Here is a 114,185-nt window from a genome sequence, read left to right as displayed (position 1 = left end):
TGGCGATGCCGTACGCAATAGAGCGGTTCGACAACACACCTGTGATCAACAATTTCTTGCCAGCTAAAAAGCCCATAGTGTCCTCGTGAAAAAAATGCTTGGTCTAGTGCAGAATTGTCGCATGCGAATTTTGGTGGCCTGGTTGTTGGCGTTAGGCAGTGTATGGACCTCGGGTGCGTGGGCAGCGCATGGCTATGCGCTTTGGGGTGACCTCAAGTACCCGGCCGGTTTTGCCCAGTTCGATTACGCCAATGGCAACGCGCCCAAAGGTGGCGAACTGCGCTTGGTGAGCAACCTGCGCGTTTCCACCTTTGACAAGTACAACCCCTTCACCATCAAAGGCACGGCACCGGCCTATTTGAGTGGCCTGATGTTCGACACACTGCTCGTCGGCTCGCTGGACGAAACGGCTGCCGGCTACGGCCTGCTGGCCGAAGACGTGAGTGTGGCCGCCGATGGCCTGAGCGCCACCTTTCGCTTGCGCAAGGAAGCTCGCTTCCACAATGGTGATCCGGTGCTGGCGCGTGATGTCAAGCACAGCTACGACACGCTGATTGGCCCCTTCACCTCACCCGCCTACAAGAGTCTGTTGGAGGATGTGGCGGGCGTGGATGTGGTGGATGCCACCACCGTGCGTTACCGCTTCAAGAAGCCCAACCGCGAGCTGCCGCTGACCGTGGGCGGCCTGCCGGTGTTCAGCCACCGTTGGGGTGAGGAAGGGGGCAAAGCCAAACCGTTCGACCAAGTGGTGATGGACATTCCGATTGGCAGTGGGCCGTACAAGATCGGCCCTGTGGTGTTTGGCAAGGACATCACCTATGTGCGTGACGCCAGCTACTGGGCCCGTGACCTCAATGTGCGCCGCGGTAGCGCCAACTTTGACCGCATCGTCGTCAAGATCTACAAGGACAACACCGCGCGCCTGGAAGCACTGAAGGCGGGTGAGTTTGACCTCATGCGCTTCTTCTCCGCGGGCGACTGGGCGCGCCGCGTCAACGGCCGCAAGTTTGACAGTGGCGAACTGGTCAAGGCCGAATTCAAGCACCGCTTGCCCACCGGCTTCCAAAGCTATGTGCTCAACACCCGCCGCGACAAACTGAAAGACGTGCGCGTGCGCCAGGCACTGGGTTTGGCGCTGGACTACGAGTGGATGAACCGCCAGATGTTTTACGGCGGCTACCAGCGTGTGCAGGACCTGTTTGGCAACACCGATTGCCAGGCCACCGGTGAGCCCTCGGCGGAGGAACTGGCGCTGCTGGAGCCCTGGCGCACCAAGGTACCCGCGGCCGTGTTTGGCCCCATGGCCGTACCGCCGCGCACCGATGGCGACAACTCTTTGCGCAACAACCTGCGCCTGGCACAAAAGCTGCTGAAAGACGCGGGCTGGGAATACCGTGACGGTGCGCTGCGCAACGCCAAGGGCGAAGCCTTTGAGCTGGAGTACCTGGACAGCGCGGAAACCGGTGTCCGCACCGTCGCGCCCTGGGTACGTAACCTGGAGAAGATTGGCGTCAAACTCAACTTCCGCCCGGTGGACTTTGCGCTCTACCAGCAGCGCCTGCAGAAGTTTGAGTTCGACATCACCTCCATCGCCTACGGTGGCACGCACAACCCTGGGCAGGAATACGCCGACATGTTTGGCAGCAAGGCTGCGGACACCGAAGACTCGGGCAACCTGGCGGGTATCAAGAGCCCTGCGGTGGATGCCCTGGTTGCTGGTATCACCAGCGCAAAGCGCAAGCAAGACCTGCTGCCCGCCTGCCGCGCACTGGACCGCGTCATCATGCACAGCTACATCCTGGTGCCGCAATGGTCCGCAGGCACCCACCGGCTGGCCTACAACGCCTGGCGCCTGGACAAGCCCGCCCAAATGCCGCCCTACGCCCAGGGTGAGGGCTGGGCCATTGACCTGTGGTGGGCCAAATAATGTTTCTCTATTCGCTTAAGCGTCTCGCCCTCATGCTGCCCACGTTGTTGGGCGTGCTGCTGCTGACTTTTGTCGTGATCCAGTTTGTGCCCGGCGGTCCCGTGGAGCAGTACTTGGCCGAGGCGAAGGCCGGTGCCGGTACGGGCACCGATGGTGGTGGTCTGGTCTACCGTGGCAGCCAGGGTGTGGACCCCAAACGCATTGCGCAGGCGCGGGCCCTGTATGGTTTTGACAAGCCCGCGCCCGAGCGTTTTTGGCAGATGCTGGTGCAGTTCGCCAAGTTCGACCTGGGCAAGAGCTTTTTCCACAACAAGGATGTGTCCACGCTGGTTTCGGAAAAGCTGCCCGTGTCCATGAGCCTGGGTCTGTGGACCTTCTTCATCAGCTATCTGATCGCCGTGCCGCTCGGCGTGGCCAAGGCCGTGCGTGCGGGCTCGCGGTTTGACTTGATCACCTCGTTGCTGGTGCTGGTGGGCTACGCGATTCCGGGCTTTGTGCTGGGCGTGGCGCTGCTGGTGATTTTTGGCGGGCAGTTGCAATGGTTCCCGCTGCGTGGCCTCACTTCGGCCAACTGGGAGACGATGTCCTGGGGCGCCCGCATCACCGATTACCTCTGGCACATCACGCTGCCAGTCACGGCCATGGTGCTGGGCAGCTTTGCCGTCACTGCCATGCTGACCAAGAACGCATTTCTGGAAGAAATCCGCAAGCAGTACGTGGTAACCGCCCGCGCTAAGGGCCTGTCGGAAGGCCAGGTGCTGTGGAAACATGTGTTCCGCAACGCTCTGATTCCCATCATCACGGGCTTCCCGGCCGCCTTTGTGGGCGCGTTCTTCACCGGGGCATTGCTCATAGAAACCCAGTTTTCCCTGGATGGCATGGGCCTGCTCAGCTATGAAAGCGTGATTCGCCGCGACTATCCCGTGGTCATGGGCACGCTGTATCTGTTCACGCTGATCGGCCTAGTCACCAAGCTGGTATCCGACCTCTGCTACGCCTGGGTGGACCCCCGTGTCACCTTTGACTAAACCCATGCCCGCCAACCCTGCCCACAGCCTGAGCCCCAGCCGCCGCGCCTGGCTGCGCTTCCGTCGCAACCGCTTGGGCTTTGCGAGCCTGATTGTTTTTTGTGCTTTGGTGCTGGTCAGTCTGGCAGCCGAACTGGTCTCCAGTGACCGGCCGCTGGTGGTGGTCTACCAGGGCCAGACCTACTGGCCCATGGTGCGCGACTACCCCGAAACCACGTTTGGCGGCGACTTTGCCACGCCCACCGACTACCTGGACCCTTTTATCCAACAGCGCCTGGCCGAGCCCGGCAACTGGGCGCTGTTCGCGCCCAATCCCTACGGTGCCAAAACGCTGAATTACTTTGCCCCCGCACCCAACCCGGCGCCGCCCAGCCGCGCCAACTGGCTGGGTACCGACGACCGCGGGCGTGACCTGCTGGCCCAACTGATCTACGGCTTCCGTGTGAGCGTGCTGTTTGCGTTGGCGCTGACCTTTACCGGCGTGGTGCTGGGCGTGGTCACGGGTGCCATCCAGGGTTTTTTCGGTGGCAAGACCGATTTGGCGTTTCAGCGTTTCATCGAAGTATGGGGCGCCATGCCCGAACTGTATTTGCTCATCATCTTCAGCGCGGTGTTCGCGCCCAGCATTGCGCTGTTGCTGGTGCTGCTGAGTCTGTTTGGCTGGATGGGCCTGTCCGACTATGTGCGCGCCGAGTTCCTGCGCAATCGCCAGCTTGACTACGTGCGCGCCGCGCGGGCCCTGGGCGTGTCCAACTGGAAAATCATCACACGCCATGTGCTGCCCAACAGCCTGACGCCCGTGGTTACCTTTTTGCCGTTCCGCATGAGTGGCGCGATTCTGGCGCTCACCTCGCTGGACTTTCTCGGCCTGGGCGTGCCACCGGGCACGCCGTCGCTGGGCGAATTGCTCGCGCAGGGCAAAAACAACATAGACGCCTGGTGGATTTCGCTCTCCACCTTTGGCGTGCTGGTCGTCACCTTGCTGCTACTGACCATGATGGGCGACGCCCTGCGCGATGCGCTGGACCCTCGAAAGCAGAACACGTGAGCGCCTCCACCCCCCTCTTGGATGTGCGTGGCCTGCGCATCGCCTTTGACGGTCGTGAGGTGGTGCACGGCGTGGACTTCCAAATCCAGCCCGGCGAAAAGCTGGCACTGGTGGGTGAATCCGGTTCGGGTAAAACCGTCACCGCGCTGAGCCTGCTGGGCCTGGCCCAAGGCGCGCGGGTGCAGGGCAGTGCCCGGTTTGGCATGGTCGAGCCAGTGAATTTGTTGGGCCTGCCTGAGCGCCAGCTGCGTGCCATCCGGGGCCAGGACATCGCCATGATCTTCCAGGAGCCCATGACGGCCCTGAACCCGGTGTTGACGATTGGCGAGCAGATTGCTGAGATATTGCAACTAAAACAGGGTCTAGCCCCCGCAGAATCTGCGCGAGCAGCTATTGAATTGATAGCGGATACCGGCATTGCCGAGCCTGCAAGGCGCTTCAAGGCCTATCCGCACCAGCTATCTGGCGGTCAGCGCCAGCGCGCCATGATCGCCATGGCGCTGGCCTGCAAGCCCAAGTTGCTCTTGGCCGACGAGCCCACCACCGCGCTGGATGTGACGGTGCGTCGCCAGATTCTCGATTTGCTGGACCAGTTGCAGCACAAATACGGCATGGCCGTGCTGCTGATCACCCACGACCTGAACCTGGTGCGCCAGTTTGCCGACCGTGTGGCGGTGATGGAAGCGGGCCACATCGTGGAACACGGCGCCGTGGCCGAGGTGTTTGCCCAGCCGCAGCACGCCTACACGCGTCGCTTGCTGGACAGCCGCCCCAGCCGCCACGTGCTGCCGGCTCAGCCAGATGCCGAGGTGCTGCTGCAGGGCGACGGCGTGCGCGTGGGCTACCCGGTGCCGCTGGGTGGCGTGAAGGGCTGGTTCCGGTCGGGCGAGTTTGTGGCGGTACAGGGCGCTGACTTTGCCGTGCCTGCGGGTCAAACGCTGGGCGTGGTGGGCGAATCGGGGTCCGGCAAGTCCACCCTGGCGCTTGCCGCCCTGGGGCTGCAGCGGTTTTCGGGCCATTTGTCGGTGCTGGGCCAGGCCTGGGGGCAGGGCGCCGCTGCGGACCAGGCATTGCGCAAAGGCCTGCAGGTGGTGTTCCAGGACCCCTTTTCGTCGCTGTCGCCCCGCTTGACGGTGGAGGAAGTCGTGGGGGAGGGACTGCTGGTGCACGCACCACATCTGGACACCGCCGCCCGCCGCAGCCAGGTGATCGAGGCGCTGGAGGCCGTGGGCCTGACGGATGCGCAGTTCCCTGGCCTGCTGGAGCGCTACCCGCACCAGTTTTCCGGCGGCCAACGCCAGCGCCTGGCGATTGCGCGGGCGCTGATCGTGCAACCCCGGGTGCTGGTGCTGGATGAGCCTACCAGTGCGCTGGATGTAACGATGGCGCAACAGATCCTGCAACTGCTGCAGCGCCTGCAGGCCGAACGCGGCCTGGCCTACCTGCTGATCACCCACGATGTGGCCGTTATCCGAGCCATGGCGCACCATGTGGTGGTCATGCAAGGCGGGCATATTGTGGAAAGTGGCGGCGTGGAACAGGTGCTGGACGCGCCCCAGCACGGCTACACCCGCACGCTGCTGGCGGCAGCCGAATAATTCCTTACGGATCAAGGGTCTTCGCACGGCTTTGTGGGTATAATCCAAAGCTCACGACCAAACGGGCGGGTAACTACCGCCCGTTTTTTTTGGTCGATTGTTTTTCACTCACGCATTCAGGCAGGCTTTACAGACGTGGCATTACAGGAAATCGTTGAACAAACCGTAGCAGGACTTGGATATGACCTGGTGGAGATTGAACGCTCCGCCGGAGGCTTGCTGCGCATCACCATCGATTTGCCCTGGACCGCGCCCGTGGAAGGGCAAGTTTCTGTCGAGCAGTTTGTCAACGTGGAAGACTGCGAAAAAGTTACACGACAGTTGCAGTTCGCTTTGGAAGTGGACGGCGCGGAATACAAGCGGCTCGAGGTGTCCTCGCCCGGTATTGACCGCCCACTGCGTCACACACAAGATTTTGAGCGTTTTGCGGGGCAGATCATTGACATCACCCTCAAGGCGCCCATGGGGGCAGCGGCCAATGGCCAGGTCAATGCCAACCGCAAGAAATTTCGCGGCACGCTGGAGCGTGTGGTGGTGGCCGACGGCACCGTGGGCTGGCAAATCGTCTGGAGCGATGCGCCCGAGCCCAAGCCCGGCCAAAAGGTCAGCAAAAAACGGATACCCCCGCCGATGCAGGCGCTGGGTTTCACGTTGGACGAGCTGCGCGACGCGCGGCTGGCACCGATTGTGAGTTTCAAGGGCCGCGGCAACGCCGGTCTGGTCGAGTGAGTGGCCGGGCCCAGCGGCTGCAGGCACCCATCCGAATTTTGGTTTTGTATTGATTAGAGTGTTCAGGAGAGTCATGGCATGAATCGCGAACTGTTAATGCTGGTGGAAGCAATTTCCCGAGAGAAAAACGTGGAACGTGACGTGGTGTTGGGCGCTGTGGAAGCAGCCCTGGCCCAAGCCACCAAAAAGCTGTACCCCGGCGAAGTGGATATCCGCGTCGCGCTGGACCGTGACAGCGGCAACTACGAGACCTTCCGCCGCTGGCATGTGGTCCCCGATGAAGCCGGCCTGCAACTGCCTGACCAAGAAATCCTGCTGTTCGAAGCCAAAGAACAAATCGCGGACATCGAGGTGGACGAGTACATCGAAGAGTCCGTGGCCTCTGTGCCTATCGGTCGTATCGGTGCCATGGCCGCCAAACAGGTCATCCTGCAAAAGATCCGTGACGCCGAGCGCGAAATGCTGCTCAACGACTTCATGTCGCGCGGCGAAAAGATCTTTGTGGGCACCGTCAAGCGCATGGATAAGGGCGACATCATTGTCGAGTCCGGTCGTGTCGAAGGTCGCCTGCGCCGCAGCGAGATGATCGCCAAGGAAAACCTGCGTACCGGCGACCGTGTGCGCGCCATGATCATGGAAGTGGACCTGACCCTGCGCGGCGCACCCATCGTGCTGTCGCGCTCGGCGCCCGAGTTCATGATTGAGCTGTTCCGCCAGGAAGTGCCCGAAATCGAACAAGGCCTGCTGGAGATCAAGTCCTGCGCCCGTGATTCCGGTTCGCGCGCCAAGATCGCCGTGCTGTCGCATGACAAGCGCGTGGACCCCATCGGCACCTGCGTGGGTGTGCGTGGTACCCGCGTGAATGCGGTCACCAACGAGCTGGCCGGCGAGCGCGTAGACATCGTGCTGTGGAGCGAAGATCCTGCCCAGTTCGTGATTGGTGCCTTGGCGCCTGCCAACGTGTCGTCCATCGTGGTGGACGAGGAGCGCCATGCCATGGACGTGGTGGTGGACGAGGAAAACCTGGCCATCGCCATTGGTCGTGGCGGCCAGAACGTGCGCCTGGCCTCCGAGCTGACCGGCTGGAAGATCAACATCATGGACGCGGCCGAATCGGCGCAAAAGCAAGCCAACGAGACCGACTCGGGCCGCAAGCTGTTCATGGAAAAACTGGACGTGGACGAGGAAATCGCCGACATCCTGATCGCCGAAGGTTTCACCAGCCTGGAAGAAGTGGCTTATGTGCCGCTGCAGGAGATGTTGGAAATCGAGAGCTTCGACGAAGACACCGTGCACGAGCTGCGCAACCGCGCCAAGGATGCGCTGTTGACTATGGAAATCGCCCACGAAGAGAGCGTGGACGAAGTGTCCCAAGACTTGCGCGACCTCGATGGACTCACTTCCGAATTGATCGGCAAACTGGCAGACGGCGGTGTTCACACCCGCGATGAATTGGCCGACCTTGCCGTGGATGAACTTACAGATATTACTGGCCAGTCCGCGGACGAAGCCAAGGCCCTGATCATGAAGGCACGCGCACATTGGTTTACCAATGACGCTGCTTCTCACGAGTAATGGTCATGAAAGGTTACACAAAATATGTCCAGTACGACCGTTGCCGAGTTTGCCAATGAACTCAAAAAATCGACCGACACCCTGCTTGAGCAATTGAAATCGGCAGGCGTCGCCAAGGCTTCGGCCTCTGACGTCCTGACCGACTCTGACAAGCACAGCCTGTTGAACTTCCTACAAAACAGCCACGGCACTGCCAGCCCTGAGCGCAAAAAGATTACCTTGGTGAAGAAGCAGACCACCGAGATCAAGCAGGCCGACGCCACCGGCAAGGCGCGCACCATCCAGGTTGAAGTGCGCAAGAAGCGCACCTTTGTTCGCCGTGAAGACGGTGTGGATGTGCCGGCGGAAGCGTCTGAGCAGGAGCTCGAAACGCCGGAATCTGTCGCTCCTGCGATTGACCACGCCGAACTGACCCGTCGCGAGGAAGAAGCACGCCGCCAGGCCGAGCTGATCCGCCGCCAGGAAGAAGATTTGGCTGAAAAACGCCGTGTACGTGAAGACGCTGAAAAACGAGAACGCGAAGCAGAAGAACGTGCCGCCAGTTACGCCGCCGCCGAAGCCCTGAAGAAAAGCCAGGCCTCCGCGACTGTGGCCGTGGCGTCGGACGAAGTTGCGCAGGCTGCTGCAGCGCGTGCTGCCGCGCAAGTGGAAGCTCGCGAAACCGCCGCTGCCGAATCCAAGGCACGTGCAGAAGAAGAGTCTGCCCGCGCTGTGGACCTGGGCGATCGCCGCCGCAAGGCCGAAGCTGAAGCCGCTGCCATTCGCATGATGATGTCGGCACCCAAGAAGGTGCTGGTCGCGAAGAAGCCTGAAGAAGTCAAGCCTGCCGCTGCTGGCGTCAAAGGCACGCTGCACAAGCCTGCCGTTGGCTCTGCCGTGGCCAAGCCAGTCAAACCTGCCGCCGGTGCGCCTGCGGGCGGTGGAGCGGCCGGTGCTGGCAAGGAAGTCAAATCAGCCAAGCTGTCGAGCAGCTGGGCCGGTGACCCTGCCAAAAAGAAGGAACTTAAGACCCGTGGTGACACCGGTGCCGGTGCTGGACGCTCCAGCAACTGGCGCAGTGGCCCGCGTGGCCGCCGTGGTAGCAACGACCGCGACCGCGACGACCACACGCAAGCCGTGCCGGTGGAAGCCCGCGTCATTGAAGTGCACGTGCCTGAAACTATCACCGTGGCCGAACTGGCCCACAAGATGGCCATCAAGGCATCGGAAGTGATCAAGTCGCTGATGAAGATGGGCCAGATGGTCACCATCAACCAGCCGCTGGACCAGGACACCGCGATGATCGTGGTGGAAGAAATGGGCCACAAGGCAGTGGTTGCTGCGCTGGACGATCCAGAAGCGTTCACCGACGACGATGTGGCGCAACAGGACGTCGTGTCCTTGCCACGCGCGCCTGTGGTGACCGTCATGGGCCACGTCGACCACGGCAAGACGTCGTTGCTGGATTACATTCGCCGCGCCAAAGTGGCCGCAGGCGAAGCCGGTGGCATTACCCAGCACATTGGTGCCTACCACGTGGAAACCCCACGCGGCATGGTGTCCTTCCTGGATACCCCGGGTCACGAGGCGTTTACCGCCATGCGTGCCCGCGGTGCGCAGGCTACCGACATTGTGATTCTGGTGGTGGCGGCCGACGACGGTGTGATGCCCCAAACCAAGGAAGCCATCAAGCACGCGAAAGCGGCCGGCGTTCCGCTGGTGGTGGCCATCACCAAGTCTGACAAACCCGATGCCAACCCTGAGCGCGTGAAGCAGGAACTGGTGGTCGAAGAAGTGGTGCCCGAAGAATACGGCGGTGATTCTCCGTTCGTGTCCGTGTCCTCCAAGACCGGTATGGGCATCGACGCCTTGCTGGAGCAGGTGCTGCTGCAGGCCGAAGTGCTGGAACTGAAGGCGCCGGTAGATGCCATGGCCAAGGGCCTGGTCATTGAAGCCAAGCTGGACAAGGGCCGCGGCCCTGTGGCCACGGTGCTGGTGCAGTCCGGTACGCTGAAGGCGGGTGACGTGGTGCTGGCCGGTCAGACCTATGGCCGTGTGCGCGCCATGCTGGACGAAAACGGTCGCAAGATCGAAACCGCTGGACCATCCATTCCTGTGGAAATCCAGGGCCTGACCGAAGTGCCGCAAGCCGGTGACGAGTTCATGGTGATGTCGGACGAGCGACGTGCGCGTGAAATTTCCACGTACCGCGCTGGCAAGTTCCGCAATACCAAGCTGGCCAAGCAGCAGGCAGCCAAGCTGGAGAACATGTTCTCTGACATTGGTGGCGGCGACGTCAAGATGCTGCCCATCATCGTCAAGGCCGATGTTCAAGGTTCGCAAGAAGCGTTGGCGCAATCGTTGCTCAAGCTCTCGACCGACGAAGTCAAAGTGCAAATGGTGTACTCCGCCGTGGGCGGTATCAGCGAGTCCGACATCAACCTGGCGATTGCATCCAAGGCCATCGTCATCGGCTTCAACGTGCGTGCCGATGCCGGTGCGCGCAAGCTGGCCGAAGGCAATGGCGTGGACATTCGCTACTACAACATCATTTATGACGCTGTGGATGAGCTCAAAGCCGCCATGTCCGGCATGTTGGCCCCCGAGAAGCGCGAAGAGATCATCGGTATGGCCGAGATCCGCACCGTGTTCGTGGCCTCCAAGATCGGTACCGTTGCGGGCTGTATGGTTACCGCTGGTTTTGTCAACCGCAACGCGCACTTCCGCCTGCTGCGCGACAACGTGGTGATCTACACCGGCGAGCTGGACTCCTTGAAGCGTATGAAGGACGATGTGCGCGAAGTCAAAGAAGGCTTCGAGTGCGGTATCAAGCTCAAGAACTACAACGACATCAAAGAAAACGACCAGTTGGAGTTCTTCGAGGTCAAGGAAATCGCCCGTACGCTGTAAGCGAAAGACCCCATGGTGCGCAAAAAGTCTTCCACCCCCAACCGCAGCTTTCAGGTTGCCGACCAGATCCAGCGGGATCTGGCCGAGCTGATCGCGCGCGAACTCAAAGACCCACGGGTGGGCATGGTGACCATCCAGGGCGTCGAAGTGACGCCGGACTATGCCCACGCCAAGGTGTTTTTCAGCTTGCTCCAAGGCAACCCGGTGGAAACCGGCGAAGGCCTGAACCAGGCGGCGGGCTTTTTGCGCGCCGGCTTGTTCAAGCGCTTGCACATCCATACGGTGCCCACGCTGCATTTCATCTTTGACCAGACCACGGAACGTGCTGCTGACATGAATGCGCTGATTGCGCGTGCAGTGTCGTCGCGCGCGAAAGAGGACTGAAACTATGAACGCGCCACGTGCACGGGTTGCAAGGCGCCCCGTGCATGGGGTGCTGTTACTGGACAAACCTATCGGGCTGTCCAGCAACCAGGCCTTGCAGAAAGCCAAATGGCTGCTGCGGGCGGAAAAAGCGGGCCACACCGGCACGCTGGACCCCCTGGCCACTGGCGTGTTGCCGCTGTGCTTTGGCGCGGCGACCAAGTTCAGCCAGATGCATCTGGATGCCGACAAGGCCTACGAAACCGTGGTGTGCCTGGGCGTGAAGACCAGTACGGCAGATGCCGAGGGCGAAGTGATCAGCGAGCGGCCGGTGTCGGTGACGCCCGCGCAATTGGATGCCGTGGTACAGCAGTTCACGGGGCCGATTGCCCAGGTGCCGCCCATGCACAGTGCCTTGAAGAAAGACGGCAAGGCCCTGTACGAGTACGCCAGGGCCGGGATTGAAGTAGAGCGCGCTGCGCGCCATGTGACGATTTATGCACTAAAAGTGCTGGAAGCCCGCGTAGATACTGCGCAACCAGCTATCAAAATGGTAGTGGATTGCAGCAAGGGAACCTACATCCGCACGTTGGGTGAAGACATTGGAGAGGCCTTGGGCTGTGGAGCCCACCTGAGCGCGCTGCGCCGGGTGCGCACCGGCGGGTTTAGCGAGGGCCAGTGCATCACGCTGGAGGCGCTGGAGGCCATGAGCGAGACCGAGCGGATGGCCTGTTTGCTGCCGGTGGATGCGCTGCTGCCAGAGCATGTGCTTGTCACACTGGACAGCGAGAATGCGGCACGATTTTTGAGTGGAATGCGCAGGCGTGGCCCTTGGCCCGATGCGGACCACGTGGCGGTGTATGCGGCAAGCCCCAGGGCTTTGCTGGGCACTGCGCGCGTGTTGGCGGGTGAGTTGATTCCGGTGCGGCTGCTAAGCCCGCAGGAAATCAATGAATCCCAGGCCCAGCAAGGGGCCATGGAACAGAGTTTGAATCGAGTTAATGAAACCTTGGCCCTCGGGGCGTAAGCAGAAAGTGAACCATGAGTAAACAAATCCGTAACATCGCCATCATCGCCCACGTCGATCATGGCAAGACCACCATGGTCGACCAATTGCTGCGCCAGTCTGGCACCTTTGCCGAACACGAAAAAGTGGTCGATACGGTGATGGACAACAACGCGATTGAAAAAGAGCGCGGCATCACGATTCTGGCCAAGAACTGTGCCGTGACTTGGGAAGGCACCCACATCAATATCGTGGACACTCCTGGACACGCGGACTTCGGCGGCGAAGTGGAACGTGCTCTGTCCATGGTGGACGGTGTGGTGCTGCTGATCGATGCCCAAGAAGGCCCCATGCCCCAAACCCGCTTTGTGACCAAGAAGGCCTTGGCCCTGGGCCTGAAGCCGATTTTGGTGGTGAACAAGGTGGACAAGCCAGGTGCGCGTCCCCAGCACGTGGTGAACGCCGCTTTCGACCTGTTCGACAAGCTGGGCGCGACCGACGAACAACTGGACTTCCCTGTGGTGTACGCCTCGGGTATCAACGGCTGGACTTCGCTGGAAGAAGGCGAAGCCGGTGAACAGTGGGGCCCCGACATGTCGGCCCTGTTCAACACCGTGCTCAAGCATGTGCCCTCGCAAAAGGGTGACCCCGCTGCCCCGCTGCAATTGCAAATCTCCGCGCTGGACTTCTCTACCTTCGTGGGCCGTATCGGCGTAGGCCGTATCAGCCAGGGCACCATCAAGCCCAACATGGACGTGGTCGTGATGGAAGGGCCAGATGGCAAATCTGTCAAGGGCCGTATCAACCAGGTGTTGACATTCCAAGGTCTGGATCGCGTGCAGGCACTTGAAGCCGGCCCCGGCGAAATCGTGCTGATCAACGGTATTGGCGACATTGGTATCGGCGTGACAGTGACCGACCCGCTGAACCCCGCACCACTGCCCATGCTGAAGGTGGACGAACCCACGCTGACCATGAACTTCTGCGTGAACACCAGCCCCTTGGCCGGCCGCGAAGGCAAGTACGTCACCAGCCGCCAGATTTGGGACCGCCTGCAAAAAGAACTGCAACACAACGTGGCGCTGCGCGTCAACGAAACTGACGAAGAAGGTATCTTCGAAGTGCTGGGCCGTGGCGAACTGCACCTGACCATCCTGCTGGAAAACATGCGCCGTGAAGGCTATGAAATGGCTGTATCCAAGCCCCGCGTGATGTTCCGCGAAATCAATGGCGAGAAGCATGAGCCCATCGAGCTGGTGACGGCCGACGTGGAAGAAATCCACCAAGGCGGCGTGATGCAAGCCCTGGGCGAGCGCAAGGGCGAGCTGGTGAACATGGAGCCGGACGGCCGTGGTCGTGTGCGCTTGGAATACCGCATTCCCGCACGTGGCCTGATTGGTTTCTCCAACGAATTCCTGAACTTGACCCGGGGTTCCGGCCTGATCTCCAACATCTTTGACAGCTATGAGCCGCACAAGGGTGACATCGGTGGCCGCAAGAACGGCGTGCTGATCTCCATGGACGCCGGTGAAATTTTCACCTACGCCCTGGGCAAGCTGGACGACCGCGGTCGTATGTTCGTGAAGCCTAACGACCCCGTGTACGAAGGCATGATTGTGGGCATCCACAGCCGTGACAACGATCTGGTGGTGAACGCCACGCGTACCAAGCAGCTGACCAACTTCCGCGTGTCCGGCAAGGAAGACGCGATCAAGATCACGCCGCCGATTGAGTGCACGCTGGAATACGGTGTGGAATTCATCGAGGACGACGAACTGGTTGAAATCACGCCCAAGTCCATCCGTCTGCGCAAGCGTCACCTGTCCGAAAGCGACCGCAAGCGCGCTGGCCGCTCCTGATGGCTTGCGGACGGCGCTTGCGCGTCGTCCTTGTCTGTTCGTGACTGGGGCCATGTGCCCCAGTTCTATTTGTTGCTTATGAAACTCACCCACACGCGTGCCGTGTTTCTGATGGTGGCAGTGACCCTGATGTGGTCCACCGCTGGTGTCATCACACGCCATCTGGAATTCGCCCGCAGCTTTGAAGTCACATTCTGGCGGGCTTTTTTCACCGTGCTCAGCCTGATGGTGATCCTGCCCTTTGCCAAAGGGCGGGACGTTTTCTACAAGATCCGCCACGCCGGCCTGCCGTTCTGGTTGTCCGGCCTGTGCTGGAGCGTGATGTTCACCGCCTTCATGGTGGCGCTCACGTTGACCAGCGTAGGCAATGTGCTGGTCACCATGTCCCTGGGGCCGCTGCTCACCGCGTTGATTGCGCGCATCTTCATTGGCCACCGGGTGCCGCTGCGTACCTGGGTGGCCATCGTGGTGGCCGGGGCGGGAATCGTCTACATGTATGCGTCCCAGCTGGACTCGGTGACCTTGCTGGGCACCCTGGTTGCGCTGTGCGTACCGATTGCAGGCGCCACCAACTGGACTGTGACCCAGCATTCGCATGACCAAGGCCACGATGTGGACCTGATGCCTGCCGTGTGGGTCGGTGCCGTCATCTCTGCGGTGGTGACGTTGCCACTGGCTTTCCCGTTGCAGGCCAGCGCGCACGACATCGCCTTGCTGGGCTTTCTGGGCGTGTTCCAGCTGGCTGTACCTTGTGTGTTTGCCGTACGCTGCGCCCAGATTCTCAAAGCCCCAGAAATTTCCCTTTTGCAGCTGCTGGAAGTGATTTTTGGCATTCTGCTGGCTTGGTTGGGCGCGAACGAAGTGCCCAGTAGCTCCGTGCTGTGGGGCGGGGCGTTGGTGATTGGTGCCCTGGTGGTGAATGAAGTGATTGGATGGAGAGAACGCGCATGACAGCCCAAATGCTCAACGATGATGTGATCACCGAAGTCCGTGGTCAGGTGGGTTTCATCACCCTGAACCGCGCCAAGGCGCTCAACGCGCTGAGCCTGGGCATGGTGCGCAGCCTGACGGCAACGCTCTTGGCCTGGAAGGATGACGCGACCGTGAAGGCGGTGGCGATCCGTGGCAGCACCAAGACGGGTGTGTTTGGTGGCTTTTGCGCCGGTGGTGATATCCGTTTCTTCCACCAGGCAGCCATGGCGGGCAATCCGGCGCTGGAAGACTTCTTCACCGAGGAGTACGCGCTCAACCACCTGATCCACCATTACCCCAAGCCTTACATCGCCTTCATGGACGGCATCGTTATGGGCGGTGGCATGGGAATCAGCCAGGGTGCGTCGCACCGCCTGGTGACCGAGCACACCAAGATGGCGATGCCCGAGACGAACATTGGCTTGTTCCCCGACGTGGGGGGCGGCTACTTTTTGAGCCGCTGCCCGGGGCGCACAGGTGAGTGGTTGGCGCTGACGGGCGATGTGATCGACGGCAGCACAGCCGTGGCCCTGGGTCTGGCCGATCAACTGCTTGAGTCCGCCCGTTTGCCTGAAGCTTGGGAGGCGTTGGCCGCCTTGGATTGGACGGCCCCAGCCCCACTGGATACCTGGGTCGCTATGGTTTCAGGAGCTGCTCGCGCAGATTCTGCGGGGGCTAGAGGCCAAATTGACCACTATTTCGCCATGGACAGCGTGCCGGCGATCGTACTGGCGTTGGAAGCCGATAGCAGCGAGTGGGCACAGCACACAGCCGCCACCTTGCGCAAGCGCTCGCCACTGATGCTGCATGTGGTGCTGGAGCAGGTGCGTCGCGCGCGCAGCATGACGCTGGCAGACGACTTGCGCATGGAGCGCGACATGGTGCGCCATTGCTTCTTTACGCAGCACCTGGGCCGATCCGGCGCTATGAGCGAAACCGTGGAGGGCATACGCGCTCTGGCGGTGGATAAAGACCACACCCCTCGCTGGAGCCCGGCGCGCATCGAAGAGGTGACCGCGGAGATGGTGGCGCCGTTCTTTGACAGCCCGTGGCCAGCACACCTGCATCCTCTGCGCGACCTGGCCTGACGCGAGTGCCTATAGCTGCTGGTACACCGACTGGGCCAGCTGCATCAGCCGGTCCCGTGGCACGGGGCCGGTAAGGGCGTAGCCAAAGCCTTGGTCCACCCAGTAGAAGCTGGAGATGGTGCCTTCGTTGGCAAAACGGAATGCAGACTCCTGTGCGTTCACACCAGCGCCGTCTCCCTGCACCGCGCCCAGGTACAGCGTCAGGCGTTCGCCCGCCGTGTTTTGGAACATGAACTGGGCTCTCACCGCAGTCACTCCGGCGTCGCCCGGTAGCAGGCGGCCACCCACCAACTCATAGCCCTGGCCCGTCAGATCGGGCACTTTCAGTGGGCGTCCCAGGCGCTTGGACAGCCATTTCACCAAGTGCTCCTGCTCGGCGCTGCCCACTTCCACCGGGTGGCGTACCTCGGGGGCATAGACCGCGTGGGCCAGGCTAGCCTGGCGCACAAAGTCGGCCGTGGGTTTACGCGGGGTTTGTTGGGCTAGTTGCTCGGCGGTGCGCCATTGGCCGTGAGCAAACCAGCCCACCGCGAACGACAGCAGCACGCTGGCCGCCAAGCCGCCCCAGCGCCAGACGGCGTTCGCCCGTGGGTCTCCTACTGCACCCAAAGCCGCCTGGGTCAGGTGTGTAGGCGGCGCTTCGTGGAGCAGTTCGGCGTGTAGGCCCTGCAGCAACGTGCGCTGCTGGCGCCATCTTGCCACGCTGGCTTGGGCCTCGGGGTCTTGCGCCAAGAGTGCCTCTACGGTTATCCGTTGGTTCACGTTCAGGCGGCCGTCGACCAGGGCATGCAGCGTGTCTTCAGACGGGGCAGAGGAGGGCGGCGGGGTGGTCATATCGGGTTCCATCAGCGGACAACGTGCAGGTTCAGCACTTCAGCGCCTGCGTGCGGTGTCGGGGTGGTGGCAGGGGCGTCCAGCAGCGCCTGCAGCCGGGCACGCCCGCGGGACAGGCGCGACATCACCGTGCCGATAGGCGTACCGGTGATGCGGGCCACGTCGGCATAGTTCATGTCTTCCAACGCCACCAGCAGCAGTACACAGCGCTGCTCTTCGGGCAGTTGCATCAGGCAGCGTTGCAGGTCCACGGCAGTGTCCACGCCTGAGTGGGGCGCCGCCACACTGTGCAAGGCGTCTTCGGCATCCACCAAGGGGGCGGCCTGCTGCTGGCGCACTACGCGGCGGATGTCATTGGCGTGGATGTTGTGCATCAGCGTGAACAGCCAGGCCCGCAGGTCGGTACCTAGCAGCCAGAGCCGCCACTTGGAACAAGCGCGTTCCAGCGTGTCCTGCACCAGGTCATCCGCCGCCCAGGCGTTGCCCGTCAGGGCGCGCGCATAACGGCGCAGCCCGGGAATGTGCAACACGAGAGCGGAACGGTCCATGCCTGGTTTTAGTCAGCCGGTCAGTAGGCAGAGCCAGCGGCCGGAGCGGGCATGGGCGTCGGCATTTTGACCACGTGCCATACGTTCATGAAGCCGTCTCCGGTGGTGTCGCCGGCCTTGGTGTCCTTGATCCAAAAATACAGTGGCTTGCCCTGGAAGGCCCATTGCTTATTCCCGTCGTCGCGGGTCACGAGGGAGTAGTTGCCCTGGGGTTTGTCGGTTTCTGTGGCCATGAGGGGCGGCCAATTCGTGGCGCAGGGGCCGTTGCAAACCGATTTGCCGCTGCCGGCGACATCCTTGTCAAAGGTATAGAGCGTCATGCCGTTGGCGCCGCTCAGCAGGCCATTGCTCACTTTGACAGCGGCAGGGTCGGCCATGGTGGCGCAGGCGCCCAGCAGGGCGGTGGCAAGGGTCAGTGCGGCGATGAGTTTCATGGGGTGCTCCAGTAAATGGGTTGGGCAAACGGTTGCTTGCTCCCCGGATAAACACCCACGGGGCCGGGTTTATTCCCTGCCCTTGAAAAAATTAGCGGTTGCGGTCTTTCATGGCCCGCTCGACTTCGCGCTTACCTTCCCGGTCCTTGATGGTGTCGCGCTTGTCGTGCTCGGCCTTGCCCTTGGCCAGCGCAATGTCACACTTCACCTTGCCGCTTTTCCAGTGCAGGTTGATAGGTACCAAGGTATAGCCCTTTTGCTCCACCTTGCCAATGAGGCGCTTGATCTCTGTCTTGTGCATCAGCAGCTTCTTGGTGCGCACCTTGTCCGGGCTCACATGGCTGGAGGCGGTGTGCAGCGGGTTGATCTGCAGGCCGATAATGAACAGTTCGCCATTGCGGACCACCACATAGCCGTCGGTCAGTTGCACCTTGCCCTCGCGCAAGGATTTGACCTCCCAGCCTTCCAGCACCAGGCCCGCCTCAAAGCGCTCCTCAAAGAAGTAATTGAACGCGGCCTTTTTGTTGTCGGCGATGCGGGTTGCGGTTTCGGGTTTTTTGGCCATTGCACTCAGATGGGGATGACAGACGGGAAAGAAAGAGACGCTAGTGGGCTTGTCTACAATCCCGCGCAGACCGCCATTCTATGAAAACTGTTCACAAGTCCGTTCTGATCTGGTACAGCCCGCAAGAGATGTATGCCCTGGTGACCGATGTTGCCCACTATCCCGAGTTCCTCCCTTGGTGTGACCACGCGGTGGTTTTGGAGCAGAACGCCGATGGCATGACAGCCGAAGTGGGCATCTCATTCGGCGGTATCCACCAGACCTTTACCACCCGCAACACCCATACCGAGCCCAGCCAGGTGGGCATGCAATTGGTCAAAGGGCCTTTTTCTAAGCTGGATGGCCAGTGGAATTTCCATCCCCTGGGCGATGGTTCGCAGCGCGCCTGCAAGGTGGAACTGTCGCTGAACTACGGTTTTGACAATGCCACGCTGGGCAAGCTGGTCGGCCCGGTGTTCGACAAAATCGCTGCCAGCATGGTGGACGCGTTTGTGAAGCGTGCGCAGCAGGTGTATGGCGAATAGTCACTTGCTGTCCATCACCGTGGTCTATTGCCCGCGGCCGCGGGAGGTGCGTGAGCAGGCGTTGCAGGTCGAGCCAGGGTGTACCGCGGGCTCGGCCGTTCAGCAAAGTGACCTGTTACGCGACACGCCGCAGACAGAGGTGGACGGGTTAACTCTGGGAGTGTGGGGGCGTCGCGTCAGCGGCAGCCACCCTCTGCGCCAGGGCGACAGGGTGGAGTTGTATCGACCTTTGTTGGTGGATCCCAAGGTGGCACGCAGGGAGCGGTTTGCCAAGCAAGGGGCCAAGTCGGCCGGCCTGTTTGCCAAGCGCAGGGCGGGCGCCAAGGCTGGTTACTGAAGTCTGCTTACCTGCAGTCCGCGTCGATGATGCCCTGAATGCGCTTGGCTTCCGCGGCGCGGGCTGCGTCGTCCATGACTTCGCGTTCGCCAGCGGCGTTGGTGCGTACCACGCGTGGGCTTGCATCAAAAGTGTTTTTTGCTTGCTTGGCACGTGCGCAGTTTTCGATTTTCGCTTTGGTCATGCGCTCTTCTTCGACCTTCTTTTTGGCCGCATCCGCATCTGCTGCCTGTTTCTTCTTGGTTTCCAGCTCCTTGTCGATGCCCACTCCCTTGGCGGCGCTCGCAGGTAGCGCAGGCGCTGCAGGGGCACTCGTTGCGCCAGGATCCTCGGTATTTCCAACCTGTGCTGCGGGAGCGACACGCTGGCCTGCTGGGCGTTTCAAAATATTTTTATCGGGAATATCCGCACCGGGTGCGCGGTCACTGAAGACCTTGCGCCCGTCCTTGTCTAACCACTGCCATTGGGCCCAGGCGCCTGCGGCAGAGAAGGCCAAAACGGCTGCCAAGAATGCGTGAAACGGTTTCATGATGTCAAGTGTAGCGCGCGGACCAGAGCAAGGCCAAATTGACACGGGTACAATCTGATTTTTGGAGCTTTGACATGCGCCTTCTCGGCAAAGCGCTGACCTTCGACGATGTGTTGTTGGTGCCAGCGTTCTCCCAAGTCCTTCCCAAGGACACCAGCCTCGCCACCCGTTTTTCTCGCAACATCGCACTGAACTTGCCGCTCGTTTCAGCGGCCATGGACACTGTGACGGAAGCCCGTTTGGCCATCGCCATCGCGCAAGAGGGCGGTATGGGGATTGTTCACAAAAACCTGACCGCTGCGGAGCAAGCTGCGCAAGTATCCAAGGTCAAACGCTACGAGTCGGGCCTGCTGCGCGACCCCGTGGTCATTACGCCCGATACCACCGTGCGCCAAGTGATTGCGCTCTCCGAGCAACTCGGTGTGTCCGGTTTTCCGGTCTGCGACGGTGGCAAAGTGGTGGGTATCGTGACTGGGCGTGACTTGCGGTTTGAAACCCGTTACGACCAAACCGTGCGCGAGATCATGACGCCCCGTGAGCGTCTGATCACCGTACCCGACGGCACGACGCCAGAAGCGGCCAAGGCGTTGCTGAACAAGCACAAGCTGGAGCGTCTGCTGGTGGTCAATGACGCCTTTGAGCTTAAGGGCCTGATCACCGTCAAAGACATTACCAAGCAACTCAACTTCCCCAACGCCGCTCGCGACGCTACAGGTCGTTTGCGCGTAGGTGCAGCAGTGGGCGTTGGCGAGGGCACTGAGGCTCGCGTGGAAGCGCTGGTGGCTGCTGGCGTAGACGCCATCGTGGTGGACACTGCGCACGGCCATAGCAAGGGCGTGATTGATCGCGTGCGCTGGGTCAAACAGAACTTCCCTCAGGTAGATGTCGTGGGCGGTAACATCGCTACGGGTGCTGCAGCTTTGGCACTGGTTGAAGCTGGTGCCGACGCTGTCAAGGTTGGTATTGGCCCTGGCTCCATCTGTACCACGCGCATCGTGGCGGGTGTTGGTGTTCCCCAGATCATGGCCGTAGACAGCGTGGCCACGGCTTTGCGCGGTACGGGTGTTCCCCTGATTGCTGACGGCGGTATCCGTTACAGCGGTGACATCGCTAAAGCGATTGCCGCAGGCGCCGGTACTGTGATGATGGGCGGCATGTTTGCCGGCACTGAAGAAGCGCCGGGCGAAGTGATCCTGTACCAGGGTCGTAGCTACAAGAGCTACCGTGGCATGGGCAGCATTGGCGCCATGCAGCAAGGCAGTGCAGACCGTTACTTCCAGGAGTCCAGCACCGGCAATCCCAATGCCGACAAGCTGGTGCCTGAAGGCATTGAAGGCCGCGTGCCCTACAAGGGTTCCATGGTCTCCATCGTGTTCCAGATGGCCGGCGGCATTCGCGCCAGCATGGGCTACTGCGGTTGCGCCACGATTGAAGACATGCAGAACAAGGCCGAGTTTGTGGAAATCACCACGGCGGGTATTCGTGAAAGCCATGTCCATGACGTGCAAATCACCAAAGAAGCCCCTAACTACCGCGCTGATTGACCGGACTCCCGCCCATGCACCAGAAAATACTGATTCTTGATTTCGGTTCTCAGGTCACCCAACTGATCGCCCGCCGCGTGCGCGAAGCCCATGTGTTTTGCGAAGTCCATCCCTGCGATGTGAGCGATGAATGGATCCGCAACTACGCGGCTGACGGCAATCTGAAGGGCATCATTCTGTCCGGCAGCCACGCCAGCGTGACCGAAGAAAGCACTGACCGCGCGCCCCAGGTTGTGTTCGAACTCGGCCTGCCGGTGCTGGGCATCTGCTACGGCATGCAGACCATGGCCCAGCAGTTGGGTGGCAAGGTGGAAACCGGCCATACCCGCGAATTTGGCTTTGCCGCCGTGCGCGCCCGCGGCCACACCGCACTGTTGAAAGACATCGCCGACTTCACCACTGCGGACGGCGAAGGCATGCTGAACGTATGGATGAGCCACGGTGACAAGGTCACCGAGCTGCCACCCGGCTTCAAGTTGATGGCCAGCACCGACGGCTGCCCTATCGCCGGCATGGCCGACGAAGCGCGCAAGTTCTATGCTGTGCAGTTCCACCCCGAAGTCACCCACACCGTGCAAGGCCAGGCGCTGCTGAACCGCTTTGTGCTGGGCATCTGCGCCACCAAGCCTGACTGGGTGATGGGCGACTACATCAGCGAAGCCGTCGCGCGTATCCGCGAGCAGGTGGGTGATGAAGAAGTGATCCTGGGCCTGTCCGGCGGCGTCGACTCGTCGGTGGCCGCGGCCCTGATCCACCGCGCGATCGGCGACCAACTGACCTGCGTCTTCGTCGACCACGGCCTGCTGCGCCTGAACGAGGGCGACATGGTGATGGACATGTTCGTCGGCAAGCTGCACGCCAAGGTGATACGCGCCGATGCTTCCGATCTGTTCCTGGGCAAGCTGGCTGGCGTCAGCGACCCGGAAGCCAAGCGCAAGATCATCGGCGGCGAGTTCGTCACCGTGTTCAAACAAGAGGCTGCCAAGCTCAAAGGCGAGGGCGCCAAGGGCGCCAAATGGCTGGCCCAGGGCACGATTTACCCCGACGTGATCGAGTCCGGCGGGGCCAAGAGCAAGAAGGCCGTCACCATCAAGAGCCACCACAACGTGGGTGGCCTGCCTGAACAATTAGGGCTGAAGCTGCTGGAGCCGCTGCGCGAATTGTTCAAGGACGAAGTGCGCGAACTCGGCGTGGCCCTGGGCCTGCCACACAACATGGTGTACCGCCATCCGTTCCCCGGTCCCGGCCTGGGTGTGCGTATTCTGGGCGAGGTCAAAAAGGAATATGCCGACCTGCTGCGCCGCGCCGACGCGATCTTCATCGAAGAGCTGCACAACTTCACGGACGAAGCCACGGGAAAAACTTGGTACCAGCTGACCAGCCAAGCCTTCACCGTATTTCTGCCAGTGAAAAGTGTGGGCGTGATGGGCGACGGCCGCACCTACGACTATGTGGTGGCTTTGCGTGCCGTGCAGACCAGCGACTTCATGACTGCCGATTGGGCCGAGCTGCCCTACGCGCTGCTGAAGAAGGTGTCGGGCCGCATCATCAACGAGGTGCGTGGAATCAACCGTGTCACCTATGACGTGAGCAGCAAGCCACCTGCAACGATCGAGTGGGAATGAGTCCTTGCTATTCCTGCCCTTAGCTTGAGGGTTATCCCGGGTGTGGCTCTCATTTCAATGCTTTGGGCCTAAAAAATGAAGTCAGCGCCCTCTGTGGCGCTGACTTTTTATGGAAGCTTGGTGCACAATGTTTCCATGAATACCGAGAATCTGCTGGGCCTCCACACAGACTCCGACTCCCTTCATTTTTTGGAGGATGAGGTCGTTGACGGTGGTGTGAAAGAGGCAGTCTGGCGTTTGTTGGTTGTTGACGATGAGCCCGATGTACACCGGGCGACAACATTTGCTTTGGCCGGGGTGAAGATACTGGGGCGTCCCCTGCAGTTTCTCCATGCCTACTCCGCATCCGAAGCCACGCAGATACTGCACACCGAACGCGATGTGGCGGTGGTTCTGCTGGATGTGGTGATGGAACGTGAAGACGCCGGCTTGGCCTTGGTCAAAACCATCCGCCAAGAGCTCAAACTCACGGAGTTGCGCATCATCTTGCGCACCGGCCAGCCCGGCTATGCCCCCGAAATTGAGACCATCCACGATTTCGACATCAACGACTACAAAACCAAGTCGGAACTGACGAGAACCAAGCTTTATGCGACAGTGACCGCGGCATTGCGGGCCTACGAACAAATCCGAAAATTGGATGAGCTGGCTTTTTACGACCGACTGTCCTGCCTTCCCAACAGAAACAAGTTCATCGACCTGAGTGAGATGCGCTTGGCATCCGGCGGATGCTCGGACGATGTGATTGCGATTCTGGATATTGACGATTTCTCGGAGATCAACGATGCCCTGGGTCACCAGCAAGGCGATCGTCTGCTGCAGGCGGTGGCCGATCGCCTGAAGGCTGAGTTGGGTTCAGAGGTGGTGTTGGCACGCATTGGCAGCGATACCTTTGGTTTGATGGGCGGTACACAGCTGGTGAACCCGTTGCGGGTGCTGGCCATGTTCCGTGAACCCTTCTTGGTACAGGATGACTCCATGGTCGTTACCGCGACCATGGGACTGACCAACCATCTATCCGAGGGGGTCTCCGGACGCGATGCCTTGAAGGACGCCAACATCGCGCTCAAGCGGGCGAAGAAAAGTCGCCGTGGCAGCTTTGTCATGTTTTCCTCGGAAATGGGATCAGACATCCGTGAGCGGGTGCGACTTTTGCAAAGCTTGCGTAGCGCAGTAGAGAGTGAACGCCTGTTCATTGTCTACCAGCCACAAATCAACTTGAATAGCGGCAAAGTAGTCGGCATGGAGGCCTTGATCCGTTGGCGCAATGAGGATGGCACCTTTGTGCCGCCCGACCGTTTCATTCCATTGGCAGAAGCGTCGGGCATGATCGTGGCGATTGGCGATTGGGTTCTGCGCATGGCCTGCCACGAGCTGGTGCGCCTGCAGGCATTGGGGCTTGCGGACCTGAGAATGTCGGTAAACGTTTCACAGATCCAATTCCGCCACCCCGAGTTCTTGGACAAACTGAACGCAGCTTTGTTGGACACTGGTATCAGTCCCCGTTGCCTGGAGCTGGAAATCACGGAATCAGTGGCCATGGAGGACGCAGACTTCATGCTGGAGACCCTGCATTTGGTACGAGAGCTGGGGATCTCCATTGCGATTGACGACTTTGGCACCGGTTACTCGTCACTGAGCCAGCTGCGCCAGTTGCCCATTGACCGGCTGAAAATTGATCGTGCATTTGTGTCTGAGATTCAAGATGGCGCCTCCGGTGGCCATATCGCCTCCATGGTGATTGAGTTGGGACGGAATTTGAACCTGACAGTGATCGCTGAAGGCATTGAAGACGAAAAACAGGCGCAGCGGCTGCGTGAGCTCGGTTGCCATGAAGGCCAAGGCTACCTGTATGCGCGGCCCATGACGCCCCCACTTCTCAAGGAGTGGTTGCAGGCGAGAGACCACCCACCTTGATCGAGGCGGATTCGATGAGCAATGACCTCCACTTCATGCGGATGGCCATTGAACAGGCACAGCATGCCGGTGCTGCAGGTGAAGTTCCTGTTGGGGCTGTGGTGGTGAAAGACGGAGTGGTGCTGGGAGTAGGGTGCAACGCACCGATTCGCACCCACGATCCATCTGCCCATGCGGAAATCGTGGCGCTGCGTGCCGCGGCTGCCGCGCTGGGCAACTACCGACTTGATGGATGTGACCTATACGTGACCTTGGAGCCCTGTGCCATGTGTGCCGGCGCCATGCTGCATGCACGCATACGACGAGTGGTGTTTGGTGCGATGGATCCGAAAACGGGTGCGGCCGGTTCTGTGATCAATATGTTTGCTAACAACGACCTGAACCACCATGCCCGGGCGGAGGGGGGCGTACTAGCGTCTTCTTGTGCTTCGTTGCTGCATGACTTCTTTGCACAGAAGCGAGCCGAAAAAGCGCGTTTAGCCTATCCATTGAGAGAGGATGCGTTGCGTACCCCGGACCGATGTTTTGATGGTGTGCCCGATTACCCTTGGGCTCCGCACTATGTTAATGATCTGCCGATATTGGGTGGGTTGAGAATGCATTACCTAGACGAGGGGCTGTCCGGTTCCAATCGCACCATTCTTTGCCTACACGGGTATCCGACGTGGAGTTTTTTGTTTCGAAAAATGGTGCCGAGTCTGGTGGTTGCGGGCTACCGTGTGATTGCACCAGACTTGGTAGGTTTCGGGAAAAGTGATAAACCCAAGAAGCCGGAATTCCACACGATGGTGTTCCACCGCGATTCGCTGGTGGCGTTGATTCAGTCATTGGACTTGTACGGTATTGTCATAGTGGGGCAGGGCGAAGGGAGCGAGCTGGCCAAGGCGTTGGCGCAGGCATTGCCGGGCCATATTGGTGGCGTTGTCGCCCTTCAGCCCCAACAGAAAAACCGTTCCCCCGGTGTGCCGAACCGGCCGCAAGACGCGGGCGCGGTGGTCGCCGAGCAAGTGCCTCATCTCAGCGAAGTCGAGCGTTTTGCTTACCAAGCACCGTTTGTAGATGCCGGATATTGCGCGGCCCTCAGGGCTTTGCATCCTGGTTCTAAAACCGCTTGGCCGAAGGCGTCCCATCTGGATACAACGCATAGCGCTACCGCATTGACGGTCGCTACTTCGGCCCAGGTAGGAGATTTTTTGCCTGAGGCCGGTGATGAAGTTGTTCAGAAGTTGCTGGCCCATATTCAAGCCTGATAATCACCTTGTGAAAAAGCGAATTTATATCTACTCCCCTTCGGGCGCTGTGCGCGACAAAGTGGCTTTTAAACGTGGCGTCAAACGCCTGAACACTTTGGGCTATGACGTGGACGTGGACAACGATGCGTTGGCCAGCTTCACACGATTCGCGGGGGATGACAGTACGCGCCTTGCCGCCATCCATCGTGCAGCGGCCAGTGGTGCCGATGTTGCTTTGATCTCCCGTGGCGGTTATGGGCTGACCAGAATCCTGCAAGGCATACGCTACAAAGCGGTGGCCAAGGCCATTGAACGTGGAACCCAGTTTGTCGGGATCAGTGACTTCACCGCGTTTCAACTGGCTCTGTTTGCAAAGACCGGCGCCGAGACTTGGGCTGGTCCCGCGCTGTGTGAGGGGTTCGGTGTTGGAGGAGAATCCGACCTAATGCCCGACGACATCATGGAGGACTGCTTCCATGATCTGGTATCGGGGCAGGGGGAGGGCACCGGCTGGCGTCAGGACAAAACACCCGGCGCCGTAGAAGCTTTGAATGTGCATGAAGCCATGGTCTGGGGCGGTAATCTCACGGTGCTGGCCTCCATGTTGGGTACGCCTTTTTTTCCAGAGATCAAGGGCGGCATCCTCTTTTTGGAAGATATTGGCGAACACCCCTACCGCATAGAGCGCACCCTGACGCAGCTATTAAACGCCGGAGTCATCGGTCAGCAAAAGGCGATACTTTTAGGCCAATTTACAGGCTACAAACTCACGCCGCATGACCGGGGCTACAAGCTGCAATCAGTGGTGGATTGGTTGCGAGGCCAAACCAAGGTGCCGGTATTAACCAATTTGCCCTATGGCCATGTCCAGACCAAGGTGCTTTTGCCTGTGGGGAAAAAAGCAGATTTGGTAGTGGAAGGGCGCGACGCGCTGTTGTTCTGGGGACATTGACCCAGACACCCGTAGCGCGGTCAGTGTTCCAAGGGGCTGAGGCGTGACGTTAACCCACGGGGTAACAGACCGGAGAACATGGTGCTGATGGAGGCAAGCGCTCGGCGTGCCTCCAGTTCGCCGTCCAGATCTGCGACTGCAGCCATCACGTCGCCGCGAAGGTACCAGAGGTCCTGCACGTCATCCGCATAGGTGACCCGCAGTTGAATCACTGGATAGGCCTGTGCACCACGCTCGCCCAATACATTCAGCATCGCCTCACGAATTTCCGTGAGGGATGCCGCCTGTTTTCTCGGGCCACCGGTGCCAGCCTTGATGAGGCTGTTCATTAAGTTTGATGGAGTCCAACGCATATCTTTATTTTTGAGTTACTCGCCCGCTACCTTAAGCAAAGGCAATGCCAGCCACAATAGGGACAGACTCGCGTTTTGCGGCGGATACAACAGGGTTTCCATGGGGATGGCTTTTTCAAAGTGAAATATTGACAGCTTGGCAAGTCGACTTTGTGACAGCTTAGGTAGCTTTCTTGGTCGTCAGCGCCCCAAAGTGCGAGGCGAAGTTGGGCTATTTCCTGTTCTATGGGTATGTCTGACTTTGTTCATTCTCAATACGCCCGCTATGCCCTAAACTCAGGCACCACATAAGACCGGAACAATTGGGAATGGGTGTTCAAGCGACCGTTGTATTCACAGACCTGCATGGCAGCACGGCTGTGTTTGAGGCATTGGGTAATGCCCGCGCCACAGAGACCGTTACCCAAATCACCACCTGGATCACCCAGCAATGCACCCGGCATGGCGGGCGTCTGATCAAGACCCTCGGCGACGGCGTGATGGTCATTTTTTCGGATAACCAAAGTGCGGTGTCCGCTGCCGTAGAAATTCAACGACTGCACCATAAGCGGACGATGCGCCTGCCCACGGACATTCGCTTGCCCATTCGCATCGGGTTGTCAACCGGTGAAGTAGAGATGGTGGCTGGGGATTGCTATGGTGATGCCGTCAACGTGGCTGCGCGCTTGTGTGATCTTTGCGGCCCCCATCAGATATGGGCTGCAGCGAGCGCTCTCGATACGGTGCGCGAGGTGCGTGGCACCAACTTTCGGATGCTGGGGCCCATCCATATTCGCGGCCGAGCCGAGCCATGCAATGTGCACCAGATCGAGTGGCGTGAGGAAGAGCCCTCGGACTTCCTCACTATGCAGGCGCAACTTGATCCAGTCGATTTACTCAATGCACCAGATGCTTTGGGTCGCGAGGTGGAATTGCAGTGGATGGATGTCAAGAAAACGTTCAAGTCCTTTGAGCTACCCGCCCACATTGGGCGCGTTAAAAACGTGGAGTTCGTGGTAAATGACCCCCGAGTGTCACGTACGCACGCCCGATTGGAATGGCGCAATGGCAGTGTAATTTTGGTGGATGTCAGCAGCTATGGAAGCTGGGTCCGGTTCTCTGATGCTGGTGGTGCTGAAGTGTTGCTTCGGCGTGAAGAATGCGTCCTGCATGGCAAAGGGGAGCTGGCGTTAGGAGCATCCTTTGCAGATGCCAGTGTTCCTACGGTGTCATTCACAGTGCGATAAAGGCTTTTCTTTATACATGTACTTATAAACACTAAGTATAGTTAAGCTAATAAATCATTGAATTAAAAATAAATAACTTGTTTTAATTCAATGACTTATTTGATTTTTCGGACTTTTTGTAGTTAAGTTAGTAGATAAGTTGGCGAAAATCTTTACTCTTACGGACACAAAGAGTTTCTCCCTAGAAATTTTTAGCCCATCTCAGGCCAATCGCGTTCGAATTTGGCAATGGTATGGATAACCGCTTGTAGAGTGCTGATAGCATCGCAGACAAAGGGCGATGACAAAATCACATTGTGTTCGGTTGCTCCATCGGTGACCGGCTTCAACTCCAGCCCTTTAAGGGCTCTCAACATCTCAGCGGACCTTGGGTCGATTGCTTCATCAATGCGCCCTTGAGCGTGAGAAATCAAGTTTCGGATCTTGCCGAGCTGCATGGCGCGCTGCCAGTTGGCGTTGTTGAAGACTTGATTTGCATCTACGCCGCCTACTTTTATGAGGTAGACCTTCGCTCTTTCAAGCCCTAAACCTGTGATGTCCTTGAAGGAAAGATTGGACTTGAGGCGACGCTGCACCACGTTGCAAAGGCTATTTAGACTCGCTTCGAAGGTGGCATAGACCACGAGAAATTGGGCCTGCCACTGAACCAAGGGAAAGGTCTCGTCGAGCAACTGAATATCATCTACCATGTATTCGGCGTAATCTTCCCTATCGTACTTATCCAGTGCGGAATAAGTCTTTTCGAATTCCGCTTTGAGGCGGGTTCGAGCAGCCTCGAAGTGCTCATCAATGAACTTCCGGTGCAATTCAAGCTGCTGAAATTCAATCTCATAGAGCCGATCCAACCATGTTGCGAGCGGCCGGCTCATTGCCTTCTTAAGCGCATCAATATCCGGTCTGCCTGTAGTCGGCATATTGTTTCTCCCTTGAAATCGTTGTCGCGCCGTTGGCAACGCGCCGGGTCATAATCTGCCACACCACCTGTGACAGCAGTGGCGGCCCCTTCAACCGTGTCTGGTTGGAGGGGCTTTTTCCATTCTAGGCTTGGCCAGAAGCAGTTAATCGCATGCGCGGATTGTTCATTTGCTCAGGCGTTTCAAGCTGCGCCAGACGACCCTTTTCGTTTGGACCATCATTTATTTGGGCTAGAGTCCAACGGATGAGAGGGAGTTTTTGTGTTTAATTTTCTTGTGACAGCCGATGAAAGTGCTTGGGAAGGTGCTCCATGTACCTTCCCAATAAGCCGAAGCGTACGTGAGTACACAGACGAAGCGATCACCACGCGATATGGTGGACTCGATACTGCAAGCGTTGCGGCATTGATCCGACTACCGGCCATCTTTGCTTACGAAAAATCGGTCGAGAAAGATCCGAAGTTCGGTCGGCTGACCCAAATCAGCAAACGACCGAATCGCTTGGAGGTCCGCGTGGACTACGAGCTTATTGCGCTTCCCAAATTCTTGACAAATGAAGAACTGTGGGCGATGGACACCGAATTCGACCTTGGTGGCTGGGAATCGTTGCGCACCCACTGGGCGGTCAAAGACGTTGACCTCTTGCGAGAACTGATTCCGAAAGGAATCATTCTGCCGCCTCAGTTTGCAACACCACTTCCCGCGCCAGCAGCGCTGGCTAGGATTGATGTTACGACTCATGTGTTCGATGTCGGATTTTCTTTTCCTGGCGAGTACCGTGACGTGGTCGAGGCGGTTGCAAAAGAGACTACTGCACTGCTGGGCGCACATGCCTGCTTTTACGATGTGAACTATCAAGCGCAGCTTGCGCGTCCGTCGCTTGACCTCCTCCTCCAGGATATCTACGCCAAGCGATCTAGACTTCTTGTGACGTTCATCGGGGCGGATTACGAACGAAAAATGTGGCCCGGTATCGAGTGGACCGCGATTCGTTCGGTCATGACGACGGCGAAGGATAACGGGCGCATCATGTACGTCCGGATGGACGACGGTGAGGTTGGCGGCGTCTTCCCGCATGATGGGTACATTGATGCGCGCCGGTTCAGTCCCGCACAGATTGCTGCATTCATTGCCGAGCGCGTTGAGTTCACACCGCCGCTGTCAACAGCCTAGAGCATCACTGACAGGTACGACCAACTGCGGAATTGCAGCGAGCAACCAACACACGATTGTCAGTCACGCCGGAATATGCACTGAAGGGGCTTTTTTCATTCTAGGCTTGTCCAGGTAGATCCAATACACATCACCACAGTGTCACCACGATCACGCAGAACTGCGACGACAGTCCGCTACTGAATCAGATGCACAAGCCGGATCCGACGCTGCCGTCCATTAGCATGCGGTGGGCTTGACATTGTCGGTGGCTCAGTCTCAAAATTCGTCCAGGCGTTCGGACTACGCCCGCTGCCCACCTCGGCAAACCCTCACGGGACGTCAATTCAACCATCCATTTTTTGATTCCCTTTGCAGGCGAATCCTGGCAGTGGGCACCTGTGATTTGCGTGCAGAAGGAATCTGTCATGCAATACATACCTACGTCCGACGAGACCGTCGAACAACTCCGTAAACAAGCCAAGCAGCTTCAGCGCAAGCACGGTGGAAAACACACCGAACTCTTGGACAAGGTCGCCAAGCAGGCGAACTACGATCATTGGCACCACGTCGTCCAATGCAACGGCCGGGGAAAGGCCGCTGCTAGTCTGACTGCACTGCGACGTGAGTGCGAAGCGATCATTGCCGCCGAACTCAAAAAAGAGATCAAGATCGTGTTGACCGGCCCCGAGGTCGATGCGGGTGCTTTCATTCTCTTCTCTACCGGCATCGGAGACGCTTGGCTTTTGGACCCCAGTGACCAGCATGCCATGTGTTTGGTACTGCGTCACGAGCGCATTGAGCCAGCCATCAACGAAAATCCCCTCCGCTTAGGGATAGGTTTTCACGGAATGTATGAACTGAGAGGCGATTTCTTCTACATCGAAAGCAAAATAGATGAGATTGGTGCCAGAGCGATCGGAGGGTATCCGCTCTCCAAGCTGCGCCCTCTCTTGGAGAAAATCAAACCGGTCGACATACGGATGGCAGAGACCATCGGCCAATTTGATACCGTCGAGATGACGCCCGAAGTAATCCACCAGATGACAAAGAAGGGGTACAGCGAAGAACACCTCCTGCAATTGAAAACGGAGGGGTACCGCTATTCGCCAAGCAGAGACTCGCTGCTGGGTCCCATCATTTCCAGCGACGATGAGGACTTCCTGGACTCCTAACCAACTTGCCCAAGTAGGTCAGCTACCAGATGATGCGCCCAATTGGCTAAAATTGCTGCTAAGACGTTCGAGAGCGAGTGAAATACGAACGTGCTGCCTGGAGCAATTCAGGTCTTGCGGTTAGCAAGGGCAACAGAACCTCGCAAGGTGAGCACCATGGCGCTTACCAAGAAGAGGCCCTACGGGGCCTTTTTCTTTTGCGGTCGAGACCCGATATAAAACAGGCCGCCAAGCGGCCTGTTTTTAAATGGATTAGCCAAGGCCCAACGCACCGCAATCGACCTCGCTCCTGACTTGCAATGGCTTGTATTGTTGCCCCTAAAAAAATGACATAGTCAGGATTACAGTCGATACCACTTCAAATAGACGTTTGAAGAACGGCCAGAGGTTTTCACGTCTGGGAGTTCATTTCTTGGGGCGGTTGGAGTACGCCCTACGCAACGCCTGAAAGAGGCGCATATCGCCTCCAAAATAGCGGCCCGATTGTTCTTCATCCGTGGGTGGATTGAGCGCTGTGTCTTGTCCAATCATTTTTTGCGCCATCCACGAACCAGTCGCGGCAATGCGCAAAAGGGCGGTGTGGTGATTTGCCTTGACATAGTTTGTCCACTTTTCGCTGCGCTCCAGCAGGCAAACCACATGATGTCCCAGACTATCGTGATCTACCCAGCTTCGCTCAGTCGGATTGATTTCACCGTCGAAACCCCTACCTTCAAGCGAGACCCAGTAGTCGCGACCATCCTGCAGAAGCATCATCTCAGTTGCCCATGCATCTTTGAGTGCAGTTTCCGCCCGGGCAAAGCTGAAGTTTCCTCGGTCATCCTTGCACACGCGCAGGAACTGCATCGTCGCAAGATCCTGGAACTGACTTAGCGCTCTTAGACCTTGCCCCTCTGGGCTGGACATGAATTGGGCTCCATGCAGCTCGTCTAATACGTGGCGCAACTGCTGATGTCGCACGCTGCCGAGCTTGGCGACCAGCGGAATCAATGCCATAGCAATCTTGGCCGTACGCCGCGCGCATGCTGAATACTGCAGAACAATTTTTCGCTCAGGCTCAGCATCGAATGTGTTGACACCTAAGGCGATGATTCGTTTTATCGCCCCTTCCACGTCCGCTGGTTGACTGGGCGAGACAAGCCAAGACGGCAACCAGGTGACCTGAGCTCCACTGTTCTCGAACTCAATAAGCGTCCACAGCGCAAGTGCGACGAAGTTGTCGTTCATGTCACGCGGAAGGTCAGGAAAGATGCGATGCAGTACATGGAAGCCGTCACGGCCGCCCTTATTCACTAGCGCCTTAGCAATCGCATCAACATCGGCGCCATTTTGGCCCATGAACATTTCGCCATCCACCAAATCTTCGATGCTGCTCGTCTCAATGTTCTGCAATCGCTGCGCCCTCTCGATCTGCATCGAGCTGACCTTGCGCCAGTTATCCATGACCTTCGCTCGCTTCTGGTCCAGACTGGCATCGAGCTCCACACGGAACTCACGCAAGCGCCCTAGGTTAATTTCGTGGTCAAGGACTTTGTCAAACATGCGTAGCACACGTCGCTTTTGGAAGAACCATGACTGCCAAGGTGAGAGCAGCGCCTGTAAGACATGAAATTCGTCGGCTAGGTCTTTGACCTCGACTCGCGCAACAGGATTGACAAGGCTTTCCTCTCGGTCATAGACCTCGAATACGCGCCCGTCGCACAGGACTAGCAACGCTGCATTGATGTCTGGATGCGCTGCATACCGGAGGGCCTGCTCGAGTTCTGCTGCAATGAACCTCAATTCGTCGCGCTTAACCTTCTTCGCTTCAATGATCCAAAACGCTTCAGACCAAAGCGTCATGTTGTAGTCAATGAACAAGTTTCCATCGAGAAGTTTGAGGTGTTTTTCACGCACGAGCGAGAAATGCGTCTCCTTCTTATAGCCAAGGATGCGAACCACGGGGTCAATTATTTCTGCTCGAACGTCCGCTTCGGAGTAAGACGACACATCCAGCTTGGAAAGGCGGCGCAGCTCGTCGACGTCTTCTTTCGATGGCGGTGTCACCGCCTTGTGTTGCAACAGGAGCGTTCTGATATCTGCTGCCTGATGGATGGGTGGGCGGCTCGCGAATTGACTAGCAGTTGAATTCATCACGTAACTTTATCAACTAAGAACGCTCCAGCCTCAACGCGGGTAAATTCGTTGACACAAATGGCACCGAGATCCGTGCAGGTTGAAGTCCTGGGACGTAAGTGCAGTATTCGGTCATCTTGCTGAATCACTGATTGGTGGCCTAGTTCCATATCAGCTCATGACCCTAAGCCACAATCGACCTGTAGCGAGCACTCCTTGGCACACTGAATTCGTCGCATCAGGTCCGCAGCATCAGACGCGTGCGTTCGAGTTCTTCGTCCCCTATTGCATTCATCCAAATTTGCTCTGAGGACCGCGTTGACAGCGCAATACCGAAAGACCAAAGCACCCGCTCGATGTGGCTGCCAAGGAGAATCAAATCGTTGTCTTCTGCGAGACTCTCGCGGGAATCGAAAAAGCGCTCAAGGTCGAGGGCAAACAGTGCAAACCATTCGCCTAGACTGACAGTCTTCAGTTCCTGGATACTCTTGCTTGCCCCCCAGCGGCTGACCTTTCCGCCGGTGGTCGTGTAGGCCTTCACTGTGGCGCATAGCAACTGCTCCGCATACCCAAGCACCGCACTCAATGCCGTGTTTGCATCGTTATTTTCAATGAAGTTAAGGCGCACACTAGCAATCCCCTTCACACAATCACTCAGCGTTTGGCAGTAAAGATCGTCGGCGTCAGCGAAATCCTCGTCTGAAACCGGCCCAATCCCCGATAGCCGGCCACCGAAGTAGTGAGAGCAGAAAAAGTGCGCTATGCGCATTCCGGTCGCCTCGAGTAACGGCCTCTGACGGCGCAATGTCTCCTTGGGAATCTTGGAGACCACGGTGGCGTAGTATGTCGCCCGGCCGGCTTGATAACGAATCGATGCAGTTGCAGCGCGCGCAAGCGAATCGCCTTTGGCTGCAAGTTTGGCTGCTTCCGTCGTGAGAAAGAGTTGGCAAGATACCCCTTCCTGGGTTTCTAGCGTGTGGCAGGCCCCCCGCTTTACGTCTTGAGCGGCGTGGTCATTCAGCGCAACCCCGCGCTGTCGCAATGAGCGCACTATGTCGTCAGTAACAACAATGGCCTCCACGACACGTAAACCCACCTCCAGCTCCGATGCACTCATCAGATGACGAATGGCGGCTTGCGCCTTGCCACTCTTGCGGCTAGAGGGTTCAAACCGTATAGGAACCTTAATCCGATTCTGCGCGTTGCCCCCAAATTCCATCGATTCACGGCTGCGGTCAGTCCTGTCGGGTGCGGTGAACTTTTGTTGCTCCATCAAACGGTCAACATACTTGGAGACAGTACTCCCAATGAATTGAGCGGTTTCGGTTGTTTGCGGGTCAGCCTGCGAACTAATGAAGAACTCAAGCGAGCATTCTGCAAAGGAGCGATTCAATGAAGCTGCATCTAGTTCTACGTTGCCGAAACAACCTACCAAAACTTTGCTGGAACACACGGGCATTACAACCCCGGCGAGCTCATCGTCGCCCAGGAGTGAATACGGCTCCATTTTCAGGAAGTCTGACGTCTTCGTTCCCACCGCGAGACAGTCAGGAAGCACGAAATGGATCGGAGGTTCGGCCGCAATAATTTGCCAGTTCATTGCCTTCAAACGTTCAACACGAAGCGCGGGAGCCATATCGCTGGCCAGTGCTTTACTGTGTCCGTCAACGATCAACTCCGGAATTTTCTCAAGAAGCATTCCTAGCTGTTGCTGAAGCCCTGCGGCAAGCTCCGGAAACATCTGCGGAAATTTCTCTCGAGCTCGGAAATGCATTAGCTTTGCCAGTGCATTCCTGTCACTCTCCGGGACAGTCCCAAACTGCGAAAGCATCTCTTCTCCAATCGACTTGACCAGGATTGACTCCGCATCAAGCGAGTCAACGTCAAACAAGTATCGTGCGGTCTGGTCGCTGTGCATTGCTCCTGCAAAATGGTCCAGCATTTCGGTTGCGGCAGCCGAGAAGCTGCCTCTGAGAAACGCAGAGCGGATTGACAGATGAACCACCACCGCCGCCGCAACGTGTGAGTCGATATGTCCGGCCGAGGCCTCACGCAGTGCGGCAACTGCAGGTGCCAGGACCGTACGCTCATAGGTCGTAATTTTGTCGTCGAGCGACTCTTCGTCGGATGGCTCCGAATAGAAGTCCCGCTGTGCGGCTACCCCCTCGATCGAGGAATAGTATGGCTCCTGCCCCTTTTTAAAGACGTGTACCTGAGTCTTTTTTCCCTTAGCCACCCCAAAGCCCCTTTGCAGGGCCTGTGGGATGAAATGCTGCTTTCGACCTGCCATTGCGCTCTTCCTTCTCTGACGAAAACCTCGATTGCCAATGATCAGCAACCGACTGCAATTGTTCGCTCACAACTAGACGTCGAACTCCCACGGATCTCCCAATGAGACAACTTTGATCTTCTGCTCCTGTTTATTCCATGCGTAAAAAACACCTGCCAGCAGGGCGCTAAGCCGGCCACTAGTTCGCTCGATCACCAAGCGCAAGCATGGTGATCCACTGATGCCTCGCAGACTAGGCGTGCTAGTCATATCGGACCGCCATGCCTCAGGAACAGTCTTCCCGGTAAAAGGAAAGTAGCGGATGCCTGTCTGCGGATCAAACGTTGACTCATGCAGCGCGAGACCAATTAGGGAGCGGTCGGGATTCTTGCCGGGGCGATAGTCGATAGAGCCATTTTGGGAGCTGGGATAGCCCATCACAACAAATGAACTCATGGGTTCAAACCGCTGCATGGCATCCGTGGCCGACAGGATGGGCAAGGCCGGCACGGAGTGCAGGCCCCGTCTGATCAGTTCGCTAGCGGGGATAGTCCACTGAGCGAAATCCACATCTCGGGCTGTTTCAATCATGCCGACTTTGCCGAGCCGAAAACCGTGGGTGTCTACCGTGATCCTGCCAGTTTCGACATTGAAGTCATCAAAAACGTGCTTGGCCGTGAGAACTGTAACCTTCGACGGGTCGTCCGAAAGCACAAAGAATCCTGATCCCACTGAGCAGTCTTTCCCCTCGTGATAAGGCTTAGGCATCAGGAACGAGACAAGGCAGTTTTTGTGGATTTCCAGAATGTTTCGAATCGTGTTTTGCTCGATGGCGTTGGGAAAGTGTTCAAGAAGCGATTTCATGGACTGACACTTTAAGGCCCGATTCGCTCAGATATTGCACTACGTGCACCCCTCAAAGAAAATAGGCCGCAATGCGCGGCCTCTTTGGAGATGGATTAGCCAAGTGGAGCAAACGTCCAACGCACGGTTATCGACAGTACTCCCGACCCGGACTGGATATATCGATGCCCCTAGACAAAAAGGGCTGAGTCAAGATTCCAGCCCTTCCCACTTTCGTATTTCAGCATCAACCAAGTCTCTTCACGTGGTGCTACAAAGTGCCGTCGAACTACAACGACTCCTGACCAGGCACTTTTGGGGATCAACTGTCTAACCAGCAGGGCCGTTTCTTCATCGGCATACTTCTTGGCGGCTACGGCCACGTCCGCAGCCCGATCTGGTGTAAATCCCAAATCTCTGAGGTTCGTGATGACGTGCTCATTGCCGAAATTGAGCGCCACCTGCAGTGCGCGGCCACGTAGTGGGAATTTCATATTCTTCCGCCAAGGTCAATTTGCTGGACAACTGGGGTTCTGCGTCTTAACCGATTTTCGCATATTCGATTTTCGCATTGATTCTGCTGGTTTTAAAGACCAGCAGAATGCCCGACTCCTTCCACTCAGAGCAGTACAAAATATTCATCACCTTGCTGCGAGAAACGAGGGAAACCCTGCAGGTGTCTCAGGCGGCGTTGGCATCCAAGTTGGAGCAGCCCCAGACATTTGTCAGCAAATGCGAAACGGGTATCCGTCGACTGGACGTGGTCGAGCTTCATGCCTGGCTAACGGCGCTGAATGTGGATATCCCTAAGTTCCTGGCCGCGCTCACAAAGCAGTGGGACGCTCATAGCACTCGCACACGTCTGCCTAGGGGAACAGGTAATAGGTAGTAGAACTCGCCGCAATTAGCGGACAGTACTGCCTCAATATGAGGCGGCCTCGCCAGCGGTCATCGCCAGGTGACACCGTTAACAGCAAATTCGGATTCTGGATTCAGCGTGAAGCGAGCGCCTTTCAGGTCGCCTTTTCCCACAACCCAGAGACTGCGAGCCGATCGCTTGCCAGCCGCCACTTCTTCGGCAGCTTTGCGGTGATGCTCCTTGAGCATCGTTAAACCGCCGTCTGTCTCTGTGGCTACCTTCCCCACGGCTACATCGACGAGCTCATCGGCCTCGACGCCTTTGTCAAGAAGATCCGTCGCCATCTCAGTTGAGATCCCAGCTGCATCAAGTGTTGCGCCCAATCTTGCCCGGTATTCCATATGCTGAGTTCGCGGACGATCGATGACCAGGCTCACGTTCTGAGCCTTGAAATACAGAGCGCCTGAAATGCGAACTGGCTTGACCATAACTTCATTTTATGTGGCAAATTGCCACATGCAAATTTGTATCGGTGAGCATACTCCCGTGGGCCGTCCTTGAAAATTTCGTATACCGGTTGACTTGGCCATCTGTTTCGGAAGAGGCTAATCATCTTGAAGGTCAGCCAACAGCGCAAGGACATTTGGCATAACAAGCTGGGCGAGATTTCGCGTTGCGTCTTTCGTGCCTGAGTAGCCGAAAGATAGGGGATGGTGATCAGCTCCGCAGCACGAAAGTGGTGGCCGACACCCTGTGCGCAAAAACGCAGTTGACTGGGGCAGCACCAAATCTTCCACGGGCGGCGTAAAAGGGAATATATGGTTCAGAACGGACAGTCACTGTCCGAGGGGGTACTTGGGAGACCTCTTCAGTTAAGGTAGCATCGCTAAAAATAAGTCGAGAGCTTTGGCTCAACGACCAGATATTGACCCGGAAAAATATAAGTCTCACTCAGAGGGAGGGCGGTCAAGCCATGACTCAACCTAGCGTTTCCACCTTTGGAGCCGGTGCTTCGATGGTGGGTTATCTCTACCAGGTTCGAATTGCATTGCTTTGGGCGATCCGCCGCAGTCGTGTCGGTGACTTCTCAGTCAGCATAGAGGTTCTCGACGATGTGAGCTTCGAAGAAGGCGGTGAGCCTGTGGCCGTACTGCAGGCCAAGCACTCCCTCAATGCTGTGGCTACGTTGACCGACCTCAGTCCTGAATTGTGGAAAACTTTGCGCGTCTGGATGGTCGGTCTGGCCAGCGGCGAGGTTCCTCTCGACACGGCTCGCTTCCTGATCGCCACGGCCGAAGCACAGCCGGGGAGCGCCTGTGCCGCGCTGGGCATTGATGCCCCTGGGCGCGACATCGCTGAGGCCGCCAAGCGGCTCAAGCACGCGGCAACGACCTCGAGCAACAACGACCTCAAAAATGCATTCGAAGCATACTTGGCTTTAGATGAGACGGAGCGGGAACAGTTGTTGTCACGCATCTACGTTGTGCCCGCACAACCCGACGCATCCTCTATCCTAGAGCAGTTACAGGTCGAGCTGTACCACGTCTCTCTTCACCATCAAGACCTTTCGGTGCAAATGCTGGAAGGCTGGTGGTTTAAGCGCGTACTGAACGAATTGGTCCATCCAGACGGGGGAATTCCGCGTGCTGAGATCGACGCTCAAATCTCTGAAATTCAGGAGTCCCTCAAACCGGATTCATTGCCGATTGACGAGGATATTGATGCGCTGATGGTTGCTCTCGACCAATTGCCTGAGTTTGCGAGTCGTCCTTTTTACAAGCAAGTAGAGCTTGTCGGTGGAAGTCAGCTACGCATTCGTAACGCTATCACCAGCTACTTGCAGGCCTTCCGGCAACGTTCCGCATGGACACGCAATGACCTATTGTTCGATGCCGATCTACAAAAATACGACAAACGCCTGCATGCAGAGTGGGAACTGCAGTACGCCCAAGTCTGCGATGAACTCGGCCCCAATGCGACCGAGTCTGAGATGGCGCAAGCCGGACGTGCAATCCTGAAGTGGGCAGAGGACGCGCACCTCCCCATTCGATCGGGTGTCAACGTTCCCTGGGTATGTCGTGGCTCGTTGCATATGCTTGCGGAGGATCACCGTCTCGGCTGGCACCCGGACTTCAAAACCCGGCTTGGCGCAATATTTGACGCGCCGGTTGAAGGGGGGGGCGCATGACGGCTTGGCAAGAACGCACCATTGAGCAGCGCAATCTACTTAACCCTGCTTTCTGTGCAATTGCGGCATGGCACCTCACCCGCGGATACCGCACCGAATCGATTGCGCTTACCGCTACGTCCACGAATTTGCCTCTTGAGCTCGCGTTCGTTGGCGCCAGTTTCGTGTTACGCGGTCAGACACGGGATCAGTTACCTCGGACGATTACCACGTCGCTCGCTACATGGGTACACGATCACCCACTGGAGCGTTCGGCCGTGGCCAAAGGTGTAGTCATGCTGCGCAACACTGTGCGAGAGGCCTTGCTCTTCGGGGTTCTGCATGGAGTGTTGTCGGTTGACGGGCGTGCCCTGCACGCCAACGAAGAGCAAACGAAAAAGATTAATGCCTACCTTCGTACATCCAGTGATGAAGTGAGGGAGTGCATGCGCCAGGCCGTGTTCGTCGGCCGTTGGCTGTGCAAAGCGGGAGCGCCCCCGACTGTGTTGGCGTTGTTGGGAGTACAAGCATGATTCAGATACGCGCTATCGTGACCTATAGCCACGATGGACGTCAGCGTGTTGTTCCGTTCGAGCCGGGCCGCGTCAACATCATCTCGGGTGACTCGCGCACGGGCAAGTCGGCCATCCTCGGTATCATTGAGTACTGTTTCGGCGCCTCGGAAATCGATGTTCCCGAAGGAAAGGTTCGGCGCAACGTTGCTTGGTTCGGCCTGTTGTTGCAGACTCGCCGAGGTCAAGCTTTCGTCGCCCGGCAGTTGCCGGCAGGCGATGGCAAATCCAACGAAGCGGTATATGTCGAAACCAACACTGAGGTAGTGATTCCGCCGGCAAGCGTGCTGCGCCAAACCACCAATCGCGAAGGGTTACGTTCGCTGCTAGCCTCGTGGGTCGGACTTTCCGACTATCTGCATGAGCCGCCAACGGGTCAAACACGAGTTCCGCTAGCGGCCACCATCAGCCATGCGCTCACATTCTGTCTGCAGTCTCAAAACGAGATCGCGCAACGGCGGAATTTATTCCACGGTTCGAGTGACCGCTTCATTGCGCAGGCAATCAAGGACACCTTGCCGTACTTTCTCGGCGCTGTCTCCGACGACTATGTAGCGCAGCAGCAGGAACTCAAGCGCTTGCGTACCGAGATCCGGCAAATTGAGCGCAGGCTTGCCGAAGCCACCGCGATCCGCGGCGAGGGCGTCGGACGGGCGGACACGCTTCTTGCTGAGGCCAAAGCCGTCGGGCTGTCGACACTCGACGACAGCACCCCATGGCAGGAAAAGATCGGCGCGCTGCGCACTATCCAAAACACACCCGTACCTTCTGCTGCAGACGCTGCTGAGGACGCTGAGTTCCGACGCCTCTCCACCGTGCGTAGTGAACTCGTGCAGGAGCAGCGCGCGCTCCAATCGACGTTGGAGCGCGCGCGTAGCTTCGAGGGAAATTCCAAGGGCTATTCGGCCGAAGCCCGCGAGCACACCGCACGTCTCAAGGCTGTCACGGTCTTTGAACACGATGCCCCCGAACACTCCTGCCCGCTGTGCCTGCAGGGTTTGCCCGAAGCCTCACAAGTTCCGTCTATCGGCGATCTTCGCGCGGCGCAGGACTACATCGGTGAACGCAGTGGTGCAATAGATTCTGCGACGCCGCGCATCACCACCGCGATCCAGGACGTCGAAACCAAGCTTGCCGACGTGCGGCGCCGCATCGACGACAACCGCGTCATGCTCACGGCCGTCAAGCGCGCCAACCAGCGCCTGCAACTAGCCACAGACACTGAGGCTCGGCGCGCAATGGTTCTCGGACGCATTAGCCTGTACATGGAGAATATTCCGCAGATGCCGGATATCAGCGAACAACAGAACCGGCTAAAGGAGCTGCAGACGCGGGAGTCGGAACTCAACGCAGCAGTCAGCACCGACGCCATCCAGGCGAAGATGGAATCGTGCCTATCCAACGTCAATCGCTATCTGTCGGACTACGCAGGACGGATTGATCTGGAGTACTCCGATTCCCCGCTGCGCCTTGATCCCCGGGATTTAACAATTGTCGCGGACACATTGGAACGGCGAGTACCGATGAAGGAGATAGGTAGCGGTGAGAACCATGTCGGTTACCACATCGTTGCGCATCTGGCGTTGCACACTTGGTTCGCGAACCGTGATCGCCCTGTGCCTGCTTTTTTGCTGCTCGATCAGTTGTCGCAGGCGCACTTCTCACCGGACGCCGTGCTGGGCGATGGGGTAACGCAGGAGAAGATTGATGCGGACCGCAAAGCTGTTAAGCGGCTCTTTGGACTGATCTTCGACGTGGTTGACAGCCTCAAGGGTAAGTTTCAGGTGATCATCACCGACCATCCTGACTTCAGTGACGATGCCCGGTTCCAGAAGGCAGTTCGGGAGCGATGGCGTGACGGACTCAAGCTAGTGCCCGCAGATTGGCCACGCGAACCCTGACCTCGCGATCTTCTTGATCTCGCCCAACAGAATCGCCCACAAGCCCCGCTCGCAGGTTCACTCCGGAGCCAGGCTGTCTCATACGTTTACCGTAAAGAGTCTGTTCATGTCAGACCAGTTGATTGAGGACCAGCACGATGGACTTTAAAGTTACTGAGCTGATCTCGCTTGTATTCTCGTCAGTCGCATTGTTTTTTACCTTTCGGAAAGACGCACATCGAGTCAGATTGGAAGTTACGCCACTATGGGAACATTGGATTGATGTCCTTGGAGTAGGGAACGACAGCTCTTTCGCTGTCGGCATATTGTCCATCGGCTACTTCAATGAAAGCGGCGAAATTACTTGGCTGTCCGTCGGTGATTTCAAGGTCAATCAATCTGCTCCCTATCCAATTCGAGTTGAACCGAGGTCTCTAAGTGCACTGCAAGTAATGGTCGTTAGGCATTTCAGCAACCATATGGCCCCACATGGGTATTGCGTTCAATTGGAATCGGGACGTATCTATGCAATACGACACACAGCCCCGCTCCTGGTTAGCATGAAGTTTCATATCTCGTCTGTGTTGTCTCGTCTAACGGCTGGACGTTGTGCTCCTTGGCTTACCCGCCCGCGTCTGCCCGGCCAGTAAATGGGTATGGCTTGAAAATGACCGGCCGAATTGCCTTAAGCAACGCATTCTTCCTGAGGGAGGTCTGCTACGCAGGCGATATTGGACTTTTTGGCAAAAAATAGCCTACGGCCACGGTAGCCTGTAGGCGGCATTCACATTTCAACGTCTGGGAGGACATTTATGAAGATTAGCGGAGTCGCCATTCGAAATTTTCGGCGGTTGGAGAATGTTCATATCGATATCGAAGAGCGTGAGTCAATCTTTGTTGGGCCCAACAACAGCGGAAAGACATCTGCCACGGCAATCTTCCGCTGCTTTTTAGGCGGCCGCGATTTCAAGATTCACGATTTTTCAGTCGCCCGCATGGTAGATTTTGACGCCTTTGCTACCACCGGTGACGCGGAACGACTTCCAAAGATTAGTCTCGATGTGTGGTTTACCATCGATCCTGAAAGCATCGCATTTGGTCGGGTTTTCACGTTATTGCCCAAGCTTTCGGACTTCACCCGCGTAGGAATTCGACTGTCGTATGAGATAGAGGACGCAAAGAAGTTGCGCGAGCAATATGAAGCAGCCTACCCCGCACAGGAAGATGGAACACGCACGAAGGCGTTGTCGCAATATCTTTCACTGGACGGGAATCTTGGTCGCCATTTTGATGTTTGCTATTTTTCGCTTGACAGCAAATCAATAGAAGGAGCTGTACCCGATATCATTGCCAGCGAGCTCGGGCCTGACGAAGGCAAGCGACTCCTGAAGCATCTTATTCGGGTTGAGTTCGTTGACGCACAGCGCAACATCAACGATGACGACAGCAGCCGCAGCAACCGACTTTCTTCGGCCTTTGCCGCCTTTTATCGAAAGAATCTCGAGCAAGTGGGCCACGCCGCCGATGCTCACAGTGTGATCGATGCAAACAACAAACAGCTAACAGAGCATTACGCCAAGCAATTCGATCCATTGATCAAGCTCATCAAGCATCTTGGGGTGCCCTCGATTAACGATCGAGAACTGCGAATCATCTCGTCGCTTAGTCCAGAAACCGCGTTACGCGGGAGCACCGAATTGCTTTACGTTGATCCCAGCCGACAGCATGAACTGCCCGAGCTTTATAACGGTCTTGGTTTCAAAAACCTCATCTACATGGCTATTCAGGCCCGGCATTTCCATTCTCAGTGGGTGATGACCACTGAGGACAGACCACTATGCTTGATGATCTTTATCGAGGAGCCAGAGGTCCATCTTCACGCTCAAGTGCAGCAGACCTTTATTTCGAACATTTGGGAGGTGATCAATCAGTCTGCGGAGGAATCAGGTGAACCTGGTCTAGTCCCGCAGCTCGTTGTCACCACACATTCCTCGCACATCATGGAAGCCGTCGCTTTCGAGAAAGTTCGATATTTCCAGCGATGCCACCTTGAGGGTGAGATGGCGGCGCCGGGCATACGCAATGCATCTGTGGTTCGCAGCCTTCGAGCCTTCCAGCCAGAAGCGGAGGCAATTGAAGGCAAGCTCATATCGCCCTCGGAATCGCTGGCCTTTCTCAAACGCTATTTACGGCTGACACACTGCGATCTATTTTTTGCTGATGCAGCCATTCTTGTGGAAGGCGCCGCTGAAAAGCTTCTTATGCCAACCATGATCGAGAATGCTGCGAAGCGGCTCCAGGCCACATACCTCACGATCCTGGAAGTGGGTGGCGCCTATGCCCATCGTTTCGAAGGCCTGCTCAGCTTCCTGCACATTCCTTATCTCGTCATTACGGATCTCGATTCGGTGGTACCCACTGGATACCCAACAGCTTGTCGGGCGGACGTCATTGGAGCACGAACTTCCAATGCCTCCCTCAAAAAGCTGTGTGCGCAAACTACGATCGCCGGTTTGATTGCACTAACCCCGGTGGACAAGCAACACGCTGCCAAGGATCGCTGCATCGCGTTCCAAACCGACATTCTGGTGGTCGATGGCGCTGTAAATACGAAACTCCGCCCACGCACCTTAGAAGAAGCAATCGTTTACGAGAATTTCGGATTACTTCGGTCCGGCGCGCTCTCGATCGGTATTGACATCCCAGAACAACTCCAAGACGCTTATCAAAGTGTCTACGACCGAGTTCGGTCCGACAGTTTTAAAAAGACCGACTTCGCCATGGATATCTTGGCCTGCGCTGAGAAAGTGATTGTCCCAAACTACATTGCCGAAGGATTGCTTTGGCTTGAAGCTCGCCTGTGTCCACAGCCTCCCTCTGAAACGCCTGCGGCGGTCGCTGCTGCGATTGCGGTGGTCTAGTATGGTTTCCAGAGTTGAAAGCGCAGCGGATGCGCAAGTTCAAAAATGCTTAGAAGAGCATCGCAGTTTCGCATTGATTGCTGGCGCAGGTTCGGGTAAGACAAGCTCACTAGTCGATGCCCTCGGCCGAATCCGCGATCGCGAAGGGCAAGTCCTTAAAAGACAAGGTCAGCGGATCGCCTGCATCACCTTTACCAAACGAGCAGTCGAGGTAATCAAGGCACGGCTGGGGTTTGACGACCTCTACTTGGTTTCAACGCTTCACAGCTTTCTATGGGGACAAATCAGCCGCTTCCATGATGATATTCGGGAGGCGCTGAGCGAGAGCCGCATCCCAGCTCTTATAGAAAAGGCCAAGGAAGATGACAACGGGGGTAAGAGTAAAAAGGCACTGAAAGCTCGCGCCAAGATCGAGCGGCTTACGGCAGAACATGCAGCTATCGCGACAGTCAAAATTTTTGGATATTCCGACACGAACTTTAGCGATTACGGCAAAGGCCAGATCAGTCATGATGATGTCATTGAGATCGCAACCTACCTGTTTGCAAACAATGCCACATTCAGGCGGATCACTGGCCTACGGTTCCCATATATTTTTGTCGACGAGGCGCAAGACACATTTGAGGGCATCGTTGCCGGTCTCAATCTTGTAGGTGCCGGCACGGGACTTCCGGTGATCGGCTATTTTGGTGATCCATGGCAGCAGATTTATGACCGGAGCGCGGGGAACTTTGCGCCACCTGAAGGTGGTGAGGTCATCACGAAAACTGAAAATTTCCGCTGTTCGCAGAGTGTTATCAGGCTTCTGAACGCCTATCGTGAGGACGTTGAGCAGTATGCTGCTGGCGAGAATAAGACGTGTGAAGGCAGCGTCGAATTCCTGCTAGTTCAGGCGGAGGAGCCGACGGAACCTCGCAAGCGCTATTCTGAGGAACAGGTAGAGCGCGCACTTACGCGTATGGATGCTGCGGTTGCAGATTGGGGTTGGACCGGAAACGACGACGTCATGAGACTTTTCCTCGCGCGTCAAATGATCGCGCGGCGACTGGGCTTTGCCGATCTCAACCGGCTCTTTACTGGAGAATATGCATCCTCGCGCGCGCAAGATGCGTTCGAGGCTGGTGAGCATTTCCTTCTCATGCCTTTTCTATCGACAATTTGCCCGTTGATCAATGCCAAAAAGCAGGGCGATGCTCGAAAGATCATCTATTTGCTGCGGAGTGAAAGCCCCGCTTTCGCCGTTAATGGATTGAATGCCGGAAAGTCGCTGAAGTTGATGATCGAGACCGCGAACGCATTGGTTGAGCAATTGCAAGTTTTGTGGGACACCGAGACGATCGGCACCATCCTTCGTTTTTGTATTGAAAAGCAGATCGTCCAGCCTTCCGAGAGGCTGTGGGAGCATCTCGATCGCGCACCTCGTGCCGAGGCATTCGATGAGGATCTTCACAGTCTCGACAAAGGAGATTGGCTGGCGGACTCGCTATTCCAAATGCGGTCCGGACCAGTGGCTCGCTATGCTGAATATGTTGACAACAACACTGCCTACAGCACCCAGCACGGAGTAAAGGGCGAGGAGTATGAAAAGGTCATGGTTGTCTACGACGATGTTGAGGCCGCGTGGAACAATTACAGCTTTAACAAGGTCCTGACACCGCTTACGGCCGGCGAGCCCACGGACCGGCAACGCTCAATAACTCAGAAGCTCGCCTATGTATCGTTCTCGCGCGCAAAGGAAGATCTGCGTGTCCTGATGTTTACCGCCAACCCGGAAGGGGCACGATCAGAACTCATCAATAGCAAGCTGCTAAGTTCAGATCAAATTCGCATTGCGGCGTGAGACTCTCGGCCTTCTTATCTAAACCCATTCGGAATGGGCAAGTCTCTTTCAATCGTTTTGACCAGATAGATCGTGGAATCAAATGAACATCTGCATTTACAAAAAAATTAGTTTTGAGGAATCAGACGGGGAGCACGTTCTGCAAAACTTTCTTGGCGCGAGATGGGTTTCATCAAAAATTACGTGTAACGAAGCACAGTCTCAATTTGGTGCATCCATTGATGTTGCACTGGAGAGGGGTTTGCAAGAGGTGAGGAACTTACTCGGAACAAAGGGAGGAAGAGGAGGGGAGGGGCCCACTCTGAAAGGGATATCTGATACAGAGGGTGTCAAATTTAATCTTAAGCCCGGCGGTGTTCCTGAAATCTCCGCACCTGCCATCAAGTCTCAAAGCCTTGCGGATGGAACAAAGGTCATAGAAGGAAAGATCGGGAATAAAAAACAGCTTGACTGGCTGATTCATGAACTTAGAGCGACGCACCCCGACATCAATATAGGTATCAACCAACTTCGGGCGCTGGCGACTGCTCAAACTGGCTATTTAGATAGCCCTTTGCAACTTCATCCTCGCATTGGCGGTGCGGACTATTTTCGTGGCCTCCTGAAATCTGCATTTAATCTGCTTGGGGTCAATGCTAGTCACATTGCCCTTTTGGCTTGCTTCGATTGCCTAAGAAATTTTGTCTTGAATGGCGCTGGATCAGAAGATAAATTTATCCGCTGGTACTCTGCTTCATCGACTACATCAGGAATCCCTGCCATAGGAAAATTCGATCATTTCGTTTGTGTCTATTCAAATGGAAGTAACGTAGATGGCTTGGTGCAATTCTTTGGGGGAATCGGCCACATCATCCGGTTGGGAAGTGGCTATGAGGGAGAGGCGTTCAAGTTCGGCTATCTAGTGAATCCGCTAAGAGACTCTGATCCGGCCGAAACGAGAGATCCCACTTTCAATGTAGATCTTCTCCCAAACTTTGACGAGGGGCACTTAAAGCCAGGTCCGGCGGTGTGGCCGGTATACAAGCTGATTTACGAAACGCTCTTGACCAACTACATGGAACGTTCTTTGGATATGGAAATTTCAAGAATTGTTGAAGATGTAATGCATTCGAGCGATCCGGACGCAAGCTCGGTGCAAATAGTCGAAGAGATTACTAAAAAAATGGCACTATCCACCTTCGGTAATATCACTATAGAGTGATCTGGCTTGCTATTCGCCGCTGGCACAACGGCAGTATGGGATTGCGGCTCTGTTTAGTGTTGAGCGCCTCTTGGCGTTCTGAGACTTTTCGCAACACATCGATTACTGTAGGGCAACAGCCTAGGCAATAGGCGAACGACTGACCTATTGCCGGTTTCTCGGACTGACTCCTTGAACCTTTATTCGGTCAATATCTGGAAGTGGCGTGTCTAATTGCTCGATCGTTACATTCCGGATGCTCGCGTTGTATTGCCAGCGCACGAAACGAGCTTCATATTCAGTTCTCAGTAACTTGAGCGTAGCTATTTCAGCATCACGGGCTGCAATGATTTTGGATGCCTGCTGACGACTGTTTGGAAGTTGAGGTGCCGGAGTGGCTTCCTTGAGTCCACTCTTTCTAGATTGGAAAGATGCAGTGATCATCTCGTGAGCACTTAAACCTGAGCGACTGGGTACGTATCCAAGCACCGATCGAGCCGCTCCACAAACAGCCGCCCAACTAAGTTTAGGCTCGTCCCACCCGTGAATAATGTTGCAAATAGCTTGTACATGCTCTGGGCGAATGTGTTTATTTTTTGCCATGAGTTACTACTGCTCGACTTTAAAGGCGACGTCCCATATCTAATGGAGGGAGTGCGACCGCGGGTCTGCGATGCACTGTGATCGGCATACCACCCGACTCTGCACGCGAATCCACTGCATTCAACATCATCTGAATCACTTCCGGCGTCTCCAGACTATCTTGCTGCGCACGGACTGCAATGGCGCGCATTGCCCGATGTAAGTGCGATGGGGCAGGGGAGTTAGCCATACGTATAACTGCATCCTGGCCATCGTCAATAAGTTGGCGCAGGATTGAGATCAGTTGAGCCAATTTTTGCTGGTAGCGGATTTGTACGTTAAGCCACTCTTCAGCGCCCCAATCGCCTTCAGCTTTTGCTGTTTGGGCTTTGAGAACTTCACCCTGCACAATTTCATGCAACTTTTCAATGCGCTGTAGGCGTAGCTTAGATTCATGTGGGTCATCGCCTGTTATGCAACGATGGTCGCTGCATTCCAAGCATTCGACAAATCCTTCGCATGGGGAAGCAGCCCAGTCATGGACGCACTGACCGTACTCTGTTTTTAAGCCAGTGAGCTGTGGTTGAATATCGTGAAGCCCCTGGTTTTCCAATGCCTGGGGCGCAATAAAAGTTTGGACAATCCATGGGCCAGATCGCTGCACATGACTGTCCGAACTCTTGGCGCCGATGCCGGTTAGGGCGCGCTCTTGGGCTTCAACAACAGGACGAATAGAATCCACCACCTCTTGCGCAGGACGGTTGTCATATGCCTGATTTTGGGCGATGTCGGCCCGGCCCGACCATGCTGCGATTAGCACATCAGTCATTTCACCGCGCTGAGCCTCCGTGTTTAGCAGATGACGCAATTGGTGAGATCTGAGCGCTAACGGAGACCCATCATCATCCTTGTAGCCATATCTATCAAAGATATTGATGTTTGTTCGCGAGGAGTGCGTGACATCTGGATGCCATGACGTTCCTAACGCGGGGCACCAAAGCATCACGGGACTGGTATTCATCAGGGTGTGGAGTTGATGGGCTCGCATACAAAATAAGGCTTCACTGAATTTCAGCCTAGCGGCCTCAGGCTTATTTAACTCGGAGGGGCCGACAAAGGGGAAGTCGGGACAATTGGCGCGGTGCCGGGGCAATACCCATTCATTCCACAAAGTGGCCAAAGAGTGCGTGTAAAGTCTGCTGCTTAGCTTCGCAGAAAGAAGGGAGCCGCGCGGATCTTTCATGGAAAACCCAAGGGCTTGGCATGCCTGCTCTGCGGTTAGAGGCTCATCCTCGGCTACGTCGGGACAGTTAGTGTGACGATAGAAAAGTCCGGACGTTTCTGGATTTTCATAGTGCCTAGCCAAACGCCTAGCTTCCTCCGTAATGGCCTTGATGCGATCAATCGCAATGTGGACCGCTGGAACCATGTCCTTCCACACCCATTTGATAAACGATCCGTAGCCCTTGCTTCCTTCCCATCGCAGGCCAAGTTGCTCATCTCCAAAGCTATCTGTGGCTTGAAATATCAAGTCCACTGGCAGACGATGCACCTCCTGGCCTCGACTTGGCGCCGAGCAGAGTAGGGTGGCCACCCCCGTTGTGTAAATGTCCCGATGGCATCGTTCATCTGAAGGGTCTAGCGTTCGATTGAAAATTTCCGCCAATGCTGAAACCGCGGCGAAGTTTGGTAGTTTTTTTGCACGGTGTTTGTCCCCAGAAGAACCGACAACGCGTCCTGTATAGCGTTGAAAATCAATAGGACTTTTCCATTGACCGACAAGAGACGGCACAAATCCCTGTTTAGCCATGAATCTTCCGAATTGCTCAATAAACTGCCCTACGTAGTAGGGCGTAGCACCCGTAAAGGATTTCCGTGCAAGTTCGGCTGCAGCATCTAGAACCATGATGTCGACGAATGCTGGATTAGCTGATCTCTTAATATCGAGCAGTGATGCCTCGACGAGGCGCAAAGTTCGGAGGCGGTGCGCTGTGTTGTTTGTGGTTTGTTGAGGATTTAGGCTGTATTGTTCACGAACGTAGGCCTTCGCAAAGTTAATGAACTCCGCATTTAGCAGGTAGCTGGAATCCAATTGCTTAAGGGATTGATCACGTTTGCCATTCGCAATTTTGGTAAAAACTGCTATACCGGGCCAACGGTTTTCTTCCCACCGAATATCGAGAACCTTTAGTTGGTCACGCGCACGTCCGACGTACTGCGCAATAAGAGTCTCGCGCGCATGTTGACTCATTTTTGACTCCGGGTGCAGGAGTTGTTCACTCTGCTCGACAATCGGTACTGCGTATGGCTTAGTCATTTGAACTGTTGTCATACGACGCTCTCATTGGCGTGTGCATTTTGGTCATGTTGTCGAATCTCTTCACAACGCTGCAGGACGTTAATGACCGCCACTATGGTTTTATCCTGGTGGGTAGTCAAAGGGTGCGTATCGCCCAGCGCTCGAGCCTTTTCGCGGCGTTGCTGAAGTAAATAGCTCAAAACACTTTCGTGAGGGCCATCAAGCCAAGGTTGAAAGTTGTTGCAGGTATAGCAGGCCAGTGGGATTCCGCCGCCAAGACCGCATGCCTTATTGACACCGCATGTAGCTGCTCCAGTCCCTTGAAAGTGAATGCGGCTTGCACGTGGATTTTCACCACAGACCGCGCTGTCCTCAGATTGAACCACTTGCCCACGAAACATTCGAGCGATCAATTGCAGGCGCCAAGAACCCTTGAGAGCTTCATTGATTGCCGTCGCATGCTCGGGCAAATTGTCGGTATAAACATTGACGGTCTGTATGCCGGAATGATCCAACAGCCAGGCAATGACCTCTACCGATGCACCGAGTCTGGCGAGATTGGTGCCTTTGGTATACCTCAATCGTCTTGGATTGAGGTTTAGCGGATTTCCTTCACGCCCTTTGGCATTGACCACTTTAGCAATGTCGTGCAGTCTTCTCTGGATGTCTTCTGCCGTAGAGTGCCACTGACGGGATTGTGCATGTTGAATCAACATCGCCATTCCTGCGGGCACGGGAAGATCTGTAGATGCCCCATTTTTTAACAACCTTGGGGCGGCGCTGAGGCTTTGATCGACGAGTTTCCAATTCGGAAATAGAGGCAATTGCGACAACAATGTGTTGACAAACTCCTCGGGAAGAATGATGCCGTGGCGGTTCATTTCCTCCCGAAATTTTGCTTCGACACTTAACCGTTGGGCGTGAAGAAAGTTAAACTGCGGGCCGGGCAAAGTGATGTCCCGAAATGAAGCACGCCAGTCAGCGCCATGCTGCTTCGCCCGTGGTACCGACACACGATGGATGGGTACATTAGCGAACTGCGCTCCGTTTTCATCGGGTACAGCCAAGTGGTTTGGATCAATGTCTAAGCATTTGAGGCTGCATGTTTGTTCGCCTCTTCGACCAGAGTACGCATGAAGGATATGCAGGCACAGGTCAGTTAGATTTACATTCCCAGTTTCGGCGCCACGAACGACCTGAGCATTCAAATCTGCGTACTCCTGCGGTAGCAATGGACCCGAATCAGGGTCCATTCGTCGTACTGCACGACCTATTTCGCGGTCTTTCAATCTCCAAGTCTCAACGGCCTCAATAAGCTCAAGATCAACTCCCGGAAGTCGGAGATCGCACCATGTTTTTAGTGTCGCTCTGAGCTTAATTAAGTTACCTTCATGCCCAGCCTCTTTGACCATCTTGTAGCGATAATTAGTCAAGTCGTCGATATGCCACCTGGTTATTGGCGCCACCCCAAATACAGCCTTGCGATAGTGGCGAATGATGCTGAGATAGGTTGAGAGTGTCCCAACTGCCAACCTCGATACATAGTGGCGAAGTAGCGGTTCAAGGCCAGCGTGTAAGGAGGACGCGACATCTTGTCTCGTGGCTGCGATATTTATTTTTCTTTTCCCGTCTGGGGCCCAGATAGGCTGCCGCGTATCAACCCAGATGTTTGAGTATCTGGTCTTAATATGGTGTTCAGTAGTCTCCTGCCCAATTGCTGTTGACGTTGCTACAGGTCGTTCTGACGTTGTCGCGTCAAATTCATCGAGATTGAACTTCACGCTTTAGCTTCCCTGTGCGCCCTAATTTTTAGGCAGACGGGGAGGGGATGACAGTGGTTCGTCAGAGAGAGTCGAGGCATCAGAATTTCCAAGGGTTGATTGAACCTTGAGGGCCATCGTGATGGCCTCCCGTTCGATGGCACGTTTTGTATAAATAGCATCAACCACGGAATCTGGACGACGCCCGGCCAGTTCGTTTCGGACTCGACGATCTGTTTCGCGCGATTCTGAAGTTGTTGGTTGGCTTAGTTGTTCTTCCGCAAGTTGCGTATGAAAAAAATGTCGGAGCAGGTGCGGATGCAGCATTGGGATGCCTAGCACTGCATTATTAATAGTCTTAAATACTTGGTTGAGTCCTGGGATAGTCATTGGCTTTCCAAGGGTAGGTCCAGACTTGTGAGTGACTAGCAAGTAGGGATGTTTGCGTGCGGAGGGCATGCTCCTACGCAAGTCCAAATACTGGCGCAACAAGTCCATCAATACGGGCCCAACCGGAAGCGTGTGTTCCCGTGTCTTAACTCGAGGTTGCTGTATCCGTGGGTCTTCTTTGCTATCCGCTCTGCGTACGATATTAATTTGTGACTTGCCAAAATTGATATCGCCGACGCGTAAATTGAGTATTCCCCCTCGTCGCTCACCGAGATGCGCCATGAGCTTCACGATAAGTTGATTGCGGAGTTGTACTCCAGAATTGAAGGGGTTGTGCCCATTGCCAGGCGTTATTGCATTCGCTAGCACCGCGTAATGCGCACGAGTGAATTCCGGTTTGGTCACATTACTGCCCATAGTTGCGACCATCGGGCGCAGTGCCAGGATATTGCGCACCATGCGTTCTAGTTCGTGCGCCGCCAGGGTGATCTTTTCGTTTGATTCAGTGCTGGGCAGATACCGCCATAGCCACTGCAAATAGCTGGCGATATGGGCGAACCGTGAATGTTGCTGGGCTGGTTTAACGGTAATGCCTCTGTAAATGTGCCCGTTCTTCCCACCTTTGATGCTCAGTACATTGAACTGGGACTTGGCCGCTGGACCGCGATGTTGCTGGACTGAAAGCCGGAGTGCCTCGCACTCCATGGCATTCAAAAAGGAGTGGTTTTTAAAACGCTCGTACAGTGCCAGCCGATGATCTTCTGCATGCATGAGCAGAATATTGATGGAATTGAGGTGAGCCTCTTGTGTTGACACCGACTTGCCCGCATTGCGTAAACGCATCGTGACATACAGGGTGCTGTAGGGCTCAGGAACTCCGTGCTCATCTACTAGAAACGCCCGACGTTCCCCATCACTAAAAATTGAGGTTTTAAGTCGATAGCGGGAGGCTTTGGTTACGGACATTGATCAAGTGTGTCATATATGCTGCTTTTCATAATATGACGGACAATGAATTTTCATCCCTTGCTGAGGCGTATGCGGGTGAAACGAGCGCTTATGGACAACCTAATGCTCAGCTTCACTTTGTTAACATAATATACATCGTATGAAGTATTTATAGTGATGCAGCGCCTGAGCTGTGCACCGATCTACCAGCTACCCTTGGCCCGTCTTGCCCTGATAAAGGCCGCAAGAATCTCCACAGACTCGGTTTTCTTCACCCGGTTGGCAAAGTCAATTGCAGTGAGCCCGATGCCATTCTTCAGAGTCGGGTCAGCGCCGGCTTCCAGCAGCATCTTGACGGCCGAAGCGTTGCCATACATGGCCGCCATCATCAGCGGCGTGGATCCATTGGGAGATGCCGCGTCTATGTAGGCATGGTTGTCCAGCAGCAGTTGCATGATCGCGATGTGGCTGTTGGTGGCTGCGTAATGCAATGGCGCCCAGCCGGGCTTGTTGACGTCGGCATCACGCTCGATCAGCTTGGCACACAGTTCGGTGTAGCCGCGCAGCGCGGCCAACATCAATGGACTTTCGTCCTGCGCGGTGCGTACCTCCACCTCGAGATCCGGGTGCTCCAGCAAAACGGCCGCCACCTTGGGCGATGGCTCCTGCAAGGCAATCAGTAATCCAGGTACGCCTTTAGGGTTCACGGTATTGGGATCAAAACCCCGGGCCAGCAGCTGGGTGATGCCATCGACATTGTCCCGTGCAATGGCCTGAAAAAAGTCTTCATAAGATCCTGCCTTGGATGCAGAAAATCCAATAAAAACAACAAGGTATAGCACTAACTTAAACCAATGCTTCATATGCTCTTGCCTCACGTGGGTTTGAACAAGGTCGTGAAATTGGCACTGGAAATCTGGGCCATTTCTTCTAAAGAGCAACCTTTTATCTCAGCCAACTGCTTCGCGATATAGGGCACGTACGACGGGTTGTTGGTCTTGCCGCGGTATGGCACGGGCGCCAAATACGGGCTGTCCGTCTCTATCAGCAGCCGGTCCATGGGCACCATGGCGGCCACATCCCGGATGTCCTGGGCGCTTTTGAAGGTCAGGATGCCCGAGAACGAGATGTAAAAACCCAGGTCCAATGCAGCCTGGGCGATCGTTTGATCTTCGGTGAAGCAATGAAAAACACCACCGGCGGATCCGGGGCTGCTGTCTTCACCCTCTTCCCGCAGAATGGCCAACGTGTCTTCCGACGCGCTGCGAGTGTGGATGACTAGGGGTTTTTGAAGCTGGCGTGCGGCGCGGATATGAACCCGAAAGCGCTCGCGCTGCCATTCCATGTCAGCCACGGTGCGTTCGCCCAGACGATAGTAGTCCAGCCCGGTCTCGCCAATCGCCACCACTTTAGGCAAAGTTCCCCGACGCAGTAAGTCGTCCAGAGACGGTTCCGTCACACCTTCGTTGTCCGGGTGCACGCCAGCGCTGGCCCAGATATGGGCGTTTTCCATGGCCAAGCGGTGCACATCGCCAAACTCCTCCAAGGTGGTACAAATGCACAGGGCGCGGTCTACCTGGGCCGCGGCCATGGCGTCGCGAATGGCTGGCCAGGACGCAGCCAGGTCAGGGTAAGTCAGGTGGCAGTGGGAGTCGGTAAACATGATGAAGAAGGTTCAGGGGCTGCATTGTGATGAAAACAATGCGGGCCATAAGCGCATTCGCGCTGCGGTGTCACACCGTCTGGGTGGGGCGCTCGGACGCCATGTGGGCACCCAGAATTTCTTCGATCTTGAGCTTGAGCGCGTGCGACTTTTCGTCTTTGGGAAACAGGATGCCCACGCCTTGCGTGCGGCCACCAGAGGCTTTGGGCGGGGTGACCCACGCCACTTTGCCAGCCACCGGGTAGCGTTGCACGTCGTCGGGCAAGGACAGCAGCACATATACGTCATCGCCCAAAGCGTATTCCCGGGTGGTGGGAATGAACACGCCGCCCTCGGTGAACATGGGGATGTAGGCCGCATACAGCGCCGCCTTCTCCTTGATCGAGAGCTGGATGACGCTGGGGCGGGCGGTGGCGGAAGGTGTGGCGCTCATGGTGGTGTGCTAATGGCCCGAGTTTAGAGTGGTTTGGGCTTGTCCGACAAGCGCTTCCAGCATGAGCCCGGCATTGAAGGGGTGGTCCATGGACCTCATAGCCTGCGACAAGGCCTTGCTCCAGGCTGCCAAAGCGGTGGCGGACGCATTCAAACCTGTGACTTCTTTGGTCGGAAAAAAGCGTGGCGTGGCACCGGCTTGTACCGCCATCAGGTCATGACACAGCTTGTGTTGGGCATCAATGACCTGGGGTGCGGTCCAGTCTTTGACGGCAAACACGTCGCCGCGCGCCATGGCTTTGGGGAAAGCCGCCCAGCTTCCGGGGTCTCGGCCCGATTGGGCAAACAGCAGCGCGTCTTCGGGCCGGCCGCCGGTGGCCTGCAGCAAACCATCGACCTGGTTGGCTGGCACCTCCATGCTGCGCAGCCAAGCTTTGGCTTGGTCTGCTTCCGGCCAGGCCATCGTGTGGCCAATGCAACGGCTGCGGATAGTAGGCAGCAATTGGTGGGCCGATTCGCTGGCCAGTACAAATTTCACGTCACCGACAGGTTCTTCCAGAGTCTTGAGCAAGGCATTGGCCGTGATGTTGTTCATGTTTTCCGCAGGAAACACCACCACCACTTTGCCGCGCCCACGTGCACTCGTGCGCTGGGCAAACTCCACAGCGTCTCGCATGGCATCGACGCGGATTTCCTTGCTGGCCTTGCGCTTTTTGTCATCAATCTCGCCTTGGGCCTTTTCGCTCAGGGGCCATCCCAGTTCCAGCATGGTGGTTTCTGGCATCAGCATGCACAGGTCTGCATGGGTGCGCACATCAATGGCGTGGCAGCTGCCGCACTGGCCGCATGCCCCTGCGGGCGTGGCATGTTCGCATAACCACGCCCTGGCCAGCGCCAGCGCCAGGCTGTATTGGCCCAAACCCGATGGGCCCTGTAACAGCCATGCGTGGCCGCGCTGGGCCAGCAGCAAGGTGGTTTGCGCCTGGATCCAGGGTGCGGTTGCCGGGGGCAAGGCGTCTGTCATGCGTGCAAGTGCCCTGCCTGGCGTAACGCGGCTTGCACGTCGCGCCACACGGCGTCTGGTGTCTGGTGGGCATTGACGCGGGCGAAACGCTGCGGGTCTTCGGCCTGGCGACGGGCATAGCCTGTGGCCACATTTTCAAAGAAGGCGATGGGCTGGGACTCGAACTTGTCGGGAATACGGGCGCCGGCCAGGCGCGTGGCGGCTACCGCAGGCGGCAGGTCAAACCATACGGTCACCTCGGGCTTGACCAAGGCCTGCGCCTCACCCAGTCCAGAACCTTGCACCCATTGCTCCAGCACCTGCAACACCTGCCAGTCAAAGCCGCGCCCACCGCCCTGGTAGGCAAAGGTGGCATCGGAAAACCGGTCGCACAGCACCACATCGCCACGGGCCAGGGCCGGAACAATCACTTGCTGCACATGGTCGCGCCGTGCGGCAAACACCAGCAGGGCTTCGGTCATCGCGTCCATGCTGTCGTTGAGCACCATCTGGCGCAGCCGCTCGGCCAGGGGCGTGCCACCGGGTTCGCGGGTGAGGGTGACCACCCTGCCCTGCGCCTGAAAGGCCTTGGCTGTTGCATCGATGTGGGTGGATTTGCCCGCCCCGTCGATGCCTTCAAAACTGATGAAAAGTCCGCTCATGCCGTCCCTGGTGGTGCGTTCATTGGCCGCGCTGGTATTTGTCGACCGCCCTATTGTGCTCGTCCAGTGAATTGCTGAACTGGCTGGTGCCGTCGCCCCGCGCCACAAAATACAGGGCCTTACTGGACGCCGGTTGTACGGCCGCCAGCAGCGCCGCCTTGCCCGGCATGGCGATGGGCGTGGGCGGCAGGCCGGTGCGGATGTAGGTGTTGTAGGGGTTGTCTGTCTGCAGGTCGATGCGGCGCAGGTTGCCATCAAAGGCATCGCCCAGGCCGTAAATGACGGTAGGGTCGGTTTGCAGGCGCATACCAATCACCAGGCGGTTGTTAAACACCGCCGAGATCAGCGGCTGGTCGCTGGTTTTTCCGGTTTCTTTTTCCACAATGCTGGCCAGCGTCAGGGCTTGGTCCGGCGTCTGCAGTGGCGATTTTGGATTGCGCTGGGACCAGGCGGCGTCCAGCTTCTTGTCCATGGCGTGCAGGGCGCGCAGCAGCACGGCCAGGTCGCTGGAGCCTTTGGAATAGGTATAGGTATCGGGGAAGAACCGCCCCTCGGGGTGCACGCCGGGACGACCCAGTTGCTCCATGATCTGCTCTGGGCTCAGGGCTTGGCTGTTGGGTTTGAGCTGGTCGGCTTTGCGTAACGCCTCACGTACCTGTTTGAAGGTCCAGCCTTCCACCAAGGTGACACTGCGCAAGGCTTCGTCGCCCTGCACCAGTTTTTGCAACAGGCTGCGTGGCGTGGTGCCTGCGGGCAACTCGTAACTGCCAGCCTTGATGTTGCGGGCCTTGCCGGAGAGGCGAAACCACCAGTACAGCAAAGACGGCTGGACCCGTACGCCCGCCTGGGCTACGTCAACGGCCACTTCGCGGGCACTGGAGCCGGGCTCAATCGACAGATCCACCGAAGCGCCGGGAATATCCAGCGGCGACTGGACCCAGGCGTAACCCGCCCCCAGCAGCCCCAGCACGGCCATGCACACCACAACAATGAAAAAGCGCACAGCCCTACTTCCCGTCAGTCATAAGAGGGGGAATGATAATTCAGCCCATGAACACCGAGACCCTTCCCGCCACCTCTTTGCCCACCCTGAACGGCGTGGCCCGCCTGGACCATCTGGGCGTGATCCAAATTGAGGGCGAAGACGCCGCCAAATTCCTCCATGGCCAGTTGACGCAGGACTTTGCGCTGCTGGATTTGAACAATGCACGGCTGGCCGCGTTTTGTTCGGCCAAGGGCCGCATGCAGGCCAGCTTTATCGGCTTCAAGCGCCCGGCGGGTGACATCTTGCTGGTGTGCAGCAAAGACCTGTTGGCTCCCACGCTCAAGCGCCTGTCCATGTTCGTCATGCGTGCAAAAGCCCGCCTGAGCGACGCCAGCGAGCGCTTTGCCGTCTATGGCCTGGCTGGAAATGCTATCAAAAATATAGCTGCTGGCGCAGATTCTGCGTGGGCCAAGGCCGACTTTGGCACTGAAACGGTGGTCAACCTCTACCCTGCCGACGGCACCCCCCGGCAACTGTGGGTGGCGCCGGCCGACGTGGCCGTACCGCAGGGCGATGCGCTGGCGCTGGGCACCTGGCTGTGGAGCGAGGTGCGCAGCGGTGTTGCCACCCTCAGCCAACCCGTGTTCGAGGCCTTTGTGCCGCAGATGCTGAACTACGAGTCGGTGGGGGGGGTGAACTTCAAGAAAGGCTGTTACCCCGGCCAGGAGGTGGTGGCGCGCAGCCAGTTCCGCGGCACGCTTAAGCGCCGCGCTTTTGTCGTGCAGGCCAGCGGCCCCGTGGCCGCGGGGCAAGAAATCTTTGCTCCCGGGGATGACGAACAACCCGTAGGCACCGTGGTCCAGGCTGCCTCTTCTCCAGAGGGGGTGGTGCAGGCCATCGTGTCGCTGCAGTTGTCAGCGGTATCGGTGGGCGGATTGCATGTGGGGGCTGTGGAGTTGCAAGTCCAACCCCTGCCCTATCCATTGCTGGAAGACATATAAGTAGAGGCGGATTGTGGGCCTCAGATATTTGCGGCGGGACCAGTGTTCAGGCGCTGGGTGGACTCATAATTGAGACGCCGTAACATGCAGTAACACGCTCACAAGCCGGGAAGGGATTGAATCAGCCTATGTCAACGCCGCTATCAAAAGAAGAAGCTTTTGCCCGCCTGGGGGCCATCACGCGCGAGATGCATGAAGCCTTGGCGGTGATTGGCGGCAGCCAGCTGCACGACGTGGTCCAGGAAATCCCCAACGCCCGTGACCGCCTGGCCCATGTGGGCAAGATGACCGAAGATGCAGCCAACAAGGTGCTGAATTTGGTGGATCTGGCAAAACCGGAGTGTGACGATCTCTCCTCCCGCGGTTTGGAGCTGGGCGAATCGCTGGCTCGCTTGGCTGCGGCCCCTGATTTGAGTGTGGACAAGGCCCGCGGTCTGATGGTCGTGTGCGGAAAATTTGCCCAAAGCACGGCCAAATTTGCCGAAGGGCAAGGGGCCGTCCTCAGTGACATCATGATGGCGCAGGACTTTCAGGATTTGTCCGGGCAGGTGATCAAAAAAGTCATCGACATCATCACCCGCACCGAGATGCAGATGGTGCAACTGCTGATCGACAGCTCCCCCGAAGGGACCGTTGCCGTTGCCAAGTCGGAAAACAACGAACCCGTGACCGTGGACAACCATGTGCTGGAAGGCCCGCAAACGGCGGAGAGCGCCCTCAAGCAGGACGACGTGGACGATTTGTTGGCGTCTCTGGGTTTTTAAGCGGCCAGCACCAGCGCCATTTCCTGGTGGGCGATGCCCGCCTCTACAAATACCTCGCCCCGTCGGGCAAAGCCTTCTCCTAGGTAAAAACCTTCAGCGCTGCATTGGGCGTGCAGCATCACCTCGGTATCACCGCGCTGGCGTGCCGCCTGTACCAAGGCGCGCAGCACCAACAGGCCCAGGCCGCCGCCGCGCAGCATCTGGTGCGTGGCCATGCGGCCTATGCGTGCCACACCGGTTGCCTCCACCACCATGCGGCCGCTGGCCACCACCTGCCCCAGGGCGTTGTGCACCACCGCGTGCACGGCGCTGGCATCGGCCTCATCCCACACCAGAACTTCGGAAATCGCCTGCTCATCAACAAACACCGCACGGCGCAAAGGCGTGATCTGCGTGCCCCAGTCTTCCCAGTTGCCCACCGCCGTATGTGTGATGGGCTGGCGGGCTTCAAACTGGGCAAACACTTGGCGCAAAGCATCAGGCACCGGGCGCGAGGTCTGGCTGGTGGGGTCTGCAAACACATATAGCAGCTCGCCCGACACCAAGAGCGTGTCGCCCCGGAAGATGCCGCCTTCAAACACCATGGACGAATTGCCCACGCGTGCGCAGCGCAGGCCGATGTGCAACGTGTCGTCGTAGCGGGCCGAGGCGTGGTACTCCAGCGTGGACTTCTTGACGTACATGTCGCCGTCCAGCAGCAGCATGCTCTCCTGGTAAGGCAAAGCCAGTGCGCGCCAGTAGTCGCCCATGGCCGTATCAAGGTACATCAGATAGTGGGCGTTGAACACGATGTGCTGCATGTCCACCTCGGCCCAGCGTACGCGCAGGCGGTGAAAAAAACGAAAATCAGAACGTTGCAGGGTCATGTTGGTGTCTTTAAAAATCAAAGGCTAAAGGCGTTGCGCAGGGCCCGGGCCGCATCTGCGTGGGCGGTGGCGGCTTCGGGGATGGCGCGGCCCATCTTGATGAACTCGTGCACCACGCCACGGTAAATCTCCAGGTCCACCGCCACACCGGCCAGGCGCAGCCGGTCGGCATAGGCCACGCCCTCGTCCACCAGGGGGTCGCACTCGGCCAGGCCCACCCAGGCGGGGGCCACGCCTCCCAGATCCACCTCGTGTCCATTGGTGTCCTTGCCGTCCAGCGGCGCAAAGCGCCAATCGTCCCGGTCGGCCGCGCTGCGGATGTAGTGTTCAAAAAAGAAGGTGATCTGCCGTTCTTCGAGCAGAAAACCGCTGGCAAAGGTGCTGTGCGAGAGCGTGTCCTGGTGGCCTGCGCAGCCCGGGTAAAACAACAGCTGCAGGGCCAGTGGCAAGCCCGCGTTGCGCGCCTCAATGGCGCAGGCTGCAGCCAGCGTGCCACCAGCACTGTCGCCGCCCAATGCGATACGGGACGTATCCAGACCTCGGTTTTTGCCCTCTTGGGCCACCCATTGCACCACGTCCCAGGCGTCCTCATGCGCGGTGGGGAACTTGAATTCGGGTGCCAACCGGTAGTCCACCGACAGCACTGCGCAACCGGCCAGGTGCGCCAGGCGGCGGCACAGGCCATCATGCGTGGCCACACTGCCCACGGTAAAACCGCCGCCATGGAAGTACACCAATACCGGCAGCCCAGTGCCACTGGGCGCGTAGTGGCGCACAGGAATGGCGTAACCGTCGCGCGCGGTCACCGTGAAGTCCTCCACACGGTGCATCTTCTGGGTGGGCAGTTCCAGTACATCGGAGCCTGCTGCATAGGCGGTGCGAGCCTGCTGGGCGCTCAGCATGTGCATGGGGGCGTGGCCGGCCCGCGCGATGCGGTCCAGCACCCCGCGCATGGCAGGGTTGAGCAGGCTGCGCGGGTTGCCGCGGCGGTCATGGTGGTGACTCATGGGTTTGACGCTTCTTGGTACATTGGCTTTTTTCCATCCTACACGTCTAGCACCATGTCCTTCATCTACTACGTGACCCAGATCCAGTTTGAATGCGGTGCCGTGCGCCTGCTCAAGCAAGAGTGCGAGCGTGTGGGCATCACCCGCCCGCTGGTCGTGACCGACCCGGGCGTGAAGGCCGCCGGCATTCTGCAAAAGGCGCTGGATGCCCTGCCAGGCATCACCGTGGCTGTGTTTGACCAGACCCCGTCCAACCCCACTGAGGCCGCGGTACGCGCCGCGGCTGCCATGTACCAGGCCCAGGGCTGCGACGGGCTGATTGCCGTGGGTGGCGGCTCGGCGATCGACTGTGCCAAGGGCGTGGCGATAGCCGCCACGCACGAAGGCCCGCTGACCCACTACGCCACCATCGAAGGCGGCTCGGTGCGCATCACCGACCGCGTGGCGCCCATCATCGCCGTGCCCACCACCAGCGGCACCGGTAGCGAGGTGGCGCGCGGCGCCATTCTCATCGTGGACGACCATCGCAAGCTGGGCTTTCACAGTTGGCATCTGGTGCCCAAAACCGCCATTTGCGACCCCGAGCTCACCCTGGGCCTGCCGCCCAAGCTGACCGCCGCCACCGGCATGGATGCCATTGCACACTGCATGGAAACCTTCATGGCGCCTTCGTTCAACCCCCCAGCCGATGGCATTGCGTTGGACGGACTGGAGCGCGCCTGGGCCCACATTGCCCGTGCCACGCAAAACGGCAGCGATGTGGAAGCCCGCACCAACCTGATGAGCGCCAGCATGCAGGGCGCCATGGCGTTCCAGAAGGGGTTGGGCTGCGTGCACAGCCTGAGCCACAGCCTGGGCGGGGTGGACCCGCGCCTGCACCACGGTACATTGAACGCCATGTTTTTGCCGGCCGTGGTGGCGTTCAATGCGCAGGCCGAATCGGTGCAAAAGGACAAGCGCCTGCAACGCATGGCCCACGCCATGGGCCTGGGCTCGGCCAGTGACATTGGCGAGGCCATCAAGGACATGAATGCCCGCCTCGGCCTGCCCACGGGTCTGGCACAGATGGGCGTGTCGACCACTCAGTTTGACCAGATCATCACTGGTGCGCTGGCGGACCATTGCCACAAAACCAATCCGCGCATCGCCACGGCAGACGAATACCGCCAGATGCTCGAACTGTCGTTGTAGCGCCAGCGCAGTGATCTTGTAAGTGCGCGTATAGAGGTCGCGGCTAAACTGCCATCGGAATTAAAAAAAACGATTGCAGGGGTGCCCCTTAGCGCCCTAGGGACCACGATAAAAATGCGCCACTATTCCATCAAGACTTGGTTGACGCGGGGAACCTACCCGCGCCTGTTTCTGCCCATTCTGGGCATCATTGTGGTGGTGACGCTGGTGCGTTACCACCTGATGTTCAACGCCGAAGTGCAGGAAGCGATGGAGCACCAACAGGCGCAGGTGCAGGTCACCGGGCACTACCTGTTGCCCCTGCTGGTGCGCGCCAGTGCCAACGGCACACAAGCCGAGTTGCAGGCCATGCTGGACGCCGAACTGGGCTTTAACCCCGAGATTCAAAGCCTGCAATGGAGCCGACGGGGCCAGGCGCTGCAAGCGGGCACTTCCGGCTTTGCGCGTGCGCAGGTGCCTTTGTGGTTTGAGCAGTTTGCGGCCCTGAAACCCCTGAGCGGAGATTTCGCGCAGCAGTTGCCCGATGGCACAGATGTGCAACTGGTGGTCGTGGTGGGCAACACCCAGGTGCTGGAGCAGGTCTGGCGCACCATTGGTGCGCAGATGCACATCTCGGCGATGAACATCTTCACCATCCTGTTTCTGCTCACCCTGCTGCTGCGGGCCAATGCCCGAATGCTCAGCCGCTTGAATACCGCCACCGAGGCATTTCGTGCCGGCGAGCTGCGCGCTCGCATGGTAGAAAAAGGTACGCTGGAGATGCGGGCCGTGGCACAGGCCTTCAACAGCATGGCGCAACAGATCCAGGGCCTGGTGCAGTCACTGCAAACCACCCAGGCCGAACTGGAAGAGCAACTGCACTTCACCCGCCAGTTGATCAACGCCCTGCCCCTTCCCGTGTTTGTGCGTGGCAGTGACGGCACCTGCCTGGGGGTCAACCAAGCCTGGGAAACGTTTTTTAATACACCCGCCCAGGCCGTGGTCGGTGCACAGTTGCCCAGCGACTTTGTGGCCCTTCCGCACGAGCGTGCAGGCCGGGAGCGTCGGGTGCTGAGCCGCCATGACAACGAGGTGCTGGTCAAGGCCGGAACCTACGACCTGCGCGAGATGGTGTACTTCAAAGCACCCTTCACCCTGACGGATGGCAGTGTGGGCGGCAGCATTGGTGCGCTGGTGGACATCACCGAGCGCAAGCTGGCACAGGAAGCCCTGCTGGAAGAAAAAGAACGCGCCGTGGTCACCCTGTCGTCGATTGCCGATGGTGTCATCACCACCGACTTGCATGGGCACATTGACAGCCTCAACGAGGCCGCCCAGTTTTTGACCGGGCATACCGAACAGCAGGCGCTGGGGCGCCGCTTGAGCGAAGTATTTCAACTGGACACCAAGTCACAGGTCCTGCCCCGCGGCGTGCGTGTGGACCAACTGCACCAGACCCAAACCGCAGTACATGCCATCAACCAGTTACTGCTGCACCATTCGGGCGAGCGCTATGCGATCGAATTCACCGCCGCCCCTATCCGCCAAAGCCATGGCACCGTGAGAGGCTGTGTGCTGGTGTTTCGCGATGTGACCGAAACCCGCGATCTGCAACAAAAAATCTCTTGGCAGGCACGCCACGACGCACTCACCGGGCTGAACAACCGCGACGCACTGGCCGAACGCCTGACCCATGCCCTGTACCAGGCTCGCCAGGATGGTGGCACGCTGAGCGTGTGTCTGCTGGACCTGGACCATTTTCAAGACGTCAACGATCGCCATGGCAACTGGGCCGGTGACCGCTTGCTGAAAGAAGTGGCGCTGCGCCTGCTGGGCTTTGTGCAAGACCCGGCAGACGCAGCCCGCCTGGGCGGGGATGAATTTGTGGTGCTGCTGCGCGGGCCCAGTGGCGAAGCGGAGGTACAGAGCCAAACCCTGGCCCTGCTGGAGTGTCTGGCCCAGCCCTATGCGATTGACGACCTACTGATCCACTCCAGCGCCAGCGCCGGTGTGGTGCTGTTCCCGCAAGACAACGTCAGCCCGGACACCCTGCTGCGCCATGCTGACCAGGCCATGTACCAGGCCAAGCAGGCAGGACGGGGATTCCATATCTTTGACGCCCAGCAAGACCAGGAAGTGCAAACCCACTACACGCAGCTAGCCCGCCTGGCCATTGCCGTGCACCAAGGGGAATTCCGGCTGCACTACCAGCCCAAGGTGCACATGCGCACTGGCGAGATTGTGGGTGTGGAAGCCCTGCTGCGCTGGCAGCACCCTGAGCAGGGACTGCTGGCCCCCGGCGGGTTTTTGCCACTGATGGAACATACCGACCTGGTTGTAGAAACTGGCGAATGGGTGCTCCACCAAGCGTTGGCGCAGCTGCAAACCTGGGTGTCGCAAGGCCAGCGCTGGGTGGTCAGCGTGAACATTGCGGCGCGACATTTCCACCGCGCCGACTTTGTGGACCGCCTGCGTGCGCTGCTGGCCTGCTACCCCCAGGGCCCTGCCCATCTGCTGGAGCTGGAGATTCTGGAATCTGTCGTGCTACAGGACATTCAGCACATGCGCCAGGTGATGCAAGGCTGCCAGGCGTTGGGAGTGTGCTTTGCGCTGGACGACTTTGGCACCGGGTTCTCTTCGCTGTCCTACCTCAAGCGCCTGCCGGCCGAAACCATCAAGATCGACCGCATGTTTGTGGAAGGCCTGCTGGACGACCCCGAGGACCGCACGCTGGTGGGCGCCATCGTCGCACTTGCCAAGGCCTTTGACCGCGCTGTGATTGCCGAAGGCGTGGAAACCTCGGCCCAAGCCAGCAAGCTGCTGGAGTTGGGTTGCGAACTAGGCCAGGGTTATGGCATTGCGCGGCCCATGCCGGCTGCTGACATGGTGCCCTGGGCGTTGGCCTACAGCGCCTTGCACCAGGTTTCGGCAGAAACTTGAAACATTGCGTCGCCCTGCTCGCCGGCCTACAAACCGCGCTGAAGCGCGGCCGCCACCGGGGTGGATAGGCTGGCCATAAAGCTTTCCACCGCCTGCGTATAGGCCGTGCCCAGGCCGAGTTCTTTGTTGATTTCGCTGTGCGTCATATCCTGAGGCAGGACCTGCACGCGTACACCTATCGAGGTAGCTCGGGCAGCAAAGGCACGTGCCTGGCCGCAGGATTCATCGCGCCGCACTGAGCACACCGTCAACAGCGGCTTGGCGCCGGATTGCAGCTGCTGCTGTGGCGACACGGCTTTCCAGAACGTGGGGTCGGTGCCAAATGCAGGGTCGTACAGCTTGTAGTGCTTGGTCTGCATGATGGGAGCCACATCCAGCGCCGCACTGTCCAGCGCCACCGTGCCCAGCCAGGGTTGGGCTCCGGCCTGGCTGGCCAGACTGGCGGAAGACGCCAGCAGCGCCACCAGATGCGCACCTGCCGAATGGCCCATGAGGATGAACTGCTTGGGGTCTGCGCCCCAACCCGCGGCCTTGGACTGGGCGCTGGCCAGCGCCTGGGCGACATCGCGTACCTGGTCCAGCGGATCGGCCTCGGGCAGCAGGCGGTTGTTCACCGAGATGAACACAAAACCCTTGGGCACCCAGCGCGCCACCTTGTTGTCCACCACATTGCCCATGCGTTTGTCGCCCATACGCCAGGCGCCGCCATGCACCATGAAGATGACCGGGGCCAGGGCTGCGCCCTTGGCGGGCAGGTACACGTCCATGCGCTGCTTGGGGTCGGTGCCATAGGCCACGTCACGCACCACATTGCGGGCGACGGTGGACGGTGCGTTGTCGCCGCCGTTCGGGTCTTCCAGGGTCTGTTCGGCACTGGGCTCGGTGGTGGGGGCCTTCTCCTCCGCCTTGCTTTCGGCGCGGGCCGCGCGGCGTTCCTTGATGCGGTCCAGCAAGGGGCCGGCCGATGCCGCACCGGCCGTGAAGGCCAAGGCCATGCACAGAGCCGTTGCGCGGGGGAAAGAGAGCGTGGGCAGCAGTTTGGGCAGATTCATAGCGGGCGTACCAGGTTCATGTCGGGCTTGTCCAGCCAGGCGATGAACTCGTCCACCAACTGCTGGCTGGCACGGGTGGCGGTCGTCCACGCCTTCACCCGTCCAGCCAGATCATTGCCAAAGTGCGTAAAGTCTGTACGGTCTGGAAGTTTGCTGTTTGGTAAAGTTTTCACCCACTCGGGGTTGGGCGCCAGCAGCACCATGGTGTCCAGGAATGCCGTGGAGCGGTGCCGCCACTTCAGTCCCTTGTCCAGCCAGCCCGGCACCACGCTCTTCTGGAAATGCGGGTACAGCACCAGACCTTGGTGCTCAGATAGGCCACCAGCCCCCGTGGAATATGCGCTAGCAGCTCCTGAATTTATAGCGTCTTGGCGCTGCTGGGCACCCGGGTAGTTCAGGTGCAGGTGGTAGTCGGTGATGCCGCCATCCCAGTACGCGCCCGCTGGCGCACCAGGAATGTTGTGAATGGCCTGCAGCACAAAGGGGATGGAGCAACTGGCCTGCAGCGCGGGCGTGAAGTTGGCCTCGCTCAGCGCCACGTGGCGTGTGCGGTAGTCGCCCGTGGCAAACGGTAGCGCCGCAGCGCCCTGCCCCGCTACCGGGCAGGAGAACACCACCCGTTCCAGCCAGGCACCCATGGCCTTGCGGTGCAGCGTGTTGGTCAAAAACGCTCCCAGGTAGCCCAGCGGGGTGCGCAGGCCGTGCTCGGTGCGCAGCAGGTGCCGCCCGCGTGAGGTAACGATGTGCAGCCGGTAGCGGGGGTGTTGCAGCACCTCGGGCACGCGGCCGCCATAAAACGCTTGCAGGTTTTCACCGAAAGTCTCGCTCACCTGGGCCGCACTGATGCGCTTTTGCCCCGGGGCCAACTCGTAATGCTGGTGGATGTAGTCATGCTCCAGCCGCTCGAATGCCGCCACGGGGTCGTTCAGGCAGGCCGTGGCCATGCGCCATGCGCCGATGGAGGCGCCCACCAAGTCCACCGGCTGCTGCGAACGTGGCAACCAGTCACCAAAGATAAAGCGGTCCAGCGCGCCCAGGATCAGGCCTTTGGGCCCGCCGGCGGCACCGGGGATGGTGGCAATGTGTTGGGGTTCCAGTCCGTTGGCGGCAAGTGCCGCCCGGGCCTTGGGGCCCGCGTAGATATGAAGTGCTTGCATCAGGGAGAAGAAAAATCAGGTGTAAGCGGCCCAGTCGAAAGGGTCTTGCTGCAGCACCATGTCGATGTCCAGGCCCAGGGTCACACCCACCGAACCCGGGAAGGTAACGGCCAGGCCACGCTGGGTCAGTTTGGCCTCTTTGCCTCGGGCGCGCCAGGCCGCCAGGTGGATCACTCCGGCCAGCGGCTCGTACACATGGTTCTCAAACGGAGCGTACTGGTGTTCCAGCGCATCCACCATGGGTTGGGGGAAATGCCACATGCGCGCATAGCCCGCGCCCACGCTGGCGTAGCAGTAGCCCAGCACCTTGCGCTCCAGCGCTGCGCGGTTCATGCCCAGCGGGTGCACGTCTTCGTCCAGCACGGCGGTGATATCGGACATGGCCAGGTGCATGGCCAGCTCGCCCACCGCGTGGATCAGCCCGCAGGTAAACGCCGCCTGCTGGTTCAGCCGTACCAGCCCGGCCAGCGAGCGGGACACACGGGCCACGTTGAGGCTGTAGTCCCAAAACTGTTGCAGCTGGATGCCGGGTACCGCCTTGAGCGAAGCGCCGGTGGCTGCGGCTTGGGCCATGGTGCGCACGTGGTTCAGGTCCAGCAGGGCCAGGGCCTCAGACACGCTGCTGATCTTGCCCGAGAGCTGGAAAAAACTGGAGTTGGCCAGCTGCAAGAGCCGGGTGGTCAGCGCCGGGTCAGTGCTGATAAGTTGGGTGACCTTTTTGAGGTCAATTTCGGGACGGTCCAGCTCATTGAGCAGCAGTGCTACCACTTTGGGAATGCTGGGCAGGATGAACTGCTGCTCCAGCAAGGCACTGAGTTTCATGGCGACGGTCTCCTCAACCAACTTTTGGGGATGCGGGGATTATCCATCCGTGCCAGTCCCTAGAAGCAAAAAAACCGCCATGGCGGGATTGGCTGGGTAGTGGTGCGGGCTCAGACGCCGACCTTGCCGCCCCGGAAACGCTTCAGGGCCGAATCCACCATGCCCTCTACCCCGCCTCGTTCCGCCCCCTCCTGGCGCAAATAGTTGGCGTCACCACCTTCATGGGCGGCTTGGTAGATGTGGTCCAGCGCAGGCACGCAGCCCAGCGCCTCCGCCTGGGGCCAGATGTGGCGCACCGTCGTCAGGATGTCTTCACGCAGCGAGCGTTTTTCGTAGGTCTTGGGGTGCGCCACCGTGCCGTCCAGCCCGAAGCGGCAGGCCTGGAAGCGGTTGTAGTTGTAGACCAGGTAGTCGTCTTCGGCAGGCGGCGGCTCGTTGCGCTCCAGCAGGTAGCGGCACAGGGCTTGCAGGTAACAAGCCAGAGCCGCCGCGCGCTCCACGCTCAGCGGTGTATCGCACACCCGCAGTTCGATGGTGCCGTATTCAGGCTTGGGGCGGATGTCCCAGTAAAAGTCCTTCATGCTTTTGACGACACCGGTGAGCTCCATCTTGGCGAAGTACTGCTCCTCAAAGTCTTGCCAGCGAAGCAAAAACGGCGCCCGCCCGCTCAGCGGAAACGCGAACACCGAGTTCAGCCGTGCCGAATGGAACAGCGTGTCGTTGCCCTGCACAAACGGGGACGATGCAGATAGCGCAATGAAGTGCGGCACATAGCGGTTCAGGGCATGCAGCAAAAACATGGCTTCATCGCCGCTGGGGCAGCCCACGTGCACATGCTGGCCAAAAATCGTGAACTGTTTGGTCAGGTAGCCATACAGCATGGAGACTTCAAGAAATCGCGGCTTGTTGAAGATGCGCCGCTCGGACCAGAGCTGGAACGGGTGCGTGCCACCACCACACACGCCAATATTGAGCTGGTCGCCAGCCCGCACCAGGGTGTCGCGCATTTCCCGCAGCTGTGCCTGCAGCGTGGCGTATTCGGTGTGCACGTCGGTGGCGACTTCGATCATGCTTTCGGTGACCTCCGGCGTCACCGTACCCGGGAACGGCTTGCGCCGCAGCAGCTCGAGCATGTCGGGGCTGGCGGCCGTCAGGTCAAAGTCACTCAGGCTGACCAACTGCAGTTCCAGCTCCACCCCCAGACTCAGTGATTGCGATTGTTTGAAGGGCTCCAAGGCCATGTCAGTCTCCCCTGCTGTCTGGCACCTCGCGCGCCCAGACCAGTGCGCGGCGGATGAAGATGGGGCCCAGCACCTCCAGGGTCAGCGCCATGGTGGCAAGCGGCGCTAGCTCGTCTACCAGATGGATGCCCAGATAGCGGGTCTGCTCCAACACCAGGATCACAAAGGCGGAAATTGGCGTGGTGGCCACCCCAATGAGCAACCCTTTGCGCCAGGAGATGCCGCTCACATGGGCGAACAGGCTGATGCCCACAGTCTTGGCCAGTTGGCGTACGCCCATGACGGCCAAGCCCAGCCCCATGCCGGCCAGCACCTGCTGCCAATCTACGGTAGAGGCAATGTACACAAACAACAGCATCGACAGCAAATCGCCCAGCGCACCAAAACCGCGCTGGGACGAGTTCAGCACAATGCGGCGATGCCGGGCCGACAGCCCAAACGTGAGCGCCACCAGCACCGGCGACAGCTTCAGGCTGTGGGCCAGTGCCACCAGGCAGATGATGGCCAGGGTGAAGGCCAGTGTGCTGTCATCACTGGTGCGCCCGGTGAACTGGAGCAAGGCCGGCACCAGGGCACCGGCCAGCATGCCCAAGATGCCGGAGGCACACAAATCGACCAAGCTGCCGTAGGTTGCGTCCCAGAGGTTGCCCGAGGTCTCGAACACCACCAGCCCCACAATGATTTTGTAGACAAACACGGCCAACACGCAGTTCAGCGCAGACAGGTGCAACACCCGCTCGGTCACCTGGCCGGAACTACGCTGCTCATTGGCCACCCGCAGGATGCTGGCGGGCGACGTGGCCATGGACAACGAGCCCAGCAGCACCGCGCTGGACTGAGACTGCCCAAACCACATCACCAGAAAGTAGACCGCGGCGAACGTGAGTGCCGTTTCGGTCACGCTGGTGGCGGCGATCCAGGGGTTGGTGCGCAACCAGCGCAGATTGATGCGGTATCCACACTCGAACAGAATCAGGCCAAACGCAATGTTGGCCAAAAGCAGCACGGTAGTCGATGGGTCTGCCGGTAACAGGCCCGCCTGCGCGGGGGCCAGAACAAAACCGACAATGGCATAGGTACTGATACGTGGCAGTTTTACCAGCCGGTGTCCTAGCTCTCCCGCAAACCATGCAATGAGAATCGTGATGGGCCAAGCTATGTCCGAAAACACAGGCCCCAAGAGCATCTGCATGCGGTGATGCTAGTGCCCGCAGATGTCTATTGCGTGCAGAGACCCTGAGGGAAGTGTTGCAAAGTGTTATCGCTTGAGCTTGGCAAATGCGCTGGCCATGGCGGAATTGCCGGCCAAACTGGTGTCTTGGCGGCTGCCCTGGTGCTGGCGTTCGCCACGGGCCGGCCCCTGGTAGCGGTTGTCCCCTGCCCTGTCACCACCTCGGGCGCCCGCGGGTGCTGCACCAATTTTCATGGTCAGCGCAATGCGCTTGCGCGCCACATCCACCTCCACCACCTGCACCTTGACGATGTCGCCTGTCTTCACCACCTCACGCGCGTCGTTGACGAACTTGTGGGCGAGCTGGCTCACATGGACCAAGCCGTCCTGGTGCACTCCCAGGTCGATGAAGGCGCCGAACTGGGCCACATTGCTGACGGTGCCTTCGAGGATCATTCCCTCTTTCAGGTCGGCAATATCTTCCACGCCATCGTTGAAGCGCGCCACCTTGAAATCGGGGCGCGGGTCGCGGCCGGGTTTTTCGAGTTCGGTGAAGATGTCCTTGACGGTGATGACGCCAAACTGTTCATTCGCAAACAGCTCGGGGCGCAGGGTCTTGAGCATGTCGGCCCGGCCCATGATTTCGGCCACTGGTTTGCCCGTCTTGGCGATGATCTGCTCGATGACCGGGTAGGTTTCCGGGTGCACACCCGTCATGTCCAGCGGGTTGCTGCCACCGCGAATGCGCAAGAAGCCTGCGCTTTGCTCAAAGGTCTTGGCGCCCAGGCCGGTGACTTTCATGAGGTCCTGGCGGCTGCTGAATGCGCCATTGGCTTCGCGCCAGCGCACCACCGCTTTGGCCACGGTGCCTGACAGGCCGGATACGCGCGACAGCAACGGAACCGATGCGGTGTTCAGGTCCACCCCCACCGAGTTCACGCAGTCTTCTACCACCGCGTCCAGCGTCTTGGCCAGCTCGCTCTGGTTCACATCGTGCTGGTACTGGCCCACGCCGATGCTCTTGGGGTCGATCTTCACGAGTTCGGCCAATGGGTCCTGCAGGCGGCGGGCGATCGACGCGGCACCACGCAGGCTGACGTCGACATCGGGCATTTCTTGGGACGCAAATTCGCTGGCGGAATAGACCGAGGCGCCGGCTTCGGACACCACGACCTTCTCCACCTTGATTTCGGGCGCGCCAGCCTGTGCGGCCATCTTGGCCAGCAGCTTGATGAGGTCGCCGGCCAGCTTGTCGGTCTCGCGGCTGGCGGTGCCGTTACCAATCGCAATCAGGTTCACGCCATGTTTGGCGCAGAGCTTGCCCAGTGTGTGCAGCGAGCCTTCCCAGTCTTTGCGCGGCTCGTGCGGGAACACGGTGGCGGTTTCCACCAGCTTGCCGGTGGAATCGACCACGGCGACTTTCACGCCAGTGCGAATGCCGGGGTCCAGTCCCATCACGACGCGCGGGCCGGCGGGCGCCGCCAGCAACAGGTCGCGCAGGTTGTCGGCAAACACCTTGATCGCCACCTTCTCGGCGTCTTCACGCAGCTTGGCAAACAGGTCGCGCTCGGTGGAGAGGCTGAGTTTCACCTTCCAGGTCCAGCCCACGCATTTGCGGATCAGATCGTCCGCCGCGCGGCCCTGGTGGCTCCAGCCCAGCTTCAGGGCGATACGGCCTTCGGCTAGTGATACTGCTGGAGATGCTACTTTTTTAGGAGCTGCTGGCGCAGAGGACACGGGGGCTGCAGGCATATTTGACTCTGGAAGTACCAGCTTGGCATCCAGAATGTCCAGCGAACGCCCGCGGAATACGGCCAGCGCGCGGTGGCTGGGCACGCGGCCAATCGGCTCGTCGTAGTCAAAGTAATCGCGGAACTTGGAGACGTCAGCGTTGTTCTCGTCCTTGCCTTCGGCCAGCTTGCTTTGCAGCAGGCCCTCGTTCCACAGCCAGGCGCGCAGGTCCTGCACCAGCACCGGGTCTTCGGCCCAGCGCTCGCTCAAAAGGTCACGCACGCCGTCCAGCACGGCGAATACGGTGGAAAAGTCGGGCTGTTTGTCAGCAATCTGCTCAGGCGTAAGCGGAGGCTTGAGGTAGGCCAGCGCTGCATCGGCCGGCACCAGCGTGGGGTTGGCAAACAGCGCGTCGGCCAGCGGCTCCAGCCCGGCTTCCTTGGCCAGTTGGCCCTTGGTGCGGCGTTTGAGTTTGAAGGGCAGGTAAATGTCCTCCACCTCTTGCTTGGTGGCCGCGCCGTCGATGGCAACCATCAGCGCGGGCGTCAGCTTGCCCTGCTCGTCGATGGCCTTGCACACGGCTTCTTTGCGGTCGCGCAGTTCGCGCAGGTAGGACAGGCGGGCTTCCAGTTCGCGCAGCTGGATGTCGTCCAGGCCGTCGGTCACTTCCTTGCGGTAGCGGGCGATAAAGGGCACGGTGGCGCCTTCGTCCAGCAGGGCCACGGCGGCTTCTACCTGGGCGGGGCGGACACGGATTTCTTGCGCGATTTGCGCGATGATTTTCTGCATGGGGAGGGGCTAACGCTGACGGGGTGTGAGGGCGCCAGGGGCGGCGACCAGAATTCAATCAAGGGCGGAAGTTTGCCACAGCTCGCGCCCCGTTTAGTGCCTAAAAAGCAGGCAGCCAGGCGCTCTGGACTGGCATAAACTGTAAGCATATGTCGTTGAAACCCAGCTTCTCATCGCTGGCATGTCTATGCCTGCTGGTGATAAGTGTTGTGCCCAATGCGCTGGCGGCGCCACCGGAGGTGCGGGTGGGCATGGGCCTGACCAAACCGCCCTACATCCTGGAGTCGGGTAAGGAAGGCATTGAGGTTGAAATCGCCGACCAAGCCCTGGCCGCCGCAGGCTACAAGATGATGGGCCTGCAGTTTCCCCCGGCGCGCGGCCTGGCCATGCAGCGTGCGGGGCAGCTCGACATGCTGTTGACCGTGGATGAGGGCATAGGCGGCAACGACTATTTCTCAGCCCCCTATGTGTATTTTCAGAACGTGGCCATCACCTTGGCAGCCCGCAACCTGCCGATCCGGCGCATTGAAGACCTGGCCGACTATTCAGTGGCCGCCTTCCAGAATGCCAATGTGATCCTGGGCGAGCGCTTCAAGGCAGTGGTCGAGCGCCATGCGGACTACAAAGAATACCCCCAGCAAATCATTCAGAACAACTTGCTGTTCACCAGCCATGTGGACGTGGTGGTGGGCGACCGGCGCATCTTTCGCTATTTCATGACCCGGCTGGACCCCTGGGTGGACGCCAGCCAGCCCATCACCATCCACAGCATCTTTCCGCCCAGCCCGCGCAAGGCCGTGTTCAAAGACCCGGAGCTGCGTGACCGCTTTAACGCAGGCCTCAAAATCATCCAGAACAATGGCGTCTACGATGCCATTCTGAAAAAACACGCAGGCCAGCTGTAAACCAGCGCGGGTGCTGCACACCGCTCAAGGAAGCCTATGGAACAGTTCGATCTCATCGTCATTGGGGGCGGGTCCGGTGGCGTGCGCGCCGCACGCATTGCGGCCAACCACGGTGCCCGCGTGGCGCTGGCCGAGGAATACCGCATGGGCGGCACCTGCGTGATACGCGGCTGCGTGCCCAAGAAGCTCATGGTCTACGCCTCGCGCTTTGCGCAGGAGTTTGAAGAGGCAGCCGGTTTTGGCTGGACGCTGGACGCGCCCCGCTTCGACTGGGCCACGCTCAAGACCCGGCGCGATGCCGAAGTGGCCCGTCTGGAGGGCATTTACCGCAGCAACCTGCAGAACGCGGGTGTGCAGATTCTGGAGGGCCGCGCCACGCTGGTGGACCGCCATACCGTGGCGCTGTCAGACGGCCGGCGTTTTCAGGCCAAACACATTTTGATAGCAACTGGCGCACAGCCGGCGCGGGGTCCAGACGTTCCGGGCCACGAACTGGTGATCGATTCCAATGGTTTCTTTGACCTGACCGCGCTGCCAGCGCGTGTGGTGGTGAAAGGGGCTGGCTACATAGCGCTGGAGCTGGCCTGCGTGCTGCATTTGCTGGGTGCGCAAGTGACGGTGGTGGTACGTGGCGACAAGATATTGCGCGGCTTTGACGACGAGTTGCGCCAGCATTTGGCAGCGGAGATTGCCCAGAGTGGCATGCAGTTCTGCTTTGGCCGCGAAGTGCAGGCGATTACGCGTACCGACGGCGCCCTGCAGGTGCAATTGGACAATGGTGACACCCTGATTGCCGACTGCGTACTGCGCGCCATGGGCCGCCAGCCCAACGCGCAGGGCCTGGGCCTTGAGGCGCTGGGCATCGTGCTGGACGCGCAGGGCGCCATTCCGGTGGACGACTTCAGCCAGACCACGCTGCCTGGCATCTATGCCGTGGGCGACGTAACCAACCGCGTGAACCTCACGCCCATGGCCATTCGCGAGGGCCATGCCTTTGCCGACACTGTGTTTGGTGGCACACCGCGCAGCGTGGACCACACGCTGATTCCTACCGCTGTATTCACCACGCCTGAGGCTGGGGTGGTAGGGCTCACCGAAGAGCAGGCTCTAAAAAGCCACCCGCGGCTGGATGTGTACCGCGCCAGCTTTCGCCCCATGAAGGCCACACTGTCCGGTCACCCGGGCAAGATGCTGCTTAAGCTGCTGGTCGACCGTGACACCGACCGCGTGCTGGGTTTCCACGCTGTGGGGCCGGATACGGGTGAAATGGCCCAACTGGTGGGCGTGGCCCTACAGCTGCAGGCCACCAAGGCTGCGCTGGATGCTACGCTCGCGGTCCATCCCACGGCCGCTGAAGAGCTGGTCACCATGCGCACACCTGCCGTGCGCCACAACCTCTAAGGCGCCCCCTTCCCCATGCAGCCCACTCAAATTCACTGGACCGAAGCGGGCCAGGCCTGTTCTGCGCTGTGGCGCTCCGAGCGCGGCGCAGCGCCCCCCAAACGCGTGGTGCTGGCCGACGACACCACCACGGCCGACGACGCCTACCACCTGGCCTGTGAAGGCACGGCCCTGCTCTGGCGCGGTGATTTTCAAAACGCCCGCCAGCTGTTGCAAGCCCTGGCCCGCCGCATCGACAAAACACCCCAGCGCAAGCAGCGTGCCGCCAAGGGTGCAGCCATTCACAAACCGCCTGCGTCCCCCGCCGACAGCTTCAACCTGCACCGGCAAGCCCAGGCGCAGCGCGCCCGCGTGCTGGCCATGGTGCTTCTGCCCTTCAACGCCGACTACAGCATTCCCCTACGCCGTGCACCCGATGCGCGCAAAGCCTGCACCGAGGCCTGGGGCCCGGTGGTGGCCGAAGACGGCGCCAGTGTGGCCAGCCTGCGCGACCTGCTGGGCATGACCAGTGCCCACGAATGGCGCAAAAAAGGCGTGGAAATTTCTGCACTGGGTGCAGCGCCGAACAACCGTATCCACCCCCACTACGGTGTGTTTTCCCCCGTGCGCGGCGAGTATGTGGATCTGGTGGCCACGACGCAATTGCCCAAAGGCTCCCATCTGGTGGCGTTTGATATTGGTACCGGTACCGGCGTGCTGTCGGCCGTGCTGGCGCGCCGTGGCGTAGCCAGTGTGGTCGCTACCGACCAGGACCCGCGTGCCCTGGCCTGCGCCCGGGCCAATCTGGACCAGCTGGGCGTGGCGGCCCAGGTTACGCTGCTGCAGGCCAACCTGTTTCCTGAAGGCCAGGCCTCGCTGGTGGTGTGCAACCCGCCCTGGCTGCCCGCGCGGCCCAGCTCGCCCATTGAATATGCGGTGTACGACGAAAACAGCCAGATGTTGCTGGGCTTTCTGAATGGCTTGGCGGCCCATCTGGCGCCTGGCGGCGAGGGTTGGCTCATCTTGTCGGACCTGGCCGAACACCTGGGCCTGCGCAGCCGCGAGGAACTGTTAACGGCGATTGCCAACGCAGGGCTGCAGGTGCTGAGCCGGCGCGATGCAAAACCTGTGCACCCCAAGGCGACAGATGGCACTGACGCCCTGCACGTGGCGCGCGCGGCCGAAATCACCTCGCTGTGGCGCCTGGGTCCGCTGCACTGATCGTCCTAATCCCCTTGGGGCGACACGTGTTGCCCAAGCTGTTACGCTTCGCCCTCTTTTGAAGGAACCTGCCCCATGACTGACGCCCTCTACACCGCCTCCATCCCCGTTTTCAAGCAAATGCTGCAAGCCCTGAGCGGCGTGCTGCACAAGGCTGAAGAGCACGCCACCGCCAAGAAAATTGATCCCAACGCGCTGCTGCAGGCGCGCCTGTTCCCCGACATGTTCCCGTTACTGCGCCAGGTAATGATTGCCAGCGACTTTGCCAAGGGCGCTGGCGCCCGCCTGGCCGGTGTGGAAGTGCCCGTGATGCCCGACACCGAACTGACCTTTGCCGAGCTGCAAACCCGCATTGCCACGGTGGTGACCTTTCTCAGCAGCCTGGATGCCAGCTTGTTCGACAAGCCCCACACCCGCGAGATCGTCATCCAGGCCGGCACACCACGTGAACGCACGTTCGACGCGTCCACCTACCTGCTGCACTATGCCATTCCCCAGTTCTTCTTCCACGTCACCACCGCCTACGCGCTGCTGCGCCACAACGGCGTGGAAATTGGCAAGAAAAACTACATGGGCGTGAACTGAGTTGCTATTGAATTGGTAGCTTCTGGCGCACAGCCCACGCGGGCTACAGCCAGTTTTGACGCATAAAACAAAAAAGGCCCTCAGTCGAGGGCCTTTTTTCTGGAGGCACCGCAGGGGTGCCAGGGCTTAGCTGTGACGCTTGCCGGGGTTCTTCTTGCTACGGGTAGCAACACCGCGTTCCAGGCTGACGCGTTGGCCACGGCCGCCGGTGGGCAGGGTGTAGCCAGGGACGGGCTTGGGAGCGGGAGTGGCTTTGCGGTCGGCTTCGGTAACGATTTTGTTGCCCATGGAACTATCCTGTTGGTTGGTGTGAAAACCCGTATTTTCTCACTTTTTTTGAAGGCCCCCGGCGTTTGCCACAATCCAGCCATGCAGGCCTTCTATTCCGACCAGTTTGTGCTCCCCTTGCCCGAGGGCCACCGCTTCCCCATGGCCAAGTACCGCATGCTGCGCGACCAGCTGGCAGACCACTTGCCCGAGGTGCGACTGACCGAGGCACCTGCCGCCACACGTGGTGAGCTGGCGCTGGTGCACACCCAGGCCTATATCGACGCGATCTTGGAAGGCACGGCTGCGCCCACGGTGCTGCGCGAGATTGGCTTCCCCTGGAGCCCGGCCATGGCCGAGCGCGCGCGCCGCAGCGTGGGCGCCACGGTGGCAGCCGCCCGCGTGGCGCTGACGGAAGGCCTGGCCGCCAACCTGGCGGGGGGCACCCACCACGCCTATGCCGACAAGGGCGGCGGCTTTTGCGTGTTCAACGATGTGGCCGTGGCGGCCCGTGTGCTGCAGGCCGAATGGGGCCGCACCCGCCTGGCCAGCGGTGCCCACCGCCCTGCCCTGCAGGTGGCGGTGATTGACCTGGACGTGCACCAGGGCAACGGCACAGCGCACATCTTTCAGAACGATGACTCGGTATTCACGCTGTCGCTTCACGGCGACAAGAACTTTCCGTTTCGCAAAGAGGCCGGTGACCTGGATGTGCCGCTGCCCGATGGCTGCGGCGACGCCGACTACCTGGCAGCGCTGGAGCAAGCGCTGCAACGGCTGGAGGGGGAATGCCAGCCCGGCGTAGTGTTCTACCTGGCCGGGGCCGATCCGCACGAGGGCGACCGCCTGGGCCGCCTGAAGATCACCGCCGATGGGCTGGAGGCGCGTGACCGCCGCGTGATGGACTGGTGCTGGCAGCGCCGCATTCCGCTGGTGTTCACCATGGCGGGCGGCTATGGCACCAAGATTGAGGACACGGTGCAGGTGCAGCGCACCACCTACCAGGTGGCGTTGGGCTACTGGAAGCGCTGGCAGGGCCTGCAGCCCAATGCCCGCCTGGCCTAGGCGGTAGCAGCCTGCTGCTTGACGCGCCAGGCAATGAAGTCGGGCAGCGGAATAGGCTTGCTCATGTAGTAGCCCTGGGCCTCGTCGCAATCCAGCGCGATGAGCTTGTCCAAGATCAGCTGGTTCTCCACGCCCTCGGCCACCACGGACAGGCCCAGGTTGTGCGCCAGGTCGATGGTGGAACGCACGATCTTGGCGTCGCTCTCGTCGGTCTCCATGCCCATCACAAACGACTTGTCAATCTTCAGTTCGTTCACCGGCAGGCGTTTCAGGTAGGCCAGTGACGAGTAGCCGGTGCCAAAGTCGTCAATGGACAGCTTGAAGCCGCGCTCCGACAGGCGGTTCAGCGTGGCCTCGGCGCGTTGCGGGTCATCCATGATGGCGCTCTCTGTGATCTCCAGGCAAAACGCGTCGGTGGGCGCGTTGTGCTTGGCCATCATGGCGTCCAGCTTGGCGGGGAAATCCTGGTCCAGCAGGTCGCGGGTCGAGAGGTTGATGGCCACCCGCAGCGGCCGGCCATCGGCGCGTAGCGCAGGCAGCGCACGCGCCACTTCTTCAAACATCCATAGCGTGAGCTGGCGCACAAAGCCGGTTTGCTCGGCAAACGGGATGAACTGCATGGGCGGCACCAGGCCCCGCGTGGGGTGCTGCCAGCGCACCAGTGCCTCGGCGGCCACCACGGTGTTGTCGGCCAGCGTGAGCTTGGGCTGCAGGTACAGGCGCAGTTGCCCATGGTCCACGGCATGGCGCAACTCGGTCAGCAACGACAGGGTTTGGGTGCTCGACGAGTCCAGCGCCGGGTCGTAGACTTGGATGCCCGTGGTCTTGCGCTTGGCCACGTACATGGCGATCTCGGAGCGGCTCAGCAGCATGTCCACGTCCTGCGCGTGCATGGGCCAGGAAGCAATGCCGATAGCCGCGCTCAGGTCCACGGTCTGGTCTTCCAGCGTCAGGGGTTTTTCGAACGAGGCGGCGATTTTCTGGGCCACCGGCAAGGCGCCCACGGCGTCGGTGCTCTCGATCAACACCGCAAATTCATCGCCACCCAGGCGGGCTACTTCGCCAATATCGGCGCTGATCAGGCCACTCAGGCGCTCGGCCACGGCCACCAGCAGCCGGTCGCCAAAGGCGTACCCCAACACGTCGTTTACGTGCTTGAAGCGGTCCAGGTTGAGCATGATCACCGTCACCGGCGGGCCCTGGGTTTGCATCGCAATGCTGGCCTTGATGGACTGCTGCAACAGGTCGCGGAACTGGGTGCGGTTGGGCAGGCCGGTCAGCCGGTCCCAGTAGGCCAGTTGCAATATCTCGCCCTGCTGGGTGCGAATGCTGCCGCGCATGTGGTCAAACGCGCGTGACAAATCGCCAATTTCGTCCTTGTGGCGCAGGGCCGGCAGCTTTTGGTCGTATTCGCCGCGGCTGAGCTGTTCGGCGGCCCCCACCAGCGCGTGCAACGGTGTGGTGATGCGCCGCGCCAGAAACATGCTGCCCGCCCCAAACAGCGCCAGGCCCAGGGCTGCAATCACCAGTAACGCCAATTGCACCTGCTGGTAGGGCGCCACCACCTCATCCAGCGAGCGCAACAAATACGTTTGCACGTCGGTAATGTCGCTGCGTGTGGTGCTGTGGCGCACCACCAACGTGTCAGCCCCCAGGCGAATTTCACCGCCCTGCCCCAAGGCGCTCAGCGCGGCCTGGTCCAGCGCCGGCAGGCTGCTGACCAGCAACGCGCCCTGCCGTGTCAGTAGCACCACGTGGATGCCAGACAGGCCAAACATGTCGTTCGCCAGCGACTGTTCGATGGGAAAACCCATTACCACCCAGCCAATGGTCAGCGGCGCCTTCAGCGGCACCATGACGAACTGGTAGAGCTTGCCGTCGATCAGCTCCAACTGGTGGTTCTGGTCGCTCTTGCCAATGTCAGCCGCCACGCGCTGCAGGATGGGAGCGAACTGTGCCTCGCTGGCACGCTCCAGGCCGGTGGCTTGCAGGGCAAATTCGGGGTTCAGCAAGGCGGTCACAGGGGCGCCTATGCGCGCACCGCTGTTTTCCAGCGCGGAGCGCAGGGTCTCGGTGTCACCACTGCTCAGGGCCGAGCGGAAGCCAAAGTCGGCCGCCAGCACCGCAGCACCCTGGCGCAGCTTTTGGGCATTTTGGTCCAGCAGGCGCCACCACACCTTGTCGCCAATGACCAGTTCCTGCGTGACCTGGGCCCGCACATTGCTGTTGATGCTGGTGCGCACCACGCTGTACACCGCCACCTGCACCAGCATCAGCAGCGCCAGCGAGAACACCACAAACTTGGTGCCCAGGCCCCAGCTGGCCACTGTTTTCGACAGGTTCAAACGCTGCTCCCCGCCAGCTTCACCACTACGGGCGCACCGCCCGTACCCACTGCCTGGGCTTGCTCGGCCGCTGCCGCGCCGGTGGGTAGGCTGGCATGCCAGGTGCGCAGCTTGTAGTTGCCGTTGGGCATGTTGTCCAGGTTCAGCTTGCCCTGAGCATCCGTTTGGCCAAAGTACGGCGTGTCCACCACCAGCACCCAAGCCACCATGTTGTCGTGGATATTGCAGCCCAGCACCGCCACGCCGACCTTGTCGAACACCACGGGGTTGGCCGGCACGCCGGCGTAGAGCTTCAGCTCAAACGTCTTGATGGGCGAAAACGAATAGACATGGTGGCGCACTGTGTCCTGGTTGGGGAACAGCACCGCGGTGCCTGGCGTGACGACTGTGACCGTGGGGGTGAACTGCTTGGCGACCTGGGCCACTTCAATGCCCTTGAGCGGCTTGGCCGCGGCCTTGGCCTCCGCAGACTCCAGAAAGACCACGGCATTGGGCAGCGGCTTGCCGGTTTTGTCCTGCACCTGCACCTGCAAGGAGCCGGCCCGTGCGGGGCCTGCCAGAACGATTGCGCCAACGACAGCGGCAACCCAGTACAGTTTTCGTGTAGGACGCATGGGTACAACTCTAACCCAAGCCGGCGTTTCTGCCGTAGGGAAGGGTCAGCCGCGCAGCGCCTTTTTCAGCTCCACGCCTAGCTCGGGCTTGTGGGCAAACGGGTCGGTGGGGTTGCGCGCCATCAGCACGTCTTCCATCCGCGTTTGCACCGAGCCAATGGCTTTGGGGTGGCTGTAGATGTAGAACTGGTTGGCGGCAATGGCGTCGAACACCTTTTGCGCCACCTCGGCCGCGGTGACCTTGCCGCTGCCCACGGCCTTGTCGCTCATGGCCTGGCCGATGAGCTGGCTGCGTGTGGGCTTGGCGGGGGCTTCGTCCGCGTCCGGGCGGTTGCGGTGGCTCTGGGCAATACCAGTGGGCACAAAGAACGGGCACAGCACACTGGCGCTGATCTGGTCGGTCACCAGTGCCAAGTCCTGGTACAGGGTTTCGCTCAGGGCCACCACGGCGTGCTTGCTCACGTTGTAAATGCCCATGTTCGGCGCGTTCAGCAGGCCGGCCATACTGGCGGTGTTGACGATGTGGCCGGTCCAGGCCGGGTCTTGGGCGGCGGCCTCCAGCATCATGGGGGTGAACACGCGCACGCCGTGGGCCACGCCCATGACGTTCACGCCAATCACCCATTCCCAGTCTTTGGCCGAGTTTTCCCACACCAGCCCGCCAGCGCCCACGCCCGCGTTGTTGAACACAAAGTGCGGCGCGCCAAAACGGGCCAGCGTGGCAGCGCCCAGCGCCTCCACCTGTTCGGCTTTGGACACGTCCACTGTCATGGCCAGCACGGGGGCGCCTGCGGCCTGCATTTCGGCCACGGTGCGGTCCAGCGCGTCTTGTTGCACATCGGCCAGTACCAGGTTCATGCCCAGTTTGGCGCCAATGCGCGCGCATTCCAGGCCAAAGCCCGAGCCTGCGCCGGTGAGAACGGCGGTTTTGCCTTTGAAGTCGGTAATCACGGGTTGTCTCCTCAATATCTCAATAGGAATGTGTTGCAAATCAGGCAGGCGCGCGGACCATCTCAATGTGGTCAATGCCGTCTTCCACATAGGGCTTGCCCACATCGACAAAGCCGTGGCGCTCGTAAAAGCCCTTCAGGTGGGCCTGTGCGCCAATGCGAATGGGCTGCACGCCCCACTGCTGCTGCACCGCGCGGACGGCCTCGGCCATCAGCACGTGGCCCAGGCCACCACCGCGTGCGCTCTGGCGCGTAACCACGCGGCCAATGCTGGCCTCGTCGAAGGTCACCCCAGCCGGGAAGCAGCGTACGTAGGCCACCAACTCTGGCTCACTCTTTCCAACACGGTGATCGGGGAGTTCGGGTGGCAGTGGGCTCTGCGTAGGTAAAGGAGGAGCCCGCAAAGCGGGCGGGGGACACGGAGCAGAGTCCGCTGACGCCCGAACTCCCAGCAAGTGCATAGCTTGGTCGTCCAAGCCATCCATGTCCTGGAACACGCAGTTTTGTTCCACCACAAACACCTCGCTGCGCAAGCGCAGTACTTCATACAGCTGCTCGCGGCTCAGTGCGCCAAACGGCAGCCATTGCCAAGTCAACGAATCGCTCATGCGGGTTGGGCTGCTTTCAAAACATAGCCAATGCGTGGGAAGTGCACGCGCACGGTGCCCGCGCGTTCGTCGGTGCGTTGCAGGGTGAAGCGCGTGCGTGTGGCGGCCACCAGCGTGCCGGCCGTGGGTTCTTGCCCAAAGAGTTCGGCCGCAATCGTCACCTCGCTGCCCAGGGCGATGCCATGCTCGTCCTGGAAGGTGGTGTCGGCATCATGGGTAAATGGGCCGGTAGCCCCCGTAGAAACTGCGCTGATTGCTATCGAATCTGCAGCAGACAACTTTTCGAACTTGCTATGCCCCAGCGCGGCCATGCGGTCCATCCAGGCCAGCACGGCGGGTGTGGCGTTCAAGATATCGGCCATCACCGGCACGCGCTTGGCGGTAAACCACAGCGGGTGGTAGGCCGCAAAGTCGGCCACGCAGGGCACGCTGCCCAACAAAAAGTCCTGCCCTTCCAGCATATTGGCCAGGCGGCGCAGGTAGCTCTTGTAGGCGGCGGTGGCGTCGGCCGGGCGCAGGCGGGTCATGCCGGTGGACATGGCAGCGCGGTCGGCGCCAAAGGCCTTGGCGGCCTCCACAGGCGCACCTTCAAACATGGCTGAGGCACCCTTGGGGCTCAGGTTGTAGGCCATGGCGGCCCAGAACAGCGTGGTGTCGGCCCACTGCGCCAGTACGCGGGCCACGCCCTTGTGGCTTTCGGGGTACAGCGTCGGCGTGGGCTGGATGTGTTCCAGCACGTCGCAGATCAGCGCGCTGTCGCAGTAGATGTCGTTGCCGATCTGCAGGAACGGCGTCTTGCGGTAGCCACCGGTCAGCGCCACCACGTCGGGCTTGGGCAGGATGGCGGGAATGATGACCGACTTCCAGGCCAGCTGTTTGTAGCCCAGCACCAGGCGCACTTTCTCCGAGAACGGGGACGTGGGGTAGTGGTGGAGGATGAGGTCTGTCGACGTGGCGCTCATGGCATGGCCCTTTCAATAATGCTGTCAAAGTCCACCGCGGCGCCCAGGGTGCCAAAGGTGTGGCCCCAGTTGCCCGCGAGGCGGGAATCACAAAATGCCTTGAACACAGCGGCCGGCGCGCTCTGTTGCAGCAGCGCTGCCTGCACGGCCAGCGCCACGTCCTGCGCCAGGCGGCGCGCTTCCATCTCGGTGGCCATGTGCTCCACGCGGCTGGGCAGGGCCGTGGCCAGGCGGTCCAGCGCGGGGTGGGCACCCTGGGCGGGGGCCAGCTCGCGCACCAGCGCGGCCGCCACATCGCCCTTGCGCAGGGCGCGCAGCAGGTCCAGCGCCATGATGTTGCCCGCGCCTTCCCAGATGGAATTGAGCGGCATCTCGCGGTAGATGCGGGCCATGGTGCCCTCGCCGCCCTCCTCCACGTAGCCATTGCCGCCCAGGCACTCCATGGCCTCTTGCGCAAAGGCGGCGCCGCGTTTGCAGATCCAGAACTTGGCAATGGGCGTGAGCAGCCGGCCCATCAGCACCTCGTGTGCGTCGTCCTTATGGTCAAAAGAGCGTGCAAGCCTCATGGACAGTGCGCAAGCAGCTTCGCTTTCGATAGCAAGGTCGGCCAGCACATTGCGCATCAGCGGCTGCTCGATCAGGCGTTTGCCAAAGGCCTGGCGCTGCGCCGTGTGGTGCAGCGCAATGCTGAGCGCCTGGCGCATCAGCCCGCTGGTGCCCAGCGCGCAGTCCAGCCGCGTCATGGTGCCCATTTCCAGAATCTGCGGCACGCCGCGGCCCTCGTCTCCCACCAGCCAGGCGGTGGCGTTTTGGAATTCGACCTCCGAACTCGCGTTGGCCTTGTTGCCCAGCTTGTCCTTCAGGCGCTGGATGCGAATGGCGTTGGTACTTCCGTCCGGTAATACCCGCGGCAGGAAAAAGCACGACAGCCCGGCTGGTGTTTGCGCCAGCACCAAAAACGCGTCGCACATGGGCGCCGAGAAAAACCACTTGTGGCCCACCAGCGTGTAGCGCTGGCCCCAGGCGTCTTCGCCGTCGCGCACGGCCTGCGTGGTGTTGGCCCGCACGTCGGAGCCGCCCTGCTTCTCCGTCATGCCCATGCCCATGGTCAAGCCGGCTTTTTGGTTGAATGGTTTAAAGGCCGGGTCGTACGCCCGTGCCGTGAGCCCCGGCGCCCAGTCCTTGAAGACGGCGGCGTTGCCCGGCAGTGCAGCCATCACCGCGTAGGTCATGGAGATGGGGCACAGGATAGACGGCTCGGCCTCGGTGAACAGCATGAAGGCAGCGGCGCGGCGCGCATGGCCGTCGGCCTCTTCAGTCCACGGCGTGCCGTGCAGACCGGCTTGGGCCGCGGCGGTCATCAGTGCGTGGTAGCTGGGGTGGAACTCCACCTGGTCCACGCGGCGGCCTGTGCGGTCGTGGCTGTGCAGCACGGGCGTGTGCACATTGGCCAGGCGGGCGTGGGTTTGCATCTCGGCGCTACCCATCTGTGCGCCCAGCGCGCTTAGGCTGGTGGTGTCCAGCGTTGGGGCGTTGAACTTGAGCGCGCTTTGCAGCGCCTGGTTGCGGTCAAACAGGTTGGTGCCTACCAGCGGCTCGGCTTGGTTGAACACCGTGTGGGTGGCGGTGACCATCACACCAGCTTGACCAGCTGCTTGCCAAAGTTCTTGCCCTTAAGTAGACCCAAGAAGGCTTCGGGCGCGGCGGCCAGGCCTTGGGCGATGCTTTCCCGGGGCTTGAGCTTGCCGGCGGCGACCATGCCGCCCAGTTCTTTCAGCGCTTCGGGCCAGATTTCCATGTGCTCGCTGACGATGAAACCCTCCACCTTCAGGCGCTGGGTGAGAATGAGCGCGGGGTGGGCCAGTGGCAGCGGCTGGCCGTCGTAGCCGGCGATCATGCCGCACACGGCGATGCGGCCAAACGCGTTCATGCGTGGCAACACGGCGTCCAGCACCATGCCACCCACGTTTTCAAAATAGCCGTCAATGCCGCCCGGGCAGGCGTCTTTCAGCGCCTGGGACAGCGAGGCCGCGTCCTTGTGCAGTTTGTAGTCAATGCAGGCGTCAAAACCCAGCTCATCCACCGCGTATTGGCATTTGTCCGGCCCGCCGGCAATGCCAACCGTGTGGCAGCCGCGTGCCTTGCTGAGCGCAGCAAACGCGCTGCCCACAGCACCCGTGGCGGCGCTGACGACCATGGTCTGACCCACTTGCGGTGCAATGATCTTCACCAAGCCGTACCAGGCGGTCACGCCGGGCATGCCCACGGCGCCTAGGTAGTGGCTCAGCGGTACGTGGGTGGTGTCCACTTTGCGCAGCGCGCCGGGTTGGCCCGCGTCCACCACGCTGTATTCCTGCCACCCACCCATTCCCACTACCTTGTCGCCCGCATCGAATTTGGGGTGGCGCGATTCGACCACCTCGCCCACCGTGCCGCCGCCCATGGTCTGGCCCAGCGGCTGGGGTGTGGCGTAGCTCTTGGCGTCATTCATGCGGCCGCGCATGTAGGGGTCCAGGCTCAGGTAGTGGTGGCGCACCAGCACCTGGCCGTCTTGCAGCGCAGGCGTGTCGCTGGTGACCAGCTTGAAATTGCTGGCAACGGCTTCGCCCACGGGGCGGTTGTCGAGGTGGATTTGCTGATTGCTAGGCATGGTGGTCTCCTGGAATGCTATGGTTATGCTAGCTGCTCGCGCAGGTTGTACGGGGGCTAGAGGCCTATTTGGCTTAAAACTAGTCGGTAGAAATGCCACCGGCGCCGTTGGCCGGGGTGTTCAGCGCATTCACGCTGCGCGCGCCCGTGGCCAGGCGCTTGACGTACTTGAAGGTGCCAGTGGCATGGGCGCAGGGCTTGCCCGCCGCGTCGAACACCGTGGCCTGGGTAAAGGCCAGCGTGGCCGTGCGGTGGATGAGCTCGCCCTTGGCCACCAGCGGGCCGTCAGCGCTAGGTACCGCGGGCTGCATGAAGCTGGTTTTCATCTCGATAGTGACCACGCCCATCTCAGGCGCCACGCTGCGCGCAGCGGTGGCCATGGTTACGTCCAGCAGCGTCATCAGCGCGCCGCCATGGGTGACGTTGAACGAATTGAGGTGCTCGGCCTGGGGCTCGTACCGAATCTCGGAGCGGCCGTCGGCAAACAGCGTGAGATCAAACCCCAGGTGGGTAACAAAGGGAATCTCGACACCAAAGCCCACGGCCTGCTCCCACAAATCGGCCATATTTCTAGCCGCCAGTGACGACGGACACGCCGCCGTCCACTGCCAGCCACTGGCCGGTGATGTGCTTGCCCGCGTCGGACGCATAGAGAACGCACAAGCCCTTGAGGTCTTCGTCGTCGCCCAGGCGCTTGAGCGGTGCGCCGGCAATCAACTTCTCCTCACCCATGCTCTTCAGAATGCCGGCTGTCATCTTGCTGGGGAAAAAGCCTGGGCAGATGGCGTTGACGGTGATGTTGTACTTGCCCCATTCGGCACCCAGCGTGCGCGTGAAGTTGATGACCGCGCCCTTGGAGGTGTTGTAGGCAATGGTCGTCATGCCCTCGGGGTTGCCGTTCAGGCCGGCAATCGACGCGATGTTGATGATGCGCCCGCTTTTGCGCGGGATCATGCTCTTCTTGGCAATGACCTGGCTCAGCAAGAAGTAGCCGCGCACGTTCAGGTTCATGACCTTGTCCCAGGCTTCCGCAGGATGGTCTTCGGCCGGTGCGCCCCAGGAGGCACCGGCGTTGTTGACGAGGATGTCCACATCACCCATGCGCTGCAGGGTTTCGTCGGCCAAGCGGGTGATTTCGCTCTCTTTGGCGCAATCGGCCGCAATCCAGCGGGCATCAATGCCGGCGGCCTGCAGTTCGGCGGCGGCCTCTTCCAGGTCAGCCGCCTTGCGCGAGCTGAGCATGATCTTGGCACCAGCCTCACCCAGAGCGTGGGCCATTTGCAGGCCCAGGCCGCGCGAGCCACCGGTGATCAGGGCGGTCTTGCCAGTCAGGTCAAAGAGTTCTTGGACGGTGCGTGTCATGGTTGTCTGCTTTGCTCAAAATGTTAGAAAAAGTCAGGGCCACAACACCGTGGCCGGGCCCTTGCCAAGATTGTGCGTTTGTCGCGGGAAAAAGCATGTCCCCAGCGAGATAAGTGCGCCGTCTAGTTGTCTTCTTCGCGCAGGCGCGAACGCACGTAAATCAGTACCACGCCAGCCACGACAGCCAGCCCACCCAGTTGGTAAAACAAGCTGGCATCTTGCGCTTCTTGCTGGTCAATGAAAACCCCCAGCACCACGGACAGCAGACCGCCGTAAATCAGCACCCACACCATGCGTTCGATGCGCAGCAGCTTGGCGTTGGTGGTCCCGCTGTATTTTTTAAAAAATGCCATTCAAAAAGCTCCTTCGGGAAATGATGCACAGGTCAGATCCCGCGATTGCACCACACCCAGCCAGGCGCCGATTTTTGGCAGTTCGTAATGGTAGAAAAATTGCGCAGCGCCCACATGGCCCTGGGTCGTCAGCTGCTCCTGTTTCGGGTCATTGTCCAGCGCGCAGGCGGCCACGTCCAGCCAGATCCAGGCCAACACGGTGTGGCCAAAGGCCTGCAGGTAGGGCACGGCGTTGGCCAGTGCCTCGGCGGGCACGCCCGTGGCCCAGGCCTGCTGCGTGGCCGTGCCCACATCCTGCAGCGCCCGGCCCAGTGCTTTGGCGTGTGCTGCGAGTGCGGGGATGCCGCTGGCGCGGTGCACCGTGGCCATCACGCGGTGGCTCAGCAGCGTCAGGCCCTTGCCCTCCTCCATCAGCACCTTGCGGCCCAGCAGGTCCATGCCCTGGATGCCGTGCGTGCCTTCGTGGATCATGTTCAGGCGATTGTCGCGCCAGTACTGCTCCACGGGGAAATCGCGGGTGTAGCCATAGCCGCCATGCACCTGGATGGCCAGGCTGTTGGCCTCCAGGCACCATTCGCTGGGCCAGCTCTTGGCAATGGGCGTCAGCACCTCCAGCAGCAGGCGTGCCTCTTCCGCCGCCTCGCCACCGGCCGTGTGGTGCTCGTCCACCAGACGCGCGCAATACAGCTCCAGCGCCAGCGCGCCTTCGCAGTACGACTTTTGTGCCAGCAGCATGCGTTTCACATCGGCGTGTTCAATGATGCGGGTCTGCGGTGCGGCGGCGTCCTTGCCCGCACCGGTGATGGGGCGACCTTGGGGCCGGTTTTTGGCGTAGTCCAGCGACGCGTAGTAGCCTGCCATACCCAGCATGGTGGCAGCAATACCCACGCCAATGCGCGCCTCGTTCATCATGTGGAACATGCAGGCCAGGCCCTTGCCGGGCTGGCCCACCAGGTAGCCCACGGCACCGGGCTGGCCATCCACGGGGAACTTGCCTTCACCAAAGTTCAGCAGCGTATTCGTCGTGCCGCGCCAGCCCAGCTTGTGGTTCAAGCCGGCCAGTGCCACGTCGTTACGCACGCCGGTCAGTTCGCCCTGCGTGTTCACCATCTTCTTGGGCACGATGAACAGCGAAATGCCGCGCGTGCCGGGCACCAGTTTGCCGTTTTCATCGGGAATCTTGGCTAGCACCAGGTGGATGATGTTCTCGTTGATCTCGTGCTCGCCCGAGGAGATCCACATTTTGTTGCCCTTGAGGCGGTAGCGCGGCCCCAGCGGGTCGTTGGCAAAGTCCGCACCATCGGGCACTGCCTTGGTCGCTACGTCTGACAGACTGGAGCCCGCTTGTGGTTCAGACAAGCACATGGTGCCCGCCCAGCGACCAGAAAACTCGTTCTTCGCAAACACCTCTTTTTGCATGGCCGTGCCGTGTGTCATCAGCAGGTTGGCATTGCCCGTGGTCAGCATGCCGGTGCCAATGCTGACGGACGCGCAAGCAAAGAAGGCATTGGCCGCGGCCTCCACGCTGTAGGGCAGCTGCATGCCGCCCATCTCGTAGTCCTGTGCGGCCGAGAGCATGCCGGATTCGGCATAGGCCTTCTGCGCATCGTGCGTGGCCTGCGGCAACACCACGCGCAGGCTGCCGTCCGGCTCGGTCACCGTGCGCGGCTCTTCCACATCGGCCAGGCGGTTAAACGGCGCGTACTTTTCCCGCGCTATGCGCTCGCAAGTGTCCAGCACTGCGTCAAAGGTCTCGCGGTTGTGGTCACTGAACCGCTCGCGCTCGGTGAGCGCTGTGGTGTCGAGCCAGTCGTTGAGCAGGAAGTCGAGAGTAGTGCGTAGGGTCATGCAGGGTATTTTCCTGCAATGGGGTACGGTGCCTAGCGGTGTGTGTCCGCTTGGTGACGGGGCCCCTGAGTGCTTGGGTTCTTCCTCTCTCTAGCACGCAGCCGGAGAGATTGACTTTCCACCCACCGACATGAACTGTGCGGCAACGCGCCCAATCACTCAGCCTGTGACCCGGTAATTGACCATCATCCCGGCGTCCTCGTGCTCCAGGTTGTGGCAATGGACCATGAACACCTGGTCACCGGGAAAGTCGTGGCTGAAGTCAATCGCGATGCGCACAGACTCGCCGGGCCATATCAACACCGTGTCTTTCCAACCCAAATCGCTGACGGTCAGCCCCTTGCCAAATTTGGCCAGGGCCCTGACCTGCCCGGGACTGTTCAAGCGCTCCAGCACCTGAAACGCAAAACCATGAAGATGAATAGGGTGTGGCATCCCCACCTTGGGGTTGCTGATGGTCCAGATCTCTCTGCTGCCCCGCTTCACATCAAAGGCGTTTTCGTTCATGTTGAACTTGCGGCCATTGATCAAAAAGTCCATCCCCTTTAGAGACAGCTTGATGTTGCGCTGGTTGGCACCCTTGAGGGGAATGGGGGCGATGCGTGAAAGCGTGGTGGGCAGCTTCGCAATGACACGCTCACCGCCACCAACCGTCAGTTTCAGGACGTTGAATTCAGCGCCGATCGGCAACCTGGAAGTGCTGCTGCCCATGCCGGGCATGCTGCCGGCGTCCCCCTCGTTCTCCATGGGATCAAACGACAGGCTTTTGAGGAATATCTCTTCGCCTGCTTGCGCTTGCCCCGCGTCAAACAGAATGTCCAATCGCTCACCGGGGGCAACAAAGGCTTCGGTGACCGTTTGAGGGTGCGCTATCAAGCCCCCATCCGTGCCAATGACGGTGTAGCCCAACCGATCCTTGCCTTTCAGAAAAGCAAGCCGGTAGATCCGTGCGTTCGAGCCGTTGAGAATGCGCAGCCGGTAGGTGCGTGGCAGTACCTTGAGTGAGGCGTTGGGCGTCAGGTTGGCCAGAATCACGTCGCCCAGCCACCCCATCATGGCTTCCTGTCCATTGGGCTGGTAGTGCAACTGCCCTTGGGCATTGAACTGCTTGTCCTGGATTACCAGCGGGAGGTCGGTTGCACCGAGTTTGAGATCCAGCGCTTGGGTCAGTTTGCGCTGGTCTTCATCTTCTACCAGGAAGAAACTGGCCAAGCCGTTGTAGGCTTGTTTGGCGGTGAGGTTGTGGGCGTGGGTGTGATACCAATAGGTACCACCCCGGTTCTGAACCTTGAATTCGTATTCGAAAGATTCACCCGGACCAATCGTGCTGGCTGGGTGGCCGTCCATTTTGGATGGCGTGTGCAGCCCATGCCAATGGATGATGGTCGGTTCCGCCAGCTCGTTGCGAAGCGTGAGCTTGAGGCTTGCGCCACTGTCCACGCGCAATATGGGGTTCTGGTAGCTCTTGCCAGACTGTTCCGTTTGGTACAACAGAAATGGCGATGGTTTTCCTGGCAGAAGTGCCAGACTGCCCGGCGTGGCACGCATGGTGAGTGGTCCTGCGACGTCCAGAACACCAAAGGGGCCGCTGTCTACTGGAATAAACAGGTTTTGCTGAAAATTATCCGCTGCCACTGGATCAAACGGATAGTGCTGGAATCGTTTGACACTGGCCGTTTTGGCGTCTGCTACACCAGAGGCCATCAGGGTGGCGGCGCCCAAGAATTGAAACAGCGATCGTCTCTTCAACATAGTCATTTTCCCTTCAGGTCACTACTTTAGATACTGTAGGGGTCTGAAGGTTGATCCATGTCAGCGTGAACATTCAAACTCTCCCGCGACCAAACGTCTACAACTTCCGCAATTTCTGCCGGTCCGGCCACACCTTGCGTACGAAGGCATCGGCTACGACGTAGGTGCCGTGCCCGGCACTTTCACATCGGCCAGCCGATTGAACGGCGCGTACTTCTCCCGCTCAATGTGCTCGCAGGTGTCCAGCACCGCGTCCAAGGTCTTGCGGTTGTGGTCCGCAAAGCGCTCCCGCGCGGTCAATGCGGTGGTGTCCAGTCAGTCGTGGAGCAGGAAGTCGATGGTTGGAGCGCAGGGTCATCTAGATACAGTCTCAAAATCAATCATGTACGTTGTACTTATGCACGGCGGCCTTTTGTTGGGCGCCATGAAATTCCACAGTCGCAAGCGAGTTTGTTTTCCAAACTACGGAAATCTCAGAGCTCGGAGGTTTAGAAGCCAATCGCCAAAACCTTGGTTTGCCGACTAGCGCGACGGCATACAGTTCCACGAGTTCCTCACCATATTGGGGACTACAAAGAAAAACAGCCCGATCTCCATCGGGATTGAAGTGCATTGAAGCAGCGCTATTACATGGTGTGTTGGCCAGAACTCCAGTCACCTTGTTGACAAAAGTGACCCCACTCCATTCATAGCCTTCGTAGTCAAATGTCCAGTAGCCGGGTACTGATTGCTTGGGTCGAAAAAAGTAAGCCGTTGATTTGTCCCCTTCGTACCAGCTGTCCTGCAATTCGACGGTTCGCTGCGACGCCTCTATGCGATAAGTAGGTCCGCCCGCATCGCAAGATTTCAAGAAGACCTTAATCGCCTGTGGTAGTTTTTGGCGTGTTTCGTGAAATTTAGGCATGCGCCACTCAGTCAAGTCCCATTTGCAAAGTTGTATGCGACTTTCCAAGATGTCCGCTTTCAGAAGCGCTGGCAGAAGCATTGCCAAATATGCCCATCTTTTATTCATCATGGATATGGATCAGACGTAGATCAGGGAGGAACAGACAATCATGCGGCTATTTTCCCCATCTTGATGGTTCTGCGCGGTTCATGCAGCAATGAAAAAGCCACCGTCTCCGGCGGCCTTGTTTGCTAAGCGAATGCTAAGAGGAGCTGCTAATTACAGCACCTCAAACACCCCAGCCGCACCCATACCGCCACCAATACACATGGTGACGCACACGCGTTTGGCGCCGCGGCGTTTGCCTTCGATGAGGGCGTGGCCGGTCAGGCGTTGGCCGGACACACCGTAAGGGTGGCCCACGGCGATGGCGCCGCCGTTGACGTTGAGCTTGTCAGCGGGAATGCCCAGCTTGTCGCGGCAGTAGATCACTTGCACGGCAAAGGCCTCGTTCAGCTCCCACAAATCGATGTCGCTGACCTTGAGGCCCAGGCGCGCCAGAACCTTGGGGATGGCAAAAACCGGGCCAATGCCCATCTCATCCGGCTCGCAACCGGCCACAGCAAAGCCCAAAAAGCGGCCCAGAGGCTTCAGGCCTTTCTGCTCGGCAATTTTTTCATGCATCACGACTACGGCACCGCCGCCGTCAGAGAACTGGCTGGCATTACCGGCAGTAATCAGCCCGCCGGGCACGGCGGAGCGCAGGCCGCTGATGCCTTCCTTGGTGGTACCGGCGCGGATGCCTTCGTCATCACTGACGGTGACTTGTTTGGTCATCAGGCCCATGACCTTGTCGGCCACACCCATGGTGACGGTGATGGGGGCAATCTCGGCCTTGAACAGACCGGCTTCCAGCGCGGCGCTGGCGCGCTGCTGGCTGGCGGCACCGTACTCGTCCATGGCTTCGCGGCTGATGTTGTAGCGCTTGGCCACGTTCTCCGCGGTTTGCAGCATGTTCCAGTAGATCTCGGGCTTGTTTTTGCTCAGCCACGGGTCGTTGAGCATGTGGATGTTCATTTCTTGCTGCACGCAGGAGATGGCTTCCACGCCACCGGCCACATAGATGTCGCCTTCGTTGGCGATGATGCGCTGGGCCGCGGTGGCAATGGTCTGCAGGCCGGACGAGCAAAAGCGGTTGATGGTCATACCCGACACGGTGACGGGGCAACCGGCGCGAAGCGCGGCTTGGCGCGCGATGTTGGCGCCGGTAGCACCTTCGGGTGTGGCGCAGCCCATGATGACGTCGTCCACCTCACCGGCTTCGATGCCGGCGCGGGAAATCGCGTGCTCCACGGCGTGGCCGCCCAGGGTGGCGCCGTGGGTCATGTTGAAGGAACCCTTCCAGCTCTTGGCCAGAGGGGTGCGTGCGGTAGAGACGATTACTGCGGATGTCATGGTGATGTTCCTTATTCGTGGCGAGCTAAACGGCTCAGTTGAACGACTTGCCTTCAGCAGCCAGCTTGGCCAGCAGCGGCGCGGGCTGCCAGAACTTGGCGTCGTCCAGAGGGTTTTGGGCAAAACGGTTCATGGCTTGCACCACGTTGAACAGGCCCACTTGGTCGGCGTAGTTCATGGGGCCGCCGCGGTGCGCGGGGAAGCCGTAGCCAAAGATGTAGACGATGTCGATGTCGCTGGCCTTGTTGGCAATGCCCTCTTCCAAAATGTGGGCGGCTTCGTTCACCAGGCTGAACACTAGGCGTTGCACGATTTCTTCGTCAGAGATCTTGCGCGGTGTGATGCCCAGCGCCTGGCGGTGCTCTTCAATCATGGTGACCACTTCGGCGTTGGGGATGGCGTCGCGCTTGCCTTCGACATAGTCGTACCAGCCCTTGCCCACCTTTTGGCCAAAGCGGCCTTTTTCGCACAGCAGGTCGGCGGTCTTGCTGTACTTCATATCAGGCTTTTCCGAATAGCGGCGCTTGCGGATGGCCCAGCCAATGTCGTTGCCAGCCAGATCGCCCATGCGGAACGGGCCCATGGCCATGCCGAATTTCTCCATGGCCTTGTCCACTTGCGCGGGGGTGCAGCCTTCGTCCAACAGGAAGCCTCCTTGGCGGCCGTACTGTTCGATCATGCGGTTGCCGATAAAGCCATCGCAAACGCCGGACACCACCGCCGTCTTCTTGATCTTCTTGGCAACCGTCATCACGGTGGCCATCACGTCTTTGGCGGTCTTGGCGCCACGCACCACTTCCAACAGCTTCATCACGTTGGCGGGGCTGAAGAAGTGCAGGCCCACCACGTCTTCGGGGCGCTTGGTGAACGAAGCAATCTTGTCCACGTCCAGCGTGGAGGTGTTGGAGGCCAGGATGGCGCCGGGCTTCATCACGCGGTCCAGTTCCTTGAACACCGCTTCCTTGACGCCGATTTCTTCGAACACGGCTTCGATCACCATGTCGGTGCCGGTCAGGTCGTCGTAGCTCAGCGTGGTGGTCAACAGGCTCATGCGCTGCTCGTACTTGTCTTGCTTGAGCTTCTTCTTGGCCACTTGCGCTTCGTAGTTCTTGCGGATGGTGGCCACGCCGCGGTCCAGCGCTTCCCGCTTCATTTCCAGCATCTTGACGGGGATGCCGGCGTTCAGGAAGTTCATGGCGATGCCGCCACCCATGGTGCCGGCACCGATGACTGCTATGGTGTTGATAGCGCGTTGCGCAGTATCGGCGGGGACGTCAGGGATCTTTGAGGCTGCACGCTCGGCCAGAAACAGGTGGCGCAGCGATTTGCTCTCGGCCGTCCACATCAGATTGATGAAGATCTCGCGTTCGACCGCCATGCCCTCATCAAACTTCTTCTTGGTGGCGGCTTCGACTGCGTCCACACACTTGGCAGGCGCAGGGAAGTTCTTGGACATGCCCTTGACCATGTTGCGGGCAAACTGGAAGTAAGCATCGCCCTGGGGGTGCTTGCACTTCAGGTCGCGCACCAGCGGCAAGGGGCGCACTTCGGCCATGGAGCGGGCGTAGGCCAGCGCTTCTTCTGCCAGGCTCTCGGCCGATGTTGCCATCTTGTCGAACAGTTTTTGGCCGGGCAGCATGGCCAGCATTTCGGCCTTGATGGGCTCGCCGCTGACGATGATGTTCAGCGCGGCCTCTACACCCAGTAAGCGGGGCAAGCGCTGTGTGCCGCCTGCGCCGGGCAGCAGGCCCAGCTTGACTTCAGGCAGCGCAATGCTGGTGCCGGGTGCTGCGATGCGGTAATGGCAACCCATAGCCAGTTCCAGACCGCCGCCCATGGCCACGGTGTGCATAGCAGCCACTACGGGCTTGGTGGAGTTTTCCAGTACGCTGATCACGCTGATCAGGTTGGGCTCTTGCAGGGCTGTGGGTTTGCCAAATTCGTTGATGTCGGCACCGCCCGAGAAGGCCTTGCCAGCGCCAGTGATCACGATGGCCTTGACCGCCGCATCGGCATTGGCCTGGGCCATGCCATCGGTAATCCCCTGGCGGGTGGACAGGCCCAGCCCATTGACGGGGGGATTGTTCAGCGTGATGACGGCGATATCGCCATGGACTTGGTACTGGGCGGTCATGCTTTCATTCCTTGAAAAAGGTGGAGTCAGGAAAAATAGAACGATCGTTCTTTTTTGCGATTGTAGAAGGTTTGAGCCAGTTGCCAACCGGCTTTGTCGCAGGAGGGACAAACGGAGGGCCGAAAGGTCAGACCTCCAGCCACTCCTTGCGGGTGTAGCTGTCTTCGCGCAGGGCCTGGGGGGTGCCCTCAAACACGATGCTGCCGTGGCCCATGACCAGGCAGCGGTCAGAAATAGCCATGGCGATGGTGAGCTTTTGCTCGATCAGCAGCACCGACACACCGCGCTCGCGCAGGGTTTTGAGGTACTGGGCCACTAGCTCGACGATCTTGGGCGCCAGGCCCTCGGTGGGCTCGTCGATGATGATGAGGTCTGGGTCGCCCATCAGGGTGCGGCACAGGGTCAGCATTTGTTGCTCACCACCAGACAGCACGCCGGCCTCGGTGTGCTCGCGCTCTTTCAGGCGTGGGAACATGGCGTACATGTCGTCAAACGACCAGCGTGCTTTCTTCTTGCCACTTTTCTGACCCAGCAGCAGGTTTTGGTACACGGTCAGCTTGGGGAAGATGTCGCGGTTTTCGGGCACATAGCCGATGCCCAGGTGGGCAATCTCGTAAGCCTTGCTGCCAAGCGCCTCCTTGCCCTTCCAGAGCACCGAGCCCTGGCAGTCCACCAGGCCCATGATGGCTTTGGCCGTGGTGGAGCGCCCAGAGCCATTGCGGCCCAGCAGCGCCACAATTTCACCGGGGTTGACCGTCATGTCCACGCCATGCAGCACATGGCTTTTGCCGTAGAAGGCATGCAGATTCTTGATGTTGAGCATGGTCAGTGGCCTCCTGCCTGGGCATCGGCCACTGAAGAGCCCAGGTAGGCCTCCTGCACGCGGGCATTGGCCCGCACGGCGTCGGGCGTGTCAAAGGCAATCACTTCGCCGTACACCACCACCGCAATCTTGTCGGCCAGGCCAAACACCACACCCATGTCATGCTCCACGGTCAACAGGGTCTTGCCCTCGGTGACCTTCTTGATCAAGTTCACAAAGCGACCGGTTTCGCTCTTGCTCATGCCCGCAGTGGGTTCGTCGAGCAAGATCACATTGGCACCGCCGCCGATGGTCACGCCGATCTCCAGCGCGCGCTGCTCGGCGTAGGTCAGGTTCATGGCCAGCACGTCACGCTTTTTGTCGAGCTTGATCATCTCCATGAGTTCTTCGGCGCGCTGATTGGCGTCTTCCAGGTCGACCAGGAATTTCAGAAAGGTGTACTTGTAGCCTAAGCTCCAAAGCACGCCGCAGCGCAGGTTCTCGAACACGCTGAGATTGGGGAAGATGTTGGTGATCTGGAAACTGCGCGACAGGCCCATGCGATTGATCTCAAACGGTTTTTTGCCGTTGATGCGGTGGCCGTGTAGCAGCACATCGCCACTACTGGGCTCAAAGCGCCCGCTGATCAGGTTGAACAGCGTGGACTTGCCGGCGCCGTTGGGGCCGATGATGGCCACGCGCTCGCCAGCCTGCACCGCCAGGTTGACACCACGGATGATTTCAGACTTGCCAAAGCTCTTGCGCAGGTCGTGCAGCTCCAGCGCCAGAGCCGGATGGGGTGTTGCGCTCACAGGGCGTCCTTCCGCTGGGTTTCTTTTTCAATTTCTTCCTGGATCTCGCTCCAGTCACGGCTGAACTGGCGGCGCACCAGCTCAAACAAGGCGACGCCGGTAGCCAGCACCAGGAACGAGCCAAACCAGCTGTTGCGGCTGGTGGCGTTCAGCGTGGCGCCCAGAAAATGCAGCTCCGGCCCCAAGGCCGCGTTGAGCTGCTGGTGGTAGACCATCTCGACCATGGCACCGGCACCCGCCAGGGCCACCAGCGCCGTGCCCGCAAGGCCCATGTAGCTGACCCACAGCCGCCCCAGTTTGCCGAACTTGGCCACCCGCAGGTTCATCATGATCAAGCTGGCAATGCCGCCGGGGGCATACATCACCATGAACAGGAAGACCAGGCCCAGGTACAGCAACCAGGCCTTGGTGAATTCGCTGAGCAGCACGAAGGCCAGCACCATGAGTACGGCACCGAGGATGGGGCCGAAGAAGAAAGTGGCCCCGCCCAGAAAGGTAAACAGCAGGTAGGCACCGGAACGCCCTGCGCCCACGACCTCGGCCGTGACAATCTCAAAATTCAGCGCCGCCAGTCCGCCGGAGATACCGGCAAAGAAACCGGCAATGATGAAGGCCGTGTAGCGCACCCGCTGCGGGTTGTAGCCAATGAACTCCACGCGCTCGGGGTTGTCGCGTACGGCGTTGAGCATGCGGCCCAACGGTGTACCGGTGAAGGCGAACATGGCGGCCACAGCCACAAAGGTGTAGGCCGCAATCAGGTAGTACACCTGTACCGCAGGCGCGAAGGTAATGCCGAAGAAAGGCTGGCCCACCACGCGGTTGGCCGACACACCGGCTTCGCCGCCAAAGAACTCGGAGAACATCAGCGACATGGCGAACACCAGCTCAGCCATGCCCAGCGTGATCATGGCGAAGGTGGTGCCGGACTTGCGGGTGGTCACATAGCCCAGCAGCGCTGCAAAGCCCAGGCCAGCCACGCCCCCCACCAGGGGAATCAGACTGACCGGAATCGGCCAGGTGCCGCTGCCAGCGGCATTGAGCGCACGGATGGCCATGTAGGAGCCCAGGCCCGTATAGACCGCATGGCCAAAGCTCAGCATGCCGCCCTGCCCCAGCAGCATGTTGTAGGACAGGCAGGCAATGATGGCAATGCCCATTTGCGACAACATGGTGATGGACAGCCCGCTGGTGAACACGCGGGGCGACACCAGCAACAGCAGGGCAAACAGGCCCCAGACCACAATGCGGCCCACGTTCAGGGGTTTGAAAGCGTAATAGCGCGTAGGTGCTTGCATAGGTGAATCAGCCTTCCCGGGTGCCAAGCAAACCCTTGGGCCTAAAAATCAAAATCAGTACCAGAAACAGGTAGGGCAAGATGGGCGCCACCTGGGCAATGGTGAGCTTGGCCGCCGAGTTGTTGCGCAGCGCATCCGTGACCTGGATGCCCAGGCGGGGCAGCACGTCGAGCATGGAGTAGTCAAACGCGACGGCAAAGGTCTGGATCACGCCGATGAGGACCGACGCCAGGAACGCCCCGGAGAGCGAGCCCATGCCGCCGACCACCACCACCACAAAGATCACAGACCCCACGGTGGAGGCCATGGCAGGTTCGGTCACAAAGGTGCTACCGCCAATGACACCGGCCAAACCCGCGAGGCCGGTGCCCACGCCGAACACCAGCATGAAGACGCGTGGCACGTTGTGGCCCAGCGCTTCGGTCATTTCGGGGTGGGTCAGCGCGGCCTGGATAACCAGGCCGATGCGGGTGCGGGTGAGCAGCAGCCACAGCGCCAACAGCATGCACAGGGCAATCACCATCATGAAGCCACGCGTCATGGGGAATGGCGAACACACCACGCGGATGGCCGCATCGGCAGCCACGCACATGTCCGCGGGCGCAGCGCCCCACACCAGCTTCAAGCCATTGACCGTGTGGTTCACCAGCGTGAAGGCCGGGCCCTGCAGGGACGCCGGTGGCTTGAACTCCAACGCCGTGCGGCCCCAGATGAGCTGCACCAGCTCCAGAAAAATATACGACAGGCCAAAGGTGATCAGCAGCTCGGGTACATGGCCAAACTTGTGCACCTTGCGCAGGGCCGTACGCTCAAACACCGCGCCCATGGCCCCCACCAGCAGCGGCGCCACTACCAACGCAGGCCAGAAGCCGACCCAGCCCGACACGGTGTAGCCCAGGTAGGCGCCCACCATGTAAAAGCTGGCATGGGCGAAATTGAGCACGCCCATCATGCTGAGAATCAGCGTCAGACCGGCGCTGAGCATGAACAGCAAGAGCCCGTAGCTCAGCCCGTTCAGCATGGAAATGATGAAAAACTCCATCCTTAGCCAGGGCGTTTCATCTGGCAGCTGGTGGGGGTGCTGGACACATAGGACTCAAAGGTCTTGACGGGGGCCAGTGTCATGCCGGTGTTTTCGGGGCTGTAGGGGTACTTTTTATCCGCTTTTTGCCACACGGTCATGTACAGGGGTTGTTGCAACTGGTGGTCGGTCTTGCGCATTTCCACGTCGCCGTTGTAGCTCTTGAACTTCATGCCTTCCAACGCCGCCGCGACCTTAACAGGGTCGGTGGACTTGGCCTTGGCCATGGCTTCACCCAGCGCGGTGTAGATGTGGATCACCGAGCCGGTGTAGAAGTCGTCATTGAACTTGGTCTTGAACTCGCCCATCCACTTTTCCATGGAGCCACCCATGTTGTAGTGGGCGTAGGCAATCTGGTAGACACGGCCAGCCGAGTTGATGCCGAGTGCGGTGGGCGTGCCGCTCACGCCGGTGTAGTAGGTATAGAAGTTGCCGGTGTAGCCGCCTTCATTCGCGGCCTTGACCAGCAGCGAGAGGTCAGACCCCCAGTTGCCGGTGATCACGGTGTCGGCGCCTGATGCCTTGATCTTAGCGATGTAGGGCGAGAAGTCGCGCACCTGGGCCAAGGGGTGCAGGTCATCACCAACGATCTGGATGTCGGGACGCTTGCGGGCCAGGATTTCCTTGGCAAAACGCGAGACCTGCTGGCCATGCGAGTAGTTCTGGTTCAGCAGGTAGACCTTCTGGATGTCCTTCTTGTCGGCCATGAAGGTAGTCATGGCTTCCATCTTCATGGAAGTGTCTGCGTCAAAGCGGAAGTGCCAGTAGTTGCACTTGCTATTGGTGAAGTCGGGGTCCACGGCGGAGTGGTTCAGGAACATCACCTCTTTGCCGGGGTTGCGTTCGTTGTGCTTGGCCACCGCGTCAATCAGCGCGCCAGCCACAGCAGAGCCGTTGCCTTGGGTGATATAGCGCACGCCCTGGTCCAGTGCGGACTTGAGCGCGTTGAGGCTCTCGGTGGGGCTGAGTTTGTTGTCGATGCCGATGACCTCAAACTTCACACCGGCCGGGTTGGACTGGCTGAACTTTTCCGCGAAGAACTGGAAGCTCTTAAGCTGGTTCGTCCCCACAGGCGCCATGAGGCCGGACAACGGGTCGATCCAGGCAATTTTGACGGTCTCGCCCTTTTGGGCCATTGCACTGTGTGCACAGACGAGCAAGGCGGCTGCAGCGGCGAATTTGAATTTGTATGTCATGGCTTGTCTCCTGTAAAACTCAAGCCGTCGCAGCGTACATTTATTCATGCGATGCAGCGCAAGGGTTTCCACCAACAGCTATCACCCATGCGACTGCACGCACTTTTTCAGAGCGTTGGCAGGCGGTAGTCCTTGAGCATTTCGCGCAGCTTGGACTTCTGCATTTTGCCGGTGCCACCCAGCGGAATGGCGTCGACAAACACCACATCATCAGGCACCTGCCAAGTGGCTGTTTTACCGTCATAGAAGGCCAGCAATTCGTCGCGTGTGACGTCAGTGCCGGGTTTCTTCACCACCGCAATGATGGGGCGTTCATCCCATTTCGGATGCTTCATGCCGATGCAAGCGGCCATGGCCACAGCAGGGTGCGCCATGGCGATGTTCTCCACCTCGATAGAGCTGATCCATTCGCCACCGGACTTGATCACGTCCTTGCTGCGGTCGGTGATCTGCATGTAGCCATCGGGGTCAATGGTGGCTACATCACCTGTAGGAAACCAGCCGTTTATCAGCGGTGCGCCCCCCTCGCCCTTGAAGTACTCGCTGATGATCCAGGGGCCCTTGACCAGCAGGTCACCAGAGGCCTTGCCGTCCCAGGGCAACTCCTTGCCCGCTTCATCCACGATCTTCATGTCTACGCCGTAGATGCCGCGGCCCTGCTTGAGGCGCACCTTCATCTTGTCGGCCGAGTTCATTGTCAGGTGCTTGTTTTTGAGCGTGCACACAGTGCCCAACGGTGACATTTCGGTCATGCCCCAGGCGTGCAGCACCTCCACGCCGTACACATCGTTGAACGCCGTAATCATGGCTGGTGGGCATGCCGAGCCACCAATTACGGTGCGCTTCAAAGTAGAGAACCGCAGGTCGCTGGACTGCATGTGGCCCAGCATCATTTGCCACACGGTGGGCACACCGGCGGCAAAGCTGACCTTCTCGGCCTCGATCAACTCGAAGATGGATTTGCCATCCATGGCCGGGCCGGGGAAGACCAGCTTGGCACCGGTCATGGCGGCCGAGTACGGCAGGCCCCAGGCGTTGACGTGGAACATGGGCACCACGGGCAACACGCTGTCGCGTGCGCTCATGTTCAGCGCATCGGGCAGCGCACCCGAGAACGCATGCAGGATGGTGGAGCGGTGGCTGTACAGCGCGGCTTTGGGGTTGCCCGTGGTGCCACTGGTGTAGCACATGCTGGATGCGGAGTTTTCGTCAAATTCGGGCCAGGGGTATTGCTCGGGTTGGCTGCCCATCCAGGCTTCGTAGCTTTGCAGACCAGGGATGCCAGTGTCGGCGGGCAGCTTGTCGGCATCGCACAGCGCGATGAAATGTTTGATGGTGGTGCAGCGGCTGTGCACGGCCTTGACGATGGGCAGGAAGGTCATGTCAAAGCACAGCACCTGGTCTTCGGCGTGGTTGGCAATCCAGATGATCTGGTCGGGGTGCAAACGTGGGTTCAGCGTGTGCAGCACGCGGCCCGATCCGCTCACACCAAAGTACAGCTCCAGGTGGCGGTAGCCATTCCAGGCCAACGTGGCCACGCGGTCGCTGAACGCCAGGTTCAGTTGGTCCAGCGCATGGGCCACTTTGCGGGCGCGCACCGCCACTTCTTTGTAGGTGGTGCGGTGGATATCCCCCTCCACGCGCCGCGATACCACTTCCCCCTCGCCATGGTGGCGCTCCGCAAAATCAATCAGGGTAGAAATCAGCAATTGCTGGCTTTGCATCAAACCTAACATGGGGTCACCTCTGGAATTATTCGAATGATCGCTGCGCACCAAAACGGGTGTCGCGCATGCGTCGCCGCATCGTAATCCCACCAAGCCCCTGGAGAAGGCCTGCATTAGTCATATGCGGGACAATTCAGCCATGTCTATTTCGTCACATCTGGACGACCCGCTGGATGTGGGTTTGTCCTGGGTCAATCGCTTTGCCACGCTGGGCGATGACTTTTACGCCGCGCTCTCCCCCACCCCCTTGCCAGCACCCTATTGGGTAGGTCGCAGCACCAGCGCCGCGCAGGCTTGGGGCCTGGCCCCACAGTGGCTGCAGTCTGACGATGCCCTGCAGGCGTTCACCGGCAACCGCCCGTTCGCCGGCGGTCTGTCGCTGGCCAGTGTCTACAGCGGGCACCAGTTTGGCCAGTGGGCCGGTCAGTTGGGCGACGGCCGCGCGATTCTGCTGGGCGAAACACCGGGCTGGGAAGTGCAGCTCAAGGGCGCGGGGCTGACCCCGTTTTCCCGCATGGGCGATGGGCGCGCCGTTTTGCGCAGCAGCATCCGCGAATTTTTGGGCAGCGAGGCCATGCATGGCCTGGGCATTCCCACCTCGCGTGCGCTGTGTGTGACGGGTTCGGACGCGCCGGTGCGGCGTGAGGAAATTGAGACGGCTGCTGTGGTGACACGCTTGGCGCCCAGCTTTATTCGCTTCGGCCATTTCGAGCACTTTTGCCACCATGGCCTGCACGACCAGCTCAAGGTGCTGGCCGACTTTGTGATCGACACCCACTACCCGGCTTGCCGCGCCGATGTGCGTTGGGGCGGCAACCCTTACGTATCGCTGCTCGCTGCGGTGACCGAGCGCACCGCGCAGATGGTGGCGCAGTGGCAGGCCGTGGGCTTTTGCCACGGGGTGATGAACACCGACAACATGAGCATCCTGGGGCTGACCATCGACTACGGCCCCTTCCAGTTCATGGATGCCTACGACCCCGGCCACATCTGCAACCATTCGGACCACCAGGGCCGCTACGCTTTCTACAAGCAGCCCAATGTGGCGTACTGGAACCTGTTTTGCCTGGGCCAAGCGCTCATGCCACTGATAGCAGAGCAGGAACAGGCGATTGCCGCGTTGGAGACCTTCAAGGCGATTTACCCGCTGGCATTCGCCCAGCGCATGGCGGCCAAGCTGGGCTTTGCAGATCTGCAGGAAGCCCAGCGCCCGCTGATTGAAGACATCCTGAAGCTGCTGGCTGCCGACAAGGTGGACTTCACCATCTTCTGGCGCCGCCTGAGCCACTGGGCGCGCGAACAGCGCGCCGACGATGCCTCGGTGCGCGACCTGTTTCTCGACCGGGCCGGGTTTGATGCTTGGTTGCTATCGTATTCAGAGCTGCTCGCGCATATTCCACGCGGGCTAGCGGCCGATTTGATGCTCAAGACCAACCCCAGGTACGTGCTGCGGAACCATTTGGGCGAAGAAGCCATCCAAGCCGCCAAGCGCAAGGATTTCACTGTGGTGGCAGATTTACTGAAAGTTTTGGAGCGCCCGTTCGACGAACATGAGGAGCACGCGGCCTGGGCCGACTTCCCGCCGGATTGGGCGGGCAGCATCGCCATCAGCTGCAGTTCTTAACCCCTTGCCCTGTTCACTCTCTTAAAGGACACCCCATGCCCTATCCCGTAGCCAAGACCGACGACGAATGGAAAGCCCTGCTGGCCGAGAAAGGCGCCGAGCCCGTGGCCTTTCAGGTCACGCGCCACGCCGCCACCGAGCGCCCGTTCAGCGGCAAATATGAACGCCAGTGGGCTGATGGCAGCTACCACTGCATCTGCTGCGGCAACAAACTGTTCGATGCGGACACCAAGTTCGACGCCCACTGCGGCTGGCCCAGCTTCTCGCTGGCGGTGCCTGGCGCCATCACCGAAATCACCGACACCAGCCACGGCATGAAACGCGTGGAAACCGTGTGCAGCCAGTGCGGCGCGCACCTGGGGCATGTGTTTGATGACGGCCCCACCGACACCGGCCTGCGCTATTGCATGAACTCGGCCTCGCTACACTTCACGCCTGCATGAAAACCATCCTCGACTTCATCCCCATTCTTCTGTTTTTTGCGGCGTACAAGCTGCACGCCTGGTTTGGCGTGGGCAAGGACGAAGCCATTTACTTCGCCACCCCGGTGCTCATGGCAGCCACGGTGGTGCAAATGGCCATCCTGTATTGGATAGACCGCAAGCTCACTGCTCTGCAAAAGATCACGCTGGGCATGATCTTGGTGTTTGGCGGCATCACGCTGGCCCTGCATGACAAGCGCTTCATCATGTGGAAGCCCACCGTGCTGTACGCGGGCATGGCCATTGCACTGGCCGTGGCCATCTGGGGTATGAAGAACAACTTCCTCAAGTCCATGCTGGGCAGCCAGCTGGACCTGCCCGATGCGATCTGGCACCGGCTCAATGTGGCCTGGGTGTTCTACACCGCCTTCATGGCCATCAGCAATGGCTATGTGGCCATGTACTACAGCGAAGACGCCTGGGCTAACTTCAAACTCTGGGGCTATGTGTTCCCGCTGGTCTTTCTGATTGGCCAGGGCCTGTACATCGCGCCCCACCTGAAGAACGACGAGCCCTCCGAGGACAGCCCGTCGCCATGAGCGCTGCGACCCTGGCCCCCACCGCCGACAACCTGACGCTGCGCCTGCGCGAGCGGCTGGCCCCTACCCGCTTGGAAGTGATAGACGAAAGCTACCAACATGCGGGCCATGTGGGCGCCAATGATACGGGCGTGGGCACCCATTTTCGGGTGCGCATCGCTTCACAATTGTTTACAGGCAAGAGCCGCGTAGCACGCCATCGCCTTGTGTATGATGCGCTGCAAGATTTCATTGATCAGGGCCTGCATGCCCTGGCCATTGAGGCCGAAGACTCGCCCTCTGGCAGCACCCCCACTTGATAAAAGTATCCCTGAAGGAACCGGTATGAAGAAGCAGATTTTGACCGCCCTGGCCGCAGCCACCCTGCTGGCCGCGGCATCGGCCGCCATGGCCCAGAACATTGCCATCGTAAATGGCAAAGCCGTTCCCAAATCGCGTGTGGATGCACTGGCTGAGCAGGTAAAGCGCTCCGGCCGCCCTGTGACCCCCGAAATGCAGGGCCAGTTGAAGGAAGAAATCATCGCCCGCGAAATCTTCGTGCAAGAAGCCCAGGCCCGCGGTCTGGACGCTACCGACGACTACAAGAACCAACTGGAACTGACTCGCCAGTCCATTCTGATCCGCGAATTGTTCACCGACTTCCAGAAAAAGAACCCGGTGACCGACGAAGAGATCAAGGCCGAGTACGACAAGTTTGCCGCTGCCAATGCTGGCAAGGAATACCGCGCCCGCCACATCCTGGTGGAAAAGGAAGACCAAGCCAAGGCCATCATCGCTTCGCTGAAAAAAGGCGCCAAGTTTGAAGACATCGCCAAAAAGCAATCCAAGGACCCAGGCTCCGGTGCCAACGGTGGCGACCTGGATTGGGCCAGCGCCAGTAACTACGTGAAAGAGTTCTCGGAAGCGCTGACCGGACTGTCCAAAGGCAAGATCACTGAAACGCCTGTGAAGACCCAGTTCGGCTACCACATCATCCGTCTGGACGACGTGCGCGACGCCCAGTTGCCCAAGTTTGACGACGTGAAGCCCCAGATCGCCCAGCAACTGACCCAGCAAAAAATGGGCAAGTTCCAGGAAGACCTGCGCGCCAAGGCCAAAGTGGAGTAAGCAAAACTTTAGCTTGAATAGCTGGGATTTCTCACGATAAAACGCGGCTTTGGCCGCGTTTTTTTGTTTTAGGCTATGGCCCATGACCACCAAGCACGACATCAGCCATCCCGCGCAGCAGCGCTTGGTGCAGCAGCACGTGCCTTTAGTGGGCAAAATTGCCCGCACCATGGCGCATGGCCTGCCTTCCCATGTGCTGACCGATGACCTGGTGCAAGACGGAATTCTGGGCCTGATCGACGCCATCATCCGCACCACCCGGGAGACCTCGGGGGCGGAATTCGAACACTACCTGGCCCAACGTGCGCGCGGCGCCATGTTGGACGGCCTGCGCGCCTTGGACCCAGCAACGCGCCAAATGCGCCGTGCCATGCGCCAGGTGGAGGCCACCATCCAGCAGTTGGGCCACCAGTTGGGTCGCACCCCGGTAGAACGCGAAGTGGCCGAGGCCATGCAGATGTCGTTGGAAGACTACCGTCGGCTATTGCAGCAGGCGCATGGCTACCACCTGGTGTCACTGGATGATCTGGATGCCAATGCCGACCTGCACAGCTACCTGGAGCAATGCGCGGGCAACGACACCGACCCGCTGGCGTTGCTGGAGCGCGCTGCCTTCCGCAAGGCCCTGGCCCGCAGCCTGCTCACGCTCAGCACGCAGGCGCAGGAGCTATTGAACCTGTACTACGTGGACGAACACAAGATGCGCGAAATCGGCACCCATATGGGGCTCAGCGAAGCCCGTGTCTCCCAGCTCCACGCCAGCGCCATCGCGGGCCTGCGTGCCCACATGCTAGATGCCGAGCAAGCCCAGCAGCTGCTGCAGCCGCGCCGCGCGCAGCGCTAAGCCACCACCCACAACCCCGCCAGCAGCACCGGTTGGTGCAGCATGTAGTAGCTCAGACTCCAGCGGCCCAACACACCGACAGGCGCAAGGGGGCGCAGCCAACGGCCGTTGGCGCGCTTGGCCGGGGCACTGCGCAGCCACCACTGCATTCCAGCCATGCCCCACCACATCACACCCAGCCAGGGAATGAGGGGAACATAGTCTTCGGTGATAGGCTTTTGGCTGATCAGGCCCAGCCAGTTCAGCCACTTTTCATTGAAGAAAGTGCCCGTAGCCCCCGTATCGATTGCGCGAGCAGCTATCGATTGCATAGCAATGGCGACGGCACCCAGTGGCCACAGCCAGCGCCCCCACGACGCGGTGAGGCGCACGATGACCAGCATCACCGCCATGCCGTGCAACACGCCAAAGTAAATAAAGCTCTTGGGAAACATCAGCGCCGAGCCAGCCGTCACCAGCAGCGCGCACAGTGCAATCTGCAGCCAGCGCCGCCCAAACCGCGCCCAGCTCTGGCCCTGATGCAAAGAGAGTGCCTGCCCCGCCCCGGCACAGAGCAAAAACAGGCTCAGGATGCAGGTGCGCTGCCAGGTCCACAGCGGGTCGTTGTAGAAGTTCTGGTGGAGGTAGCCCGCCTGGTTCAGATCAAAGCAGAAGTGAAATGCCGTCATCCACAGCAGGGCCAGGCCCCGCAGCACGTCCAGACCGTCCAGGCGTTGCGTTTTCATGACTGCAGGCGCGCGTAGTGGCGCATGCCCCAGAGCGCCAGACCCGTGCCCACGCAGGCGCACAGTACGCCCACACCCGCCAGACCCGGGCCACCCCAGATGGACATGGCCAGCGCAAAAGTGGGAGGGCCCAGTGTGGAACCCAGGTTGCCCAGCTGCGCCACGGCGCCATTGGCACGGGCCTGCAGCGCGCTCTGGTCATTCAGGAAGGGAATCAGCGCAAACGCACTGCCACCCGCCACCCCGGCGCTGAACATCAGCAGCAGCGCCACGGGCGGCAACCACCAGCCTGCTAGCAGACTAACGCCTGCAGCCAGCGCCACGGCGGCTACCGCCATGAAGGCCGTGCGCACCAACACCAGCGGCGACAGCCAGTACTGCGCCAACCAGCCTGCGCAAAAGGTGCCCGCCACACTCATCATTGGCAGCACCGCCGCCATCCACAGGCGGTCAGTGCCGGTCAGCGTGGGTAGAAAAGTCAACAAGGCTACGGCCATGAAGGTGTAGCAAAGAAAGCACAGGCCCGGCAGCGCCGTGGTCCAGTGGGTGTAGATAGCCACATGCTGCGCCAGCAATGCGGCCACGGCCGGGCGCGGGTGGGTCCCCATGGGGACGGCGTCCCCTGGCACCAGCATCCACACCGCTACCCAGGCCAGCGCCAGTACCGTGGCGTGCAAATAAAACACCGCGCTGAGGCCCAGCTGCGCCAGCACCAGCGGCAATACGGCCGCCGAGATGGCGAAGGCGGCACCCACAAACGTGCTCCACAAGCCCATGGCCACCGAGCGGTGGCCGGGCCCGGCACTGGCAGCCATCAGCGTGGGAGCCGCCACCACCACCGCCAAGTGCGAGGCGCCCTCGAAGGCGCGCGTAGCCCAGAACAGCGGGAACGGCAGGAGAAACGACTGCACCAGGGCGAGAACGGTGCCCAGGCCCAGGCCTGTCAGCAGCAGGCGTCGGTAGCCGATGGACGGCGCAAACAAGCCCATGGTCACGCCGCACAACAACCCCACCACGCCCACGGTGGACAAGATCCAGCCCATGCTGGCGGCCGACACCGCGTAGTGGCTCTGCAGCGCCATAAAGGCTAGCGAGACCTTGGAAAACTGCATGGCGGCAACAATGCCGCACAGCCACAGCGTGATCACGCTGGGCCAATGGGTGGGGAGTGCTTTGGACATGGGAAGCGCCGCAGTGTACAGGCTGGAATCAGCCTGACGGGAAGCGCTGGACAGTGCAGGACATAACTGGGTAACCTATGCGTGCGGCGACGCCTGTCGTTCGCAAGGAGAAACTGCCATGGCCACGTCCAGTCCTACGTCCGGTTCCCACGATGTTGCCCCGCTGGTGGCGGCCATTGCCCGCAATGCGGGCGAAGGTACGCTGGGCAAATTTCTGGAAGGCTACCGCTGGAGCGTGCTTACGCTGTATGTACGGCCCGCCACACTGCAGCGCGGGCAGCTGCTGATTGCCCAGGGTGCGCGGGAGCGTTCCCTGTATTTTTTGGAGGCTGGCGACCTGAAGGTAGACATGAAGATCGACACCGGTCTGGTGCACCTGGCCATCTTGGGTCCGGGCACCGTGGTGGGCGAAGGTGGCTTTTTCTCCGGCCTGCCGCGCAGCGCATCGGTGGCCGCCTACAGCGACTGCAAAGTGTGGGAAATGGAGCAGACCCAGTTTGCCGCCCTGGCCCACGAACACCCCGGCGTGGCCCTGGCGCTGAGCCAGGCCCTGGGCGCGGTATTGGCCAGCCGCCTGGTGGATGTCAACAAGCGGCTGGCAGTCACCTGAGTTCGGGCTATTTGTACCAGCCGCGCGGCCCCGCCTTGTCAGCCCGGAACTGCGCGTACTCTGTTACGGGAAAAACCGCGCGGTATTTGGGGGCCCAAAACTGCTTTTCTGCCCCGGTCTTGATCTGCTCAAGAAATAGGGGCAGATCCTGCGCGGCCACCACGGGTTGGCCATTGTCCGGCACCATGAAGGGATAGCCGATCTGCTTCGTTCCCAGGCTGCGCAGCAGGATGGCCATGTCCCGCCGGTCCAGGTCACCCCAGGTGCAACCGGCGACGGTATCCCCGGCCGGGTATTGCTGGCTCGCCTTGACCAGCCCCTGGTGCCAAGTCTCTGCATTGTCATTGGCGCACCAGATGTTGTGCACCTTGTCCTGGCGGGCCTTGTCGCTGGGGTTCAGCGTGGCGGGCACGATGTAGAAAGTGGCGTCCACCTTGTCACCCGCGCTCTCCAGCATGCGCTCCAGTTTGATGCAGAACGGGCAGTCGTACGCGGACAGCAACAGGATGCGGTTCGTGCCCTTGCCGCGTTTGAGCTGGATCAGCTTGTCAAAGCGGATGTTGTGGATGATGGCGTTGAGCACGCCACTTTTCTCCTCATCGCTGATCGGGGCGGGTTTGCTGATCGGCTGGGTCCACTGGGTGATCTGGGTACCGTCTGTTTGCAGAATCAGGCTCACGGACTCGCTCACGTAATACGGGGCCGAGTTGGGGCCAAAGTCAATGCGGTACAGGTCCTGGAAGATGGTCTCACTGACCCGGCCATTGCTGTAGAGCTTGGCAACCTCCGCGCTCACGCTCTTGATGTCCGCCTGCGCGGGAGCCATCGTGAACAGTGCCGCAATCAGGCTTAGCGCGGACAGCAATGTGCGCCGTACGCGCGATGTGGCCAGCGGTGTCGATTCAAAAAAATGGAACATGGTGGGGGTTCCTTAGAGTGCGGGTTTGGCCGCGCGGTTTTTTTCTTCTTCCAGCGCCTTGTTCCGCTGCGTATCCATCACCTTGAACCAGTCGACAAAGGCGCCCACGTCCATGGCAAAGGACGAAAACTGGTCCGCCAGCCCGTCTTGCTTGCTGGACTTGGCTGACACGCTGTAAAGCGTGGCGCATGCCGTGGTGGGCGCCACGGGGTAGTACAGATAACCTCGCATACGCCCACCGCCAATGGAATAGTCCTTGAGCGACTCAAAGCAATTGCCATTGCGGGGCTTGTCATAGACGTTGACCCACTCAATCTCCTTGCCGGCCTTGTCGTACATCCAATGCTGGTTGTAACCGGTGACTTTGATGCTGGCGGGGTCGTGCTTGCCGTACTTGGCCGCGGCATCCGCAATGGCCTTTAGCGCAGGGCGGTCACCGGCGACGTATTCATTCTTGGTAATCGCCCAGACTTTGTTGGTCAACGGCGAAATGCTGAAGTTCAGGATCTTGTTTTCGTTGGAAAACTTGGGGCCGAAGGTGTAGTTGTCGAAAGATCCGGTCTTGCCGTCTATGGTCAGGTTCAGCGTGGTTTTGAAGGTGTCTACGTAAACCTTGTTTTGCAGATCATTGTTGGCAATCTTCAGCGCTTCCTGCGCATCCATACCCAGGCGGATGCCGCCCACATCGGGCTCTGCCGCATGGGCCGCGCCCACCAGACTCGCACCTATCGCCCACACCAAGGCCCATTGGCCTGCTGTCTTTGTTGTCATGCTCTCTCCCTTGCGCTTCGGATTAAAAAAGTGGCCGCCCCCCGAACTGGTGTCATGCCGCGCGCAAGCTTATCGATCGCCCCGCAGCGGCCTGGAGAGCCATGC

At 59.5% G+C, this 114,185-nt stretch carries 104 protein-coding genes (1 of these 104 cut by a window edge); 45 read left to right on the top strand and 59 right to left on the bottom strand.

Annotation, left to right across the window (positions count from 1 at the left end; translation table 11 throughout):
* A protein-coding gene (gene fabI / locus AC1DZ5_RS09045) for an enoyl-ACP reductase FabI (protein WP_477888221.1) crosses the window boundary here: on the bottom strand, positions 1–76 show its 5' portion. The gene continues 713 nt to the left of window position 1, outside the view; the window shows 76 of its 789 coding nt (coding positions 1–76); the start codon lies at positions 74–76; the stop codon falls past the left edge of the window.
* Between the two features lie 45 nt (positions 77–121).
* Here fabI and AC1DZ5_RS09040 point away from each other — a divergent pair, with 45 nt between their 5' ends.
* The 12 genes from AC1DZ5_RS09040 to AC1DZ5_RS08985 all read left to right on the top strand — a co-directional run bounded on the left by AC1DZ5_RS09040 (position 122) and on the right by AC1DZ5_RS08985 (position 16,082).
* On the top strand, positions 122–1,927 hold the full coding sequence (locus tag AC1DZ5_RS09040; RefSeq protein WP_477888219.1) for an extracellular solute-binding protein: 1,806 nt from the start codon (positions 122–124) through the stop codon (positions 1,925–1,927).
* Positions 1,927–2,955, top strand: a complete 1,029-nt coding sequence (locus AC1DZ5_RS09035; RefSeq protein WP_477888217.1) for an ABC transporter permease subunit — start codon at positions 1,927–1,929, stop codon at positions 2,953–2,955. Before AC1DZ5_RS09040 ends, AC1DZ5_RS09035 begins: the two co-directional genes overlap by 1 nt.
* A gap of 4 nt (positions 2,956–2,959) precedes the next feature.
* Complete coding sequence (locus tag AC1DZ5_RS09030) at positions 2,960–4,003, top strand: ABC transporter permease (protein ID WP_477888215.1); 1,044 nt, start codon at positions 2,960–2,962, stop codon at positions 4,001–4,003.
* Positions 4,000–5,601, top strand: a complete 1,602-nt coding sequence (locus AC1DZ5_RS09025; RefSeq protein WP_477888213.1) for an ABC transporter ATP-binding protein — start codon at positions 4,000–4,002, stop codon at positions 5,599–5,601. The genes AC1DZ5_RS09030 and AC1DZ5_RS09025 overlap by 4 nt, the downstream gene beginning before the upstream one ends.
* A gap of 135 nt (positions 5,602–5,736) precedes the next feature.
* Positions 5,737–6,330 (top strand): ribosome maturation factor RimP, encoded by a 594-nt coding sequence (gene rimP / locus AC1DZ5_RS09020; RefSeq protein WP_477888211.1) that lies wholly within the window; start codon positions 5,737–5,739, stop codon positions 6,328–6,330.
* A gap of 78 nt (positions 6,331–6,408) precedes the next feature.
* Entirely contained in the window at positions 6,409–7,905 is a 1,497-nt protein-coding gene (nusA, locus tag AC1DZ5_RS09015) for a transcription termination factor NusA (RefSeq protein ID WP_310339060.1), read from the top strand.
* A 24-nt stretch (positions 7,906–7,929) separates the two neighbouring features.
* Positions 7,930–10,794: a translation initiation factor IF-2 gene (gene infB / locus AC1DZ5_RS09010; RefSeq protein WP_477888208.1), complete on the top strand. Its 2,865-nt coding sequence runs from the start codon at positions 7,930–7,932 to the stop codon at positions 10,792–10,794.
* 12 nt (positions 10,795–10,806) lie between these two features.
* A complete protein-coding gene (gene rbfA / locus AC1DZ5_RS09005) occupies positions 10,807–11,178 on the top strand; it encodes a 30S ribosome-binding factor RbfA (RefSeq protein WP_477888206.1) in 372 nt (123 codons plus the stop codon).
* 4 nt (positions 11,179–11,182) lie between these two features.
* Entirely contained in the window at positions 11,183–12,184 is a 1,002-nt protein-coding gene (gene truB, locus AC1DZ5_RS09000; protein WP_477888204.1) for a tRNA pseudouridine(55) synthase TruB, read from the top strand.
* 14 nt (positions 12,185–12,198) lie between these two features.
* Positions 12,199–14,022 carry a translational GTPase TypA gene (typA, locus tag AC1DZ5_RS08995; RefSeq protein ID WP_477888202.1) on the top strand — a complete coding sequence of 608 codons (1,824 nt, stop codon included), beginning with the start codon at positions 12,199–12,201 and terminating at the stop codon, positions 14,020–14,022.
* A gap of 78 nt (positions 14,023–14,100) precedes the next feature.
* A complete protein-coding gene (locus tag AC1DZ5_RS08990; protein WP_477888200.1) occupies positions 14,101–14,973 on the top strand; it encodes a DMT family transporter in 873 nt (290 codons plus the stop codon).
* Positions 14,970–16,082, top strand: coding sequence for an enoyl-CoA hydratase/isomerase family protein (locus AC1DZ5_RS08985; RefSeq protein ID WP_477888198.1), 1,113 nt, complete (start codon positions 14,970–14,972; stop codon positions 16,080–16,082). The genes AC1DZ5_RS08990 and AC1DZ5_RS08985 overlap by 4 nt, the downstream gene beginning before the upstream one ends.
* A 9-nt stretch (positions 16,083–16,091) precedes the next feature.
* Here AC1DZ5_RS08985 and AC1DZ5_RS08980 read toward each other — a convergent pair whose 3' ends face one another.
* The 4 genes from AC1DZ5_RS08980 to smpB all read right to left on the bottom strand — a co-directional run bounded on the left by AC1DZ5_RS08980 (position 16,092) and on the right by smpB (position 18,463).
* Positions 16,092–16,916: an anti-sigma factor family protein gene (locus AC1DZ5_RS08980; RefSeq protein ID WP_477888196.1), complete on the bottom strand. Its 825-nt coding sequence runs from the start codon at positions 16,914–16,916 to the stop codon at positions 16,092–16,094.
* Positions 16,917–16,927: 11 nt separating this feature from the next.
* Positions 16,928–17,464, bottom strand: coding sequence for a sigma-70 family RNA polymerase sigma factor (locus tag AC1DZ5_RS08975; protein WP_477888194.1), 537 nt, complete (start codon positions 17,462–17,464; stop codon positions 16,928–16,930).
* A 20-nt stretch (positions 17,465–17,484) separates the two neighbouring features.
* Positions 17,485–17,898, bottom strand: a complete 414-nt coding sequence (locus AC1DZ5_RS08970) for a COG4315 family predicted lipoprotein (protein ID WP_477888192.1) — start codon at positions 17,896–17,898, stop codon at positions 17,485–17,487.
* Positions 17,899–17,989: 91 nt separating this feature from the next.
* A complete protein-coding gene (gene smpB, locus AC1DZ5_RS08965) occupies positions 17,990–18,463 on the bottom strand; it encodes an SsrA-binding protein SmpB (RefSeq protein ID WP_477888190.1) in 474 nt (157 codons plus the stop codon).
* Between the two features lie 80 nt (positions 18,464–18,543).
* On the opposite strand from smpB, the gene AC1DZ5_RS08960 reads away from it, so the two are divergent.
* Both AC1DZ5_RS08960 and AC1DZ5_RS08955 read left to right on the top strand, forming a co-directional pair.
* A complete protein-coding gene (locus tag AC1DZ5_RS08960) occupies positions 18,544–18,987 on the top strand; it encodes a type II toxin-antitoxin system RatA family toxin (RefSeq protein WP_477888188.1) in 444 nt (147 codons plus the stop codon).
* Positions 18,977–19,324 carry an RnfH family protein gene (locus tag AC1DZ5_RS08955; protein WP_477888186.1) on the top strand — a complete coding sequence of 116 codons (348 nt, stop codon included), beginning with the start codon at positions 18,977–18,979 and terminating at the stop codon, positions 19,322–19,324. Before AC1DZ5_RS08960 ends, AC1DZ5_RS08955 begins: the two co-directional genes overlap by 11 nt.
* 7 nt (positions 19,325–19,331) lie before the next feature.
* On the opposite strand, the gene AC1DZ5_RS08950 is transcribed toward AC1DZ5_RS08955, so the two are convergent.
* On the bottom strand, positions 19,332–19,853 hold the full coding sequence (locus tag AC1DZ5_RS08950) for a DUF4124 domain-containing protein (RefSeq protein ID WP_477888184.1): 522 nt from the start codon (positions 19,851–19,853) through the stop codon (positions 19,332–19,334).
* 74 nt (positions 19,854–19,927) lie between these two features.
* On the opposite strand from AC1DZ5_RS08950, the gene guaB reads away from it, so the two are divergent.
* The 5 genes from guaB (at position 19,928) to AC1DZ5_RS08925 (ending at position 27,123) form a co-directional block, all read left to right on the top strand.
* Positions 19,928–21,397 carry an IMP dehydrogenase gene (gene guaB, locus AC1DZ5_RS08945; protein WP_477888182.1) on the top strand — a complete coding sequence of 490 codons (1,470 nt, stop codon included), beginning with the start codon at positions 19,928–19,930 and terminating at the stop codon, positions 21,395–21,397.
* Positions 21,398–21,411: 14 nt separating this feature from the next.
* On the top strand, positions 21,412–23,022 hold the full coding sequence (guaA, locus tag AC1DZ5_RS08940; protein WP_477888180.1) for a glutamine-hydrolyzing GMP synthase: 1,611 nt from the start codon (positions 21,412–21,414) through the stop codon (positions 23,020–23,022).
* 135 nt (positions 23,023–23,157) lie between these two features.
* On the top strand, positions 23,158–24,939 hold the full coding sequence (locus AC1DZ5_RS08935; RefSeq protein ID WP_477888178.1) for a putative bifunctional diguanylate cyclase/phosphodiesterase: 1,782 nt from the start codon (positions 23,158–23,160) through the stop codon (positions 24,937–24,939).
* Positions 24,940–24,953: 14 nt separating this feature from the next.
* The gene (gene tadA, locus AC1DZ5_RS08930) at positions 24,954–26,189 is read left to right on the top strand and encodes a tRNA adenosine(34) deaminase TadA (protein WP_477888176.1); all 1,236 of its coding nucleotides are present in this window, start codon (positions 24,954–24,956) and stop codon (positions 26,187–26,189) included.
* A 10-nt stretch (positions 26,190–26,199) separates the two neighbouring features.
* Positions 26,200–27,123: an LD-carboxypeptidase gene (locus tag AC1DZ5_RS08925; protein ID WP_477888174.1), complete on the top strand. Its 924-nt coding sequence runs from the start codon at positions 26,200–26,202 to the stop codon at positions 27,121–27,123.
* Between the two features lie 20 nt (positions 27,124–27,143).
* Here AC1DZ5_RS08925 and AC1DZ5_RS08920 read toward each other — a convergent pair whose 3' ends face one another.
* Entirely contained in the window at positions 27,144–27,452 is a 309-nt protein-coding gene (locus AC1DZ5_RS08920) for a hypothetical protein (RefSeq protein WP_477888172.1), read from the bottom strand.
* A 332-nt stretch (positions 27,453–27,784) separates the two neighbouring features.
* Between AC1DZ5_RS08920 and AC1DZ5_RS08915 the strand changes: the two genes are divergently transcribed.
* On the top strand, positions 27,785–28,702 hold the full coding sequence (locus tag AC1DZ5_RS08915) for an adenylate/guanylate cyclase domain-containing protein (RefSeq protein WP_477888170.1): 918 nt from the start codon (positions 27,785–27,787) through the stop codon (positions 28,700–28,702).
* Positions 28,703–28,893: 191 nt separating this feature from the next.
* On the opposite strand, the gene AC1DZ5_RS08910 is transcribed toward AC1DZ5_RS08915, so the two are convergent.
* On the bottom strand, positions 28,894–29,616 hold the full coding sequence (locus AC1DZ5_RS08910; RefSeq protein WP_477888168.1) for a hypothetical protein: 723 nt from the start codon (positions 29,614–29,616) through the stop codon (positions 28,894–28,896).
* A 261-nt stretch (positions 29,617–29,877) separates the two neighbouring features.
* Here AC1DZ5_RS08910 and AC1DZ5_RS08905 point away from each other — a divergent pair, with 261 nt between their 5' ends.
* Together AC1DZ5_RS08905 and AC1DZ5_RS08900 are read left to right on the top strand one after the other, a co-directional pair.
* Positions 29,878–30,789, top strand: coding sequence for a hypothetical protein (locus tag AC1DZ5_RS08905; protein WP_477888166.1), 912 nt, complete (start codon positions 29,878–29,880; stop codon positions 30,787–30,789).
* A 407-nt stretch (positions 30,790–31,196) separates the two neighbouring features.
* Positions 31,197–31,943, top strand: a complete 747-nt coding sequence (locus tag AC1DZ5_RS08900; RefSeq protein ID WP_477888164.1) for a hypothetical protein — start codon at positions 31,197–31,199, stop codon at positions 31,941–31,943.
* 405 nt (positions 31,944–32,348) lie between these two features.
* Here AC1DZ5_RS08900 and AC1DZ5_RS08895 read toward each other — a convergent pair whose 3' ends face one another.
* The 4 genes from AC1DZ5_RS08895 to AC1DZ5_RS08880 all read right to left on the bottom strand — a co-directional run bounded on the left by AC1DZ5_RS08895 (position 32,349) and on the right by AC1DZ5_RS08880 (position 37,664).
* Positions 32,349–34,076 (bottom strand): hypothetical protein, encoded by a 1,728-nt coding sequence (locus tag AC1DZ5_RS08895; protein WP_477888162.1) that lies wholly within the window; start codon positions 34,074–34,076, stop codon positions 32,349–32,351.
* 220 nt (positions 34,077–34,296) lie between these two features.
* Complete coding sequence (locus tag AC1DZ5_RS08890) at positions 34,297–36,348, bottom strand: DUF4238 domain-containing protein (RefSeq protein WP_477888160.1); 2,052 nt, start codon at positions 36,346–36,348, stop codon at positions 34,297–34,299.
* Positions 36,349–36,420: 72 nt separating this feature from the next.
* The gene (locus AC1DZ5_RS08885) at positions 36,421–37,191 is read right to left on the bottom strand and encodes a hypothetical protein (protein WP_477888158.1); all 771 of its coding nucleotides are present in this window, start codon (positions 37,189–37,191) and stop codon (positions 36,421–36,423) included.
* 170 nt (positions 37,192–37,361) lie between these two features.
* Entirely contained in the window at positions 37,362–37,664 is a 303-nt protein-coding gene (locus AC1DZ5_RS08880) for a hypothetical protein (protein ID WP_477888156.1), read from the bottom strand.
* A 107-nt stretch (positions 37,665–37,771) separates the two neighbouring features.
* Here AC1DZ5_RS08880 and AC1DZ5_RS08875 point away from each other — a divergent pair, with 107 nt between their 5' ends.
* The gene (locus AC1DZ5_RS08875) at positions 37,772–38,059 is read left to right on the top strand and encodes a helix-turn-helix domain-containing protein (RefSeq protein WP_477888347.1); all 288 of its coding nucleotides are present in this window, start codon (positions 37,772–37,774) and stop codon (positions 38,057–38,059) included.
* Positions 38,060–38,118: 59 nt separating this feature from the next.
* On the opposite strand, the gene AC1DZ5_RS08870 is transcribed toward AC1DZ5_RS08875, so the two are convergent.
* Complete coding sequence (locus AC1DZ5_RS08870) at positions 38,119–38,517, bottom strand: hypothetical protein (RefSeq protein WP_477888154.1); 399 nt, start codon at positions 38,515–38,517, stop codon at positions 38,119–38,121.
* A 485-nt stretch (positions 38,518–39,002) separates the two neighbouring features.
* On the opposite strand from AC1DZ5_RS08870, the gene AC1DZ5_RS08865 reads away from it, so the two are divergent.
* Genes AC1DZ5_RS08865 through AC1DZ5_RS08855 form a run of 3 tightly spaced genes read left to right on the top strand, consistent with a single transcriptional unit; the run spans position 39,003 to position 42,669 of the window.
* Positions 39,003–40,217, top strand: a complete 1,215-nt coding sequence (locus AC1DZ5_RS08865; protein WP_477888152.1) for an ABC-three component system protein — start codon at positions 39,003–39,005, stop codon at positions 40,215–40,217.
* Positions 40,214–40,729, top strand: a complete 516-nt coding sequence (locus tag AC1DZ5_RS08860; RefSeq protein WP_477888150.1) for a three component ABC system middle component — start codon at positions 40,214–40,216, stop codon at positions 40,727–40,729. The genes AC1DZ5_RS08865 and AC1DZ5_RS08860 overlap by 4 nt, the downstream gene beginning before the upstream one ends.
* The gene (locus tag AC1DZ5_RS08855) at positions 40,726–42,669 is read left to right on the top strand and encodes a DUF3732 domain-containing protein (protein ID WP_477888148.1); all 1,944 of its coding nucleotides are present in this window, start codon (positions 40,726–40,728) and stop codon (positions 42,667–42,669) included. Before AC1DZ5_RS08860 ends, AC1DZ5_RS08855 begins: the two co-directional genes overlap by 4 nt.
* A 242-nt stretch (positions 42,670–42,911) precedes the next feature.
* On the opposite strand, the gene AC1DZ5_RS08850 is transcribed toward AC1DZ5_RS08855, so the two are convergent.
* The gene (locus AC1DZ5_RS08850; RefSeq protein ID WP_477888146.1) at positions 42,912–43,046 is read right to left on the bottom strand and encodes a hypothetical protein; all 135 of its coding nucleotides are present in this window, start codon (positions 43,044–43,046) and stop codon (positions 42,912–42,914) included.
* A gap of 414 nt (positions 43,047–43,460) precedes the next feature.
* Between AC1DZ5_RS08850 and AC1DZ5_RS08845 the strand changes: the two genes are divergently transcribed.
* From AC1DZ5_RS08845 to AC1DZ5_RS08835, 3 genes are all read left to right on the top strand, one after another.
* The gene (locus tag AC1DZ5_RS08845; RefSeq protein ID WP_477888144.1) at positions 43,461–45,569 is read left to right on the top strand and encodes an ATP-dependent nuclease; all 2,109 of its coding nucleotides are present in this window, start codon (positions 43,461–43,463) and stop codon (positions 45,567–45,569) included.
* Position 45,570: 1 nt separating this feature from the next.
* Positions 45,571–47,409: a UvrD-helicase domain-containing protein gene (locus tag AC1DZ5_RS08840; protein WP_477888142.1), complete on the top strand. Its 1,839-nt coding sequence runs from the start codon at positions 45,571–45,573 to the stop codon at positions 47,407–47,409.
* Positions 47,410–47,491: 82 nt separating this feature from the next.
* Positions 47,492–48,610, top strand: a complete 1,119-nt coding sequence (locus AC1DZ5_RS08835) for a hypothetical protein (RefSeq protein WP_477888140.1) — start codon at positions 47,492–47,494, stop codon at positions 48,608–48,610.
* A gap of 144 nt (positions 48,611–48,754) precedes the next feature.
* On the opposite strand, the gene AC1DZ5_RS08830 is transcribed toward AC1DZ5_RS08835, so the two are convergent.
* The 10 genes from AC1DZ5_RS08830 to mltG all read right to left on the bottom strand — a co-directional run bounded on the left by AC1DZ5_RS08830 (position 48,755) and on the right by mltG (position 59,304).
* A complete protein-coding gene (locus tag AC1DZ5_RS08830; RefSeq protein ID WP_477888138.1) occupies positions 48,755–49,192 on the bottom strand; it encodes a hypothetical protein in 438 nt (145 codons plus the stop codon).
* Between the two features lie 19 nt (positions 49,193–49,211).
* Positions 49,212–51,503 carry a hypothetical protein gene (locus AC1DZ5_RS08825; protein ID WP_477888136.1) on the bottom strand — a complete coding sequence of 764 codons (2,292 nt, stop codon included), beginning with the start codon at positions 51,501–51,503 and terminating at the stop codon, positions 49,212–49,214.
* Complete coding sequence (locus AC1DZ5_RS08820; protein ID WP_477888134.1) at positions 51,500–53,251, bottom strand: site-specific integrase; 1,752 nt, start codon at positions 53,249–53,251, stop codon at positions 51,500–51,502. Before AC1DZ5_RS08820 ends, AC1DZ5_RS08825 begins: the two co-directional genes overlap by 4 nt.
* 21 nt (positions 53,252–53,272) lie before the next feature.
* Positions 53,273–54,586, bottom strand: a complete 1,314-nt coding sequence (locus AC1DZ5_RS08815) for a tyrosine-type recombinase/integrase (RefSeq protein WP_477888132.1) — start codon at positions 54,584–54,586, stop codon at positions 53,273–53,275.
* A 185-nt stretch (positions 54,587–54,771) separates the two neighbouring features.
* Positions 54,772–55,431: an ankyrin repeat domain-containing protein gene (locus AC1DZ5_RS08810; RefSeq protein WP_477888130.1), complete on the bottom strand. Its 660-nt coding sequence runs from the start codon at positions 55,429–55,431 to the stop codon at positions 54,772–54,774.
* An 11-nt stretch (positions 55,432–55,442) separates the two neighbouring features.
* Positions 55,443–56,231, bottom strand: a complete 789-nt coding sequence (locus tag AC1DZ5_RS08805; RefSeq protein ID WP_477888128.1) for a TatD family hydrolase — start codon at positions 56,229–56,231, stop codon at positions 55,443–55,445.
* A 70-nt stretch (positions 56,232–56,301) separates the two neighbouring features.
* Positions 56,302–56,664, bottom strand: coding sequence for a PilZ domain-containing protein (locus tag AC1DZ5_RS08800; RefSeq protein WP_310339106.1), 363 nt, complete (start codon positions 56,662–56,664; stop codon positions 56,302–56,304).
* Positions 56,665–56,673: 9 nt separating this feature from the next.
* Positions 56,674–57,687 carry a DNA polymerase III subunit delta' gene (locus AC1DZ5_RS08795; protein WP_477888126.1) on the bottom strand — a complete coding sequence of 338 codons (1,014 nt, stop codon included), beginning with the start codon at positions 57,685–57,687 and terminating at the stop codon, positions 56,674–56,676.
* Positions 57,684–58,328: a dTMP kinase gene (gene tmk, locus AC1DZ5_RS08790; protein WP_477888124.1), complete on the bottom strand. Its 645-nt coding sequence runs from the start codon at positions 58,326–58,328 to the stop codon at positions 57,684–57,686. Before tmk ends, AC1DZ5_RS08795 begins: the two co-directional genes overlap by 4 nt.
* Positions 58,329–58,347: 19 nt before the next feature.
* Positions 58,348–59,304 (bottom strand): endolytic transglycosylase MltG, encoded by a 957-nt coding sequence (gene mltG, locus AC1DZ5_RS08785; RefSeq protein ID WP_477888345.1) that lies wholly within the window; start codon positions 59,302–59,304, stop codon positions 58,348–58,350.
* A 74-nt stretch (positions 59,305–59,378) separates the two neighbouring features.
* Between mltG and ygfZ the strand changes: the two genes are divergently transcribed.
* Positions 59,379–60,314: a CAF17-like 4Fe-4S cluster assembly/insertion protein YgfZ gene (ygfZ, locus tag AC1DZ5_RS08780; RefSeq protein ID WP_477888121.1), complete on the top strand. Its 936-nt coding sequence runs from the start codon at positions 59,379–59,381 to the stop codon at positions 60,312–60,314.
* 128 nt (positions 60,315–60,442) lie between these two features.
* Complete coding sequence (locus AC1DZ5_RS08775; protein WP_477888119.1) at positions 60,443–61,078, top strand: protein phosphatase CheZ; 636 nt, start codon at positions 60,443–60,445, stop codon at positions 61,076–61,078.
* Here the strand turns inward: AC1DZ5_RS08775 and AC1DZ5_RS08770 are convergent.
* Together AC1DZ5_RS08770 and AC1DZ5_RS08765 are read right to left on the bottom strand one after the other, a co-directional pair.
* The gene (locus tag AC1DZ5_RS08770) at positions 61,075–61,938 is read right to left on the bottom strand and encodes a YbgC/FadM family acyl-CoA thioesterase (RefSeq protein WP_477888343.1); all 864 of its coding nucleotides are present in this window, start codon (positions 61,936–61,938) and stop codon (positions 61,075–61,077) included. The two genes, AC1DZ5_RS08775 and AC1DZ5_RS08770, sit on opposite strands and share 4 nt — an antisense overlap.
* Positions 61,939–61,961: 23 nt before the next feature.
* A complete protein-coding gene (locus AC1DZ5_RS08765; protein WP_477888117.1) occupies positions 61,962–62,951 on the bottom strand; it encodes an alpha/beta hydrolase in 990 nt (329 codons plus the stop codon).
* 54 nt (positions 62,952–63,005) lie between these two features.
* Between AC1DZ5_RS08765 and AC1DZ5_RS08760 the strand changes: the two genes are divergently transcribed.
* A complete protein-coding gene (locus AC1DZ5_RS08760) occupies positions 63,006–64,142 on the top strand; it encodes an iron-containing alcohol dehydrogenase (RefSeq protein WP_477888115.1) in 1,137 nt (378 codons plus the stop codon).
* 114 nt (positions 64,143–64,256) lie between these two features.
* Entirely contained in the window at positions 64,257–67,061 is a 2,805-nt protein-coding gene (locus AC1DZ5_RS08755; protein ID WP_477888113.1) for an EAL domain-containing protein, read from the top strand.
* A 26-nt stretch (positions 67,062–67,087) separates the two neighbouring features.
* Here the strand turns inward: AC1DZ5_RS08755 and AC1DZ5_RS08750 are convergent, their stop codons facing one another.
* The 6 genes from AC1DZ5_RS08750 to AC1DZ5_RS08725 form a co-directional block, all read right to left on the bottom strand.
* Complete coding sequence (locus tag AC1DZ5_RS08750; protein ID WP_477888111.1) at positions 67,088–68,113, bottom strand: alpha/beta hydrolase; 1,026 nt, start codon at positions 68,111–68,113, stop codon at positions 67,088–67,090.
* A complete protein-coding gene (locus AC1DZ5_RS08745; protein ID WP_477888109.1) occupies positions 68,110–69,270 on the bottom strand; it encodes a patatin-like phospholipase domain-containing protein in 1,161 nt (386 codons plus the stop codon). Before AC1DZ5_RS08745 ends, AC1DZ5_RS08750 begins: the two co-directional genes overlap by 4 nt.
* A 15-nt stretch (positions 69,271–69,285) precedes the next feature.
* Entirely contained in the window at positions 69,286–70,092 is an 807-nt protein-coding gene (locus tag AC1DZ5_RS08740; RefSeq protein WP_477888107.1) for an HDOD domain-containing protein, read from the bottom strand.
* Between the two features lie 110 nt (positions 70,093–70,202).
* On the bottom strand, positions 70,203–71,333 hold the full coding sequence (locus tag AC1DZ5_RS08735) for a YbdK family carboxylate-amine ligase (protein WP_477888105.1): 1,131 nt from the start codon (positions 71,331–71,333) through the stop codon (positions 70,203–70,205).
* 1 nt (position 71,334) lies between these two features.
* Positions 71,335–72,525, bottom strand: a complete 1,191-nt coding sequence (locus AC1DZ5_RS08730; RefSeq protein ID WP_477888103.1) for a cation:proton antiporter — start codon at positions 72,523–72,525, stop codon at positions 71,335–71,337.
* 66 nt (positions 72,526–72,591) lie between these two features.
* Positions 72,592–75,024, bottom strand: coding sequence for a Tex family protein (locus tag AC1DZ5_RS08725; RefSeq protein ID WP_477888101.1), 2,433 nt, complete (start codon positions 75,022–75,024; stop codon positions 72,592–72,594).
* 149 nt (positions 75,025–75,173) lie between these two features.
* Between AC1DZ5_RS08725 and AC1DZ5_RS08720 the strand changes: the two genes are divergently transcribed.
* The 4 genes from AC1DZ5_RS08720 to AC1DZ5_RS08705 all read left to right on the top strand — a co-directional run bounded on the left by AC1DZ5_RS08720 (position 75,174) and on the right by AC1DZ5_RS08705 (position 79,115).
* Positions 75,174–75,929 carry a substrate-binding periplasmic protein gene (locus AC1DZ5_RS08720; RefSeq protein WP_477888099.1) on the top strand — a complete coding sequence of 252 codons (756 nt, stop codon included), beginning with the start codon at positions 75,174–75,176 and terminating at the stop codon, positions 75,927–75,929.
* Between the two features lie 36 nt (positions 75,930–75,965).
* Positions 75,966–77,330, top strand: coding sequence for a glutathione-disulfide reductase (gorA, locus tag AC1DZ5_RS08715; protein WP_477888097.1), 1,365 nt, complete (start codon positions 75,966–75,968; stop codon positions 77,328–77,330).
* Between the two features lie 15 nt (positions 77,331–77,345).
* The gene (locus tag AC1DZ5_RS08710) at positions 77,346–78,530 is read left to right on the top strand and encodes a methyltransferase (protein WP_477888095.1); all 1,185 of its coding nucleotides are present in this window, start codon (positions 77,346–77,348) and stop codon (positions 78,528–78,530) included.
* A 75-nt stretch (positions 78,531–78,605) separates the two neighbouring features.
* The gene (locus AC1DZ5_RS08705) at positions 78,606–79,115 is read left to right on the top strand and encodes a DUF1993 domain-containing protein (protein ID WP_477888093.1); all 510 of its coding nucleotides are present in this window, start codon (positions 78,606–78,608) and stop codon (positions 79,113–79,115) included.
* Positions 79,116–79,241: 126 nt separating this feature from the next.
* Here the strand turns inward: AC1DZ5_RS08705 and AC1DZ5_RS08700 are convergent, their stop codons facing one another.
* Positions 79,242–79,403: a hypothetical protein gene (locus AC1DZ5_RS08700; protein ID WP_477888091.1), complete on the bottom strand. Its 162-nt coding sequence runs from the start codon at positions 79,401–79,403 to the stop codon at positions 79,242–79,244.
* 81 nt (positions 79,404–79,484) lie between these two features.
* On the opposite strand from AC1DZ5_RS08700, the gene AC1DZ5_RS08695 reads away from it, so the two are divergent.
* Entirely contained in the window at positions 79,485–80,447 is a 963-nt protein-coding gene (locus tag AC1DZ5_RS08695) for a histone deacetylase family protein (protein WP_477888089.1), read from the top strand.
* Here AC1DZ5_RS08695 and AC1DZ5_RS08690 read toward each other — a convergent pair.
* The 22 genes from AC1DZ5_RS08690 to AC1DZ5_RS08585 all read right to left on the bottom strand — a co-directional run bounded on the left by AC1DZ5_RS08690 (position 80,444) and on the right by AC1DZ5_RS08585 (position 105,287).
* A complete protein-coding gene (locus tag AC1DZ5_RS08690) occupies positions 80,444–82,792 on the bottom strand; it encodes a putative bifunctional diguanylate cyclase/phosphodiesterase (protein WP_477888087.1) in 2,349 nt (782 codons plus the stop codon). The genes AC1DZ5_RS08695 and AC1DZ5_RS08690 overlap by 4 nt on opposite strands.
* Positions 82,789–83,406, bottom strand: a complete 618-nt coding sequence (locus AC1DZ5_RS08685; RefSeq protein ID WP_477888085.1) for a methylamine utilization protein — start codon at positions 83,404–83,406, stop codon at positions 82,789–82,791. Before AC1DZ5_RS08685 ends, AC1DZ5_RS08690 begins: the two co-directional genes overlap by 4 nt.
* A 45-nt stretch (positions 83,407–83,451) precedes the next feature.
* A complete protein-coding gene (locus tag AC1DZ5_RS08680; RefSeq protein WP_477888083.1) occupies positions 83,452–84,357 on the bottom strand; it encodes an SDR family oxidoreductase in 906 nt (301 codons plus the stop codon).
* A gap of 40 nt (positions 84,358–84,397) precedes the next feature.
* Complete coding sequence (locus tag AC1DZ5_RS08675) at positions 84,398–84,964, bottom strand: GNAT family N-acetyltransferase (RefSeq protein ID WP_477888081.1); 567 nt, start codon at positions 84,962–84,964, stop codon at positions 84,398–84,400.
* Entirely contained in the window at positions 84,961–85,926 is a 966-nt protein-coding gene (locus tag AC1DZ5_RS08670) for a glutathione S-transferase family protein (protein ID WP_477888079.1), read from the bottom strand. The genes AC1DZ5_RS08675 and AC1DZ5_RS08670 overlap by 4 nt, the downstream gene beginning before the upstream one ends.
* Positions 85,923–87,560 (bottom strand): isovaleryl-CoA dehydrogenase, encoded by a 1,638-nt coding sequence (locus AC1DZ5_RS08665; RefSeq protein WP_477888077.1) that lies wholly within the window; start codon positions 87,558–87,560, stop codon positions 85,923–85,925. Before AC1DZ5_RS08665 ends, AC1DZ5_RS08670 begins: the two co-directional genes overlap by 4 nt.
* Entirely contained in the window at positions 87,560–88,576 is a 1,017-nt protein-coding gene (locus tag AC1DZ5_RS08660) for an NADP-dependent oxidoreductase (RefSeq protein WP_477888075.1), read from the bottom strand. Before AC1DZ5_RS08660 ends, AC1DZ5_RS08665 begins: the two co-directional genes overlap by 1 nt.
* Positions 88,577–88,655: 79 nt before the next feature.
* A complete protein-coding gene (locus tag AC1DZ5_RS08655) occupies positions 88,656–89,141 on the bottom strand; it encodes a PaaI family thioesterase (protein ID WP_477888073.1) in 486 nt (161 codons plus the stop codon).
* Positions 89,142–89,145: 4 nt separating this feature from the next.
* Complete coding sequence (locus AC1DZ5_RS08650) at positions 89,146–89,937, bottom strand: SDR family oxidoreductase (RefSeq protein WP_477888071.1); 792 nt, start codon at positions 89,935–89,937, stop codon at positions 89,146–89,148.
* Positions 89,938–90,059: 122 nt separating this feature from the next.
* Positions 90,060–90,290, bottom strand: coding sequence for a hypothetical protein (locus AC1DZ5_RS08645; RefSeq protein ID WP_477888069.1), 231 nt, complete (start codon positions 90,288–90,290; stop codon positions 90,060–90,062).
* Positions 90,291–92,138, bottom strand: coding sequence for an acyl-CoA dehydrogenase (locus AC1DZ5_RS08640; RefSeq protein ID WP_477888067.1), 1,848 nt, complete (start codon positions 92,136–92,138; stop codon positions 90,291–90,293). It lies immediately after the preceding gene.
* 159 nt (positions 92,139–92,297) lie between these two features.
* Positions 92,298–93,890 carry a multicopper oxidase family protein gene (locus tag AC1DZ5_RS08635; RefSeq protein ID WP_477888065.1) on the bottom strand — a complete coding sequence of 531 codons (1,593 nt, stop codon included), beginning with the start codon at positions 93,888–93,890 and terminating at the stop codon, positions 92,298–92,300.
* A gap of 153 nt (positions 93,891–94,043) precedes the next feature.
* Positions 94,044–94,190, bottom strand: coding sequence for a hypothetical protein (locus tag AC1DZ5_RS08630; protein WP_477888063.1), 147 nt, complete (start codon positions 94,188–94,190; stop codon positions 94,044–94,046).
* 76 nt (positions 94,191–94,266) lie between these two features.
* The gene (locus tag AC1DZ5_RS08625) at positions 94,267–94,794 is read right to left on the bottom strand and encodes a hypothetical protein (RefSeq protein WP_477888061.1); all 528 of its coding nucleotides are present in this window, start codon (positions 94,792–94,794) and stop codon (positions 94,267–94,269) included.
* Between the two features lie 261 nt (positions 94,795–95,055).
* Positions 95,056–96,231 carry an acetyl-CoA C-acyltransferase gene (locus AC1DZ5_RS08620; protein ID WP_477888059.1) on the bottom strand — a complete coding sequence of 392 codons (1,176 nt, stop codon included), beginning with the start codon at positions 96,229–96,231 and terminating at the stop codon, positions 95,056–95,058.
* A 34-nt stretch (positions 96,232–96,265) separates the two neighbouring features.
* Positions 96,266–98,365 (bottom strand): 3-hydroxyacyl-CoA dehydrogenase NAD-binding domain-containing protein, encoded by a 2,100-nt coding sequence (locus AC1DZ5_RS08615; protein WP_477888057.1) that lies wholly within the window; start codon positions 98,363–98,365, stop codon positions 96,266–96,268.
* Between the two features lie 127 nt (positions 98,366–98,492).
* Entirely contained in the window at positions 98,493–99,188 is a 696-nt protein-coding gene (locus AC1DZ5_RS08610) for an ABC transporter ATP-binding protein (RefSeq protein ID WP_477888055.1), read from the bottom strand.
* Positions 99,189–99,190: 2 nt separating this feature from the next.
* Positions 99,191–99,979, bottom strand: a complete 789-nt coding sequence (locus AC1DZ5_RS08605; protein ID WP_477888053.1) for an ABC transporter ATP-binding protein — start codon at positions 99,977–99,979, stop codon at positions 99,191–99,193.
* Positions 99,976–101,274 (bottom strand): branched-chain amino acid ABC transporter permease, encoded by a 1,299-nt coding sequence (locus tag AC1DZ5_RS08600; protein WP_477888051.1) that lies wholly within the window; start codon positions 101,272–101,274, stop codon positions 99,976–99,978. The genes AC1DZ5_RS08605 and AC1DZ5_RS08600 overlap by 4 nt, the downstream gene beginning before the upstream one ends.
* Positions 101,275–101,281: 7 nt before the next feature.
* Positions 101,282–102,316 (bottom strand): branched-chain amino acid ABC transporter permease, encoded by a 1,035-nt coding sequence (locus AC1DZ5_RS08595; RefSeq protein WP_477888049.1) that lies wholly within the window; start codon positions 102,314–102,316, stop codon positions 101,282–101,284.
* 2 nt (positions 102,317–102,318) lie between these two features.
* On the bottom strand, positions 102,319–103,551 hold the full coding sequence (locus AC1DZ5_RS08590) for a branched-chain amino acid ABC transporter substrate-binding protein (protein WP_477888048.1): 1,233 nt from the start codon (positions 103,549–103,551) through the stop codon (positions 102,319–102,321).
* Between the two features lie 107 nt (positions 103,552–103,658).
* Entirely contained in the window at positions 103,659–105,287 is a 1,629-nt protein-coding gene (locus AC1DZ5_RS08585) for a 3-(methylthio)propionyl-CoA ligase (RefSeq protein ID WP_477888047.1), read from the bottom strand.
* 130 nt (positions 105,288–105,417) lie between these two features.
* Between AC1DZ5_RS08585 and AC1DZ5_RS08580 the strand changes: the two genes are divergently transcribed.
* From AC1DZ5_RS08580 to AC1DZ5_RS08555, 6 genes are all read left to right on the top strand, one after another.
* A complete protein-coding gene (locus AC1DZ5_RS08580; RefSeq protein WP_477888045.1) occupies positions 105,418–106,902 on the top strand; it encodes a protein adenylyltransferase SelO in 1,485 nt (494 codons plus the stop codon).
* 35 nt (positions 106,903–106,937) lie between these two features.
* Positions 106,938–107,345, top strand: a complete 408-nt coding sequence (msrB, locus tag AC1DZ5_RS08575; protein WP_477888043.1) for a peptide-methionine (R)-S-oxide reductase MsrB — start codon at positions 106,938–106,940, stop codon at positions 107,343–107,345.
* The gene (locus AC1DZ5_RS08570) at positions 107,342–107,923 is read left to right on the top strand and encodes a septation protein A (protein WP_477888041.1); all 582 of its coding nucleotides are present in this window, start codon (positions 107,342–107,344) and stop codon (positions 107,921–107,923) included. The genes msrB and AC1DZ5_RS08570 overlap by 4 nt, the downstream gene beginning before the upstream one ends.
* Complete coding sequence (locus tag AC1DZ5_RS08565; RefSeq protein ID WP_477888039.1) at positions 107,920–108,222, top strand: BolA family protein; 303 nt, start codon at positions 107,920–107,922, stop codon at positions 108,220–108,222. The genes AC1DZ5_RS08570 and AC1DZ5_RS08565 overlap by 4 nt, the downstream gene beginning before the upstream one ends.
* Positions 108,223–108,247: 25 nt before the next feature.
* On the top strand, positions 108,248–109,030 hold the full coding sequence (locus AC1DZ5_RS08560) for a peptidylprolyl isomerase (RefSeq protein ID WP_477888037.1): 783 nt from the start codon (positions 108,248–108,250) through the stop codon (positions 109,028–109,030).
* An 82-nt stretch (positions 109,031–109,112) separates the two neighbouring features.
* Entirely contained in the window at positions 109,113–109,874 is a 762-nt protein-coding gene (locus AC1DZ5_RS08555) for a FliA/WhiG family RNA polymerase sigma factor (protein WP_477888035.1), read from the top strand.
* Here the strand turns inward: AC1DZ5_RS08555 and AC1DZ5_RS08550 are convergent.
* Both AC1DZ5_RS08550 and AC1DZ5_RS08545 read right to left on the bottom strand, forming a co-directional pair.
* A complete protein-coding gene (locus AC1DZ5_RS08550) occupies positions 109,871–110,599 on the bottom strand; it encodes an acetyltransferase domain-containing protein (RefSeq protein ID WP_477888033.1) in 729 nt (242 codons plus the stop codon). The genes AC1DZ5_RS08555 and AC1DZ5_RS08550 overlap by 4 nt on opposite strands.
* Positions 110,596–111,780, bottom strand: a complete 1,185-nt coding sequence (locus AC1DZ5_RS08545) for an MFS transporter (protein WP_477888031.1) — start codon at positions 111,778–111,780, stop codon at positions 110,596–110,598. The genes AC1DZ5_RS08550 and AC1DZ5_RS08545 overlap by 4 nt, the downstream gene beginning before the upstream one ends.
* 118 nt (positions 111,781–111,898) lie before the next feature.
* Between AC1DZ5_RS08545 and AC1DZ5_RS08540 the strand changes: the two genes are divergently transcribed.
* A complete protein-coding gene (locus AC1DZ5_RS08540; RefSeq protein WP_477888029.1) occupies positions 111,899–112,390 on the top strand; it encodes a Crp/Fnr family transcriptional regulator in 492 nt (163 codons plus the stop codon).
* 7 nt (positions 112,391–112,397) lie between these two features.
* Here AC1DZ5_RS08540 and AC1DZ5_RS08535 read toward each other — a convergent pair whose 3' ends face one another.
* Positions 112,398–113,309: a thioredoxin domain-containing protein gene (locus AC1DZ5_RS08535; protein ID WP_477888027.1), complete on the bottom strand. Its 912-nt coding sequence runs from the start codon at positions 113,307–113,309 to the stop codon at positions 112,398–112,400.
* A gap of 12 nt (positions 113,310–113,321) precedes the next feature.
* The gene (locus AC1DZ5_RS08530; RefSeq protein WP_477888025.1) at positions 113,322–114,080 is read right to left on the bottom strand and encodes a hypothetical protein; all 759 of its coding nucleotides are present in this window, start codon (positions 114,078–114,080) and stop codon (positions 113,322–113,324) included.
* Positions 114,081–114,185: the final 105 nt, after the last annotated feature.

It is taken from the genome of Rhodoferax sp. P1_F3, assembly GCF_056405715.1.
Note: the sequence above shows the minus strand (reverse complement) of the source record. Positions and strands in the feature narration are given on the sequence as shown.

Coding starts and splice junctions, on each gene's coding strand:
- AC1DZ5_RS08540 (WP_477888029.1), top strand. CDS start 111,899: ATGGCCACGTCCAGTCCTACGTCCGGTTCCCACGATGTTGCCCCGCTG.
- AC1DZ5_RS08720 (WP_477888099.1), top strand. CDS start 75,174: ATGTCGTTGAAACCCAGCTTCTCATCGCTGGCATGTCTATGCCTGCTG.
- AC1DZ5_RS08910 (WP_477888168.1), bottom strand. CDS start 29,616: ATGCCGACTACAGGCAGACCGGATATTGATGCGCTTAAGAAGGCAATG.
- AC1DZ5_RS08700 (WP_477888091.1), bottom strand. CDS start 79,403: ATGGGCAACAAAATCGTTACCGAAGCCGACCGCAAAGCCACTCCCGCT.
- AC1DZ5_RS08870 (WP_477888154.1), bottom strand. CDS start 38,517: ATGGTCAAGCCAGTTCGCATTTCAGGCGCTCTGTATTTCAAGGCTCAG.
- AC1DZ5_RS08805 (WP_477888128.1), bottom strand. CDS start 56,231: ATGTTTACCGACTCCCACTGCCACCTGACTTACCCTGACCTGGCTGCG.
- AC1DZ5_RS08590 (WP_477888048.1), bottom strand. CDS start 103,551: ATGACATACAAATTCAAATTCGCCGCTGCAGCCGCCTTGCTCGTCTGT.
- AC1DZ5_RS08955 (WP_477888186.1), top strand. CDS start 18,977: ATGGCGAATAGTCACTTGCTGTCCATCACCGTGGTCTATTGCCCGCGG.
- AC1DZ5_RS08615 (WP_477888057.1), bottom strand. CDS start 98,365: ATGACCGCCCAGTACCAAGTCCATGGCGATATCGCCGTCATCACGCTG.
- AC1DZ5_RS08725 (WP_477888101.1), bottom strand. CDS start 75,024: ATGCAGAAAATCATCGCGCAAATCGCGCAAGAAATCCGTGTCCGCCCC.
- mltG (WP_477888345.1), bottom strand. CDS start 59,304: ATGGCCGTGCTGGGGCTGCTGGGGGCGGGTTACGCCTGGGTCCAGTCG.
- AC1DZ5_RS08740 (WP_477888107.1), bottom strand. CDS start 70,092: ATGAAACTCAGTGCCTTGCTGGAGCAGCAGTTCATCCTGCCCAGCATT.
- msrB (WP_477888043.1), top strand. CDS start 106,938: ATGCCCTATCCCGTAGCCAAGACCGACGACGAATGGAAAGCCCTGCTG.
- AC1DZ5_RS08565 (WP_477888039.1), top strand. CDS start 107,920: ATGAGCGCTGCGACCCTGGCCCCCACCGCCGACAACCTGACGCTGCGC.
- smpB (WP_477888190.1), bottom strand. CDS start 18,463: ATGGCCAAAAAACCCGAAACCGCAACCCGCATCGCCGACAACAAAAAG.
- AC1DZ5_RS08825 (WP_477888136.1), bottom strand. CDS start 51,503: ATGACAACAGTTCAAATGACTAAGCCATACGCAGTACCGATTGTCGAG.
- AC1DZ5_RS08775 (WP_477888119.1), top strand. CDS start 60,443: ATGTCAACGCCGCTATCAAAAGAAGAAGCTTTTGCCCGCCTGGGGGCC.
- AC1DZ5_RS08730 (WP_477888103.1), bottom strand. CDS start 72,525: ATGCAGATGCTCTTGGGGCCTGTGTTTTCGGACATAGCTTGGCCCATC.
- AC1DZ5_RS08595 (WP_477888049.1), bottom strand. CDS start 102,316: ATGGAGTTTTTCATCATTTCCATGCTGAACGGGCTGAGCTACGGGCTC.
- AC1DZ5_RS08670 (WP_477888079.1), bottom strand. CDS start 85,926: ATGAGCGCCACGTCGACAGACCTCATCCTCCACCACTACCCCACGTCC.
- AC1DZ5_RS08845 (WP_477888144.1), top strand. CDS start 43,461: ATGAAGATTAGCGGAGTCGCCATTCGAAATTTTCGGCGGTTGGAGAAT.
- AC1DZ5_RS08900 (WP_477888164.1), top strand. CDS start 31,197: ATGCAATACATACCTACGTCCGACGAGACCGTCGAACAACTCCGTAAA.
- AC1DZ5_RS08750 (WP_477888111.1), bottom strand. CDS start 68,113: ATGAATCTGCCCAAACTGCTGCCCACGCTCTCTTTCCCCCGCGCAACG.
- AC1DZ5_RS08810 (WP_477888130.1), bottom strand. CDS start 55,431: ATGAAGCATTGGTTTAAGTTAGTGCTATACCTTGTTGTTTTTATTGGA.
- tmk (WP_477888124.1), bottom strand. CDS start 58,328: ATGAGCGGACTTTTCATCAGTTTTGAAGGCATCGACGGGGCGGGCAAA.
- AC1DZ5_RS08755 (WP_477888113.1), top strand. CDS start 64,257: ATGCGCCACTATTCCATCAAGACTTGGTTGACGCGGGGAACCTACCCG.
- AC1DZ5_RS08660 (WP_477888075.1), bottom strand. CDS start 88,576: ATGCCTAGCAATCAGCAAATCCACCTCGACAACCGCCCCGTGGGCGAA.
- AC1DZ5_RS08745 (WP_477888109.1), bottom strand. CDS start 69,270: ATGCAAGCACTTCATATCTACGCGGGCCCCAAGGCCCGGGCGGCACTT.
- AC1DZ5_RS08885 (WP_477888158.1), bottom strand. CDS start 37,191: ATGAAATCGCTTCTTGAACACTTTCCCAACGCCATCGAGCAAAACACG.
- AC1DZ5_RS08570 (WP_477888041.1), top strand. CDS start 107,342: ATGAAAACCATCCTCGACTTCATCCCCATTCTTCTGTTTTTTGCGGCG.
- truB (WP_477888204.1), top strand. CDS start 11,183: ATGAACGCGCCACGTGCACGGGTTGCAAGGCGCCCCGTGCATGGGGTG.
- AC1DZ5_RS08585 (WP_477888047.1), bottom strand. CDS start 105,287: ATGTTAGGTTTGATGCAAAGCCAGCAATTGCTGATTTCTACCCTGATT.
- AC1DZ5_RS08640 (WP_477888067.1), bottom strand. CDS start 92,138: ATGACCCTACGCACTACTCTCGACTTCCTGCTCAACGACTGGCTCGAC.
- AC1DZ5_RS08990 (WP_477888200.1), top strand. CDS start 14,101: ATGAAACTCACCCACACGCGTGCCGTGTTTCTGATGGTGGCAGTGACC.
- AC1DZ5_RS08600 (WP_477888051.1), bottom strand. CDS start 101,274: ATGCAAGCACCTACGCGCTATTACGCTTTCAAACCCCTGAACGTGGGC.
- AC1DZ5_RS08760 (WP_477888115.1), top strand. CDS start 63,006: ATGTCCTTCATCTACTACGTGACCCAGATCCAGTTTGAATGCGGTGCC.
- AC1DZ5_RS08620 (WP_477888059.1), bottom strand. CDS start 96,231: ATGACATCCGCAGTAATCGTCTCTACCGCACGCACCCCTCTGGCCAAG.
- AC1DZ5_RS08840 (WP_477888142.1), top strand. CDS start 45,571: ATGGTTTCCAGAGTTGAAAGCGCAGCGGATGCGCAAGTTCAAAAATGC.
- AC1DZ5_RS08980 (WP_477888196.1), bottom strand. CDS start 16,916: ATGACCACCCCGCCGCCCTCCTCTGCCCCGTCTGAAGACACGCTGCAT.
- AC1DZ5_RS08555 (WP_477888035.1), top strand. CDS start 109,113: ATGACCACCAAGCACGACATCAGCCATCCCGCGCAGCAGCGCTTGGTG.
- infB (WP_477888208.1), top strand. CDS start 7,930: ATGTCCAGTACGACCGTTGCCGAGTTTGCCAATGAACTCAAAAAATCG.
- AC1DZ5_RS08635 (WP_477888065.1), bottom strand. CDS start 93,890: ATGTTGAAGAGACGATCGCTGTTTCAATTCTTGGGCGCCGCCACCCTG.
- AC1DZ5_RS08985 (WP_477888198.1), top strand. CDS start 14,970: ATGACAGCCCAAATGCTCAACGATGATGTGATCACCGAAGTCCGTGGT.
- nusA (WP_310339060.1), top strand. CDS start 6,409: ATGAATCGCGAACTGTTAATGCTGGTGGAAGCAATTTCCCGAGAGAAA.
- AC1DZ5_RS09035 (WP_477888217.1), top strand. CDS start 1,927: ATGTTTCTCTATTCGCTTAAGCGTCTCGCCCTCATGCTGCCCACGTTG.
- gorA (WP_477888097.1), top strand. CDS start 75,966: ATGGAACAGTTCGATCTCATCGTCATTGGGGGCGGGTCCGGTGGCGTG.
- AC1DZ5_RS08865 (WP_477888152.1), top strand. CDS start 39,003: ATGACTCAACCTAGCGTTTCCACCTTTGGAGCCGGTGCTTCGATGGTG.
- AC1DZ5_RS08710 (WP_477888095.1), top strand. CDS start 77,346: ATGCAGCCCACTCAAATTCACTGGACCGAAGCGGGCCAGGCCTGTTCT.
- AC1DZ5_RS08860 (WP_477888150.1), top strand. CDS start 40,214: ATGACGGCTTGGCAAGAACGCACCATTGAGCAGCGCAATCTACTTAAC.
- AC1DZ5_RS08545 (WP_477888031.1), bottom strand. CDS start 111,780: ATGTCCAAAGCACTCCCCACCCATTGGCCCAGCGTGATCACGCTGTGG.
- AC1DZ5_RS08815 (WP_477888132.1), bottom strand. CDS start 54,586: ATGTCCGTAACCAAAGCCTCCCGCTATCGACTTAAAACCTCAATTTTT.
- ygfZ (WP_477888121.1), top strand. CDS start 59,379: ATGAACACCGAGACCCTTCCCGCCACCTCTTTGCCCACCCTGAACGGC.
- AC1DZ5_RS08685 (WP_477888085.1), bottom strand. CDS start 83,406: ATGCGTCCTACACGAAAACTGTACTGGGTTGCCGCTGTCGTTGGCGCA.
- AC1DZ5_RS08580 (WP_477888045.1), top strand. CDS start 105,418: ATGTCTATTTCGTCACATCTGGACGACCCGCTGGATGTGGGTTTGTCC.
- typA (WP_477888202.1), top strand. CDS start 12,199: ATGAGTAAACAAATCCGTAACATCGCCATCATCGCCCACGTCGATCAT.
- rbfA (WP_477888206.1), top strand. CDS start 10,807: ATGGTGCGCAAAAAGTCTTCCACCCCCAACCGCAGCTTTCAGGTTGCC.
- guaB (WP_477888182.1), top strand. CDS start 19,928: ATGCGCCTTCTCGGCAAAGCGCTGACCTTCGACGATGTGTTGTTGGTG.
- AC1DZ5_RS08855 (WP_477888148.1), top strand. CDS start 40,726: ATGATTCAGATACGCGCTATCGTGACCTATAGCCACGATGGACGTCAG.
- tadA (WP_477888176.1), top strand. CDS start 24,954: ATGAGCAATGACCTCCACTTCATGCGGATGGCCATTGAACAGGCACAG.
- AC1DZ5_RS08960 (WP_477888188.1), top strand. CDS start 18,544: ATGAAAACTGTTCACAAGTCCGTTCTGATCTGGTACAGCCCGCAAGAG.
- AC1DZ5_RS08610 (WP_477888055.1), bottom strand. CDS start 99,188: ATGCTCAACATCAAGAATCTGCATGCCTTCTACGGCAAAAGCCATGTG.
- AC1DZ5_RS08560 (WP_477888037.1), top strand. CDS start 108,248: ATGAAGAAGCAGATTTTGACCGCCCTGGCCGCAGCCACCCTGCTGGCC.
- AC1DZ5_RS08835 (WP_477888140.1), top strand. CDS start 47,492: ATGAACATCTGCATTTACAAAAAAATTAGTTTTGAGGAATCAGACGGG.
- AC1DZ5_RS09030 (WP_477888215.1), top strand. CDS start 2,960: ATGCCCGCCAACCCTGCCCACAGCCTGAGCCCCAGCCGCCGCGCCTGG.
- AC1DZ5_RS08875 (WP_477888347.1), top strand. CDS start 37,772: ATGCCCGACTCCTTCCACTCAGAGCAGTACAAAATATTCATCACCTTG.
- AC1DZ5_RS08800 (WP_310339106.1), bottom strand. CDS start 56,664: ATGAGCGCCACACCTTCCGCCACCGCCCGCCCCAGCGTCATCCAGCTC.
- AC1DZ5_RS08650 (WP_477888071.1), bottom strand. CDS start 89,937: ATGACACGCACCGTCCAAGAACTCTTTGACCTGACTGGCAAGACCGCC.
- AC1DZ5_RS09040 (WP_477888219.1), top strand. CDS start 122: ATGCGAATTTTGGTGGCCTGGTTGTTGGCGTTAGGCAGTGTATGGACC.
- AC1DZ5_RS08765 (WP_477888117.1), bottom strand. CDS start 62,951: ATGAGTCACCACCATGACCGCCGCGGCAACCCGCGCAGCCTGCTCAAC.
- AC1DZ5_RS08665 (WP_477888077.1), bottom strand. CDS start 87,560: ATGGTCACCGCCACCCACACGGTGTTCAACCAAGCCGAGCCGCTGGTA.
- AC1DZ5_RS08625 (WP_477888061.1), bottom strand. CDS start 94,794: ATGCCTAAATTTCACGAAACACGCCAAAAACTACCACAGGCGATTAAG.
- AC1DZ5_RS08675 (WP_477888081.1), bottom strand. CDS start 84,964: ATGAGCGATTCGTTGACTTGGCAATGGCTGCCGTTTGGCGCACTGAGC.
- guaA (WP_477888180.1), top strand. CDS start 21,412: ATGCACCAGAAAATACTGATTCTTGATTTCGGTTCTCAGGTCACCCAA.
- AC1DZ5_RS08880 (WP_477888156.1), bottom strand. CDS start 37,664: ATGAAATTCCCACTACGTGGCCGCGCACTGCAGGTGGCGCTCAATTTC.
- AC1DZ5_RS08705 (WP_477888093.1), top strand. CDS start 78,606: ATGACTGACGCCCTCTACACCGCCTCCATCCCCGTTTTCAAGCAAATG.
- AC1DZ5_RS08895 (WP_477888162.1), bottom strand. CDS start 34,076: ATGAATTCAACTGCTAGTCAATTCGCGAGCCGCCCACCCATCCATCAG.
- AC1DZ5_RS08890 (WP_477888160.1), bottom strand. CDS start 36,348: ATGGCAGGTCGAAAGCAGCATTTCATCCCACAGGCCCTGCAAAGGGGC.
- AC1DZ5_RS08920 (WP_477888172.1), bottom strand. CDS start 27,452: ATGAACAGCCTCATCAAGGCTGGCACCGGTGGCCCGAGAAAACAGGCG.
- AC1DZ5_RS08935 (WP_477888178.1), top strand. CDS start 23,158: ATGAATACCGAGAATCTGCTGGGCCTCCACACAGACTCCGACTCCCTT.
- AC1DZ5_RS08915 (WP_477888170.1), top strand. CDS start 27,785: ATGGGTGTTCAAGCGACCGTTGTATTCACAGACCTGCATGGCAGCACG.
- AC1DZ5_RS08530 (WP_477888025.1), bottom strand. CDS start 114,080: ATGACAACAAAGACAGCAGGCCAATGGGCCTTGGTGTGGGCGATAGGT.
- AC1DZ5_RS08655 (WP_477888073.1), bottom strand. CDS start 89,141: ATGGCCGATTTGTGGGAGCAGGCCGTGGGCTTTGGTGTCGAGATTCCC.
- AC1DZ5_RS08550 (WP_477888033.1), bottom strand. CDS start 110,599: ATGAAAACGCAACGCCTGGACGGTCTGGACGTGCTGCGGGGCCTGGCC.
- AC1DZ5_RS08735 (WP_477888105.1), bottom strand. CDS start 71,333: ATGGCCTTGGAGCCCTTCAAACAATCGCAATCACTGAGTCTGGGGGTG.
- AC1DZ5_RS08950 (WP_477888184.1), bottom strand. CDS start 19,853: ATGAAACCGTTTCACGCATTCTTGGCAGCCGTTTTGGCCTTCTCTGCC.
- AC1DZ5_RS08695 (WP_477888089.1), top strand. CDS start 79,485: ATGCAGGCCTTCTATTCCGACCAGTTTGTGCTCCCCTTGCCCGAGGGC.
- AC1DZ5_RS08830 (WP_477888138.1), bottom strand. CDS start 49,192: ATGGCAAAAAATAAACACATTCGCCCAGAGCATGTACAAGCTATTTGC.
- AC1DZ5_RS08970 (WP_477888192.1), bottom strand. CDS start 17,898: ATGAAACTCATCGCCGCACTGACCCTTGCCACCGCCCTGCTGGGCGCC.
- AC1DZ5_RS08535 (WP_477888027.1), bottom strand. CDS start 113,309: ATGTTCCATTTTTTTGAATCGACACCGCTGGCCACATCGCGCGTACGG.
- AC1DZ5_RS08795 (WP_477888126.1), bottom strand. CDS start 57,687: ATGACAGACGCCTTGCCCCCGGCAACCGCACCCTGGATCCAGGCGCAA.
- AC1DZ5_RS08975 (WP_477888194.1), bottom strand. CDS start 17,464: ATGGACCGTTCCGCTCTCGTGTTGCACATTCCCGGGCTGCGCCGTTAT.
- AC1DZ5_RS08645 (WP_477888069.1), bottom strand. CDS start 90,290: ATGGCATTTTTTAAAAAATACAGCGGGACCACCAACGCCAAGCTGCTG.